The sequence below is a fragment of the Kribbella sp. CCNWLW201 genome (genome assembly GCF_037203805.1).
GTDB lineage: Bacteria > Actinomycetota > Actinomycetes > Propionibacteriales > Kribbellaceae > Kribbella.
This window is the reverse complement of sequence record NZ_JBBCBQ010000011.1, coordinates 230,687-331,211: the sequence shown is the minus strand read 5'-3', so window position 1 is coordinate 331,211 and position 100,525 is coordinate 230,687. Positions and strand designations below refer to the sequence as shown.

Genomic DNA, 100,525 nt, shown 5'->3' with positions numbered 1-100,525 from the left:
AGCGAGGTGTGGGGTTGCCCACTGGGAAGCTCGAGGGGCAACCCCCGATCCGAGCGGGCAACCCTCCCGAGCACCGACGTTGCCCGCCGAGATGAGGGGTCGGCCGGCGAGATGAGGGGTTGGCCGCCGACCCGGGAGGTTGCCCAGCGAGGTGTGGGGTTGCCCACTGGGAAGCTCGAGGGGCAACCCCCGATCCGAGCGGGCAACCCTCCCGAGCACCGAGGTTGCCCGCCGAGGTGAGGGATTGCCCGCCGAGGTGAGGGGTTGACCGGCGGGATGGGGGCTGGCGGAGTGGGAGTTGGACCGGGGGGAGGTGGGGGAACCTGTGGGATGAGGGGTGGGTTCGCGGGGGTGAGGTTGCTTGGTTTTCTAAACCGATTTAGTGTTGGGGGATGCGCTTGGAATCCGTCGTGCCTCGGTTCGGGGCCAACTACGTGCCCTCGGCTGGGTGGTTTTACAGCTGGCTGGATTACGACGGTGCGGCGGTACGGCGGGACTTCGCTGATCTGGCCGGGTTGGGTCTGGATCACGTCCGGGTGTTCCCGATCTGGCCGTGGATCCAGCCGAACCGGGCGATCATCCGGGAGCGGGCGATCGAGGATCTGCTGGACACCATCGACGCCGCCGCCGAACACGGGCTGACTGTCGCGGTCGATCTGATCCAGGGTCACCTCTCCAGCTTCGACTTCCTCCCGTCCTGGGTGCTCACCTGGCACAAGGCCAGCCTGTTCGAGGACTCGACGGTCCGCGAGGGGCTCAGGTCGTACGTCGAGACCGTCGCGCGGGCGGTGGCGACGAAGCCGAACGTTTTCGCGATCACGCTCGGGAACGAGGTGAACAACCTCTGGCCGGACAGCGCGACCAGCTTCGAGCACTCGACGAGTTGGGCGCAGGAGCTGTTGACCACGGTCAAGAAGACGGCGCCCGGCGTAGTGGCTCTGCATTCGGTGTTCGACGACGCCTGGTACAAGGCCGATCATCCGTTCCATCCGGTGGACGTGGTGGACCTGGGGGATTTGAGCACTGTCCACTCGTGGGTTTTCAACGGGGTATCCCGCGTGGACGGTCCGCTCGGTCCGGCGACGCTCAGCCATGCGGACTACTTGGTCGAGCTGGCCGCGGCGACGTCGCTGGATCAGGCGCGACCCGTTTGGTTGCAGGAGATCGGCGTACCCGGGCCTGATATTCCGGTGGAGCTGCAGGCCGAGTTCACCCGGCGGACGGTCGAGTTGGTGCTGGCCAACCCGGCGTTGTGGGGTGTCACCTGGTGGTCGTCGCATGACATCGACCGGCGACTGCTGGACTTCCCGGACCGTGAGTACGACCTCGGCTTGTTCACCGTGGACCACGAACGCAAGCCCGCCGCGCAGGCGCTCGCCGACGTGATCACCGAGGTCCGCTCCACCGGGATCACCCCTCAGCCGGCGACGACGCTCACGTGTCCCGTCAACCTGCGGACCGAGCCGGACCGCCGCCCGGAAGTTGCCCCCGGCAGCGAGTTCCACCTGCAGTGGGTCGCTGCCCGGGCCAACGGGCCGGTGCGAATCGCCTTACCTGACTAGCTTCTCGATGCCGTCGAGGATGCGGGTCAGACCGAAGTCCAGGTCGTCGTCGACCTCGTCCTCGTATTCCTGGTTGGTGTAGAGCGCGGCCACCATCTCGAAGCCGGCCTCCTGCAGCCTCGGCACCAGGAACGCCCCGACAGCCGGCGCCTGCACCGGTACGTCGACATTGGCGGTCAGCTCACGCACCATGGTCGAGTAGCTGCGGGCGTACCCGGACAACAGCACCGCGCAGCCGAGCGCGTCGTGCTGACTGAGCGACGTCTCCGCCAGGACCCGGAGCAGCACCTCCAGCCAGTGCAGCTGGTTCGGCGTATTCGGCGCACCACGAATCGGTACGTCGAGCAGCCACGGACGCTCGGCGTACCGGTCCACGGCCGCACGCACCCACGCGTCGGCACCCGCCCGCCAGCCGCCGGCCGCGAGGATCGACTCCGGCGCCCGGCCCAGCGCCTTGTCCTGGACGAGGACGATCAGCTCGTCCTTGGACCGGACGTAGCGGTACATCGCGTTCGTGGTGACGCCGAGGTGCGCCGCGATCCGCTGCAGTGAGATCGCCTCGAACCCGTACCGGTCGCCGAACTCGATCCCGGTGTCCACGATCTGCTCCACCGAGAACCCCGGCTTCGGTCCGCGCCGCTGCACCGGCTGCACACCCCACGACAGGGCCAGCCCCGGCGGCAGCTCCCCGCGGTCCTCGGTCATGACTCCCATCCTCGCGTACGGCGGCCGGCAGGGGACCTAGCACCACCCACGAAACGGGTCCTCAGCTCCCTGTCGAAGAAACTGTTCAATCCTTACGCTATTTCACAACAAACCCCAACGCACTGAAGGCAGGCACCTCTCATGAACACCGTCCTCGACCCGCTGTTGATGCCCGACCAGGTCCAGCTGTCCGACGCCGACCGACAGGCCGCAGCCGCCAAGCTGGACCACGCCGTCCGGCAGGGCACACTCACTCCCCCGCAGGCAGCCGGCCGACGGGACCTCCTGGACACCGCCCGTACCCGCGGCGAACTCCGCCAGGTCTTCGACGGTGTGTACGGCGCTCTCCCACCGGACGGCCTCACCGTCGGGATGCGCGCGGCCACTGCGATCTGGCTGGTCACCTGCGTGGTGCAGTTCGTGGTCTGGCTGACCATGGCCGCCTTCGGGAACCTCGACTGGCCGTGGTGGCTGTTCTCCTCTGTCGGACTCGGCCTCGCCGTCGGCATCCTCTGGTGGACCCACGAGTCGTACCACCGCAAGACCGCCGTACAGGTGGAGCAGTGAGCGCGCCGGTCCAGCTCACCGACGTCCGCAAGGTCTACGGGACCGGTCCGGGCTCGGTCACCGCGTTGGACGGTGTCACCTACGGGTTCGCCGAGGGCACGTTCACCGCGGTGATGGGCCCGTCCGGGTCCGGCAAGAGCACACTGCTGCACTGCGCCGCCGGACTCGACGCACCGACGTCCGGCGACGTACTTCTGGTCAACCGCCCGCTGCGTGGTCTCAACGAGACCGCACTGACCGAATTGCGACGTGAGCACGTGGCCTTCGTGTTCCAGTCGTTCAACCTGATGCCCACGCTGACTGTGCGGCAGAACGTCGTACTGCCGCTCACTCTGGCCGGCAAGTCGCCGGACCGGGCGTGGGTCTCGGAGGTGATCGAGCGCGTCGGGCTCGGCGACCGGGTCCGGCATCGGCCGAGTGAACTGTCAGGTGGTCAGCAGCAGCGCGTGGCGATCGCACGGGCATTGGCGGGTCGGGCGGCGATCACGTTCGCCGACGAGCCGACCGGAGCGCTGGACACGACCACCGCGCTCGAGGTGCTGTCGCTGCTCCGGGATCAGTCGCGGTCGCTCGGCCAGACGATCGTGATGGTCACCCATGACCCGGTCGCGGCGTCGTACGCCGATCGCGTCGTCTTCCTGGTCGACGGCCGGATCGTCTCCGAGACCACCCGCCCGACTCCCGAATCCGTCGCGGCCCACCTTGCCCAGCTCTCGTCCCGATCGAAGGTCTCGCCATGATCCGCCTCGCCTTCTCCAGCCTCCGCCACCGGACCGCGGCATTCCTCGCGATCTTCGTCGCGGTGACGCTCGGCAGCTCCCTGCTCTGTGCCGCCGGCGGACTGCTCGAAACCGGGCTCCGGCTCAACGCCCCACCACAGCGCCTCGCCGCCGCCCCTATCGTCGTCACCGGCGACCCGGCCTACCACCCACCGAACGGCTCCGGCTCCGTCGCCTTCCCCGAACGGCACCGCGTCGATGCTTCTGTCGTCACCAAGCTCGCCGGTACGACGGGAGTCGCGCAGGTGATCCTGGACCGTTCCTTCCCGGTCATGGTTGCCCCAAGCAAAGACCTCATCGGCGGCCACCGGTGGAGTTCGGCCGCGTTGACGCCATACCAACTCATTGCAGGTCATGCGCCTGCGAGCGGTGAGGTTGTGGTCAGCGAGCGACTAGGTCTGGGTGACCAGATCAGTGTGGTCGTCAACGGAGAGCCACAGTCATTCACGGTCGCTGGTGTCGCGGCGTCTCACGTCGACACTCCGTCGGTGTTCTTCAACGACGCGGACGCTGCTCGGCTGGCGCCAGGTGGATTCGACGCGATCGGCGTGTTCCCGGCGCCGGGGGTCTCGGCCCGGGACCTGGTACGACGACTGGAGTTGCCGGACGGTGTTTCGGCGTACGTCGGGGACGACCGGGGCGTCGCGGAGTACGCCGGGATCGCGACGAGTCTGCCGTTGATCATCATGTCCGGCGTCTTCGGTGGGATGGTGGCCGTGGTGATGGCACTGGTGGTGTCGGCCACGATCGGGTTGTCGGTCCGCCAGCGACGGCGTGAGCTGGCGTTGCTCAGGGCAAGCGGTGCGACCCCGCGTCAGGTCAGCCGGATGGTGGTCGCCGAAACCATGGTGGTTGGGGTGATCGGCCTGGCGCTCGGGCTGTTGGCCGGCCGGGTCGCCGGTGACTGGATCTTCGGGATGCTGGCCGGCAGCGGGATCGTGCCGTCGCAGTTGCGGTTCGACCAGGGGCCGTTGCCGTTCGCCGGGGCCGCGCTGCTGACGTTCGTGGTAGTGCGGGCGACAGTGGGCTTCGCGGCTGGACGGGCGGCGCGGATCCGGCCGATCCAGGCGCTCGCCGAGGCCGCCGTACCGGCTGGTGTGCTCGGACGGCCGAGGCTTGTCATCGGTGCTGTCTTCGCGATCGGGACCGGGTGTCTTGCGGTCGCCACGATGTTCATGAGTCCGGTGAACGCGGCCGCGATCGGTGGGCCGGCCGGGCTGACCGGGTCGATCGCGGTCGCGATCCTCGGGCCGCTGGTGATCCGGTCGGCGCTGGTTCCGCGGGTGACGGCGCTGATGGAGAAGCGCGGCTCGAGTGGGTTGCTCGCCGTGATCAACCTCCGGGTCCGGGCGGCCCAGTTCACCGCGATCCTGGTGCCGATCACGCTCGCTTCGGCGATTGCACTGGGCAACATCTACTCCCAGACCACTCAGCAGAAGGCCGCAGTCGAGGCGTACACGGACAACCTCGCCGCCAACGTCGTCGTGACAAGGCCCGGGGGTATCACGGCCGGCCAGTTCGAGGAACTGCGATCGCTGCCGGGAGTCACCGCGGCGTCCGAACTGGTTCGTAGCAAGGGCTGGATCGAGGAACCGTACGACGCCTCACACACCAGCGATCCATGGCCGCTGCTCGGTCTCAACGGACCGGTCTACAAGGGCAAGGTGAAGGCAGGGTCGCTGAGCGATCTCACCGGCTCGACCGTCGCGTTGCCACCTGACGCCGCGCGCAAGCTGAAGGTGGGCGTCGGGTCCGAGATCGGACTTCGTCTGGGCGACAACGCGCTGGTGAAGGTCAAGGTGGTCGCGCTCGCGGAGGGTCCCGATGGCTACGAGCCTCTTCTGTTGCCCTCGGCGCTACTGGCCGCGCACACCACGACCGGGCTTCCGACCCAGGTGTTGTTGCAGACGGATCAGACGATTGCGCCGACGCTGCCTGGGGCGACCGTCAGCGAGGCGCTCGGAGACGGGTACGACGCGGGTCTCGGGATCGATGCGTGGATCGGGTATCTGCTGGCCGGGATCGCGATCGCGTACACGGCGATCGCCTCGGTCAACACGATCGCGGTCGCCGTCCTCGACCGGCGACGCGAGTTCGGCCTGCAGCGGCTGACCGGCTCGACCCGGCGGCAGGTGAAGGCAATGCTCTACCTGGAGCACCTGGTGATCGCGGTCCTCGGTCTCGTCCTCGGTGTCCTGACCGCGGCCTGCGCGGTGCTGCCGATCGCGGTCGCAACGCGTGGTTGGCCGATCCCGTCCGGCTCGCCCTTGATCCTGCTCGGGTGGATCGCCGTCGTACTGCTCCTGGTCCTCCCGACCACCGCCATCACCGCGCGTCTCGCGATGCGGGTGAGGCCGATGGATGCGCTCAGCTCACCAGTCGGATGAGGTTGCACTCCGTGGCAGCGATCTTCCGGAAACCGGCGGGGCTCAGGCTGGCTCGATCCAGGCGTAGCTGCCGTCTTCCAGGCGGATCACCTGAAGGCCGGCGGCGAGGCGTCGTAGGTCGTCGGTCTCGATCACACCGGCGGCCGGGCCGGCGACGTCGAGGACGATCGCGGCGGCGCCTTCCTGGACGGCCGCGGTCGCGACCAGTTGGGACTGGGCCGGCATCGGGCGGGCCTCCGGGCTCCAGCGGGCCAGGCTTTCGGTGCTGGTGAAGGCGAGGAGCGCATTCCGGCCGTCCTGTCCTTGGAGCAGGGCGACCGCCATGTCCGACGTCTTGTCGTGGGCCAGGCCGTTCTCGTCGTACTCGACCTCGCCGAGCATCGCCACGACCGGCACCAGCAGCCGCGCCTTGGTCAGTGCGGCCAGCAGCGCTCCGTGATCACCCTCCGCGAGCGCCTTCGCCAGCGTGGGGTCGGCCGACCCGTCGTCGTTGTCGAACCCGGTAAACGCCAACCGCCGCTCTGGTTGCATACGCACGATTCTGCCTCCGGACCGCCAGCCCATCACAATCGCACCCGCGCAGCACCCGCCACGCTCCCGGCGCCCAGCACCGCCAACCGTGATGGCCTGGAGGTCCGCGGACGCCCACCACTCACCAACCGCGAGCGGGCGGCTCCCGCCACGCTCGCGGGGCGGCGATGGTTTGGGTGAGGGCGAGGTTGGTGAGTGGTGGGGGTCCGGGGTGGGGATCCGGGCGAGAGTTTCAGGGTGGTGTCAGGGCTGTTCCCGGCTTGGTTCCGCAGGGGACTGTGCGAGCCTGGGTATGTGCCTGACTTCAACGATCTGACGCTGCTGCCGTTCTGTGTGGGCCTCACGCTGCTCGGCCTGATCGGCTCGTGGGCCGCCTGGCGGCGCCGCGGGGCGGCGGCCGCTACCCGTGGCGTGGCCTGGTCCCTGTTGCCGGTCTCGCTGTACCTGACCGGCCTGCTCGAGCTGGTCTGGGACGTGGTGCGCTCGAGCGTCAGCTGGGTCACCCACCTGATCTTCTCCCCCACCGTGTGGGCCGGGGTCGCGCTGTTCGGCGTCTCGGTCGTCCTGTACGTCGTCTCGGGTGTAGCCCGGGGCCGCGGTGGGGACAGGGCACCAAAGGACAAGGCACAGTCAAAGCCCGCCTCGCCCGCGGGTGAGCTGACCGCCACGGGTCCCGCACCCGCGTCGGCCGCTCCCGCCAAAGCTGCCAAGCCTCCGAAGGGGTCGAAGGCGAAGCAGCAGGAATCGTCGGAGTTCGACGAGATCGAGGACATCTTGAAGCGCCATGGAATCAACTGACCAGGAAACGCCCCCTGCCCCGCTGACCATCGACTCCCTGCTGGACCACGTCCAGGCCGCCCCACCCCGGCTCGGCAAGACCCGGCTGATCAGCATCGACGGACCAGCCGGCTCCGGAAAGTCCACCCTCGCGGCGAGCTTCGCGGCCCGCGCCGAGGCCCGCGGACTCCACACCCGCGTCATCCACATGGACGACCTGTACGACGGCTGGACCGGTGCGGTCCGTGGATTCGGCCTGCTCCGCGACCACGTACTGCAGCGGATCGCGGACGGCCGCGAGGGACGGTACCGGCGCTACGACTGGCACACCGGTGCGTACGCCGAGCTCCACGTCGTACCCGTGACCGTCGAACTGCTGATCGTCGAAGGCGTCACCTCGTGCGACCGCGACGCCGACCACTGGCAGTCACTGCGACTGTGGATCGAGACGTCGAACGAGGTGCGGCTGGATCGCGGTATCGCCCGTGACGGCGAGGCGCTGCGGGACCACTGGCTCGAGTGGATGCGGTGGGAGCGCGACCACTTCGCCGAGCAGGGGACCCGCTCACGAGCGCATGTGATCGTCGACGGCGATCCGTCGATCGCGCACGACCCGGCGCTGGAGCTCGTCACGAAGTCGGTGGCGTTGCCTCCGCACGACTCAGCGGCTTCCTGACCACGATCAGCCGCGCTCGCGGATGGTGGGTCCACTCCCCTGCGGGTGCATGGCGCAGGTAGTTCTCGCGGAGTTGCGCGATGAATTCGTCACCACGGGCCAGCGCCAGCGCGCGCATCGACCCGCCGTGGTTGGCAGTGTCGAAGTACGTCGCCGCGTCGGGGTGCGTCATCGGGTAGGACACCAACTCGTCGCGCTCGATCTCAGCGTCGAGTCCGGTCACGAGACGGCTCTCCCAGGAGTAGTCGCTTCGCTCGCCGAGCAGCTTCGCCACCAACGCGAACGGACCGTCGTCCTCGGTGATTTCGGGCCAGTAGACGACGGACAATCGCCCGCCGGGGGTCAGCGCGTCCAACCACGACCGGATCGCGGTCTCAGGATCGGGCAACTGCTGGAGCCCGAACACCGAGACGACGGCCGCACACCGACCGGCCCACCGTGGATCCAGGACCTGCGCATCGCCCTGCACCACGTCGACGTCGCTGCAGCCCAGCCGAGCCGCACGCTCACGGGCCAACCGCACCATCTCGGCCGACAGGTCGATCCCGGCGATCTCTCGGTCCGGGAACCGCTCGATCAACAGGTCCAGCTCAGGAAACGTGCCACAACACGGCACGAGAATCGGGCCCTCCGGCAGCCCGGGCGCCCCGGACTGCGCGCTGGTGAGGGCGTTCACGGCTGCGACCACCCAGGGTGCGAAGCGGGGAACGAAGTAGCGCTCATAGCCTTCCGCGGCTTCGTCCCAGCCTCGGGCAACCCTCGCCAAGCGTTCATCTGTCACGGCTGGTTCAGCTCCTCGATGCGGCGGCGCAGGTGGGCTCGATCTGGTTCGGTGCCGGCCAGGGCGAGGGCTTCCTCGTACGCCGCTGTTGCCTCCGGCAAGCGGCCGAGGCGGTGCAGGAGATCGGCCCGCGCCATCGGGAACGGGTGGTAGTCGCGCAACCGAGGCTCGCCGGCCAACTCGTCGAGCAGTGCCAACCCCGCCTCAGGTCCGTCGCGCATCGCGATCGCTGCGGCCCGGTTGAGTTCGACCACCGGTGACGGGTCGATCGTGACCAGGACGTCGTACAGGGCAACGATTTGCGGCCAGTCGGTGCCGGCGACGTCGGGCCCCTCGTCGTGCAGGGCGGCGATCGCGGCCTGGACGCCGTACGGACCGGCCGGGCCGCCGCTCAGCGAAGCGACAACCAATTCGGCGCCCTCGGCGATCATTTCTCGGTCCCAGAGGCTGCGGTCCTGGTCGTCGAGAAGTACCACCGAGCCGTCGGGGCCGGTGCGGGCGTCACGGCGGGCGTGGATCAGCAGCATCAGGGCGAGCAGGCCGGCGACCTCGCGTTCGTCCGGAAGCAGCCGGCGCAGGATCCGGGCCAGCCGGATCGCCTCCTCGGCGAGGTCGAGGCGCTGCAGGAACGGTCCCGAACTGGCCGCGTACCCCTCGGTGAAGACCGAGTAGATCACCTGCAGGACACCCGGCAGCCGCTCCGGCAACTCGTCCGGGCCGGGGACGCGGAACGGGATCCGCGCGTCCTTGATCTTCTTCTTCGCCCGGACGATCCGCTTCGCCATCGTCGCGGTCGGGACCAGGAACGCCCGTGCCACCTCCGGCGTGGTCAGCCCGGCCAGGCACCGCAGCGTCAGCGCGCCACGGTCCTCGGCCGCGAGGGCCGGATGAGCGCAGGTGAAGAACAGCTGCAGCCGCTCATCCGGCAGCTCATCCCCAACGGCCGGCGGCGCTGCCCGGTCCGCCTCGACCTGCAGTACGGCGAGTTTGGCGGCGTACACCTGGTCGCGCCGCAACCGGTCGACCGCCCTCCGCCGAGCCGTGGTCATCAGCCAGGCACCCGGGTTCGGCGGTACGCCGTCGACCGGCCACTTCACCAGCGCCGTCTCGATCGCCTCCGACGCGACCTCCTCGGCCAGGTCGAGGTCACCGAACCGCCGGGCGAGCGCGGCCAGCAACCGCCCGCGCTCCTCCCGGAACACCGCCTCGACCTGTTCGTGCATACCGGCTCAGGCCCCCGGGAACTCGGCGACCGGGCGGACGTCGATCGAGCCGCCACCCCGCGAGCCCGGGCACTTGGCGGCCCAGTCGAGCGCGACGTCGAGATCCGGTACGTCGATCACGTAGAAACCGCCCAGGACCTCCCGGGTCTCCGCGAACGGCCCATCGGTCACGGTCTTCTTGCCGTCTCCTCCGACCTGGACCCGGGTGGACGTGACCAGGTCGGCCAGCGACTCGGAGGCGACCACGACCCCGGCGTCCTGGATCTCCTTGTCGAACCGCATCCAGTCCTCCGGTTCACACCCGACCACGTCACCGCTCGTGTCCAGCTCACCGGCGTTGATCAGCAGCAGATACTTCATCTCGGAACCTCCTGTAGGCGTGTTTACAGCATCACCACGAACGGGTCAGGCCCCGATGGACAGCAACGGTCAGGAAATTTGTGAGGATGGGGCCATGAATGTTGCGCCGTCAGGAGAGCAGTGGGTGCTGGAGGCCGGTGGGTACGTCGCCACGGTGGTGAGCGTTGGCGGTGGACTGCGCAGGCTCACGTACGACGGGCGCGAAGTGCTGCTCGGGTACGGCGAGAACGAGCCGGCGCATGCGGGGATCGGGCAGCACATGTTCCCGTGGCCGAACCGGATCACCGACGGGAAGTACACCTTCGAGGGCGTCGACGAGCAGCTGTACCTGACCGAGCCGGCCCGCCAGAACGCGATCCACGGTCTGACCCGCTGGGCGAACTGGGAGCGCATCGACGACGGCACCGACCCGGCGGTGGTCGAGGTCGGTCATCGGCTGCACGGTCAGCCTGGGTACCCGCATCAGCTCGACCTGCGCCTCACGTACCATCTGGCCGACGGGCTCACCGTGACCGCTCAGGCGACCAACGTGGGTGCGAGCGATGCGCCGTACGGATATGGAACGCATCCGTATCTGAGTGTCGGCCGGGTGATCGACGAGTGCGTGCTGGAGTTCCACGCGGCAGAGTGGCTGGAGGTGTCGCCGGAGCGGATGACGCCGATCGGGCTCTCGCCGATTCACGACACGCCGTACGACTTCAGCACGGGCCGGCTGATCGGGGATCTCGACATCGACAACGCGTTCACCGGACTGGGCGGCAGCACGTGGTCGGTGACGCTGACGGATCCGGACTCCGGCAACCGGTCGGTCCTGACCAGTGACACGGCCTGGCTGCAGCTCTACACCGGCGGCGCGATCGGACGTGCGGCGCTCGCCGTCGAGCCGATGACGTGTCCGCCGAACGCCTTCATCACCGGCCAGAACCTCGTCGTACTGAAGCCTGGCGACACCCACACCTCCAGCTTCACGGTGTCGGTCTAGGCCCCGCCCCACGCTCGCGAGCAACGGCCGCCAACTCCTTGGCGGCCCGGCCCGCCCGGACGCCCTCGGCGGCCTGGACCGCGAGGATGCCCAGACGGTTGCCATCAGCATCGAACAGCTGGAGCCACGCGTCGCCCGGCTTGAACCGCAGCGCGGACACCTCGGACCACGGCAGCGTGTAGGACTTGAAGACGTTCCGCACCCGCAGCCGGTCCGGGTACGCCGTCACCCGCAGCGTGACCATCCGGTACAGGATCCACAGGATCGCACCGAAGAACGCCAGCAACGTCAGCCGCTGGAACCAGCTGAACGTGTCCCGGGCGTCCTCCGACAGCCGGAACCAGATCACCCCGAACACCGCGATCAGCGACAACCCCATCCCACCGGCCATCACCGCGACGATCCGCGGATGGAAGGTGAAGAGCCGCTGGTCACCGGTCATGGGGCCCCCGGCCTGGACTGAGGAGCGCAGGGAGCGAAGCGACTGGAGTGACGAGGGAAGGCCGGGAGCCAAGGCCCCATGACCCGCCGCGCCGGAGGCGTGGCATCCATACTGTCACGTCAGATCCGGCAGGCGTGGATGTCAGTGGTGAGGATGGCACGCGCGCCCACCTCCCACAGCTGGTCCATGATCCGCTGCGCGTCGGCCCGCTGCACCATCACTCGGACGGCGACCCAGCCCTGGCGGTGCAGCGGGGACACCGTCGGCGACTCGAGCCCCGGCGCGACCGCGGTGGCCGCGTCGACCTGCTCGGCGCGGATGTCGTAGTCCATCATCACGTAGTTCCGCGCGATCAGGACGCCCTCGAGCCGGCGGATCAGCTGCTGCATCCCGTTCGGCGGGGTCTCCACGCCGTGCCGCTTGATCAGGACTGCCTCGGACTGCAGGATCGGGTCGCCGAACACCTCGAGTCCGGCCTGGCGCAACGTCGTACCGGTCTCGACGACATCCGCGATCACGTCCGCGACGCCCAGTTGGACGGCCGACTCGACCGCGCCGTCGAGGCGGACCACCGAGGCCTCGACCCCGTGCTCGGCCAGGTGATCCTGCAGCACCCCGGCGTACGACGTGGCGATCCGCTTGCCGGCCAGGTCCTTGATCGAGGTCGCGGCCCCGGGCGGACCGGCGAACCGGAAGGTCGACCCGCCGAACCCGAGCCCCATGATCACGTCGGCGTCAGCGTGCGAGTCGAGGACCAGGTCACGGCCGGAGATGCCGACGTCGAGGGTGCCCTCACCGACGTACACGGCGATGTCGCGGGGGCGCAGGTAGTAGAACTCGACCTCGTTCGCGGCGTCGGTGAGCGCAAGGTCCTTGGTGGTCCGGCGCTGCTTGTAGCCGGCCTCGGTCAGGATTTCGGTGGCGGCCTCGCTCAGCGAGCCCTTGTTGGGTACTGCGACGCGCAGCATTGCACTGCCCTTTCTGAAGAAGTGAACCGGTGACTCAAAGCCAAGGGGGTGCGGGTGGCGGAGCCCCCGCTGGCGCGGAGCGAAGCGACGCCGCACAACACAGTCGGCTCCTACAGATGTCGGTACACGTCGTCGAGGTCCAGGCCGAGCGCGTGCATCATGACCTGCGCGTGGTAGAGCAGCTGGGACAGCTCCTCCGCGGCCCGCTCCTTGCTCTCGTGCTCGGCGGCCATCCAGGACTCGGCGGCCTCCTCGACCAGCTTCTTGCCGATCGCGTGCACGCCGGCATCCAGCGCCGCCACGGTCCCGGATCCCTCCGGCCGCGTCAGCGCCTTCTCACCCAGCTCGGCAAACAGTTCCTCAAAGGTCTTCATCGCGCGCCCAGCCTAGATGCCCGGCACCAATGGCCTCCGGTCAGGTCCGCCTGCCGGGACCTCGTGGCGAAGAGTGAGCATCGACGTACCAGGTGTGACTCTCGGCGAGCAGGCGCTTGACCATCCCGTGGTCGATGGTGTCGCCCTCGGCGCGCAGGTGGAACGGAGGCGGGTAGAAAGCGTCGCCCAGGAGGATTACGCCCGAGTCCGTCGCGACCAGCGAATCCGGCGCGTGGTTCCCACCGACATGACGCAGTACGACGCCAGTCGGCAGCGTGAGCGTGTCGTCGAAGGTCTGGTCCGGGAGGACAATCCGGAAGTCGGTCCAATCCGGTACGGCGAGGGCGCGGGCGCGGAAGCTGGGTCCGAGCTTGGGGTTGGCCTCGACCTGGTCGCGGAGGTAGCGGTGACTCCACGGGCGCTCGGCTTCTTTGGTCAGGAGCTCCACGGCTGCGGTGTGGGCGACGACGGTGACGTCCTCCCAGGCGCACGCTCCCCACGTGTGGTCCCAGTGGTGGTGCGTGTAGACCAGCCACCTTGGCGCGGGCAGCCCGGCCTCGGTGATCGCTGCCTGGATGGCTCGGGCGTGCTCGGGACTGTTGCCGGCGTCGATCAGTACGCTGCCCCGGTCGTCGGCGATCACCGCGACCGACGGCCTGATCGCATCCGGGTCGGGGTCGTGCGGGTAGAGCCACACCCGGCCGTTCACCTGTTCCAGCACCTGGCCGACGATAGCTGCCATGCAAACTCCCCGGAGAGTCCGCGACCTCGGCGTCACCGTCGGCACGCTGCCACCCGGTCCGCTCAACGCGATCACCGACGTACCAGGGGTTCGCGTCGGTCAGACCACGATTTCCTCGGGTGACCTGCAGACGGGAGTGACCGCGATCGTGCCGGATGGGTACGCCGACGGTCTGCCGGCCGCGGTTGCGGTTGGCAACGGGTACGGGAAGCTCGTCGGGTCCACGCAGGTGAACGAACTGGGCGTGATCGAGACCCCCATCCTGCTGACCGGCACATTGAGCGTCTTCCGCGTCGCCGACGCGCTACTCACCTGGCTGCTCGACCGCGACCCTCAGGCAACCAGCCTGAACCCGATCGTCGGCGAAACCAACGACGGCTACCTCTCCGACATCCGCCGCCGCCCCATCACCCCCGAACACGTCCACGCCGCCCTGGACTCAGCCTCCCCCACCCTCCCCACCGAAGGCTCCGTCGGCGCCGGCACCGGCACCACCGCCCTCGGCTACAAAGCCGGCATAGGCACCTCCTCCCGCACCCTCGACTCGGGCTCCATCGGCGCACTGGTCCAAGCGAACTTCTCCGGCACCCTGACCGTTCTCGGCACCCCGATCCCCGCGGAACCGCTCGATGCCGACGGCAACTCCTGCATGATCGTCATCGCCACCGACCTCCCCCTCGACGCCCGCCAACTCGGCCGGCTCGCCCGCCGCGCCATCTTCGCGATGGCCCGCGTCGGCTCCGACTACGCCCCCGGCAGCGGCGACTACGCCATCGCCTTCACCACCAACCGCGAACCAGCCTTCCCCGACCGCCAGCTCCGCGCCCCATTCCAAGCCGTCACCGAATCAGTAGAAGAAGCCCTCCTCAACTCCCTAACCACGGCCACCCCCACAACCGGCCACCACGGCCACACCGCTCAGGCGCTCTCCCACGACCTGGTCGTGACCCGCTTGACGTCAGGAGGCTTGCTCGCCTGAGGCCTGGCAAAGGCGGTGGTGGTCAGGGTGGCGAAGGCTAGGAGGGCGGCGATTGTGCGGGCCAGGTGGGCTAGTTGCCAGCGGTCGCGGGTGGTTGACCAGTCGGTTGGTGGGTTTTGGGGCGACCAGTTGGATTGGTCTGCGTTGATGGGCAGGTTGATTGCGAGGGTTGTGGCGAATACCAGGAGGAGTAGGACGGCCGCTGTCCACGCGAGGCGGCGGTCGTTGCCTTGGGCACGGATCGCGAGGACCACGGTGGTGAGGATCGCTGGGATCAAGGTGACCGATGCCAGTGTGTCCAGCGAGTCCAGTTCGACCTGTCGTACTTGGGTGTAGACCTCTGCGCCATAGCCACGCAGTGAGTTCTCCAGCACCAGCACGCCGAGCAGGAAGCCGGCGAACAGCCCGGTGAACAGGAGACTCGCCAAGCGCATCAGCCTGGTCATGGGGTCGCCTGCCCGAATGCGTAGGCGTGGTCGCTGACCCAGTCGGCGAAGGTGCGGGCGGGGCGGCCGAGGATCTGCTCTACCTCGTCCGTGGTCTCCGCGGGCCGGCCGGCGCCGCGGGCGTACCTGGCCATGAGGGCGGTGACGAAGGCTTCCGGGATGCCGCGCGCAATCATCCCACCCGCGGCCGCCTCCGGCGGAACTTCCAGGAAGTGGAGTGGCCGGCCGAGCACCTTTCCGATGACAGCGACCTGCTCTTCGTGGGTCAGCGACTCCGGTCCGGTGACCGGAATCCGACGGCCGTCCAAGTCATCGTGCAGCAACGCGTAGGCGATCACGGCGGCCAGATCCGCCTCGTGGATCGGCGCTTCGGCGAAGTTCGCATACGGACCTCGTACGACGTCCCCGGCACGGACCTGCGCGCCGAACATGCCGATCGCGTTGACGGCGAACGTGCTGGGCCGAACCGCCGCCCACGGCAGCCCGCTGCCGGTCACCGCGTCTTCGACTTCCTTGTTGCGGTCCCCGTTCTGCCGCGACGGCTGGTGCGCCGGGTCGTCGTCGACGTTGATTGCCGACAATACGACGATCCGCCGTACGCCATGCTCGGCCGCCATCGCCAGCAGCTTGCCGGCACTCTCCCCGACGGCCCGCGGGTGTACGAACAGCGTGCTGACACCCTCGAGTGCGGGCGCGAGGCTCTCCGGCCGGGCCAGGTCCGCGGTGACGGACTCGACACCGGCCGGTAGCGCTCCGGCGCCAGACCGGGTGACGGCGCGTACGGCGACATCACTGCCTATCAACGCATCGACCAGTGGGCGGCCGACGGTTCCGGTTGCTCCGGTGATCAGGATCATCAGTTCGTCCTTTCAGTAAGCGACGCCGACGGCCTGATCGACCGTCGCCGGATCGTCGAGGGCGGCGAGCATGAAGTGGGCGACGTCGGCGCGGGAGATCGTGTAGCCGCGCGAAACGGTGCCGCCGACAACGGTCCGATAGGTCCCGGTCAGCGCCCCGGACGTGAGCTTCGGCGGCCGCACGATCGTCCAGTCGGTGTTGCTGCTCCTGATGTCCGCCTCCATCACCCGGAGGTCGGCGTACACGTCGGCCGCGAAGGCGTTGATCATCGGCAGCAGCAGACGGCGGTTGAGGAAGCTCTCGTCCGGCGCGGCCGGCCCGAGTGGTGCTGCGCTCACCGCGACAAAGCGCCGTACGCCGGAAGCCGACAGCGCGGCCAGCATCGAGCGAGTGCTGCTCGACGCGACCGGACCGTCCTTGCGTCCCCGCGGACCGACCCCGGAGATCACGGCCTCGCTCCCGTCGACCGCGTCCTGCAACGGACCGGGCTCACCCAGCCCGGGGACCCGGAACACCTCGAGCGACGGGTGCTCCAGTGCGAAAGCCGACGATGTTCGCACCACCGCCGTCACCTTGTGCCCTGCCTCCAGCGCCTGCTGTACGACGTGACCGCCGATCCCGCCCGTCGCTCCGAACACCGTGATCTTCATGCCAACTCCTCGCCTCGTGCGATACCGTGAAGCTTCTCTGTAACTCATATAGTACGGAACTCATAAGATATGGAACAGACACAACCAGGTGACGCGCGTCACCGCCGGCGGACCGGCAACGAAATCAAGGCCGCGCTGCGCGACCTGCGGATCCAGCTCGCCCTGCTCAATCACCAGGTCGGCGGCCGACTGGCGCTGAAGGACGTCGACCTCGACTGCCTGGACGTGCTGGCGCGGAGCGGACCGCTCACCCCGAGCGCGCTGGCCCGGCAAGCCGGCCTGCATCCGGCCACGTTGACCGGCATCCTGGATCGGCTCGAGCGGGCCGGCTGGATCGCCCGGGACCGCGCGCGGGGCGACCGGCGCAGCGTCACCATCCGGGTGCTGCCCGACCGCGGCATGGAGGTGTTCCGGCTCTACCAGCCGATGATCGGCGCGATGGACGACGTCCTGGCCGACTACACGGACGAAGAGTTAGAGGTCATCGCGGGCTTCCTCCGCCGCAGCACCGACGCCGGCCGATCCGCCATCGAGAAGCTGAATCAAGACTCGTAGATGTCGATCAACGTGCGGCCGAGCCGAGCCAACTCGGCCCGCAGTTCCGGCGGATCGAGCACCTCCAGGGCGTTCCCGAAGCGGCACAACGCAGCCGCCGCGTTGCCGATCGACTCGATCGGCAGTGTGACCGTCACGGTCCCGTCGGCGGCCGGCTCGGCGGCCGCGACCGCCTTCACCAGCTGCGGAAACGACACGTCGTGCATCCGCCCGACGAGCCCCGCCGACACCCGTACGACGGCCTCGCCGGTAAAGCGGGTCTGGTCGAAGGCGGCCAGGTGGTCCTGCCAGAAGCCCGCTAGGTCGAAGTCGGACGGTCGCTCGAACTCCTCATCCGTCGGGGTCAGCTCGAGGATGTTGGAGACCCGGTACGTACGCATCCCGTTGCCCGTGGCGGCGACGACGTACCACGCACCGTTCTTGAGCACGAGTCCGTACGGTTCGAGGACGCGCTCGACCTCACGGGGTGCCTCCCAGCGCCGGTACAGCACCTTGATCCGGCGGTCGTGCAAGACCGCGTCGGCGACGGCCGAGAGGTGTGGCGAGGTCTCGGCGTCCTGGTACCAGGCGGGTAGGTCGAGGTGGAAGCGGTTCTTCAGCCGGCCGGCGCGGTCGCGTTGGTCCGGGGCGAGCGCCGCCAGCAGCTTCAGCTCGGCCGCGCTCGTCTCCGCGGTCAGCCCGAGCGCCGCGGCCGGCCCGGGCATGCCGACCAGGAAGAGCGCGGCCGCCTCCTGTTCGGTTAACCCGGTCAACCTTGTCCGATACCCCTCGACCAGGCGATAACCACCGGCGCGCCCTTGATCGGCATACACCGGTACGCCGGCCGCCGCGAGCGCCTCCACATCGCGGTAGATCGTGCGGAGCGACACCTCGAGCTCGTCGGCGAGCTCGCGCGCGGTCAGCTGCCTGCGGGTCTGCAGCAACAGCAGGATCGACAGGAGCCGGCTCGAACGCATATCTCGAGGTTAACCCGGAACACTGCCACTCGCTGTCAGGTATAGAGCCGAAGCTTGCTGCATGACGACATGGACCAAAGAGACCGGCGACTTCGACTTCCTGAATGGGTACTTCGACGTCCGGCACCGCACGCTGAAAGCAGCCTTCGTCGGCTGCGACGAGTGGAACGAGTTCGACGGTACGACGACCGCGCGGACCCATTTCGACGGGGCGATCAGCGTCGACGAGATGCGCTTCCCGACGCAGGGCAGGTACGGGATGTCGGTGCGGCTGTTCGACCCGGTCGAGAAGCAGTGGAGCATCTGGTGGATCGACGGCCGGACTATGCAGCTCTACCCACCGGTGCACGGCGGGTGGACCGAGGACGGTACGTCGTGCCGCCTGGTCGGTGACGACGAGTTGGACGGGCAGCCGATCCTGGTCAGCTACGAGTGGTCGGCCATCACCGAGCAGACCGCGCACTGGGAGCAGTGCTACTCCAACGACGGCGGCAAGACCTGGGAACTCAACTGGGTCATGGACTTCACCCGCCGGGACACTCCGCCGCCGCCACTCGACGTACCGAAGCTGACCGGCGACTTCGACTTCCTCGTCGGCCGATGGGACATGCACAACAGCCGTCGCAAGCCGGCGCTGGGTGACAACGCGCAGTGGTACGACATGCAGTCCGAAATGGAAGTCACGACGTACTTCGATGGTGCCGTCAGCTTCGACGAGGGCTGTTTCCCGACCGAAGGCTTCCGCGGCGCGACCCTGCGCATCTACAACCCCGAGTCGAAGACCTGGGCGATCCACTGGATCAACAGTCTGCGCGGCCAACTCGAGACACCGGTCATCGGCTCGTTCCGCGACGACGGCATCGGCATCTTCGAAGGTCCGGACGTCTGGGAGGGCCAGCCGATCGACGTCCGCTTCACCTGGACCCCAGGCACCGACAAAGCCTCCTGGGAACAGGCCTTCTCCACCGACGGCGGCAAAACCTGGACCCCCAACTGGAAGATGCAGCACACCAGAATCGGTTAGACGGGCACCTCGTCGTACGCGCGGACCTTCGCGACGATCAGGTGGAGGGTCAGGGTCAGGGTGAGGATGACGGCGGCGACGGCGAGCAGGCCGTACGGCGAGGAGCCGGCGGCCAGCGCGACTCCGCCGAGGCCGCTGCCGAGGGCGCAGCCCAGGGCTATGGCGCTGCCGTTGAGTGCCATCACGATGGCGGCCGAGTCCGGGGCGAGGGCGGCGAGGCGGGCCTGTTGGGGGACGGCCGCGCCGCCGTTGCCGATGCCCGCGGCGAAGAACCACAGCAGCCCGGTGACCACCAGTACGCCGCCCAGCGTGAACGCAAGTGCTCCCAGCACCGCGTCCAACAGCAGTCCGACCAGTACGACGGTCAGCACGCGAAGCGCGGTGAATCGGTCGGTCAGCCGGCCGGTGACCGCGTTGCCGAGCATGCTGGCCAGGCCGTAGCCGAACATGACCAGGATCATCATCCACTCAGCCGGAAAGGCCGGCCGCAGGATCAGTGTGGCGTAGGTGAAGCAGGTGTAGCTGCTGCAGAGGATGCCGGTCGTGACGAGCAGACCGGCCAGCAGACGTGGCTGGCCGAGTGGACGCAGGCGATCGGTCAGCGTTCCGCCCGGTAGATGCAGGCGTGGAAGCCTGAGCAGGATGCCGGCCAGCGCGATCGTCCCCACCACCGCGACCAGAATCATCGGGAACCGCCAACTCGACTGACCGAGCACCAGGCCGACCGGCACTCCGAGCGCCGTCGCCGCCATCCACCCGCCGAGCACGAACGACAGCGCCTTGCCGTGATCCTTCGCCGGCGTCAGAGCGATCACGTACCCGGTGACGGCGGCATTGAGCAGACATCCACCAAGCGCGGCCACCACTCGTCCACCGAGCGCGACCGAGTAGGAGGTCGCCAATCCGACGATCAGATTGCCGACAACGAAGACGCCAAGCGACAAAGCGATCGTCGTACGGCGTTCCCAGCGGCTAGTCACCGTACTGAGCAGCGGTGCCGCCAACGCAGACGTCAATGCGAACGCCGACACCAACTGCCCAGCGGCCGCTTCGACGACGCGCAGATCAGCGGCGATCGCGGGAAGGAGACCGGCGAGCACATAGCCGTCGATCCCCGTCGAGAACGTCGCAACCGCCAGCCAGATCAGCGGACGGTAGTTCACTGCTGTCTGACAAACGTGAACATACTTCGGCCCAGCACCAGAGATTCTGGTTGGCCAGTGAAGCGATGTACGCCCACACCAAAGCCCGCGGATAGGTCGGACAACCACACCCGCTCGAACTCCCTCTCCTCGAACCAGCCGCAGATCGTCGGCACCAGATCCGGCTCGTCCCGGTGCCGCGTCCAGATCACCGTGCCGCCGGTCTCGCTCAACTGGCGACACGTGTCGACGGTCCGCTCGATGTCCTCGTCCGAGATGTTGCCGAACACCCCGCACGCGAGTACGACGTCCGCCGGCACCAGACCCTGATACTGATCGACCAACGCCGCATCGCCCTCGACCACCTCGACCCCGGCCAGCCCGGCGACCCGGATCGACTCTTCGGCGACCGCCGTACTGCGTGGATCAAGCTCGACGAGCCGAGCGCGGACGTCGTCGCGACGCGGATGAGCCGGCAGCACCTCCAGCAGATCGCGCCCCTCCCCCGCGCACAAACTCACGACCGTCAACGGGCCGGGCGGAGCGGCATCCAACGCCAATCGAAGCTGCTCCTGCACGACCGTCAGCCGCTGCGCGAGGGACGAACCAGGTACGTCGTAGTCATCGTGCCAACTGTGCCAGTCCATGGCCCTAAAGACTACGGATGGCCACCAACGTCGACAGCGCCGCCTGCGTGGCTTCGTACCCCTTGTCCTCGCGGCTGTCCGGGAGACCGGCCCGATCCAGCGCCTGCGGGTCGTTGTCACACGTCAGTACGCCGAAGCCGATCGGAACTCCCGTGGTCACGCCGACCTGCATCAGGCCTTCGGTCGCGGCCTGGCAGACGTACTCGAAGTGCGGGGTGTCGCCGCGGATCACGACGCCGAGCGCGATCACTGCGTCGTACCCACTCTTTGCCGCATGCAACGACGCGACCGGGAGCTCGAACGATCCCGGCACCCGGATCACCGTGTAGTCGGTGACGCCGGCCTCGTCCAGCGCGCGGATCGCGCCGGCGACCAGCGCGTCGGTCACCTTCGGGTGCCACAGCGCGCCGACGATCGCGACGCGGGCGCCGTCGGCCCGCGGGGTCTCGATGGTGGGTGCTCCACTGCCCGACATCAGCCGGCTCCGTTCTCTTCAGCAAGTACGCCACCCGGCAGGTGGTGGCCCATCCGGTCGCGCTTGGTCCGCAGGTACCGCAGATTGTGCTCGGTCGGATCGATCGAGATGCTGCGCCGCTCGATCACGTCGATGCCGTAGCCCTGAACGCCGGCCATCTTGTCCGGGTTGTTCGTCAGCAGCCGCACCTCCTTGACACCGAGGTCGGCCAGGATCTGCGCGCCCGTACCGTAGTCGCGGGCATCGGCCGGCAGCCCGAGGTCAAGGTTCGCGTCGACCGTGTCGCGGCCAGCGTCCTGCAACTCGTACGCCTGCAGCTTGTGCAACAGCCCGATCCCGCGTCCCTCGTGCCCGCGCAAGTACACGACGACACCACCCTCGGCCGCGACCTGACGCAACGCCTCGTCGAGCTGCGGACCACAGTCGCACCGCAACGAACCGAACACGTCGCCGGTCAGGCATTCCGAGTGCAGCCGGACCAACGTCGGCCCGTCCCCGATCTCACCGCGGACCAGCGCCAGCTGCTCCGACCCGTCGACCGTATTCCGGTAGCCGTGGGCAACGAAATCGCCGTACTGCGTCGGCAGCAAGGTCGTCGCGACCCGCTGGATCTGCCGTTCGGTACGACGCCGATAGCGAATCAGATCGTCGATCGACACCAGCACCAGCCCGTGTTCGTCGGCGAACTCGCGCAGCTCGGGACCACGCTTCATCGTGCCGTCGTCGTTCACCAGCTCGGAGATCACCGCGGCCGGCGTCAGCCCGGCCATCCGGGCCAGGTCGATCGACGCCTCGGTGTGCCCCGGCCGGACCAGGACGCCGCCGTCGCGACCGCGCAGCGGGAACACGTGACCCGGCTGAACCAGGTCGTACGGCTCGGACGCGGAGTCGGTCAGCACCCGGATCGTCCGGGCCCGGTCCGCGGCCGAGATCCCGGTGCTGATGCCGTCGCGGGCATCGACCGAGATCGTGTACGCCGTCCGCATCCGCTCCCGGTTGTGCGGGGTCATCAGCGGGATGCCGAGCCGGTCCAGCTCGGCCCCCTCCATCGGGACGCAGACCACGCCCGAGCTGTACCGGATCAGGAACGCGAGCAGCTCCGGCGTCGCCTTGGAGGCGGCGAAGATCAGGTCGCCCTCGTTCTCCCGGTCCTCGTCGTCGACCACGATCACCGGCCGCCCGGCCCGGATCTCGTCGATCGCGTGCTCGATCGTGTCCAGCTTCAGAATGTCGCCCATCTCAGCCCACCACCACAGGTTCGGGAGTCTCGGTGCGTTCGGTGTTCTGGATCCGCCACCACGACGCGAACCCGATGACGCAGAAGAATCCGTAGACGATGTACATCGTCGCCGACGGGTAGAACTTCGCCTGGATCAGCAGCGGTACGCCGACCACGTCGACAGCGATCCAGATCAGCCAGAACTCGACGAACCCTCGCGCCATCCCGTACGTCGCCAGGATCGAGCCGGTCAGGATCCACGCGTCCCACTGCGGTCCCCACGAACCGAGTTCGCGAAGCACGAAGTACGAGATGGCGTAGAGCCCGACCGCGAGGCCGAGCAGTTCGAGCCGCTCCCGGGCGGTCGCCCAGCGCGGCTGCACCGCCTTCGCGGCACCGCCGTGCCGGGTCTGGTACCAGCGGTACCAGCCGTAGAGACTGACGAGCGCGAAGAACACCTGGCGCCCGGCCTGGCCCCACAGATCCTTGTCCTGCGGGGTGTCGAAGATCCCGCCGACGAAGACCGTGAACAGCAGCACGTTGCCGACGATGCCGACCGGCCACGCGGCCATCAGCCGGCGCATGCCGAACAGGGCGCTGCCCAGGCCGAAGACGTTGCCGACGATCTCGCGGACGAGCACCGGCGACCCGGCGATCGTCACTTCCGCGTGCAGCAACCAGTCGATCACTTGGTGCCTCCTAGTAGGCGTTCGACGTACTTGGCGATCACGTCGACCTCGAGGTTCACGGTGTCGCCGACCGCGTTGCGGCCGAGCACGGTGAGCTCGAGGGTGGTCGGGATCAGGCTGACTCCGAAGGTGCCGGTCGCGTCGTCCACCTCGGTGACCGTCAGGGAGACGCCGTCGATGGCGATCGAGCCCTTCTCGGCGACGTACTTCAGAATCTCTGGCGCGGCGGAGATCCGGACGTCCTCCCAGTGCTCGGACGGCGTGCGGCTCGCGATCGTGCCGACACCGTCGACGTGGCCCTGCACGATGTGGCCGCCGAGCCGGTCATGGGCCGACACCGCGCGCTCCAGGTTGACCTGCGAGCCTTTGGTGGCCTGACCGAGGCTGGTGCGCTGCAGCGTCTCGCGCATCACGTCAGCGGTGAAGGTGCCGTCACCGGTCTCAACCACGGTCAGACAGCAGCCGTTGACCGCGATCGAGTCGCCGTGTTTGGCGTCCTCGGTCACCTTCGGCCCGCGGATGGTGAGCCGGGCCGCGTCCCCTTCCAGCAGGTCGAGCGCCTCGACGGTGCCCAGTTCCTCGACGATTCCGGTGAACATTCAGTGCGTCCTTTGTGGTTCGAGCGGCGTCAGGGTCAGCCGGACGTCGTCGCCGAGACGGGTGACGTCCGCTAGCTTGAACCGCCGCAGGTGGCCGATCGATTCCGCCCCGAGATCGCCGATCGCGGCGTACCCGGAGCCGAGCACGGCCGGGGCGACGTACGCGACGATCTGGTCGACCAACTGGGCACGGAGGAAAGCGGCGGCCAGCGTCGGACCGCCCTCGAGCCAGAGGTGCCGGATGTGGTGGTCGTCGAGCTGCCGCAGCACCTCGGCGGGATCGTGGGTGGGCAGGATCAGCGTCTGCGCGCGGTCGTTGCGGACCTTCGCGGTCAACGGGATCTCACGGTCGCCGACGACAACTCTCAGCGGCTGCCTGGCGGCGGGGACGTCGTGCTCGTCGCGGACCGTCAGCTCCGGGTCGTCGTCCAGCACGGTCTGGGTGCCGACCGCGATCGCGTCACACTCCGCCCGCTTCCGGTGTACGTCGGCCCGCGCGATCGGGCCGGTGATCCACCGGCTGCTCCGGTCCGGCGCCGCTGAGCGCCCGTCGAGCGTGGTGGCGAACTTCCAGGTGACGAATGGCCGCCCCATCCGGACGCTGTGCAGCCAGACGTGGTTGACCGCCTCGGCCTCGGTGTCGAGCACACCCTCCTCGACCTGGATGTTCTTGCTCCGGAGCTTCTCCGCGCCACCGGAAGCCTGCCTGTTCGGATCCGGTACGGCGTACACCACCCGAGCTACCCCGGCAGCGATCAGTGCGTCCGCACACGGTCCCGTCCGGCCGGTGTGATTACACGGCTCCAGCGTCACGTACGCCGTACCACCGCGGGCTCGATCACCCGCCATCGTCAGTGCTTCGATCTCGGCATGGGGGCCACCGGCAACGGCATGGAAGCCCTCACCAACCGGATGCCCGTCCCGGCCGGTGATCACGCACCCCACCACCGGGTTCGGGTGGGTGCTGCCGATGCCCTTGGCGGCCAGCTCGACCGCACGCCGCATCCAGGCGACATCGATCGGCGAAGCGTTGTTCACTCACGGTCCCTCGTCGTCACGGACGCACTCCGGGGCTCGTGACAACCGGCATGCACGCACTGCCGCCCGGGGTTGCCGCAGGTCCTGGGACTCGCGGCGGACCATTTTGGGTCCATTGCCGGACGTCAGAGCGCACCCGCCGATCGCGTGCGCCTCCCATCCGGACTTTCACCGTCGGTCCCGGAATTCCACCAGGTCAACCGGCCGCTCAACTGCTGCGGCCGGGTCGCGGACTGTCACCGCCGGCTCGGAATTACACCGACCCCGGAGCACGCGAGTGGGTTCACTCGTGCCTCAAGTGTGCCACTCCCCGCCCAACCCACCAGGAGCCAGGTCACATCTTGAGCTCCCGCCGCCTCCGCAGCGCCGGCTCCGGCGGCATCCTTCCAGTCAGGGCGAGCGCGACGGCGGCGGTTACACAGGGAGCGAGGCCCGGTCAGCGGAGCGAGCTCACACCTAGCGGAGCAGCAGCCAGGCGGCGGCTCCGAGCAGGCCAGCTGCCCCGGCAAAGCTGGTGACCGCGATCCAGCGCAGCACCCGCTTCGACCGGGTGGCCAGCCACGCATGCTCGCCGTACCCAGGTGGATTTTGCGTCCCCGCGGCTTCCGCGCTCGTCGTCAGCCCTCCGCCAGACGGGTACGCGATAAGAGTCGAGCGTGGCGACGCCTCCGGACCGGTGCGTGCGCCGACCTGCTGAGCGTCTGGGTCAGCCTGCTGAGTGCCTGGGCCAGGCTGCTGAGGGCGGGGGTCGGCCTGCTGGGTGCGCGGAGCCGGACCTGCCGAGCTCCACGAGTCGGGGAGCGGCGGAAGCTGGTCGAAGACTTCAGGTGAGTCGGGATCGTCCGCCCATGGTGTGGTGCCCGCCGGCGGCAGCACACCGCTCGCGGCGAGCAGTCGACCGGCTTCGCTCGCGGATTCGGGGCGGTCGGCCGGATCGGTCGCCGTACACCGGCGAATGAACTCGCCGAGCGGACCGTCAACGACCGGGAGCTTGCCGTCGACACCGGGACGTTCACCGGTGAGGAGCTCGACGGCCACAGCACCGACCGCATACAAGTCCTGGCGCGGATCCGGGTCCGCACCAGCCAGTTGCTCGGGCGCGAGGTACCCCGGCGTGCCGAGGATCGTGCTGTGGCGGGTCATTCGCGGTTCGTGGAGGAGACCCGCGACGCCGAAGTCGGACAGCCGGAGATGCGGCCGACCCCTACCCGTGACATCAAGCAGGAGGTTGGCCGGTTTCACATCGCGATGGACGACCCCCGCGGCGTGGACGGCAGACAACCCGTGCAGCAGTTGATCGAGGAGGACGGCCACGTACGACGGCGGGAGCGGGCCGTGATCACCGAGCAAGGTCGCCACGGACCCACCGCGGACCAGATCCATCGCGAACACGACCTTGTCGTCGTCAGCGGCCCAGCCATGCGGGGCGACAACATGCGGATGCCCGATCCGCAACGACTGCTCACGCACGAACCGCAGCAACGTCGCCGCATCATGCTGCCCGAGTACCTTGGCCGCCACGTACGCCGACCGCCGCAAATCCCAAGCCCGCCAGACCGATCCCATCCCACCGGTCCCGATCAGGTCGATCAGCCGATACCGCCCAGCAAACGCCTCCACCCGAAGAAACTACCGCCCCACCCGCCCACCCCCGCCACAGCACACCTGGATCCCGACCGCCGACAACACGTCCCAGACCGCCGGTCGACGGCCCGGGCCTCCAGAGACGACAAGCACCAACGCGACGCCGGGCCGCCCATCGAGGAGCTCCTGGAGCTGTCCCACCTGAGCATCCGCAACTACCAGCGCACCAACGGCGAAGTCATCGCCTTGCTGGTCATCGCGCCGTCCAAGGCCGATCGCGAACGCGTCATTCCCATGTCGGCCGAGCTGTTCCATGCCGTCGCGCTGACCTGCACGAGCGCCTCGATGCGCAGTGCCGGGCGACCGACGGGGCGTATCCGGATCTGGCCGACTTCGCCATCGATGACGCCGGGCGGCCGTTGCTCAAGCAGTTCCGGGCGGCGCCGCCCACGCCGTCGGCGCAGGCCCTGGCCCTGGCCCTGGCGGTGCGGGTCGGCCTCGCCACCGCCGACTTCCGTCTCGCGTGACCTGCTGCGCGTCAGTCCGGCAGCCAGTCCAGCTCGTGTGCCAGGGTTTTGGCGACGGTACGGATGCGGCGGTGTAGTGGTGACTGCACCTGCGGGAGGACCAGGTGGATCGTCAGGGTGGGTGCGCCCTGCAGCGGTCGCCACGTGAGACCGGCCGGTAGTGCCGTGACCGCGGCTTCACTGGCCGGGGCGAGGGTGAGCCCGTCGTGTAGGTCGCGCTGAGACATGTCGAAAGAGACTGCGGGCGTGTGGAATCGGGGGTTTGGACGGGTGTCGCGGAACAGTGCGGACAGCTGATCGTGGATCACGGGGTTGGCCGTACGGTCGGGGAGTCGCAGCGGGTACGCGGCCGCGTCGGCGATCTCGATCTCCGGGTGTTCGGCCAGCGGATGATGCTGTGCCAATTGGACCCCGACGCGCTCACGCCGCAGCAGGAACCGGCGTACGCCACGACCCGGCTGTTCACCGCGGGTGATCCCCGCATCGATGCGGCCGTCGGCGACCGCGGGGGAGATCTCCGGTGTCGCCATCGGGACCGCGCCGACCTCGAGTCCCGGGCTGCTGCGAATGAGCCTGTCCACCAGAGCCGGTGCCGTCTCGGCCCCCGTGCTGAGGCTGTACCCGATGCGCAGCGTGCCCAGTTCACCGGCCCCCGCATTCCGGGCGGTGTCCCATGCCCGGTCCAGCGCCGCCAGCGCGGGCGGCGCGGACTCCGCCAAAGCCGCACCGGCCGTGGTCAATACGACGCTACGCGTGGTACGAACCAGCAGGCTCGTGCCGAGTTCCGCCTCCAATCGGCGAATCCGGGCACTGAGTGCGGGCTGCGCGATACCGATCCGTGCGGCCGCGCGGGTGAAGTTCAACTCCTGCGCCAGCACCAGAAAGTACCGCAGGCTCACCGTATCCGGCGCCACATGCCCTCCCACCCGATTGATAACGATCCGTTCTGAGTCTATCCCGTCCCGGTCTTTCCCTCGACCGCACATCAAGCCCTAACCTGCGCATATGACGAGTCAACTGACCGCGGTACCGGACATCGCACTCACACACACCCCTGATCTGGACGGAGGTCGTCATGCATAAGACGGTGGTCCTGTATCCCAAGCCCGCCGACCCTGACCACTTCCGCGACTACTACGTGAACAACCACCTTCCGCTGGTCATGAATTGGCCCGGCCTGCTTGCGTGGCGCTACAGCTTCGACGTAGCGGCGACCAACGGAGAAGCGCCGTATTTCGCGGTCTTCGAAGCCGACTTCGCTGACGCCGCCGCCCTGGCCGCGGCGCGGTCATCGCCGCAAGGCCAGCGGCTGGCCGCCGATGTCGTCAACTACGCCACCGGCGGTGTGGTCGTCATCGACTATCCGGTGCAGGACGGCACCAGCTGAGACAGGACGGCACGCTCCGGGACGCGTTCGGCCGGCCGATGCGGCCAGGTCCGGCTATCGGCGGAACGCCGTTCGCGGTTGCCGGTTCGTTGAGCGTCAAAGGTGGGCCCATGTCCTGGCCGGATGTCACGGTGGTTGATGCGTGCCTGCGGCGCGACCGCCGGGGCAGCAGCCCCACGGCAGCGTTGCCGCGCAGGCCGTCCGGTTGACCCGCACCGCGCTGGGCGAGCTGAACGACCGCCAACACACCGGCGGGCGCACGTTCGACAGCTTCGAGCAGGCCGTCGCGGCGCACGAGAGTGCGGCCTACCAGGAGGCGCTGGTCGGCCTCTCCGAAGGCGTCGAGCGCGACTTCCGCATCGTCGAAGGCATCGACTGACCGAGGCCCAGTCGGATCTTCACTGAAGGCTCACAGAGCTCCAAGAGGCTCGACTCGCCGAGGTGCTGTGCAACGGCAGCTACACCCTCACCCCGCTCGGCCACGACGCCCGCGAGGCCCTGCGTTCGGTCACCGAGTGGTCGCAGCGGTGGGCTGCCGAGCTTGCCGACGCCCCGCCCACTGCCGCCGAGGGTGCCGGCGACGCCAGCGCAATCGGTTCTGACAGCGGTCCGCGCGCGGGACACCTCAGATTTTCGGCCCGTAACCACAGGACTGGAGACCACCGACCATGACAGAGTTCCCCTTACAGGCGGCGCGAACCGCCGTCGCCGCTGCCCTGACTGAGGATGAGTCGGGCCAGGACATCACCACCGCGTGGAGCGTTCCCGAGGGCCTGGCGGCCGTGGCCGAGATCCGCGCCCGGCAATGCGGCATCGCCGGCGGTCTCCCCGTGGTCGCGGCGGTCTTCGCCCAGGTCGACCCCGAGGTCACAGTGGAAGCTCTCGTCCCCGACGGCGCCCGGCTGACCAGCGACGATGTCCTGGTGCGCCTGTCCGGCTCGGCGCGCAGCCTGATCACCGGGGAGCGTACGGTGCTGAACTTCCTGCAGCGCATGTGTGGCATCGCGACGCTCACCGACCGCTACGTCCAGGCCGTGGCCGGGACCGAGGCGCGCATCCTGGACACCCGCAAGACGGCGCCGGGCCTGCGCGCCCTGGACAAGTACGCGGTGACCGTCGGCGGCGGCCGCAACCACCGGCTCAACCTCGCGGCGATGGTGCTGCTCAAGGAGAACCACATCGCCGCGGCAGGCGGCGTGACCACCGCGATCGACGCGGTCCGGCGCGGGATGGCGCGCACCGGGCAGAAGGTGGAGACCGATGTCGAGGTGCAGACCGTGGCGCAGGCCGTTGAGGCCCTCGATGCCGGGGCCCGCTGGATCATGCTCGACAACATGCCGGTGGCCGACATTGAAATGGTCGTGAATATCCGGGCCGAGCGTGCCGACGCCTCCCGGATCCTGCTGGAGGCCTCGGGCACCGTCCGCCCGGACAGCGTCCGCGCCATCGCCGAGACGGGAGTCGACCTCATCTCGGTCGGCGCGTTGACGCACAGCGCGCCCGCGCTGGACCTGACGATGCTGCTGACGACCGACCCGGTGCTATGCCCGAGGTAGTGGTCATCGACGCGTGTCAGCGGCAGGGCCGGGGCGGCAGCCCGACCGCTGTTCTCGACGAAGCGTCGTTCACCGACGAGGAGCGATGCCGCATTCCGGGGGAACTGGGCACTTCGCACGCCGTCTTCATTCGTGCCACCGGAGTTGAGCGTGGCCGTCCCTCGTACTCGCTCCGGTTTTTCACCGCCGAAGGCGAACTGCCTGCCTGCGGCCACGGCACCGTCGCGGCCCTGGCGCTGCTCGCCATACGCGAAGGCGGCAGCGACCACCACGCCGTGCTGTGTACGACGAGCCGCAGCTTCGAAGGCTGGGCCATCCGAAACCGCGACAGCGTGACAGCGTCGTTCGACCCAGGCCCGATGAACCTGCGCGTCGCCCAGGCACCCGAGCTAAGGGCGGTCACAGCCGGCCTCGGCCTGGCTGACGAAGCCGTCGTCGGCAACGCCTGCGTGGCCTCGAATGGGCGGCCGAGGCTTCTCCTGCCAGTCCGATCGCGCGCCGCGTTGGCCGACCTCTCCCCAGACTTCGCCCTCCTACGTGCCGCCTGCGACCGCTACGGCTTGTTGGGCTGCTACGCCTACTCGATCCCGGACCGGCATGGCCGGGCAGCCGCTCGGATGTTCGCCCCGTCGATCGGCGTCCCCGAGGACATCGCCAACGCCAACAGCACAGCCTGCCTGGCCGCGCACATGGCCCGATTCGGCACGGACCGCCTCACCGTCGACATGGGCGATCTCCTCGGCAACCCATCCACCATCACGGCAACCATCGATAACACCCACCTGGAGCACCCGGTCCGAGTTGGGGGCCAAGCAACTATCGCACGAACAGTCGTGCGTCAGGCTTGACGTTTGACGCCCAACTAGACCGTCCTCTTCTGCGATCCGCGCATGGGGCTGGGGCTGTCCGCTGCGGTGAAGCGTTGGCACCCGGTGGCGGCCGTCAGCGGGACGCGGTGTCGAGGGCGCGGCTGAGTGTCCATCGGGAGACGCGCAGCTTGGTGGCGACGGCGGTTCGGGTTTGTCCGGCGCCGAGCAGGATGCGGGCGTCGGCGATCTGTTCGGAGGCCAGGGCGCGAGGACGGCCGCCGACGCGGCCTCGGGCGCGGGCGGCGTCGAGGCCTTCGCGGGTGCCTTTGACGATCTGCTGACGTTGGAACTTGGCGATGGCTGCGAACACGGTGAAGATCAGTTCGCCGCACATGTCGTCGCTGGTGCCGAGCACGATGCCGTCGAGGGTGCGGAAGTGGCGGCCGTTGGCGTGCAGGTCGTCTTCGACGCAGGCGAGGAGTTCGCGGGTGTCGCGGCCCAGCCGGGTCAGGTCGAGCACGACGAGGATGTCGCCGCCGCGCATGTGATCGAGGGCGGCGGTCAGGTCGGGCCGGGTGGCGCCCTTGACGCCGGACGCCTTGTCGAGGTAGATCCGGGCGCAGCCGGCCAGTAGCCCAAACCCGCACCCACACTGGTCCCGCTACCCGCCTATCGCCGGTTTCCGCCGTACCTTGGCTGCAACCCCACATGATCGAGGAAACGGCCTGCCACGTCGGCCATCTCGACCTGCTCACCGACGCCATCACCAAGCCGGGCTCGGTGACCACTCGCAACGATCGCGACACAGAGACTCCCACACGCGGCGGTTAGTGCAGAGAAGGTGGCAACTGTTGGCCGCCTTGGTTCGGGTACTGCAGTGGCACTTGCGTCGGGGATGCGAACTGTTTGGCCAAACCAGTTCAGCTGGGCGGTGGCCGGCTTCGAGGGCGGTGAGGTCGCGTGCACCGCGGCTGTCTTCCTTGTGGACAGAGCCCGGGCCGTGGGGCCCGGGCTCTGTTGGGTGTCAGTTGTACGGCGGCCGTTGTGGCGGCTGTTGGCCGCTCTGGTTCGGGTATGGCGGCGGCACCTGGGTCGGGTGCTGTGGACTGTTTGACCAAGCGCTCGGCTGGATGATGGCCGGCTTCCGGCGGAGGCGGAGGACGACTAGGAGGCCGAGGATGAGGAGGGCGACGCCGCCGCCGGACAGGCCGGCGACGAGGGCGACCGGAGTGCTGTCGCCGGAGTTGGTGTCGCTGCCCTGGATGGGACCGCCGGCTTGGGTGCCGTTGCCGTTCTCGTTTTCGGAGCCGGAGTCGGACGGGTCGGCGGTGGGTGAAGGGGTGGTCGAGGTGCCGGCGACTGGAGTGGCGCCGTCTACGTACTCGGGCTTGCCGGTGCCCGCCGTACCGATGACTCCGACGGTCAGGGTCATCGGGATAGCGACGGCCTTGTCGGTGTCTCGGCGGGTCATGGAGATCGCGATGTAGTACTCGCCGGGCATCGATGTGCCCTTGTCCTGGTTGTTCGGGCCCTCGCGGTTGAGGTAGCGGATCTCCTTGGTCGTGTTCGCCTTGAAGGCTCCGTCCTTGGTGAGGACGCCGCGTCCGCCGGGGCCGTTCGGAACCTGCTTCGCGAACACGGCGTACACGTCCTCGCCGGTCGGCGAGATCAGCTTCGTGTCCAGGTAGTGGATGGAGTCCAGCGCCTTCGCGGTCGCCGCGCCGAGCTTCGGAACGGTCACCTGCTCCTGGAGCCGCTGGCCCCAGTCGAGCTTGACCTTGTACAGCTGGACCTCGCCGGGCATCAGCGTCGTCTTGTAGCTGCCCGGGGTGAGCAGCGGAGCGTCGGGGAAGCTCGAACCGGGGATGATCTCGCGCGGGGTCGAGCCCGTCATCGGCGTCCACACCGGGTTGCCGGCCTCGGGCGGCAGATTCGTGGTCGAGTCGACCGGCGGCTCTTCGTCGATGCGCAGCTCGTAGGGCAGGCCCTTCATCTCGCGGAAGTCATCGCCTGCCGAGACAGTGAGCACCAGTTGATCGTCCGCCGTGCATCCCTTGGGATAATCACCCGTCCAGCTCGACGCGGCGCCGGTGGCGATGCCTTGCTCTCCTTCGAAGGCGAGCGGGTAGCTCCAGCCGCACGCCTCACCGCCGATCGTGCTCATCTTCACCTCGGCCTTGACCACGAAGCTCCCACCCGACGGCCGCCGGAAGCTCACGCCGGCCCGCAGCGTCGACTGCCCCATGGTGCGCTTGATCAGGTAGTACTTCGCGGTCGCGTCGTTGCCGAAGGTGTCCGAGTAGTGGCCTGGGGCAACCACTGGCGCGCCTTCTTGCTGCGCGCCGCCCTGGATCGGCGTACCCGAGATCCGGAACGGTCGGAATGCTCGGGTAGACAGGCGATCCAGTCCGGCCTCGAGGTCGATGGTCGAGTCGGCGTCGTAGTAGTCGCCGCGGCCTTCGCGGGCGACGCACTGCAGCTGGCTGCGCGCCTTCCCGCCGACACGGAACCCGACCACGTCGATCTTCAAGTCGATGCCCTGCTTGGCGATCGACTTTGCCACCACGCACGGGTCGGGTGCGCAGGTCGCCTCACCGTCGGAGACGAGCACGATCGTGCGCTGACCGCTCGGGCCGAGATCCTTGGCGGCTTGCTGGAGCGCGTAGCCGATCGGAGTCTCGCCGTACGGCTTGTACTGCGCGATCGCGGTCTGCAACTGCGGGCGGTTGTTCGTGCCGATCGGCACGGTCAGCTGGGTGTCCGTGCACGCACCGGGCTGGGTGCGCTTGAACACCGTCGCGCCGTACACCCGCAGACCGACCTCCGCTTCCGCCGGCAGCTTGGTCACCACCTTGGTGAGCGCAGCTCGTGCGGCGGCGATCTTGGTCTGCCCGTCACCGGCCGGCTCCTTCATCGAGCCGGACGAGTCGAGCACCAGGACCAGCTTGCCGCTGCCCGGGTCGGGGTCAGCCTGGGCGGTCCCGGTCGCCAGGCCGCCCAGTAAGGCGATCAGCGTGATGGCGAGGATCGCCCACACCGCGGGGCGGCGGTGTCCCTGCAGAGCCGTCATCGTTTCCTCCAGTGAGATTCGCTGTCGCAAACCCTGGCAGTTTGCAATCGCAAATGTCAAGCCGCCTCGTTCACGCTCAGATTTCCATAGACGCGGGGTCCTGGGCTGGAAATTTGCGTTCGCAACTGCGAAGATCTTTGCAGTCGGTCACGGACGGCCGCCGGCTAGAGGGGATCACACGGATGGACCAGACAGCGCACAACCTCCAGCAGCAGATGGAGCTGTACGGCGAGCCACTCGGTGAGACGGTACGACGCGTGGCCCCGCCACTCGGCTTGACCCAGGGCGGCCTCGCCCAGGTGATCGGGTTGTCGGCGCCGATGCTGTCTCAGCTGATGAGCGCGCAGCGGGTGAAGATCGGCAACCCAGCGGTGGTGTCACGTCTCCGCGCCCTCTCCGAGCTCGCCGATCTGGCCATCGCGGGTGAGATCGATCCCCACGACATCCCGGGCGAGCTGGACGGGATCCGCGCCGCCACCGGCGCCTATACCCACGCCACCGCCCAACTGTCCCGTCCATCCGTTCCGCCACCAGGACAGACCGCCGGTGCGGCGACGCCGTTCGCCACCCCCGGCGGGTTGCCAACGGGCGTGACGACGGGGTACGCCCGCCCACAGGCGCCACCCAATGACATCCAGGCAAGCGCGCCGTCAGCGCGCGCTGTGGTGCGAGAGATTCAGGATCTGTTCCGCGCTGTCGCCTCTGCCGAGGAGATCCAGCACGCCGCGGCTGCTGTCGCACCCGACTCCCCCGGCCTCGCCGAGCTCCTCCTCACCTACGGCACCGGCCGCACCGCCGACGCCATGGCCCACTACGAACACCACCACGAGTAGGAGCCGCCGAGCAGGAACGTCAGTGCCGGTTGGGTTGCCGAAGGTGCTCGCGCATGAGCTGATCCGGTGACAGCTTCGCGGCCGCGTGCCCGCGCACGAACAGGGTGCTGAGGCGACGGCGCCCGCTGGTCGGTTGGGTTGCCGAACTGCTCACGCACGAGCCGATCCGTTGAACATGTGGGCTGCCGGTGTGCTCACGAGACCGGTCCGCTGACGGGTGATGCTGCCGGAAGTGCCGTGGATGAGTCAGGAGCCGGCTGTGGTGGTTGCCGGGGCGTCCGATTCTGCCGGGGGTGAGGTCGTCGTGTTGGGAGGCTTTGTGGGTTGGTGATTCTCGCCACGTCGGTGGGATGGATATATCACGAGGTCGGTAGACAATTCGGCGGTGTCTCAGTGGGTGTCGGGGTGGAATGGGCCGCGTGGGGGTGGTGTTGGGTCGTGGAGGCGGGGCGAATCGCGCTCTCGCCGATCAACGGTTGTGAGGAGATAGTTGTGCGCGCGTTCAGGGGCTTTCGTCGGGTTGTCGCGGTGGGTACCGCTCTCACGCTGGCTGTCTCGATGGTTGCCTGCGGCAGCGATGACGATTCGGCCGCGGGCGGTTCGGATCTCGGGCTGATGAAGTCCGGGACGTTGCGGATCGGGACACTGACCGACGCGCCGCCGAACGTGTACGTGAAGGACGGCAAGTTCACCGGTTTCGACAACGACCTGATCACCGCGGTGGCGGCGAAGCTGAACCTGAAGCCGGAGTTCGTCGGGACCGACTTCTCCGCGCTCCTGTCGCAGGTGAACGGCGGCCAGTTCGACCTCGGCAGCTCGTCCATCACGGTGACCGAGGCACGGAAGAAGACGGTTGCCTTCAGCAATGGGTACGACTTCGGCTACCTCGGGCTGAACACCACCAAGGACTCCGGCATCACCAAGTTCGACCAGCTGCAGGGCAAGCGCGTGGTCGTTGTCCAGGGCACCGTCCAGGACGACTACGCCACCCAGAAGGGCCTCGACCCGGTCCGGGTGCCGAACTACAACGCCGCGCTCGGCCAGCTCAAGGCCGGTACGGCGGATGCGTGGGTCTCGCCGGCCGAGATCGGCGAGAAGATGGCCAAGGAGCAGGGTGGCGGCACGGTGATCCTGGCGGCGAAGGAGCTCAGCGACGCGCCGATGGCGTTCGCGGTGGCCAAGAACAACGACAAGCTGCGCGAAGCCGTGAACAAGGCCCTCGACGAGGTCATCGCCGACGGCACCTGGACGAAGCTGGTCGAGCAGTACTACCCGGGCCGCGCCGTACCGGCGAACTTCAAGCCGGGCAGCGGCAGCGTCGGCTTCACCGCACCCGAAGCCAGCAGCACCCCACAAGCCAGCAGCACCCCCGCGGCCGGCTGATCGTCGCGACGACTGAACGGCGAAACCGAGAGACGGCTGACCTAGATGGACATCTGGTCGACACTGAACGACACCTTCCTCGACTGGGGTTCGATGAAGGAAGTCCTGCCCGAGATGCTCAAGGTGGGACTGGTCAACACGCTGATCCTGGCGGCCGCCTCGGTCGTGCTGGGCACTCTGCTCGGCATGATCGTGGCGGTCCTCTCCCTGTCGCGGAAGCGCTGGCTGCGCTGGCCTGCGAAGATCTACACCGACATCTTCCGCGGCCTGCCGGCGATCCTGACCATCCTGCTGATCGGTCAGGGCCTGTCGCCGATCACCCGGCACTGGTGGGGCCCGAACCCGTACCCGCTCGGGATCCTGGCGCTGTCGCTGATCGCGGCCGCCTACATCGGCGAGATCTTCCGCTCCGGCATCCAGAGCGTGGAGAAGGGGCAGCTCGAGGCGGCTCGTGCGCTGGGGTTCACGTACACGGCCGGGATGCGACTGGTCGTCATTCCGCAAGGGGTACGGCGGGTTCTGCCGGCGCTGGTGAATCAGTTCATCGCGCTGGTGAAGGAGTCGAGTCTCGTCTACTTTCTCGGGCTGCTCGCCAGTCAGCGGGAGCTGTTCCGGATCGGGCAGGACGCGGCCGCGACCAACGGCAACCTGTCGCCGTTGCTGCTGGCCGGAATCTTTTACCTGGTGATCACGGTGCCGCTGACCCACCTGGTGAACTACTTCGACAAACGCCTGCGGGAGGGCCGTCCGGACGAGACCCGCGCGGACGACGTCGTACGGGAGGAGCTTGTGCATGCAGACCACCGTTGAGACCGCGGCGAGTCTCGAGGTCGAAGGGATCGAGCTGGCGTTCGGGAGCATCAAGGTGCTGCGCGGCGTCGATCTCGCCGTACCGGCCGGGCGTACGGCGTGTGTGATCGGGCCGTCCGGGTCCGGGAAGTCGACGTTGCTGCGGGCAATCAATCGGCTGCTCGAACCGGACGCCGGGGACGTGCGGCTGGCCGGTGAGTCGGTGCTGAAGAGCAATCCGGACGAGTTGCGGCGGCGGATCGGGATGGTGTTCCAGCACTTCAACCTGTTCCCGCACAAGACCGTGCTGGAGAACATCACCCTGCCGCTGCGCAAGATCAAGAAGCTCGAGCCCGAAGCGGCCCGGGCGGCGGCGCTGGAGCAGCTCGAGCTCGTCGGCCTGAGCAACAAGGCGACGGCGCGACCGGGCAACCTTTCCGGTGGTCAGCAGCAGCGGGTGGCGATCGCGCGGGCGCTGGCGATGAAGCCCGAGGTGATGCTGTTCGACGAGGCGACCTCGGCCCTAGACCCCGAACTGGTGAAAGGCGTGCTGGGGTTGATGGCGGACCTTGCCCAGGCGGGGATGACGATGGTCGTCGTCACGCACGAGATGGGGTTCGCCCGCGAGGTGGCCGACCAGGTCGCGTTCATGGACGACGGTGTGGTGGTGGAGTCCGGCGTACCGGAGCAGATCTTCACGGCTGCCGAGTCGCCGCGGCTGCAGCAGTTTCTCTCCCAGGTGCTCTGACTCTGGCGAAAGTGGTTGCCGGGGGCCACTATGGAGACGGACCCAACACCGGGTCGACCATGGCTGGGGGATGGTTGTGGTGAGAAATCTTCGACTACCGGGCCGGGTTCGCTGGTCGGGTCGGCTGACCTCGACCGCCCTCGCCGTCGGGCTGAGCACCTCGCTCGGCCTGGCGGCGTCGGCTGCACCACCACACGCTGGAGGGGCGGCGGCAGGCCAAGCTGTGGGAGTCGAGGCTGGTCGAGCGGTCGCCGCAGCTCCAGGCGAGGCTGCGGGTGTCGGCGCCGACCAGGCGGTGAGTCAAGGTGCGGACCAGGCGGTGAGTGAAAGCGCGGACCAGGCTGCGGGAAGCCGGCCGGCGAAGTGGGTGTATCTCACATTCGACGACGGGCCGAGTCCGAAGTACACGGCGCAGGTCCTGAAGATCCTGAGCACCCACAAAGTGCGGGCCACCTTCTTCGTGGTCGGCCGGAACGTCAAGCGCTACCCCGCCCTGACCCGCCGCGCCGATCAGCGCGGTCACAGCGTGCAGAGCCACACCTGGTCCCACCCGAACCTCCGCAAGGTCAACTGGTCGACGTTCAAATACCAGATCCGGACCACGGACCGGTACGTCCGCGCTCAAACCGGCTACACCCCGCGCTGCCTCCGTCCGCCGTACGGCGCGACGAACCGGCTGGTCGCCAGGCGGGCAGTCGCCCTCGGCAAGACGATCAAGCTCTGGTCCGTCGACCCGCGCGACTGGACGCGTCCTGGCAAGTCGGTGATCGCCCGCCGGGTGCTCGCGAAGGTGCGGCCCGGCTCGGTGATCCTGCTGCACGACGGCGGCGGCAACCGCAGTCAGACGGTCGCCGCGCTGCCGGCGATCCTGCGCACCCTGAAGGCCCGCGGCTACGACTTCTACCCCCTCTGGTGCCAGTAGCACGCGTCCGCTATCCGTGGATTGTTGACGCGGCAGCGGCGTGGGTACTCGCTTTCCGCCGGATCGTGTCGATTGTGGACGCGTGAGGAAGTGAGCCCACCACCGCCCTGGGGGACACATGGCTTTGACGCGCTCCGGCAACCGCATGGTCGGCCTGGCGATGATGATCGTGGTCAGCGCCGTGATCGGCACTGTGGTGGTCGCGGCTGCCCGCACGCCCAGCCCACCGCCGCCGAGCCCACCGCCGGCGGCGGCACCGGCTCAACAGGCGCTGCCGGCCAAGTACGTCGTACTGACCTTCGACGACGGGCCCGATCCGGTGTACACCCCGCTGATCCTCGACGTACTCGCGAAGTACGACGCCAAGGCGACGTTCTTCGAGGTCGGCCGGAACGTGGCGAAGCACCCGGCCCTGACCAAGCGGATCCACGCCGCCGGGCACAGCGTGCAGAACCACACCTGGACCCACGCGGATCTCCGGGGGCTGTCCGCGACGTCCTTCCGGCAGCAGATCGCGTCCACGGACCAGGCGATCCGCGCTCAGACCGGTAGTACGCCGGCCTGCCTGCGACCGCCGTACGGCGGGATGAACAGCACCGTGACCAGGCGTGCGAAGGCCCTCGGCAAGGATCTCGTCGTCTGGGACATCGACTCGCGCGACTGGACCAAGCCCGGTACGGCGGCGATCGTCAAACGAGTGCTTGCGGGAGTGCACAACGGTTCGGTGATCCTTATGCATGACGGCGGCGGGAACCGCAGTCAGACGGTGGCCGCGCTGCCGACGATCCTGAAGACGCTCAAGGCGCAGGGGTACGGCTTCCGGACGATCACCTGCTAGGCGAACGCCTCGACCAGGGGTACGACGTCGGCGATGGACTCGACGATCCGGGTGGGACGGTACGGGAAGCGGTCGACCTCGTGCTGGCCGGTCGAACCGGACAGCACGAGGATGCTCCGCAGACCGGCTTCGAGACCGCTGATGATGTCCGTGTCCATCCGGTCGCCGATCATGACCGCGGTCTCCGAGTGAGCCTCGATCCGGTTCAGCGCGCTGCGCATCATCAGCGGGTTCGGTTTGCCGACGAAGTACGGCGCGACGCCGGTGGCGCGGGTGATCAGCGCGGCCACCGAGCCGGTCGCGGGTAGCGGCCCCTCGGTCGACGGGCCGGTCGGGTCCGGGTTGGTGGCGATGAACCGGGCACCGTCGGCGATCAGCCGGATCGCCCTGGTGATCGCCTCGAACGAGTAGGTGCGGGTCTCCCCCAGTACGACGTAGTCCGGCGCCCGCTCGGTCAGCACGTACCCGATCTCGTGCAAGGCCGTGGTCAGGCCGGCCTCACCGATCACGTACGCCGTACCGCCGGGACGCTGGTCGTCGAGGAACTGGGCGGTGGCGAGCGCGCTGGTCCAGATCGCGTCCTCGGGTACGTCGATGCCACCGGCAAGCAATCGGGCGCGCAGGTCGCGGGGTGTGAAGATCGAGTTGTTGGTCAGGACCAGGAACTTCTTCCCGGAGTTCTGCAGGGAGGCGATGAACTCCTTCGCCCCGGGGATGGCGCGCTCCTCGTGCACGAGTACGCCGTCCATATCCGTCAGCCAGCTCTCTACGGGCTTGTGCTCTGACATGGCCCCCAGCGTAGAGGAGCACGCGAAAGTGCCTGACCAGGGTGGTGGGGGTGGATGGAAACTGTCGGTGGTGGGAGTGAGAATGCGGGCCATGGAGCTTTCCGGGTATCGCGAACTGTGGCGCACCCGCGGCGTGATGGCGCTGCTGGCCGCGTCGCTGCTGGCGCGATTACCCGTGCTGGCCACGATGGTGCCGGTCGCGTTCCTGGCCAAGGACGCCGGCGGGTCGTTCCGCTGGGCCGGAATCGTCGCGGGTGCGTACTCGGTCGGCATGGCGATCGCCGGACCGCTGTGGGCCAGGAAGGCCGACCGGCGCGGCGCCCGTGGGGTGCTGCTGGTGACCGGCATGTCCTGGAGCGTGGCGCTGGCGGCATTGGCCGCCCTCCCGTCTGAGCTCTACCGGCTGATGCCACTGCTGACCTTCGTCGCCGGCGGACTCGTGCCACCGGTGATGCAGACGCTGCGGGCCGCTTGGCCGCGCGTCGTCCACGGTCCGGCGCTGCGGACGGCGTACGCGGTGGACGCGACCGCGCAAGAGCTGTTGTTCATGGTCGGTCCGATGCTCGGGGCAACGGCTGTGAGCGTGGCGAGCCCGCGGCTCGGGGTGCTGCTGGCGGCCGCGATGTCAGCCGCCTTCATCTGGTGGTACGCGCTGCAGCAACCGGCGCCGCTCCACCACGACGATGCGAGCGGACCACGGCTGACCGCGCGTCAACTGCTGTGGCACCGGCATCGCCTGCCGTTGATCCTCGCCTTCGGCCTATGGGTGATGTCGTTCAACGGCATCTCCCTCGGCATCGTCGCGTTCGCGGACGAACACGGTGAGCGGCTGATCGCGGGCATCCTGGAGGCGGTCTGGGCATTCGGCAGTCTGGTCGGCGGTGCCGTGGCGGGTGCGTTGCCTGGGCGGCGTACGTCGTACCTGTGGCGGCGAGCGGCCCTGGTCACGGTGGGCATGCTGCTGTGTGTGTTCGCGACCGGATCACCGGTGGCGCTCGGTGTCGCGCTGACTGTGTCCGGCCTGACGCTGGCGCCCGCGATCGGTGCCTTGTACGAGCGGCTTGGCGCGCTCACTCCGGACACAGTGCGGACCGAGGTTTTCGGTTGGATGGGGAGCGCGGCGATGGGCGGAGCCGCGATCGGATCGGCGGTGTCCGGCGCGGTGGTCGAGAGCTTCGGCGTCCGCTACGTCTGGCTGGTCGCGACCGTGCTCGCGGCGGCGGCACTCGTGCTGTTGCTCAGAGTCCCACCGGAGCACCCGGCCGAAAAGACGACGGCAGAGTCAGCCGGCGGCCTGCTCGGCGAGGGAGCGTAGCTGGTCGACCATGGCATTGGGGTTGTCAGCGGCGTAAACGGCCGAGCCGGCCACGAAGACGTCGGCACCCGCGTCGGCGCAGCGCTCGATGGTGTCCATCGCGACTCCGCCGTCGATCTGGACCCAGAGGTCGAGGCCGTGCTTGTCGAGGAGCTGCCGGGTACGGCGGATCTTCGGAACGACCACGTCGAGGAACTTCTGGCCACCGAACCCGGGTTCGACGGTCATGATCAGGATCATGTCGAGCTCGGGGAGCAGGTCCTCGTACGGCTCGATCGGGGTGGCCGGCTTGAGTGCCATCGCCGCGCGGGCGCCCTTGGCACGGATCTCCCGGGCGGTGCGGATCGGCGCGCGGCACGCCTCGATGTGGAAGGTGACGCTCGAGGCGCCGGCCTCGACGTACCCGGGCGCCCACCGATCCGGGTCCTCGATCATCAAGTGGCAGTCGAGTGGGATGTCGGTCGCCTTCGCCAGCGACTCGACCACCGGCATGCCGAGGGTGAGGTTCGGCACGAAGTGGTTGTCCATCACGTCGACATGCAGCCAATCGGCGTTCGACACAGCGGCCGCCTCGTCGGCGAGCCGGGCGAAGTCGGCGGCCAGGATGCTCGGCGCGATCTGAATCCCCATGGGCGTCAATCTACCGACGGGCCCTGACCCACTCGACGACCCGGTCCACCGAATCCACCGCCTCGCCCCCCGCAGGCAGCGGTGGACGGCTGATCACCACCACGGGTACGCCGAGTTCCCGCGCCGCCATCAGCTTCGCGGACGTCTGTGGACCGCCGCTGTCCTTCGTCACCAGTACGTCGATCCGGTGCTGCCGCATCAGTGCGAGCTCACCCTCGACGTCGTACGGGCCTCGGTCGAGGATCAGGTCGCACCACGTGGGGACGGGCTCCGGCGGGTCCACGCAGCGCGCGAGCACCCACAGCCCGGTCCCTGCAAATGCGGCCAGCCCTTGGCGGCCGATGGTGAGGAAAGCGCGGGAGCCAAGGGTCGGCAACAGGCGAGCAGCCGCATCAGCCGAGTCGACCGAGTGCCACACATCACCTGGGCCGGGGGTCCAGCCCGGCCGTCGAAGAACAAGGAGCGGTACGTCGACCGCACGGGCAGCCGCGACGGCATGCGCGGTCATCGTGGCGGCAAACGGATGGGTCGCATCCACAACCGCGTCGACCGCGTTGTCCCGAAGCCAGTCCACCAGGCCGTCGGTGCCACCGAAGCCGCCTTGCCGGACCTCGCCCACCGGCAGGCGAGCGTCAGTTGTGCGTCCGGCAAGCGAGGACACCACGTGGACACCAGGCTCGACTGCCAAGGCGGCAGCGAGTGAGCGTGCCTCGCCGGTGCCGCCGAGCAGGAGGATCTTCATCGGGTCCGCGTCGTCGAGTACAGGTGGCTGTCGCGGAAAGCGGTCGCCGACAAGACCTTGCCCACGATGATGACCGCGGTACGGCGGATGTCCGCGGCCCGCACCTGGTCGGCGATATCGGCGAGCGTTCCGCGCAGGATCACCTCGTCCTCACGCGACGCCCGCGCGACCACAGCGACCGGACATTCGGCGCCGTACGCAGGAGTCAGTTCGTCGACCACGCGGTCGATCACCTGGACGGCGAGGTGCAACACGATCGTGGATCGGCTCGCGCCCAGGGTGGTCAGATCCTCGCCGGGTGGCATCGCGGACGCGCGGCCCGCGATCCGGGTGAGGATCACCGTCTGGCCGACCTCTGGGACGGTCAGCTCACGGCCGAGGCTGGCCGCGGCCGCCGCGTAGGCGGGTACGCCAGGTGTCACGTCGTACGGGATGCCGAGGTCGTCGAGGCGGCGCATCTGCTCGGCCATCGCGCTGAACACCGACGGGTCGCCGGAGTGCAGCCGGGCGACGTCGAGTCCGTCGGCGTGCGCGGCGGCGAGTTCGGCGATGATCTCGTCGAGGTTCAGGTCCGCGGTGTCGACCTTGCGGGCTCCGACCGGGCAGTGGTCGAGGAGCTCGACGGGGACGAGCGCACCGGCGTACAGGCAGACCGGCGAGGAGGCGATCAGGTCGCGACCGCGAACGGTGATCAGATCGGCGGCGCCCGGACCGGCCCCGATGAAATGCACGGTCACGGGGCCTCCCGCGGCAGCGTGGCATTCAATGAAGTCACTTGGTCACGCTCCAGATCGTCACGGGCATGGCGGGGCGCCAGCCGGTCATGGTCCCGACCGCTGAAGCGCGCTGGACGTCGAGGCGGATGAGGTCGCCGCCGAGTTCGCCGTACCAGCGGGCGATCAACGCCTCGGTCTCCAGCGTCACGCCGTTCAGCACCAACCGGCCGCCGGGTGCGAGTGCGTTCCAGCAGGCTTCGACCATGCCGGCCGCGGTCGCTCCCCCGCCGATGAAGACCGCGTCGGGCGTCTCGAGGCCGTCGAGGGCGTCGGGCGCCTTGCCCAGCACAACGTTCACCGAGGCCCCGAGTGCGGACGCGTTGCGTTCCAGCCGCTTGGCTCGGTCGGGATCGCGTTCGATCGCGACGGCCCTGCAGGTGGGGTGATGCCGCGACCACTCGATCGCGATGCTGCCGGCTCCACCTCCGACGTCCCACAGCAACTGGCCCGGCACCGGCGCGAGCCGTGAGAGCGTCACCGCCCGGACCTCGCGCTTGGTGAGCTGACCGTCGTTCTCGTAGGCGTCGTCGGGTAGTCCGGGCACAGTCGAAAGGACCGGAGCGCCCTCGCACAACACTCCGATCACATTGAGGGCGTCAACCTCACCGGACCACTCCGCGGCTGACGCCGTCCGTACACGTTCCGACGGTCCACCGAGCTGCTCAAGCACAGTCACCGAACTCGAGCCATAACCACGCGCGACAAGGAGTCCGGCAACCTCAGCCGGCGTGTGCGCACCCCAACTCAACACGAGAAGTCTGCGCCCCGGCTGGACATGCGGATGCACGAGCTCAACCGGGTTGCCAACCAGGCTGACCACCTGCACCTGGTCCTGCGGCCACCCCAGTCGCGCACACGCCAGCGACACGCTCGACGGGTGCGGAATCACCCGTACGGCGTCCGCCCCCAGCAGCCGCGTCAGCGTCGTACCGATGCCGTGGAACGTCGGGTCCCCGCTGGCCAGCACGCAGACCCGTCGCCCCCGGTGCTCGTTCAGCAGGCCGGGGAGGGCTTCTGACAAAGGAGAGGGCCAGGCGATCCGCTCAGCCTGGTCAGTCGGCACAAGCGCCAACTGCCGGGTGCTGCCCAACAGAACCTCGGCTGACTCGACAGCAGTCCGTGCAGCAGGTGAGAGCCCTTCCCACCCGTCCGCACCGATGCCCACGACCGACACTGGCTCAGGCATTGCCCAGAACCTTTGTGATGGTGATCTCGATGACCACGCGCTGTGGATTGACCCGCGGCTCACGGTAGCGCTTGGCATAGCGCCGTACGGCGTCCTCCACGCGCTCCGGGTCGTCGCTGACCACTGCACGACCCTCAAGCGTGGACCACCGGCGCCCATCCACCTGTGTCACCGCGACCGCGGCTACTCCGGCTTTACGGATCGTCCGGGCCTTGTACGACGTACCCGAGCAGATGACCCGTGCGATCCCCGCCTCGACATCCAACGTCGCCCCGACCGGCGTCGAGTGCACAGTCCCGTCCGCACGGACAGTACTCAGCACACACAGATGCCGCTCGGTCCAGAAATCCACAAGTCCATCACTCAAAGGCACCCAGCGATGGTAAGCAGAGCGGCCCGCCCGGCGGTGAGCCGGGCGGGCCGTCAGGCGCCGGACCCCTCAGACCGGCGCCGGCATGAGGTCAGCCGATGTCGCGGCGGCGGAAGGTGGTGAGGCCTGCCACTGTCAGGGCCGCGGCGATGGCCGTCAACCAGAGGACTGGGGTGACGGTGAAGTCGCCGCCGGGTAGGCGTGGGGTGTGGCCGTACGGGCTCAGATTCATCACGCTCTCGGGCAGGTCGAAGAGCGCGCCGAACTGCCCGATCAGCAGGAAGATCCCGAACAGGGCCCACGCTCCGGTGACCAGCTTGGGAGCCAGGCCGAACAGTACGACGACCAGTGCCGTGACCAGCCAGATCGCGGGCAGCTGTACGGCGGCAGCCGCGAGCATGCGTGGCACCTGCCGACCCATGTTGCCCAGCGAGGCCCCACTGGAGATCCCCGAACCGAGTCCTGCGACGAGGATCAGCGCACCCGTACCGAACAGTGCCATCAGCGCGTGACTACCTAGCCACTGCGCTCGCGTGACGCCGGTCGCCAGCAGTGGCTCGGCCCGGAGCGAGGTCTCCTCCGAACGCAGCCGGAGTGCCGCCTGGATGCCGAAGGCCGAGGCGAGCAGCCCGACCATCCCCATCTCGGTCGCCAGGAACGCGTCGGTGATGCCGTTCACCCCACCGAGCTTCTCCACCATCTCCTTGGCGCTGTCGCTGGTGACGAACCCGTCTACGTTGCTGGCGATGTTGCCAACCAGCAACCCGAGCAGCAGGAACGCGGCACCCCAGCCGTACAAGGAGCCTCGGTGCAGGCGCCAGGCCAACGCGAGTGGCGACCGCAGCGACCGTGAAGCGGTAGCAGGTCCCGGCCGCGGCCGTACTAGGCCCGCACCGACATCGCGCCGCCGGATCAGCGCCAGCGCACCGGCGACCAGCACGACCATGAAGGCGAGTGGCAGCAGTACGACGACGTAGCGGTCACCGGCGTACGCCCGGACCTGCTGGGACCATCCGATCGGCGACAACCACGACACCCACTCGGACTTGCCGTCGGCGGACGAGTCGCCGATTGCCCGCAATACGTACGCGACCCCGAGGACGACCGCGGTGAACCCGTTCGCAGCCCGGGCACCCTCGGTCAGCTGAGCGGTCACCGCGGCCACGCCTGCGAAGGACAGTCCGGCCGCCGCCCACATCAACCCGAAGGCGAACGAACCGGCCGCGGGCAGCCCGACTCCGATCAACGAGAGCGCGGTCAACAGCCCCAGCAGTACGACGGTCCCCGACGACACGATCAGTGCGGCGGTCAGAGCGGCGTACCGGCCAAGGACTCCGGCGCTGAGCAACTCGAGCCGGCCGGACTCTTCCTCGGTCCGGGTGTGGCGTACGACGAGGATCGCGGCCAGCAACCCGACCAGCGCAGCACCGAACGCGGTCAGCTTGAACAGCGAGAGCTCCCCGAGCGAGGTCTCGTCGAAGATCCGGCCGTACAGCGACACCAGGGCCGGCGACGCGTTCGACGTACGCGCGGCCTCGATCCTTGACTGGACGTCCGGGTAGAGGTCGATCGATGCCTGCGCCGATCCGGCCGCCATCGACACGAACACCACGATCCACACCGGGATCAGAATCCGGTCCCGGCGCAGCGCCAGCCGCACCAGCGTGCCGGTACCAACAAATTCGCTCATGCCTCCGCCTCGCTGACGCTCGGCTCCAGCATGAGCGATAAGTCGGCTGTGCTTTTTGTTCGCTCGCTGCGCTCGCTCATCGGACGGCCGCCATCGGTTCGACCTCTTCCTCGTAGTGGCGCAGGAAGAGCTCCTCCAGCGTCGGCGGCTGGGCGACCAGGCTCTTGATCCCACTCGCGGACAGTTGCCGCATCACCGCATCCAGCTGGGCGGTGTCCACCTCGCACCGGACTCGGTTGCCCTCGACATCGAGATCGTGGACGCCGGGCAGCGAGGCGAGACCGTTCGGCGACCCGGCCAGCTCGGCGTGGATCGACGTACGCGTGAGGTGGCGCAGGTCGGACAGCGTGCCGGTCTCGACCACCTTGCCGCGCCGGATGATGCTGATCCGGTCGCACAGGGCCTCGACCTCGGAGAGGATGTGGCTCGACAGGAGCACCGTGCGGTCACGCTGGCGCTCCTCCTCGATGCACTGCCGGAACACCTCCTCCATCAGCGGGTCCAGGCCGGATGTCGGCTCGTCGAGAATCAGCAGCTCGACGTCACTCGCCAGGGCGGCAACCAGGGCGACCTTCTGCCGGTTGCCCTTGGAATAGGTGCGGCCCTTCTTCGTCGGGTCGAGGTCGAACCGGCGCAGCAGGTCGTCCCGCTTCTTCGGGTCCAGCCCACCGCGGAGCCGGCCGAGCAGGTCGATCACCTCGCCACCGGTCAGGTTCGGCCAGAGGTTCACGTCACCCGGGACGTAGGCGAGCCGGCGGTGCAGCTTCGCCGCATCGTGCCAGGGATCGCCGCCGAGCAGCGAGACGTCGCCTTCGTCACCGCGCAGCAGCCCGAGCAGGACCCGGATGGTGGTGGACTTCCCGGCGCCGTTCGGCCCGAGGAATCCGTGCACCTCACCGGTCGCGACCTCCAGGTCGAGACCGTCGAGGGCGTGCGTACTTCCGTACGACTTGTGCAGTCCAGAGACCACGATGGCTGATGTCATGATTCATAACGTACACTTCATTCAGAAGATTGTGAATCTTACTAACGCGCTTCTCACAGGACCGGTGGGTTGCTCACGAGACAGGAGATGATGGGGCGGTGAGTGCACATCGAGACGACGAAGCCGTCAGGCGGTACGCCGAACAGTTCGGCAACCTCCTGGCCGACACGGGCTGGCCGCGGATGGCCGGCCGGGTCTTCGCCGCCATCCTGTCCAGCGAGCACGGACGGCTGACCGCGGCCGAGCTGTCCGACCAACTGCAGGCGAGTCCCGCCGCGGTCTCGGGCGCGGTCAACTACCTGCTCCAGCTCCGCCTGGCCAACCGGGAGCGCGAGCCAGGCAGCCGCCGCGACGTGTACGTCGTCCAGGACGACGCCTGGTACCAGACCATGATGAGCGAGGACCAGGCCCTGGTCCGCTGGTCCGCATCCTTGCGCAAGGTCCTCGACGCGGCCGGCGAAGGCACCGAGGCCCACCGCCGGATCCGCGTCTCCCTCGGCTTCTTCGACTTCATCGGCGAAGAAGTCAAAGGCCTCAGCGAACGCTGGGTAAAACGCAAAGCCGAACTAGACGCACAACTAGACACCGAATACGGCAACTGACCCCGACGCGGGCGCGCTCGGTCGCGTGCCCGACGGACCTCGTACATCTCATGGGGACCTCGGACACCTGATCAGATGTCCGCGGTCCCCGCCGCGTGTCCGAGGTTCGCCCGCTTGTCCACAGGCGACGAAGTTGGGTCTGCGGCGAGGGCGCGGGGACGGCATGTTGTTGGCGTGAACCCGAAATTGAAGGTGATTTCCGATGGGCGGCGGGGGTGGTTCAACCGAAGCGACGTGCTGGCGGCTGGCTACAGCGACGCGGAGCTGCGGCGGCGCCTGCGTGGAGGGCAATGGATCAGGCTCGGCCGCGACGCTTTTGTCGAGCACAGCGGGTGGCCTGAAGACGAGAAGCCGTGGGATCGGGCGAGGCGTCTGCACCTCTTGGCCATCCGGGCAGTGACGGACCAGCTGGACAAGGTTGTCGTCAGTCACCAATCAGCCGCCGTTCTGCATGGCTTGCCGATCTGGGGCTTTGACCTCGGCAAGGTTCATGTCAGCCGATCGACCGGACGAGTTCGGTCGGGAGCCACGCTCGCCGTACACCGGTCGCCGTTGGATCCGGACGAGGTCACCGAGCTGGACGGCATCCGTGTGACGACTGTCGAGCGAGCGATCACCGAGACGGCGTGCGGTACGTCGTTCGAAGTCGGGGTGGTCCTCGCCGACGCGGCATTGCGAGCCGGGTTGACCAGCCCGGAGTTGCTCATCGCGACGGCGGACCGCCATCGGCACTGGCGTGGCTCGCCGGCCGCCCGCTCCGCCGTACGCTTCGCCGATGGGTTGAGCGAATCTGTGGGCGAGTCACGACTGCGGGTCCTGATGGACAACCACCAACTCCCGGCACCAAGCCTTCAGGTCGAAATCCGTGCGAACAGCGGCGAGCTGATCGGCCGGGTCGACTTCTTGTTGTCCGGCAGGCTCATCGTGGAGTTCGACGGTGCACAGAAGTACGGCGACAGCGCCGACACCATCGTCGCGGAGAAGTGGCGGGAAGACCGCCTCCGGGATCGCGGATACGGGGTAGTGCGGGTGAGCTGGCCCGACCTCGACCAGCCACGCATCACCGCTGCCCGCCTTCACCGTCACCTCCTCAGCGGGGAGCCGGGGCACGCGAACCTCGGACATGAACCGGGGACCTCGGACATCTGGTCAGATGTCCGAGGTCCCCGTGAGATGTCCTAGGTGCCGACTACCGGAGGGTGCCGGCGGCGACTGTGTCTAGGGCTTGCTGGAGGAGCGGGTTGACCTTCAACTTGGAGTTGGGGAGGTGTACGGCGTTGCCGTCGATGGGGCCGTTTACTGGGTAGACGGAGAGTTCGGCGGGGAGGGGTGAGGTGCCGCAGACCTGGTCCTTGCCTGGTAGTTCGCCGGTGAAGACGTAGGTGTCGCCGATTGCTTCGGCGCAGGAGGAGGCGGAGCCTACGTACTGGCCATGCTGGCCCTCGTCGTCGATGGCGACGAAGCGGGTGGCGCGGGCGGTGTCCTGGTGAGTGCGGAGGGCACCCTCGTACGCCGTCGCCGGGTCGAGCTCACCCTGGATCATCAGGATGCGCGGCGAGCCCTTCAGGTCGAGTTTGCGGTCCTGCGGCTCGTACGGCCAGAAGGCGCACATCGGTACGCCGTTCATGTAGCCGAAGAAGTCGTACTTGCGGGCCATCCGGTCCGCTTCCCGGAGGTAGAACCGGGGGTCGGAGTTCCACGCGGTGTCGTTGCAGCGGACCGTCGTACCGATGGCACCGAGGTTGACCACGGCGTCACCGGTCGACTTGGCCGCGGTCTCGCGGGCGTCGGCCAGGATCGAGCGGGTCGAGTCGACGCGCAGGGCCGCCAGGGTGGTGGAGGCCGCCGGTGTCACGCCGTACCGGGCCCGCATCGCGGCGAGGGTGTCGAACGCCTGCAGTTCCGGCGAGATCCGGGCCCAGGCGCGGTCGACATGCCGCAACTCGATCTTGCCCGACGTGGACGGGTCCTTCAGGTACTCGTCGTGGATCAGGATGTCGAGCGTCGCCCGGATGAAGCGGACGTTGCCGTACTGGGTGCTGTAGATGGTGCCGTCGAGGTCGTCACCGCGCACCGACGACGTACCGGCCTTGACCCGGGCGACGAGGCACGCGCGGATTCCGTTGTACGTCGACTTGACCTGGGTGAACGTGCTTCCGAGGCCGGAGATCTGGTCGGCGTGCCGGGCGATCCACGGGAACAGCTGGGTGTCGCGGCGGCGCTGGCCGGAGAACGGGTCGAAGTTCACGTTGTCCCACTGGGTGTGGGTCCAGTCCATGTTCGAGTCGATCACGAACCGGCCGACCTTCGACGGGTAGGTGTCGGCGTACCAGCCGCCGAGCCAGGTGCCGTAGCTGTAGCCGATCAGGTTCAGCTGCCGCGCCTTGAACAGCGCCCGCAGGAACTCCATGTCGTACACCGTCTGCTGGCTGCTGACGAACTGGCCGAACTCGGTCGCCGAGCACGCGTCGGCGAACAGCTTGGCCTCGGCCACCTCGGTCTCGTGGGTCTGCCGGGTGCGCTCCTTGTAGTCCGGGGTGGTCGGCAGCGCGGCCAGCTTCTCGGTCGTGGTCAGGCACTGCAGCGGGGTGCTCTGGCCGAACCCGCGCGGGTCGAAGCCGAGCAGGTCGAAGTCACTGAACAGCTGGGTCTTCTCCACCGCCAGCGAGGCCGACAGCGTGAGCCCGGCGCCACCCGGTCCGCCCGGGTTGGTCGTCATCAGGCCCTTCGACGTACCGGTGGCCTTGCTGTACGAGATGGCGACCTCGACGTCGGGGTGCGCGTCCGGGTGGGCCCAGTCCATCGGGACCTTCACCTTCGCGCAGTTGGTCGTCGGCGCCTGCGGGTACAAGCGCTTGACCGCGGCATCGAACGCGCAGACCGACCACGTGATCGGCTGGTCGAGGTACTTCTGGGGAATCGACGGGACCGGCGGATCCACCGGACCTTTGGCCGCAGGCGCTGCGGCGGCCGAGCTGATGGCGACCTGGGGTACGACGAGTGCTGCAGCCAGGGCCAGAGCGATCTTGGGCAGTCTGATCACGCGTGCCAACTCCTGTGTGTCCGGGCGGTTCAGGAGACAGCAACCTATTCCGGATCAGGCCACCACGACCAGTGACCAAAGTAAGGTCAAGGGCAATCCCTAAAGCTCGTAGACGGTGAAGATCGTGCAGTACATCGGCGGCGACTCGAGACCGGGGTAGTACAACCGCCCGGCATCATCGGTGATTTTGAAGTACGCCGTCGACGCACCGACCTGGGACGGCGCCTGCAACGTCATCGACACCGTCACCACCTCCCCCGGTACGGCGTCCGGCAGCCGAGCGCGATGTGGAGATCGCAACCACCCCGGCGTACCCGCGGCGCCCTGGCGGGTCAGCCAGCGATCGTGCCAGGGCCGCTCACCGCTGTTGCGGACCTCCCAGGTCTTCTCGAACTCCTGGTCCCGGCACACCCGCGTCCCGTCCGGAACCGTCTCCCCCACCAGTTCGGCCCGGTCCTCCGGGTGGTGGTCGACCGGCACCGACCCGCCGAGCAGCACCGGCTGGACATGCCTGCGCATGTCCCGGAGCGACACGTCGCGACCGGCTCGTACGGCGGCATCCAGCTCCATCAACTGGTTGACCAAGGCCTGTCCGGCCCCGAACGAGGCGTCGTACCACTCGATCAGCTCGCGGCTGGGCTTGGTGTGACCGCGCTCGACCCGGGACAGGTGGCCCTTGTCCCAGCCGGACTGGGCGGCGGCGCGCGACAGCGGTACACCGGCCGCCTCCCGGAGCTCACGCATCCGGCAGCCGATCACGAACCGAGCCTGTGCTGGCCTCACGGCGGACTCCCGCATCGATCGTTGCCCACTGCGACAACACCGTAACCCTCTGATTCTCTGTAAGTCAGTGCCAGTTCGCCACTGACTGAGCGAAAAGGACAAACATCATGCGTACCGCCCTCCTGCGCATCACCGCCAGACTCACCGCGATCACCCTGCTCGGCGCCGGCGCCCTGGTCGGCGCGGGCGCCCTGCCCGCCAGCGCCGCCACCGGCACCGTCGTGACCGACAGCGGGCTCGGCGTGACCATCCGGTCCGGTAACGCGACCAGTTTCGGCTCGGTCGGGACGCAGCCGAACGGCCCGGTCGAGATCGACTGCCAGATCTACGGCGAGCCGGTGACCGGCAAGTTCGGCCGCAGCCTGGTCTGGGACCACATCCCGGGCAAGGGCTTCATCTCGGACGCGTACGTCGACACCGGCAGCTCCGGCCTGGTCGCGCCGCTGTGCACCAGCAATCCACGGGCCGACAAGGCCATCGCCTGGTACTCCGCCCGCAACGGCTCGACGGCATTCCAGGGGTACTGCGAGATGGCCGCCGAGAACTCGTACGGAAAGACCGGGATCTACGCCTCGGCCAAGGCCAACTGGAACGACGCGGTCGCTCGCGGCGCCGCCCACCCGGGCGACCGGAACCCGCCGAAGGGCGCCCTGGTCTTCTGGGACCTCGCCGCCCCCTACGGCCACGTCGGCGTGGCCCGCGGTGACGGCTACTTCTGGGCCACCAGCGTCAACGGCGCGATCGGCCTGGCCAGACTCCCCTACTACTCCGCCTACCTCGGCTGGGCCTGGCCGAACTTCTGACCACCACTCACCAGAAGGGCACCTGGACGCGCGTTCCGCCCCTCACGCGTCCAGGTGCTCTTCCATGCGGTCCAGCCAGTCGGCGACCAACGCCTGGTACAGGGCCGAGCGCCGGATCGGCAGGTCGTGGCCTTCCTGGTCCAGTACGGCGTAGGTGGCACGGGGGTAGTCAGCAAGGATGGGCCAGGCATCGGCGTAGCCCGTCATGGTGTCCTGGCGCCCGGTCACGACGAGAGTTGGGCCCTCGAACCGTGCGGCCGGGTCCTCGCGCAGCGCATAGGTGGAGACGTCGGCCTGGATCCGGCCCAGGAACTCGAGATCGGCCTGCGCCTCGGCCGGGTCGTAGTAGCGGCGCTGCTTGTCCTCCCATGCGGCCTGGTAGGCCGCGGACTTGATCAGGTGGTCCTCGGTCGGCACCGTCCGCTTGGTGCGGTCGACGACGATGCCCGGGACCCGGAGCAGCAAGCCGAGGATGCGGGCGGGGTTCCGTTTGACGATGCCGCGAGCGTGCAGACCGCCGGCCGACGTACCTGCCACGGCGAAGCGCTCGTCGCCCACCAGACCGTCGATCAGGCCAAGGATCGCCTCGAGCATGCCGTCCTGGTCCTTGATCGACGGCTCCGCCGGCGACTTGCCGGTGCCCGGCGGATCGACGTAGATTCGCCGCCACCCCGAACGGCCCTCGAAGACCGGCTCGTGGACGTCGCGGCCTTCACCGTTGGCGCCACCCCAGCCGGGCAGGAAGATGATCGGCCGTCCCTCACCGAGCGCTTCGTAGTACACGGAACGACCTTAGCCACACCGGTCGCGGCTCAGCGGGTCTTTCTCTTCCGGGCAGAATCCGGCGACCGCTCGCCCGAGCCGCGCTGGATCAGCGCGCACGGCAACACGATCCGCTGCGGTGGCCGGGTGTCGGCACCCGACGCACGATCCAGCAACAACTGAGCCGCGTTGCGACCCAACTCGGCGATGTCGGAGGCCACGACGGTCACCGGGGTCGGCAGCATGTCGGCCAGCCGGAAGTCGTCGAACCCGACCACAGCAGGCTCCATGCCGACCTCCTGCAACGCCCGCAACACCCCTTCGGTGAGGAAGTTGGTCGAGGCGAACACCGCCGTCGGCGGATCCGGCAACTGCATCAACTCCAGCGTCGCCTTCTCCGCAGCCTCGGCAGTGCCCTCGGGCAACTGCACGACGAGCGACTCGTCGACCTCGAGCTCCGCCGACCGATACGCCCGGCGGTACCCGCGCAACCGGCGCCCGGTCGTGTAGTACGACGGCGCCAGCAGGATCGCGATCCGTTCATGACCCTGGTCCAGCAGGTGCTCGGTGGCCAGCCGGCCGCCGCCCTCGTTGTCGACCATCACGATGTCGGCCTCGATCCCGTGCGCCGGCCGGTCGACGAACACCACGGGTACGCCGGCCCCCGCGAGGAACGAGTGATCCCCTTGGTCCGGCACGATCATCAACCCGGCGACCTGCCGGCTGACCAGCTCCTGGATCGCCCGCTTCTCCCCCTCCGGATCTTCGTCGACACTGCCCAGTACGACGGCGAACCCGGACTGCCCGGCCACCTCGAGGGATGCCTTCGCGATCGTCGCGTAGAACGGGTTGGTCAGATCGCCGAGCACCAGGGCGAGGCTGGACGACTTCTTGCCCGGCCGCAGCGCCCGGGCGACCTCGTTGCGCTGGAAGCCGAGCTCAGTGATCGCGGTCCGGACCCGCTGGGCGGTCTCCTCCCGGACGCCGTGGCCGCCGTTCACCACCCGCGACACCGTGCCCAACCCCACCCCCGCCCGGCGGGCGACGTCGATCATCGTCGGCCGGCTGGCCTCCGGGATGGTTGGAAACGTTTCGGACACGGGGTTGACTTCCTTTTCACGACACGGCATCGTCACCCAACAGTAAATCGTTGGAAACGTTACCGTCCAGGAGGCTGGGTGAGACTTTCCGATCGACATAGGAAGCGCCGCAGTGGCGGCGGGATGGGTAACAACGCCGGCTCCGATGTCAAGGCGGCGTACATCTTCATCGCCCCGGCGATCATCGGCTTCACCGTGTTCGTGGTGTATCCACTGATCCGCTCCTTCTACCTCGCCCTGACCAAGTACAACGGCCTGACCGACCCCGTGTTCATTGGCCTGGGCAACTTTCGCCGGTTGTTCACGGTGGACCCGGCGTTCTGGCCGTCGCTGCGGGCGACCGGGTACCTGGTGGTCCTCTACGTCCCGCTGTCCCTGGCGCTCGGGCTGGCGCTGGCGATGTTCTGCAACCAGCGGTTCGCCGGGGTGCGGCTGGTCCGGACGCTCGCCTACCTGCCCGTCGTACTCCCGGTCGTCGCGACCATCACGCTGTGGAAGTTCATCCTCAACCCGCAGGTCGGCCTGCTGAACACGGTCCTGGACCGTCTCGGCCTGCCGACCAGCCTGTGGCTGCAGAGCCCGACGATGGCGATGCCGTCGATCGTGCTGGTGATGCTGTGGGGTGTCGGCGGGACGATGATCATCTTCCTCGCCGCACTGCAGGCGGTGCCGACCGAGCTCTACGAGGCGGCCCGGGTCGACGGCGCCGGCGCCTGGTCGGTGTTCGTCCGGATCACCTTGCCGATGATCAGCCCGATCATGCTGCTGCAGGTGATCCTGCAGACCACGGCCGCACTGCAGACGTTCAACCAGCCGAAGATCCTCACCAACGGCGGACCCGGTTTCAGTACCAACGTGCTGATGCTGGCGATCTACAACAACGGCTTCTCCAACCTCGGCCGGGTCCCGCAACTCGGGTACGCGTCGGCGCAGGTGTGGGTGCTGTTCATCGTGATCATCGCCGTGATCGCCCTGACCGCGAAGTTCTCCTCGCTCTGGACCTACAGTGACAACACTCCCGACTGAAGCCGCTGCGATCACGCAGACCACCCAGACGCGGCCCGCCAAGAAGCCCCGATTACTGGGTACGACGGCCTGGTACGTCACCGCGTTGTTCATCTGCTCGGTGATGATCGTTCCGCTGCTGTGGATGATCACCATCGGCCTGAAGAGCAAGACGGCGGTGTTCGACGTACCGCCGAAGTTGTTGCCGACCGACTGGACCTGGAGCAACTTCGTCAACGGACCGAAGGCGATCCACTTCCCGCGGTTGCTGCTGAACTCGACCATCATCACCGTGCTCAGCGTGTTCGGCGGGGTGATGACGTCGATGATGGCCGGCTACGCGCTGGCCCGGTTGCGGTTCCCAGGCCGGAAGCTGTGGTTCTACCTGTTCGTCGGCAGCATGCTGCTGCCGGGTGTGGTCGGCCTGATTCCGTTGTTCCAGCTCTACAAGAGCATCGGGTGGTACGACACCTGGCTGCCGCTGATCGTGCCGGCCTTCTTCGGCGGCAACCCGCTCTTCATCTTCCTGGCTCGCCAGTACTTTTTGGCGATCCCCTATTCCATCGATGAAGCGGCCAAGATCGACGGCGCCGGCCACTTCCGGATCTTCACCCAGGTGATGCTGCCGCTGACCCGGCCGGCGTGGATCACGATGGCGATCCTGGCGTTCCAGGCGTCCTGGAACGACTTCCTCAACCCGCTGGTCTACCTGTACTCCGCCGAGAAGTGGCCGCTGTCGGTCGGGATGGCGTCGTTCATCTCGTCGTTCGCGGGCCAGACCCCGGACTGGAGCTTCTACATGGCCACCAACCTGCTCTACATGCTGCCGCCGCTGATCATCTTCTTCGCCGCGCAGCGCTATTTCATTCAGGGCCTCGGCGCTCTCGGCAGCACAAACCAGAAATAGAGGGGATGTTCCAGTGAAACGCACCTACCTCGCTACAACGTTGGCATGCGCCGGGTTGCTGACCGCAACGGCGTGCAGCGGCTCGGACTCCGGCGGTACGTCGGACGGTCCGGTCACCGTGACCGTGATGACGTGGGAGTCCGTGCAGACGAACGCGGCGATCAAGAAGGCCCTGGCCGAGTTCAAGGACGACAACATCAAGGTCGAACTGCTCGAGACGCCGAGCGGCAACTACGGCGACAAACTGGCCTCACTGACCCAGGCCAAGAAGTTGCCGGACCTGTTCTGGTGCGGCAACGACACCGAGCAGCAGTACACGACCCAGGGGCTGCTGGTCGACTGGTCCGGCAAGATCACCGACGGCGACGGTGATTTCACGGCCGACAAGTTCGTCCCGTCCGCGATGGAGAACTGGAAGACCGCCGACGGTCAGATGGGCGGCCTGCCGTCACTGATGAACGTCTCGGGCGTTTGGTACAACGCGGACGCGTTCAAGGCCGCGGGCCTGCCGGAGCCGAAGGCCGGCTGGACCTGGGACGAGATGTACGCCGCCGCCGCGAAACTGACCGGCAAGAACGGAGCGAAGTACGGCCTGGTGGCGGACCCGCTGACGGCGCTTGACGGACCGTTCACGATGAGCACGTACTCCGTCTCGGCCGGTGGGGCGCCGTTCACCGACAACGTGAACCACCCGACGAAGGCCGAGGCCGACGGCAAGTACAGCGAAGGCGTGCAGAAACTGGCGGACGCGATCAAGGCCGGCTCGGTCGCGCCGCCCGGGTACGACGTCTCCAACGTGCAGGGACTGTTCGCGGCCGGCAAGGTGCCGATGATGTTCGGCGGACAATGGCTGGCTGCTGGTTTCCAGACCGACAAGCCGAAGGTGAAGTACGGGTACGCGCCGCTCCCGCAGGTGCAGACCCCCGTGTCGGTGTACGACGCGGTCGGCGTGTGCACGCCGTCGTACACGAAGAACCAGGATGCGACCTACAAGGTGCTGCAGTACATCAACACCAACGTGTGGAACGCCGTACTGCCCGCCTCCCCGGTGGCTGCGCCGGCGTACACCCCGGCGCAGGCGAGCTACTTCGACGCATTGACCAAGGCGCAGCAGCCGACTGTGGTCGACACCGTGAAGGCCGGACTGTCCACGGAGAAGACGGTCGGCGTGCGGTACACCACCCAGTGGGCGCAGCAGGTGGCTGATCTGACGACGGCGTACTACCAGCCGATCCTGACCGGCAAGAAGCCGGTGTCGGAGTTGCAGACGTACGTCGGCAAGGTCAACGACCTGATCAAACAAGGCGGCTGAGCTTTCACCTGAAGGCTTTACAGAGTTAAGAAAGACAGCGGATCCTGGGCGGGCGCGTCATTCCGCCCCGAATGACCCCATTCGCGCGTGGGGTCGCCCCCGCCCAGGAGGCCGCTGTGAAGTTTCGCAGGATCTCGCTGAGTCTGGCCGGCGCACTCGTGCTGACCGTTGCCTTCCCCTCCATCGCTCTGGCCGCTCCCCCACCGGCCCTGCCGGCCAACGCGGACGGTCTCGAGCAGACCTTCCAGCCGGCGTACGACTACGACACCGACGGCTGCTATCCCACTCCCGCCATCGGTCCCGACGGCACGGTCAACGGCGGGCTCGCGCTCGGCGGCGACGTGAACGGCCAGTGCCGCGACTCGTGGGACCTCGACAACACCAACGGGTACGCGCGCTACAAGTGCAACAACGGATGGTGCGCCATCATCTACGGCCTGTACTTCGAGAAGGACCAGGCGGCCCTCGGTCCGGGATCGGCCGGGCACCGGCACGACTGGGAACACGTGGTCGTCTGGGTGCAGAACAACACGGCGCAGTATGTGTCGACCTCGGCGCACGGTCAGTTCAACAAGTACTCGGCGTCGCAGGTGCGCTGGGACGGGACGCATCCGAAGATCGTGTACCACAAGGACGGCATCAGCACGCACACGTTCCGGATCGCCAACAGCAACGACGAGCCGCCGGAGAACCACTACCACTTCTGGCAGTTCCCGGACCTGGTCGGCTGGAACGGCTACCCGCCCGGCATCCGCGACATCCTCTCCAGCGCCAACTTCGGCAGCGCCGTCTTCGGCCTGAAGGACGGCAACTTCGAGTCCCACCTCAACGCCGCCAAACCCGCCGGCCTCCCTTTCGACCCTTACGCCTGACACCTCTGGTGGGCTGACCCACGAGACGGTGGGTTGGCCACCCGTAGTCCGGTTGGCCAACCCACTACGGGGTGGGTCAGCCCACCAGAGGGGGACGAACGGTTCGCCGGCTGGATCAGACGGCTTGCCAGAGGGAGAGCGCGAAGCGGGCCTTGGCGTCCGTCCACCAGGCGGCGTTGGTGAAGCCGGCCTGGTCGAGCTCGGCCGCGACTCCAGGGCGCTGGAACTTGGCGGAGATCTCGGTGCTGAGTTCCTCGCCCTCGGCGAAGTCGATCTCCAGGTGGATCTCCGGGATCAGCACCCGCATCGCCCGGTCGGCGCGCAGGTGCATCTCGATCCACTCGTTCTCGGCGTCCCAGATCGCGACGTGGCTGAACGCGTCCACGTCGAAGTCCGCACCCAGTTGCCGGTTGATCACCCGCAGCACGTTGCGGTTGAACTCCGCGGTGACTCCCGCGCTGTCGTCGTACGCGGCGACCAAGGTCTCGGGATCCTTGACCAGGTCGGTGCCGAGCAGGAGCCACTCGCCTGGTTCGAGGACGTCGCGGATCGAGGTGTAGAAGGCCGCGCGTTCGGCCGGCAGCAGGTTGCCGATGGTGCCGCCGAGGAACGCGACGATCCGTGGTGGTTCGCCGGGGAGCTTGTCGAGGTGCGCGGTGAAGTCGCCGACGACACCGTGTACGTCGAGCGTCGGGTAGTCGGCGTTGATCGCGTCGGCCGCGTCGCGCAGCGCGGACTCCGACACGTCCAGCGGTACGAAGGTCGTGAGGGAGCCGTGATCGCGCAGCCCGTCGAGCAGCAGCCGGGTCTTCTCCGACGAACCGGACCCGAGCTCGACCAGCGTGTGTGCCTTGGTGATCGAGGCGATCTCACCCGCGCGGGCCTGCAGGATCTCGCGTTCGGCGCGGGTCGGGTAGTACTCCGGCAGGCGGGTGATCTGCTCGAACAGCTCACTGCCGCGGGCATCGTAGAACCACTTCGGCGGCAGCCACTTCGAGTCAGCTGTCAGCCCTGCCCGGGCGTCCTCCCGTAGTGCGCGGGAGGCGTAGTCCGGTGTCAGATGTACGTCGATCTGGGTCACTGTGGTCCTTCCATCGGCGTGATTCGCAGCGTCGTAGCGGTGGCCACGAGCAACGAGTAGTCAGGTACTTCGTCCCACCCGTCGCCGCCGAACGGCTCCGAGCTGACGGTGATCGAATCCGCTGTGCGTCGCACCCAGAGCGAATGCGTCCAGGTGGTCGCGACAAGCTGTTCCCCGTCGGTCAGCAACACATTCAGCCGCGACCCGGGAGCTGCCGCTTCCACCTCCTGCACGACGGTCGCGACCGCATCAGCCAGTGGTGTTCCGTCGTACAGGCGCTGCTGAATCAACGCCCAGAGCAACGCGGAGTCGAGGGGTGCGTCGAGAGTCAGCAGGGTCGACACAGGGAGCTTTTCGGCGAGCTTCTCCACGGAGGACGGCCAGCCTTTGATGACTCCGTTGTGGCTGAAGAACCATTTGTCGCGCTGGAACGGTGCAACCGCCGCCTCTCCCAGCGGCATCCCTACCGTTCCATTCCGTACGGCGGCGAGGACGCTGCCGGAGCTGATGGAACCGGCGAGGGCGGGCAGGTTCTCATCAGCCCAGATGGGCACGCTTCGTCGATACCTCACTGGTTCGCCGTCGGCGTACCAGGCGAGGCCGAAGCCGTCGGCGTTGACCGTGCCGCCGCCTCGCATGTCCGTGGGGGCCCAGCTTTGTTCGTAGAGGGAGTGCGGCTGGGCCAGGACGAGGGAGGCGAGGGTTACGGGTGGGCCGAGGTAGGCCAGGTGGCGGCACATCAGGTGTGCAGCTCCTCGGGGCGGGGGTCGCGGGCGCAGCGGAAGCCGGCGAAGATCTGCCGGCGGATCGGGTAGTCCCAGTTCCGGAAGGTGCCTCGGGCAACGACCTCGTCGGTGCCGAAGGAGCCGCCGCGCAGCACCTTGTAGTCGGAGCCGAAGAAGACCAGCGAGTACTCGTCGTACGGGAACGCGCGGAAGCCCGGGTACGGCCGGAAGTCGCTCGAGGTCCACTCCCAGATGTCGCCGATCAACTGCTCGACACCCAGTGGCGACGCGCCCGCCGGGTAAGCCCCGACCGGCGCCGGCCGCAGGTGCCGTTGACCGAGATTCGCGTGCTGCGGACCCGGGCTCTCGTCACCCCACGGGAAGCGCCGCGTCCGCCCGGTCGCCGGGTCGAACCGCGCCGCGAATTCCCACTCCTCCTCGGTCGGCAGCCGCTTCCCGGCCCACTTCGCGTACGCCTCGGCCTCGTAGAAGCAGACGTGCATCACCGGCTCGTCCAGCGGCAACGGCTCCCGATGCCCGAACCGCATCCGCCACCATTCACCATCGGCGAGCTCCCAGAACCGCGGCGCGACCAGCGACGCCTTCTGCACATGGGCCCACCCGTCGTCGGACCACCAGCGCGGATCGTCGTACCCGCCGCCGAGCACGAACCGCAGGTAGTCCCCGTTGCTCACCGGAACGGTGTCGATCACGTACGGCGCGACGCGTACGGCGTGAGCCGGTCGCTCGTTGTCCAGGGCCCATGGCTCGACCGACGTACCCATCTCGAAGACCCCGCCGGGGACCAGGACCTCGGGCGCCGCCAACCGACGACCGGCCGGTGGCGGCGGCGCGTCGAGCACCGGGACGCCGGCCCGCAGTTGGTGCGTCGCCAGCATCGTCTCGTCGTGCTGCTGCTCGTGTTGCGCGATCATCCCGAACGCGAACGCGTTGTCCACCAACTCGCGCCCGCCGTCGAGCTTCACGTGGTCGAGGACGTCGAGCACCTTGTCCCGCACCTCGACGACGTACGCGCGCGTCTCCGCCGGACCGAGCAACGGCAGCGCGGGTCGATCGGCGCGCGGGTGCATGAACGCGTCGTACAACTCGTCGATGTCCTGCCGGAGCGGTTCGCGGCCGCCGACGTCGCGGACCAGCCAGAGCTCCTCCTGGTTGCCGACGTGCGCGTAGTCCCAGATCAGCGGGGACATCAGCTTGGAGTGCTGCTTGACCAGGTCATCGGTGTCGACCGCGTCGGTCAGCTGGACAGTCCGCGCCCGCGACCGCTCGAGCTGCTCCGCGACGTACGCGCGCAGCCCTTCGGCAGACAACTCGGACAGTTGGTGGGTCATGGGGCCTCCCGGCCTGGACTGAGGAGTGGAGGGAGCGAAGCGACTGGAGCGACGAGGGAAGGCCGGGAGTCAAAGCCCCATGACCCCGCCGGCGCCGAAGGCCCGGCCAAAAGCACAGTCATGAGGCTCGCCTTCTTTGGGTGTCGTCGACGATGCGATGTAGTCGGGTCGCGACCTGATCGCTGAGTTCGGGGTCCACGCCGGTCCGGTCCAGAACCTCGGTACCCAGGTCGACCACGGCGCGGGCGGCGTCGAGGACCAACTTGTCCTCGAGACCTTCGCGAGCGGCCGGGAACCAGCGCCCGGCGGCCGGCTCAGCCGCGGCGAGCACCTGGTCGATGGGCACTGCGTCGGACATCAGCGCGGTGAGCAGCAGGGTCGGGGCGATCCACCCGTCACCGGTCTGCGCGTCGAGATAGCGCACTTCGAGATACCCACGTGGGCGGACCGGCGGGAACAGCGTGGACAGGTGGTATTCGAGATCGTCGTACGTCGGTCTGTCGCCAGGCAGCTCGCCCTCCGCCCAGGCGCCGAACGTCAGTCCGGCCGGAGCCTCCCAGCTGTCGCCGCGTCGAAAGCACAGCACTGGCGCTTCCATCGCCATCCGGGCCCACGCGGCGGCCGGGTCGGCGTCGAGCGATGGCGGCTCGGTGAACGGGGCGCAGGTGCCGAACGTCGCCTCCGTCCGCGCGGAGGCCCAGCCGGTATCCGCGCCGGCGCGGCGTCTGGAGTTGGCGAACAGTGCGACGAGGGCGGGGCCGAGATCGTGCAGGGCCCGCCACCGGAGAGCGGTCTGATCTGCTTCGCCGGCGTCGAGGCAGATCTGCAGGCCGGCCGTGCTGCACATCATCCGTGGACCGTGTGGGCCGAGGCGCTGGAAGGCGGCCTCCATCGCGGCGTAGCGGGGAACGGTCAGGATCCGGCGAGGTGCGCGGAAGGCGTCCAGGCCATGGTCGCCCGGGACGAGGTCCGCGTCGAGAAGGAGGGAGAGCAGCTCGGCCGCGTCGGCGGCGGTGTCGTCGATCAGCCGGGGAATCGACTCCGCGGCGGGGCCGGAGATCTCCACCTGGCCACCCGGCTCCACCGTGACCAGAGCACCCCGGCCGAGCGGCCGCTGCGGGCTGCCTCTGACCAGGGTGGCGGGCGCATGCACGCCCAGGGCTTTGCTCAGTTGACCGGCGTCGAGGGGCCGGCGCGGGTCGTCCGCATGGTGCACCGTCCACTCGAGCTCGACGCCGTGCAGTTGCGGAGGACCGTGCTTGAAACAGACCATCGCGACGTACCCCTCCGCGTCGGCCCGAGAGCCGATCGGAGTCGTCGCCGGAACACCACCGGACGCGGTCACGTCTGCGAACCTAGCTCCGGACCAAAGCCCGGACAACCGACGGCGGGTTACCCGTCGGTGACGCCGTACCTGCTGGAAAAGTCATGCCCAGCATCGTGCCTGGCCCCACCGACAGTTTCCGGCCGGATCCGGACAAGCCGGGTTTTCAGCGGAATCGCGGGCAGGTCGAGCAGGCTTTGATGTTCGGAAGTGCATAGAAGTAGCAGCATGAGATCCGCAGCTTCTCATCCAGCGACACCTCGAACGCTGCCGCGGCCTCATCGGCGTACGGCGCCTCCTCCGGCATCCGGATCGCCTGCCGGAGCTCGTCCTTCACCGCGCCGTACCGCTGGAGTGAGCCGAGTTTCACCTCTGGCCGGTAGGACTCCAGAAAGGCCGTCGTGTGCGTGTTGAGCTGTGCGGCCGCCTCACCAGCCGTAACAACCCTGTCCGTGAGGAGAGCGATCTCCATCGGGTAGTGCGCGGTCGGGTGCCGCCGGAACGCCAGTGAGGCCGGCGACACATCAGGTGACATCCCCGTCACCGCGGCAGCCACACCCGCCACGATCGACGGCACCTGGACGTACCACATCAAGGTGATCATCGCCGCGACCTGGACCGGCGGCTCGATCGCGTACTCGCGCCCGTAGTCCTCCCGCACGACCTTCCGCCATTCGTACGTCGGATCGCCGCCTGCCTGCTGCTCTGCGACCACCTCCGCGCACGACACCCACTCGGGCCCGGGCACGGAGTCCGCAATACGCATAGAGACCCACGCCACCGTGTCGTCCACGATGTCGGCGAGGCGACGAGCGGAGTACGTCACCCGGCCAGCCTACGGTCGGGTACGACGACTGGGGCGCCCCCGACTTCGACCACAGTGGCCTGCAGCCCGAACACGTCGTCCAGCAGCTCCTCGGTCAGTACGTCGACCGGTCGCCCCTCAGCCGCGATCTTGCCCTCCCCCATCACCACGAGGTGGTCGGCGTACTGGGCAGCCAGCGTCAGGTCGTGCAGAACGGTCACCACGGTCCGGCCGGTGGCAGCGGCGGCGTGGACCACGTTCATCACGTCCACCGCATGTGCCAGGTCCAGGTACGTCGTGGGCTCATCTAGCAGCAGGTGCTGCGTACCCTGCGCCAGCACCATCGCTATCCACACCCGCTGCCGCTGACCGCCGGACAGCTGGTCGACCTGCCGCTCTCGCAGCTCAGTCAGCTCGACAGCAGCCAGTGCCTCGTCGATGGCCGTGTCATCCTCAGCCGTCAGTCGTCCGAACAGACCGCGATGCGGGTGCCGCCCACGCGAGACCAGCTCGGCGGCCGTGATCCCCTCCGGTGTCACCGGCCCCTGCGGCAGTACGCCGAGCTTCCTGGCTAGCTCGCGAGCGGGCAGCTTGTGGATGTCTTTCCCGTCCAGCAGGACCTGACCGCTCTGTGGGGTCAGCAGTCGGCTCATCCCTCGCAGCAGCGTCGACTTGCCGGACCCGTTCGGCCCGACCACGGCGGTCAGCCGTCCGGCCGGCACCTCCAGTGTCAACCCGGTCACCACCGGCGCATCAGCGCCGTACGCGAGGGTGATGTTCTCCACGTGCACGGTTCAGCGTCCCTTCTGCTGACGACCGATGAGATAGAGCAGGTACGGCGCTCCGGCCGCGGCCGTGAGCACACCGACGGGCAGCTCGTACGGACCGACCTGCAACCACTGCAACCCGTTCCGAGCCAGCAGGTCCGCCAATACGACGAACAGCGCGCCGAGCATCGCGGTTGTCAGCAGTGGCGGCCGTTCCATCCGAGTCAGCCGCAGCGCGACCTGTGGTGCGACCAGTGCGACGAACGCGATTGGCCCGGCTCCTGCGGTTGCCATTGCGGCCAGCACGGTCGCAATGACGAGCAGCGCCAGCCGGACCCGCGCCACCCGCACACCCAGCGACGACGCGACATCGTCCCCAAGCGCCAGCGCGGACAGGTCCCGGTTGAACATCATCGCCACCGGCACCAACAGCAGCACAGCGAGCGAGACCGGTACGGCGTCACTCCACGCGCGAGCGTTGAGCGAACCGGCCAGCCACGCGGCGGCTCGGCCGGCATCGTTGACATCACCGATCACCAGCAGCCAGGCCACGAGCGAGTTGGCGGCGGCTGCGATACCAACACCGATCAGCACCACCCGACCGGCGTCCACGACCCCACGCTGGATCGACAGCGCACCGACGATCAGCGTCGCGAGCAGTCCACCTAGTACGGCGGCCAGTGGGATGCCGACCTTCGCCGCGGCGCCCGAGATGTTCCCGCCACCAGTGCCGGCGAGCACGATCACGGCCACCGCACCAGCGGATGCACCTGAGTTCACGCCGACGATGTCCGGGCTGGCGAGCGCGTTACGGGAGAGGGTTTGCAGGAGCGCGCCGGATACGGCGAACGCGATGCCGACGAGCAGTCCGGTCGCGACACGGGGCAGGCGGAGCTCCAGGACGACCAGCCGGGTACCGCGGCGGCCACCACCGAGCAGCACCTCGACCACATCCGTCACGGGCAATTTCGTCGTACCGACGCTCAGAGAGATCATGGCGACGGCGACTGCGAGGACTGCGAAGACCACGCTGAGGAGGATCGTCCGCGAGTTCACCTTGCTGGGATTGGGCTTCAGCATCAGAGGGCCACCGCCCGACGTCGTACGACGATCACGAACAGCGGCGCCCCGACGATGCCGAGTACGACGCCGGCCTGGACCTCACCGGCTCCGCCGACGAGCCGACCGACCAAGTCCGCCAGCACGAGCGACGTCGCGCCGATCAGGCCAGCTGCGGGGATCAGCCAGATGTTGCGGGCGCCGAACATCCGGCGCGCGACATGACCGGCCAGCAACCCAAGGAATCCGATCGGACCGCAGGCCGCGACCCCGGCCGCGGTGAGCAACCCGATCGACGCCAGCCCGACCAGCCGCGCGCACCGGATCGACAACCCGAGGCCGGCGGCCACATCGTCGCCCAGCGCGAGGAGGTCGAGGTCGCGTGCATTAACCAAGGCAAGAAGTAAACCGAGTAAAGCGAACGGCAGCACCTGCCCGGCGACATCCAGCCCGCGACCGGCCACCGAACCGACCGCCCAGAACCGATAGCTGTCCAGCGTGTTCGCATCGAGCAGCACGATCGCGGACGTCGCGGCACCGAGCATCGCGGCCACAGCGGCACCAGTCAGCGCCAAGCCAACCGGCGAAGCCCCACTCCCTCGTGACGCCAACCGCTGCACGCCGAAGGTGGCGAGCAATGCTCCCCCGAGCGCGACCCACACCGTCGACGACACCGACTCGACCACACCGACCTGCAGACCGAGTACGACGGCAAAGGCGGCACCCGAACTCACGCCGAAGATGCCCGGCTCGGCCAGCGCGTTCCGCGTGTGCCCCTGCATCAACGCACCCGCGATGCCGAGGCAGATCCCGATCAGCACGGCCACCACAGTGCGGGGAAAGCGCAGGCTGCGGACGATCACGTCAGCGTCAGACCCGCTGTTGGCAGTCAGTGCGTGCCAGAGCGCGCCTGGCCCGAGCCACCGCGAGCCGAGCGCGAGACTGGCCGCGAAGGCGAGCACGAGAACGACGACGAGGATCAGCAGCGCGACGGTACGGCGTACCGGAGGTCCGGCGACCGGACGTGCGGCAGGGGCAGCGGAGCGCATAGGGTTAGGGTTGCCTTACTTCACTCGGGTGGTGAGCCACCCTAACCTGCGACATGTCCTGACCAGGAGAACACCCGTGCGCCTGCCCCGCCTGACCGCCCTGTTCGCTGTGACCGCCCTGGCCCTCACCGGGTGCGGCGGATCCTCCGACGACGAATCGCCGGACGCGGCCGGATCGGCGGGTGCAGGCTTCCCGCGGACCGTCGAACACGCGATGGGCAAGACGGAGATCCCGACCAAGCCGAAGCGCGTGGTCGCGCTCGACGCCAGCTTCGTCGACGCCACCCTGATCCTGGACACCCCGGTCGTCGGGTACACCGACTACCGCAGCATCAACGGGAAGCTGCCGGACTACCTCGGCGAGGACAGGACGACGTACGGCTCCGAAGCGCAGGCCGTCGGCACGCTGGCCGAGCCGAACCTGGAGAAGATCGCCGCACTCGACCCGGACCTGATCATCACCGCGAAGGTCCGGCACGAGAAGCTCTACGACCAGCTGTCCGCGATTGCACCGACAGTGATGTCGGAGACCACCGGGCCGACCTGGAAGGACAACATCCGGCTCGAGGCGAAGGCGCTCGGTCAGGAAGACCTGGCGGAGAAGGAGATCTCGTCGTACGAGAAGGCCGCCAAGACCGTCGGTGACGCGATCAACGCGAAGGCCTCCAACCCGACCATCTCGATCGTCCGGTTCGTCGACGGCCCGACCCGGCTGTACCAGAAGAAGAGCTTCTCCGGCATCGTCCTGAAGGACGCCGACCTGGCCCGCCCGAAGCCGCAGGACGTCGAGGACTTCGCCCTCGAGATCAGCCCCGAACGCATCAAGGACGCCGACGGCGACGCCATCTTCGTCACCGAGTACGCCGACGAGAAGGGCCTCAGCGCCAAAACCGCCGCTCAGTTCAAGTCCAACCCCCTCTGGAAGCCCCTGGCCCCCAAGGTGCACGAGGTCCCCGACCTCACCTGGATGACCGCCGTCGGCCTCCAAGGCGCCTGGGTAATCCTCACCGACCTGGCCAAAACCTTCGAAGTAGAAGCCCCAGCCAAGTCCGCCTGACGCGCTCGAGGTGGGGCGGTGCGGAGGGGTGGGTAGGGTCGGGGCGTGGCGGGTCTGGCGCGGTGGCATGTCGGTGCTTGGACGACGCGTGGGAGCTTGCCCGGGGAGCCGCTGGAGCCAGGGCGGAAGCGGACGCCGGACGAGCTGTACTTCGACGTCGTCGGCCTGGCTCGCATCCTCGGGCGGCGGCTGTCCGGGCGCGAGGAGTTGCAGGTCCGCCTGTGGCAGAACGAGCTCCGGCCAACCCACACGCGACTGTGCGGCGTCCACACCCTCGCGGACCCCGACAACGCGCAGCTCCTGCGTGAGACAGCCCTGCAGGCGCTCGCCTGGCTGTCCGAACGCGCACCCGCGGGCTACGAGTTCGTACTCACAGACGCCGTCGAACTGCGACCCCTCCTCGACCTGAACGCGGACGTGGTCGCAGTAGACGCCGTCATCCAACTGGCCGACACCGACCTCCCAGCCGCCCAGCTGGCAGCGTCCCACGTACGACGCTCAACCACAGGCGACTGGTACGCCGGCGACGCCACCTGCAACTGGTCCGGCCCCCACAACACCGCCGACGCCGCCGCAGCCGCCGTACAAGCAGCCCGCGCCGACCTGATCACCCAACTACGCGCAGCCAACCGCAACGACCTAGCCAACACCGCCCCCCGCTGGCCCCCCATCCCAATCGAGTCCCCTAGCTGGCATTCGAGGGGATAACCGCCTCTTCTGCCGTATGTGTGGGTGGATCGAGCGTGCCCGGGGTGACACGGCACGGTGACCTGAGACAGGAGAGGTTGTCAACGGTGACCTGGGACAGGAAGTAGCAGGTCCCCGCCCATCAGTTCCTGCTCTATCCTCACGGCACCCTCAACGGACCCCTCGATGCCCAGCACCAGTCGCACGTTCCGGTGCGTGTACCGACGAACGGGTAGTGCACCCCGCTACGACGTACGCGCGGGCACCACCCCCGCTCAGCTGCACTACCAGGCACCTGACCACTACCCGTCGATCGGTACGCCGCCGCACCTGGGACCACCACGTCACCGGCCACCCCACTGCCGACTCGCAGCCCCCGGGGACTGGCGTGCGGCGAGCGGAGCCTCATGTCAGGGGGTTGCCCATCAAGGTGGAGGGTTGCCCACTCAAATTCTGAGTGGGCAACCCTCCTACTGAACGGGCCACCCCCCTGTGCTGGTGGCCTTCCCGCGGACTGGTGGCGCCAGCCCGCGCCCGGTGCGGACAGATCACCCACACATCAAGCAGGAGAGCCGGATATCCCCTCAAATGCACAAGGGCGGGCCGGGGGCAGGCGCGGCCGGGTCCGGCCGGGTCCGGACGGGTCCGGACGGGTCCGGACGGGTCCGGACGGGTCCGGCCGGGGGTGCGGGCCGGGGGCGGACGGGGCCGAGGGCGGCCGGGTGCGGGCGAGGCGCCGGGGCCGGACGGGTGCGGGCCGGGGGCGGACGGGTGCGGGTGGGGTCGGGGCGGGCGGGTGGGTTAGGTGAAGGTGGCTACTAGGTAGCCGACGCCGTAGGGGGCGGAGTGGTAGGTGAGGTTGCCGGATAGGCCGGTTTCCAGGGCTCCTGCGAGTACTTGCCAGGGGGCGCGGCCGGCGGCTTGGAGGTCGGCGGCTAGGTCTGGGTCCAGGGCTGCTAGTACGGCGGAGTCGGCGTGGTGCAAGGCGTTGGCGACTGTGGTGTCGAAGATCTCGGCGCGGGGGTGGAGGTGGACGGGTGAGTGTTCGCTGCGGCGGGCTGAGCCGTCTCCCATCACCAGCAGACCGATCCGATCGTTGCCTGCGGCAATTTCTCGGCCGAGTTCGAGGCAGCGCTCCGGCGGTGTGTCCGTCGGCACAGAGAGGTAGGAGCGGGGCAGGTCGGCGGCCTTGGTCTGCTCGATGAGCCATGCGCCCATCGCCAGCGACAAGGGCAGCACCGGGTCGCCGATCCCCACCCTCACCCCGGGAGCGCCGTACGCACCAAACGACCCACCAGCCGCGCCGTCGTACACGGCAAAGGCCCCACCGGCCGCCCCGTCATAGGCGCCAAAGGACTCGCTGGCCGAGCTGTCATACCCACCGAAGCCGCCCACCGACCCACCGGAAGCGCCGTCCGTGAAGCGGCGGGGAGCGGTGGAGCCGATGACCAGGACCTTGTCTGCTGCGGACAGGGGCTCGATTGCGGCCAAGCAGGCGGCGCGGAGGTCGTCTAGCTCGGAGGCAGCGCCTGAGGCGACCTCTGGGACGAGTAGCGGCGGGTGCGGGCAGACCGCGGCGCTGACGACGGGCACGCCTACGCCTCCCGTAGGTAGCGCAGGAACACGTACCCGTCGTCCGCCGTCAGCACCGAAGTCAGCGTCATCCGCCGAGTCAACGTCGTCTCCGGACCGGCCGTGATCCGCCCAGCCCCCGGACCGGCCAGCATCGGCGCCAGCGACAGACACAGCTCGTCGACGAGATCGACCTCGGTCAGCGACCCCAGCAGATGCGGACCGCCCTCACACAGGATCTGCGGCAACCCCCGCTCCCCCAGCTCCTTCACAACCGCCGGAAGATCGACCGCAGCCGCGCCCAGAACCAGTACCTCGGCCACCTCGCCCAGCGCCGACCGACGTTCCGGCGGTGACGCGGAGTGCGTGACCACGATCGGCCGTACGGCGGACTGGAAGATCGGGTTCACCGGGCTCAGTTCCAGCCGGGACGAGACGACCACCAGCGTCGGGTTCTCCGGCAGCCCGGACGCCCGCCGCCACTCCCTGCTCGCCGCCGACAGGCGGAGTGGGTTGTACCCCTCGTCCCGGATCGTCCCGGCGCCGACCATCACCACATCGGCCAGCATCCGGATCCGGCTGAACAACCGGCTGTCCGAGTCGCTCGACAGCGCCTTGGACTGGCCGTCGATCTCGACCGCGCCGTCCAGGCTGCTGACGAAGTTCGCGCGCAGGTGCGGTACCGACCGGTCGGCGGGTTCGTAGGCCGCCGCGAGATCCGCGTCCGTGAGGTCTTCCAGTCGACGCATCAGGCGAGACTCCTTCGGGTTCCGGCTGGTTGTGCGGTCTTCCGCAGTACGGCGACAAAGTCGAGCGCCTGGCGTGCCGCCGGTACGTCGTGGACCCGGAAGACCCGGGCACCGAGCCAGGCGGAGATGGTGAGCGCGGCCAGTGTCCCGTTTCCTCGCTGCCCCGGCGGCAACTCCAGGGTCTCGCCGATGAAGTCCTTGTTCGACACCGCGACCAGGACCGGCCAGCCGGTGGCGGCCAGTTCGTCCAGGCGGCGGGTGAGTTCCAGCGACTGCAGGGTGTTCTTGCCGAAGTCGTGGGTGGGGTCGATCAGGATCCCGTCCGGCCGGACTCCGGCGGCGACCGCGCGGTCGGCGAGGGCGGTCGTCGTACGGATCACATCGGCGACCACGTCGTCGTACGCCATCCGGTGTGGATCGGTGCGGGGCGAGAGGCCGCCGACGTGGCTGCAGACCAGTCCGGTGCCGAACTCGGCGGCGGCCGCGGCCAACTCAGGGTCAGCGCCTGCCCACGTGTCGTTGATGAGGTCGGCGCCGGCCTCCGCGACCTTGCGGGCGACGCCGCTGCGGTAGGTGTCGACGCTGATCACCAGATCGGGGTGCCGGGCGCGGATTCCGGCGACGAAATCCACGGTCCGGCGGAGCTCTTCGTCCTCGCTCACGGGTTCGCCGTACCCGGCCTTGACACCGCCGATGTCGACCAGATCCGCACCGTCCGCGACGGCTTTGTCGATCGCCTCGTACGCCGCATCGGTCGCAAAGGTCGCCCCACGGTCGAAGAAGGAGTCCGGGGTCCGGTTGATGATCGCCATCAGCGCGAATTCGCCCACGCCGAACGACCGGCTTCCCAGCCGCAATACCCCGCCGCGCTCGTCCGCCACGGCACCGACTCTAGTCGCCGGACCCCCACCACTCACCAACCCTGCGAACGGCCCGGCCCCGGTCTATGCCCGAGCGTGCACCACTGGCAGCCATGCGTGGTTGGTGAGTGCCGCAGATCCGCCACCACTGCCCAAGTCGGCACATATCCTATAGGATTCCTCGCGACAGTCCGCCCACAGCTGCAGATCGGGTCCTGATGCCACGATTCACCGAGTTAGAGACGTACGACGTCCGCTTCCCCACGTCGCTGGACCTGGACGGCTCCGACGCGATGAACACCGACCCGGACTACTCGGCGGCGTACCTGATCCTGCGGACCGACGCCGACGACGGACTGGAGGGGCACGGGTTCGCGTTCACCATCGGCCGCGGCAACGACGTCCAGACCGCGGCGATCGAGGCGCTCCGCGACCACGTGATCGGCCTGGACGTCGACGCGACGCTCAAGGATCTCGGCGGGTTCTGGCGGTCGCTGGTGCACGACTCGCAGCTGCGCTGGCTCGGCCCGGAGAAGGGCGTCATGCACATGGCGATCGGCGCTGTCGTCAACGCGGTCTGGGACCTGGCCGCCAAGCGGGCCGGCGTACCGCTGTGGAAGCTGCTGTCCGACCTGACGCCGGAGCAGATCGTCGACCTGATCGACTTCCGCTACCTCACCGACGCGCTCACCCCGGCGGAGGCGCTCGAGGTCCTGCAGGCCGCGGAGGCCGGCCGCGCCGAGCGTGAAGCGGCCCTGCGTGAGCGCGGTTACCCGGCGTACACGACCACGCCCGGCTGGCTCGGGTACGACGACGCGAAGCTGGTCCGGCTCTGTCACGAAGCCGTGGCCGAGGGGTTCACCCAGATCAAGCTGAAGGTCGGCGCGAACCTGGACGACGACGTACGGCGGATGCGGCTGGCCCGCGAGGCGGTCGGTCCGGACATCCGGATCGCCATCGACGCCAACCAGCGCTGGGACGTGGCCGACGCGATCACCTGGATCAAGGCGCTGGCGCCGTACGACGTCTGGTGGGTCGAGGAACCGACCAGCCCGGACGACGTGCTCGGGCACGCGGCCATCGCCAAGGGGATCGCGCCGATCCGGGTCGCGACCGGTGAGCACGTGCAGAACCGGGTCGTCTTCAAGCAGATGCTCCAGGCCGGGTCACTGTCGGTGCTCCAACTCGACTCCGCCCGGGTCGCCGGGGTGAACGAGAACATCGCGATCCTGTTGCTGGCGGCGAAGTTCGGCGTACCGGTGTGCCCGCACGCCGGCGGGGTCGGGCTGTGCGAGCTGGTCCAGCACCTGTCGATGTTCGACTATGTGGCGGTGAGCGGGTCGATCGAGGACCGCGTGATCGAGTACGTCGACCATCTGCACGAGCACTTCCTGGACCCGGTGGTGATCGAGGACGGTCATTACGTCGCACCGCTGAAGCCGGGGTTCGGGGCCGAGATGGATGCTGAGACGCTGGCTGACTTCCGCTACCCGAGTGGCAAGATCTGGACCGATCTGACTAAGGAGAACAAGTGCGCGACTTCGCCGGCCTGAAGGCCGTGGTGACCGGAGGCGCTTCGGGCATCGGACTCGCGGCCGCCTCGCTGTTGGCCGCCCGGGGTGCGCAGGTGGTCGTGTTCGACCTCAAGCCTGACGTCGCCGAGCCACTGACCGGGATCGCCACGGACGTCACCGACGACACGTCGGTCCGCGACGCGGTCGCCGCGGCCGCGCTGCAACTCGGTGGCATCGACATCGTGGTGAACAACGCCGGCATCGGCGCACAGGGCACGGTCGCGGCCAACTCCGACGAGGAATGGCACCGCGTCTTCGACGTCAACGTGGTCGGGATCGCCCGGGTCACGCGGGCCGCGCTGCCGCACCTGCGCAAGTCCTCGGCCGCCGCGATCGTGAACACCTGCTCGATCGCCGCCACCGCGGGCCTCCCGAATCGGGCGTTGTACTCGGCGAGCAAAGGCGCCGTACTGGCTCTGACCATGGCAATGGCCGCCGACCACGTCCGCGAAGGCATCCGGGTGAACTGCGTGAACCCCGGTACGGCGGACACGCCGTGGGTCGGCCGCTTGCTCGAGGTGGCCGACGACCCGGCGGCGGAGCGGGCCGCTCTGGAGGCTCGTCAGCCGATGGGCCGGTTGGTCTCGGCCGATGAAGTGGCGCACGCGATCGCCTATTTGGCCAGCCCGTTGTCGGGTTCCACCACTGGTACGGCGCTTGCCGTCGACGGCGGGATGCAGAACCTCCGGCTCCCGGCGGCTCGGTCATGAAGCTGTTCCCGGATGATCAGCGAGTCGGGCTCGGCGGTGCGCCGCTGGCCGGGTTGTTCACGCCGATCACCGACGCCGAGGCGACCGCCACAGTGGAAGCCGCGTGGGACGAGGGCTGGCGGTACTTCGACACGGCACCGCACTACGGGCTCGGTCTGGCCGAGGAGCGCCTCGGCGCGGGCCTCGCCGGGAAGCCGCGTTCTTCCTTCGTACTGTCGTCCAAGGTTGGGCGGATCATCTACTCGGCCGAGTCCGATGCGCCTGATGACGAGGGGTTCGCGGTCACGTCGAAGCGTCGGCGGCGTTGGGACTTCAGCCGCGACGGGGTGCTGCAGAGCATCGACGACTCGCTGCACCGGATCGGCACCGACCGCCTCGACGTCGTCTTCGTCCACGACCCCGACGACCACTTCGACGAGGCCGTCGCCACCGCGTTCCCGACGCTGATCGAACTCCGCGACCAGGGCGTGATCGGCGCCATCGGCTCCGGCATGAACCAGACCGCGATGCTGACCCGGTTCGTCCGCGAGGTCGACATCGACGTGATCATGCTGGCCGGCCGCTACACCCTGATCGACCCCGACGGCCTGGACGACGTACTCCCCGCCTGCCTGGACAACAACGTCCAGGTAGTTGCCGTAGGCATCTTCAACTCCGGCCTCCTCTCCCAGCCCCGTCCCGCCCCCGGCGCCACCTTCAACTACGAACCGGCCGCCGCAGCCCTGGTCGACAAGGCCAACAAACTCGCCGACATCTGCGAGTCCCACGGAGTGACGTTGCCGGCCGCTGCCCTGGCCTTCCCGCTGGCCCACCCCGCCGTAGCCGGCATAGCCGTAGGCTGCCGAACCCCCGAAGAAGTCCACACCAACGCAGCCCTAACCCGAGTCGAGGTCCCCACCGCCCTCTGGTCCGACCTGAAATCCGCCGGCCTGCTCCGCGAAGACGCCCCAACGCCGTAACACTCGCGGCCGATCCGGGCCGGAAGCCGGGAGCTGAGACAGCTTCTGGAGAGCTGGCGGCAATTCCAGGTCCCAGCTCACGAGTTCCGGTCCCAGGTCCCGGTTCGGGCGCAGGGTCCCAGCCCACGAGTTCCCGTCCCAGGTCCCGGTTCGGCGACGGTCTGTGGTCCTAGTCGCGGGCGGTTCGGCAGGCTAGGTGGAGGGCTAGGCGTTCGTCGGAGTTGGAGAGGTCTACGCCTAGGAGTTGCTGGATCTTGGTGATGCGGGCGGAGACTGTGTTGCGGTGGATGCCTAGGACGGCGGCGGTTTCGGCCAGGGAGGATTCGGTGTCGAGGTAGGCGGCCAGGGTGCCGACCAGGTCGCCTGGTTGGTCTTGGATGGGGGCCAGGAGGGCTCTGGCTGCTGGTTGGAAGGTGTCGGTGCGGGTCCAGGCCAGCAACAACTGGGCCAAGCCGAGTCGGTCTACGTGGAGGAAGCGGCCGGTTTCGGGGCGGCCGCGGGCCAGGCCGGCGGCGTCGCCTGCTTCGGCGAGGGAGGTGGCGATGCCACTGGGACCGGGTTGGACGCGGCCTACGCCCACGTAGGCGTCGACGGTCTGCACCAGGCGGCGTTGGACGCGGCGGATGGCTGCGGCCTGTTGCTGGACCTCGGTGGCAGTCGGCTCGCGTGCAGCGGTGATCCACGCGGACCAGCCATCGCCCTGCTCGACAACAACTGCCTGCAGGCCCTCTGCGTCAAAGGCTTCGACTACATCGGTACGACGACCAGCGACGTCCACCTGTCCGTCGGCACCGATGCGGATGCCGGTATGCCACCCATCCAGCTGCCAGCCGAGGTCGACCGCACGTCGCCGCGTCGCCTCCGACGGCTCACCGTGCAGCAACTCCCCCAGTAACGACGTACGTTGTCGAGCGTCTCGCTCCAACTCCAGCCGCCGCAACGCCAGCCGCTGCCCAACAGCGGGTGCAACCACCGTCAGCACAGCAGGTACGGCGGCAACCTCGGCCGGCACCACACCAGGCAGCCGAGCCACCAACCAGCACGCAGGACCCGCCCCAAGCACAGACACCGCGATCAGCACGACACCACTCGCCAGATCCACCCGGTACGGCGCTGCCCACGCCACCGGGACAGCAGGCAACGCAGCAACGAGTGCAGGACGCTCTTCAGGGTCAAGCGGCTCCCCCGCCAACGTGCCACCGTCAGAGCCCGCCAGTGTCACCGGTCGCTCCAGTACGGCGGACGTCGTACGCAGCACCGAGTCCAGCTCACCGTCCGACCGCCGCAACGCGGTCACGGCCCGCAGCACCAGGTCCGCCCGGACGAGATCAGGCTCGGCCGTCACCCTGTTGAGGTACTCGTGGGCGGCGAGCGGATCCGGACTGCCCAGCACCGGCAACTGCAGCCGCTCGGCCAGTAGCTGAGCACCACGCCCCAGCGGCTCCACACCGGCAAGCAGTACGGCTGCTGCACCCGCTGCCGACGCTCTGCTGATCAGAGCATCGATCCGCCAGTCGGTGTGGTCCGACGCCAGCAGTACGACGAGCAACTCACCCGCCATCGGTGCCGGATGCCCAGCGACATCCATCAACACCCGCGATCCCGCCAACGAAGGCCCAGGCTCTTGTCCACCACCCAGTACGACGACGTCCCGCCACCCGGGAGACGTCAGCATCGCCGCCAGCCCGGTCATGGCGCCTCCCGGCCTGGACTGAGGAGGGAAGGCCCGTCGAAGCCCCATGAGCCCGGCGCCGGAGGCGTGGCGTTCAGCACAGTCACGATGCCTCCAGCAGCAGTGGGTCGCAGGTCAGGCCGAAGGCCCGTGGACCGACGTGAGCGAGACGCTCGCCGTGCCGCCACCAGTCCGGCCCTGGCAACGCGAGCACCAGCACCTCGTCACCGGAGCGAATGGCGTCGACCGCGATCGGCTGCAAGGTCCGTCGGTCCAGCACGCACACCAGGTCCGGTGTGGTTACCACTGGCTCTCCGTCGACCATCGCCAGCAGATACTCGTTCTCTGTCTCGATCCGGACCACCGCGCGACTCGGCTCGTCCACAACGCAGACAGTCCCCCGCCCGAACGCACCACCCGGGCCGTGCGACCGACCGCCGTACCTCGCGACCTCGTCGACTCGGCCGTCGCCCAGGAGTCGTCCGCCGAGAGCTTCAGCCACGTCGCTGGGTGCGGCCGAGACGGGGAGGGCGGCGTGTACCCGGCCGAGCTCGAGAGCCCTCGCCAGGCTGCCGTTGACCGCATCGGAGGTCGCGGCCACCGCAGGGGTCGGCGCGAGCGCCAGCACTGCCCAACCACCGGTGTGTACGACGAAGCTGCGTACGGCGCGCTCCAGTCCGGCCGGATCGATGTTGTCGACGACAACGACCTGACCGCCTGGTTCACTCAACGCACACGGGGTCAACGAGCGCCCCGCCACCGCCCAGGAGAACTGGTCGAGTCGCGGCAGCGCTCTGCCCATCAGGTCCGCGTCGACGAACGGCAGGCCCTGGTCGACCGCAGCGACCAGTGCGCTGAGTCCGTTCAGCCCGCCCGCCTCGAGCGACATCAGCCCGTCCACTCGCTGACCGGTCCAGCGGCTGACAGCTTGCACAGCGGTGGCGAACTCACTGCCACTCGGCAGCTTCTCGGTGAGCACACTGGTCGCACCGACCACGCCGACTGGGCTCAGGTAGCCGTCGGCAACGTCTGACGCGTCCAGCAGCTCCAGATCATCAGACCCCAGCCGCCGCTGCAGGATCCGCCCGAAGGCCCGGCTGTCGCCGCCACCTCCGGACCCCAGCAGAGTGACGCCGACGACCAGCGCCTCCAGATCCCGCTCCCGGATGACCGTCGCCATGCGCTGATGATGTCACCGCGGACCTCCCCCACTCACCAAACGCGCCAAACCACCCATGTCACCTGTCGGCCGAGCCTGCTGCGCCCCGGGACCAGGCAGTTGGTGAGTGCGGCGCGTCCAGCACACACCCGGGGCGCGCGCGGAATCGTAGGTTGCCCACCGAGATCGGGGGTTGCCCAGTGGGAATCTCGGCAGGCAACCCCCGATCTGGGAGGGCAACCGCTGAGCTCCCGGCAGGTGGGGGGCGGGTGGAACCTCGGCCCACCGTGGAGGGGTCGCTCGGTGGGCCGAGGATCAGGGGGTGGTGAGGAAGGTGTCGGTGAGGCGTTCGACTGGGCTGAACTCGACGTCCAGTCCGAAGCATGACGGGCCGAAGACCGCCAGTGCTTCGGGTGTCCGCATCAGGTCAGGGGTGGAGATGCCGACGACGGTGACCCGTTGGCCGTAGCGCAGGCCCTCGGTGGTGATCGGCTCCGCGGTGTCCGCCTCCAGCACACAAATGAGGTCAGGCACGGTGCAGACAATCTGATTGTCGACCTCCGCCACCAGGTTCTCGTTCTGGAAGCGGAGCTCCAGCGTGGAAGTGCCGTCGTACGACGTGAACCGGGCCCGGCCGCGAGCGAAGCCTTCGACGGTACGGCGCTCGACGTCGACCACCTTGCCGCGGAACAACACGCGCAAGTGGTTGTACAGCGTCGGAGCGAGCGCCGTACGCACAGCCTCGACCGGATCACTGTGCGACTCGCGCGCCTCACGGACCGCCCTGCCGAGGGACAGGCCGAGGGACAGCGTCCGCGGTACGGCGGTGCGCTTCACGTCGGCGCCCGTCATCGAGTACTCGGCGATGTGCGCGACCCCGCCGAGCCGGATGGTGATGCCGCGGGCCAGCCACTCCATCTGTCGATTGTCGACACCTGTATCGATGACAATCGTCTCGTCGTGCTCACCCGCGATCGCCATCGGCGACCCTGGTACGCCGTACACCGAGAACGTCTCCATCTGGAGCTCCGGGAACGCGCGGCCCATGCCGTCGGCGTCGACCACCGGGAGGCCGGTCCGGGCGGCGACCAGCAGCGGGATCATCGAGTTGATGCCGCCGCACTCGATCGGCATGGTCGCGTCGGCGGTGCGGCCGAGGTGGCGTTCGAGGGCCCGCAGCGCGCCGACGGGTTCGCTGCCGCGCGGGATCTTCTCCACGATCACGGTCGGCGCACCCATCTGCGCGGTCGGGATGACGAAGGCGTCGTCGTCGAGTTCGTCCGGGTCGAGCACGGTCACCGGCCCGTGCTCCCGGATCGCCTGCTCGACCAGCAACCGCCCGATCAGCGGATCCCCGCCGCCCCCGGTCCCGAGAATCGCCGCCCCGCGCGCGAGATCCCGCAGATGCTCGATCCCCAACTCCCAACTCATGCCCGTCCTCGCTTCGCTCCGGGCGGGCATGAGGCACGAATCGCGCTGTGTTGAATGGTTCGCTCGCTTCGCTCGCTCATACGGTCTCCAGGGCGCGGATCGGGTCGAGGTCGTAGCCGAAGTAGCGGGGGCCGACCAGTTCGATGCCGGCCGGGGAATGCCAGCGTTCGTCGGAGGGTGCGGCCAGTACGCTCACCCGTTGTCCGTAGCGCAGGGCTTCGGTGGTGATCGGCTCGCCGGACTCGGTGTCGAGCACGATGATCAGGTCCGGCGTGGTCGCGACCGCGGCGCCGTCGATCTCCGCGACCAGGTGCTCGTTCTGGAATCGCAGTACCACCAGGCGTCCGAGCGATGCGTCGAGCCCGTCGATGGTCGCGTCACCACGCGCGAAGCCGGTCGTCGTACGACGCTGAACGTCGACAACCTTCCCGACATGCAGCAACCGCCCGCCCAGCCGATCCACCACCGCGGCCACCGGATCACTGTGATCGCGCCTGGCGACATCGATGGCCCGCCCGATCGCGAGGCACTGTGACAGCGTCCCGGGCACGAACGACGCGCGCACCTCGGCACCCGTCATCGCATACAAAGAGACGATCGCCGAACACCCCATGTCCACGGTCGCGGACCGGGCCAACCGCTCCGCCCACGTGTTGGAGATCGTGTCGAAAACACCGCGGTTTCCTTTTTCGTCGACAATCGACATCGGCGTCGCCTCGATGCCGGCCAGGGTCGGCAGCACCATCTGCAGCTCGGGGAACGCGCGGCCCATCCCGTCGCCGTCGACCAGCGGCAGGCCGAGTTGAGCCGCCGCGATCACCGGGACCGTGGAGTTGACCCCGCCGGCCTCGATACAGGCGATGTGGGTCGGCGTCTTGCCGACGTACTTGGCCAGTGTCTGCACGGCGATCGCGATCTGGTCCGCGGACGGCAGCTTCTCCACCATCACGGTCGGCGCGCCCATCATTGCCACCGGCAACACACATGCATCGTCCGGCAAATCCTCCACCGAAACGATCTCGACCGGGCCATGCGACCGCAGCACCTGCTCGGCCAGCAGCCGGCCGATGTGCGGATCCCCGCCACCACCAGTCCCCAGTACGGCGGCCCCACGCGCCAGCGGACCGAGATCAGCAGCTGTCAGCACACTCATGACTGCCCCAACCGCAGGTCGCCGACTGCCTTGCAGCGGATCCGGGTGGCGTTGCCGGGCAGGTAAGGAATCGGCACCTCGTCGAAGTCGACAATCCGCACCTGGGCCGGATCCGCACCGGCCGCGACCGCCCGGTCGACTGCCTCCTGACGAGCCTCGTCGACCACCGCGTCGCGCCGGCCGGGATCGATCGCGTACACCCGGTCCACCTCGCCACCCACCTGCGCGATGGCCGCGCCGATCGCGTTCGCGACCGCGAAGTGATCTGGCCGATGCACCGCCAGACTCCCCGGCAGATCGTCCGGCAACAGGATCGACCCACCACCGACAGCCACGACGGGCAGCGGATCGGGCGAGGTCCGCATCCGCTCCACCGCGTCCGCGATATCCGCCGCGACCCGGGCGAGCGCCGCCTTGACCAGCGTCGGATCGAGATCGGCGACCGCGGCAGCCGAACCGATTTCGGCCCGCCCGGCCGCGACCGCGATATCGGTGGCGGTCAACGTCGTACCGCCGAAGACCAGCGCCTCCTCGGTCAACCGGTAGCCGACGGAGCGGGGACCAACCGTCACCAGGTCGTTGTCCCCGGCCACCAAACTGCCGCCGCCGATGCCGATGCTGAGCACATCCGGCATCCGGAAGTTGGTGCGTATGCCGGCCACGTCCACCTCGGTGGTCGCCTCCCGCGGGAAGCCGTGCGTGAGTACGCCGACGTCACTCGTCGTACCGCCGACATCGACGACCGCGCAGGTGTCCAGGCCGGACAGCAGGGCCGCGCCGCGCATCGAGTTCGTCGGGCCGGACGCGAAGGTGGCGACCGGGTAGCGACGGGCGAAGTCGACGTCCATCAGGGTGCCGTCGTTCTGGCTCAGGTACAGCGGTGCGGCGATGCCGTGCCCGGCGACGGCGCCGGCCAGACCGTCCACAATGCTCGCGGCAAGCTCCCGGAGCGCAGCGTTGATGATGGTCGCGTTCTCCCGCTCCAGCAGGCCGATCCGGCCGATCTCGTGCGACAGCGAGATCGCCACGTCGTCGCCGAGCTCGGAACGCAGGATCTCCGCGGCACGCACCTCGAACTCGTTGCTGACCGGCGAGAACACCGACGAGATCGCCACCGACCGGACACCGTGCTCGACCATGTCCGCGGCGTGCCGGCGCAGCTCGTCCTCGTCCAGCTCGGCGATGTGCCGCCCGTCGAACTCGTGCCCGCCGTGCGCCAGATAACTGCGACCGCTGACCGCATCGACCAGCCGCTGCGGCCAGTCGACCAGCGGCGGCAGCGAGGCGGTCGCGGGCAGGCCGAGCCGGAGCGCCGCGGTCGGGGCGAGCCGGCGTGCCTCGACCAATGCGTTGATGAAGTGCGTGGTGCCGATCATCACTGCCTGCACCTGGGCCGGGTCGAACGACCGCTCGGCCTGCAACCGATCGAGGGTGTCGATGATGCCGGCCGTCACGTCCTCGCTCGTCGCCGACTTGTTGGCTGCCAGGACTGTGTTGCCCTCGAGCAGCACGGCGTCGGTGTTGGTGCCACCGACATCGATGCCGATACGCATGCGGATCCTCCTGGATTTCAGGTACGGCGGCCACGCGGCCGCCGTACCGCGAAGTGGCTAGCTGGTGGCCGGGACGGCGGTGACTTCGGTCTCCTCACTGTCCATCGTGCGACTCGTGCCGACACCGCGGATCAGGCCGACCTTGCCGGCCACGACGTACGCGACGAAGCCGACGACGAGCGAGTTGATACTGGGCAGGCCCCACTCGACGTACTTGCCGATCAGGGCGGCGCCGATCCAGATCACGATGGTGGCCGGCACCCAGGTCGGCGCGGTCGCCGGCAGCGTGCCGTGTTCACGGGTCTGATCCAGCTCGGGGCGCCAGCGCTTCACCACGAAGTACTCCGCGACCATGATCCCGGCGATCGGCGGGAACGCGACGCCGAGCACGATCAGGAACTCGGTGAACTTGTCCAGGATGCCGGCGGCCGCGAGCACGCTGCCGAGGACACCGACCACCAGGGTGACCGCGGCCCGGTTGACGTGCCGGCCGAAGACCGTGCCGATGAAGTTCACCACGCCGAGGCCGGAGCTGTAGAGGTTCCAGTCGTTGATCTTGATCGTGCCGAGGATGATCACCAGCGTGCCGACCCAGCCGACCGACGAGGTGACGATGGTGATCACGTTCGCCGAGCCGACGGCGTGCGCGAGCAGGACACCAGACAGGCCGATCACGTATTCGCCGAGCGTGATGCCGAGGACGGTCTGCTTCACCACGTCGCCGACAGTCCGGTTGTACCGGGTCATGTCCGGGGTGATGACCGCGCCGACGATGAATCCGCCGGCGACGAGCGTCGTACCCTCGAGCAGGCTCAACTGAGGACCCGGCGGCGCCGAACTGGCCAGTGCGCCGAGGCTGTGGTCGGACAGTTCGCTGATGATCGACCAGCCGACCAGGATCAGGAAGGCCGGCACGGTCACGTACGCGACCCAGGCCATCGAGTGGAAGCCGCGCAGTACGACGAGCGTCACGGCCAGACCGAATGCCAGTGACCAGCCCCAAGTGGGGAGTACGCCGATCAACTGGCTCAGACCGGCCGCGGACACGGCGGACTGGATGCCGAACCAGCCGATCAGGCTGATCCCGATCGCCAGCCCGATCAGCGACGAGCCGGCCTGGCCGAACCCGGTCCAGCGCGCGATCACCGAGGTCTGCAATCCTTCCTTGGCGCCGATGACGCCGATCAGGATCGCGACCAGTTCGAGGATCACCGCGCCGAGCGTGAGCGCCCAGAACGCGGTCCAGAAACTCATCCCGAACCCGAGCGTGGCGCCGAGCAGGAACTGGCTGAGTGCGGAGATCTGCCCGAACCGCTGTGTCGCGACAGACCACCAGGAATAACGGGCACTCGCCCGGACACGGGCGAGCGCATAGTCGTCGGTACCGACCTGTGGAGCGGCCATGGGGAACCTCCAGGACTGGGGATTCCATCGAACGTACGGCGGCGAGCGGGCCGGCTCACCGTCCATTGTGCACACCCGCCGCCCACTCGCTGTGCACCCAGCCCAGCTCGCTACTCTTGTCACGATGACCAGCCGACCCCCTCGTCGCGGAGCGCTACTGCTTCGCCTCCTTGGTGTGCTCGGAGTAGTCGCCGGCGTCTTCGCGATGCACGGCCTGACCGCCCATCACGATGCGGCGATGGCGACACCTACCCACGCTGGCATGCAGCACAGCGTCGTACCCGAGGCGATGGATCACGGGCATCAGGTGGCGTTGCCGATCGCTCTTGTCGACGCATTCGACCGGGTGGTGATCGCACCTGCGGGAGAGCAGCACGGGATGGCCGAGGCGTGCATGGCCGTGCTGACCGGGCTCCTGCTGTTGCTGGCGTTGGTGCTCGCGTTGCGGAACCTCCTGGCGTGGCGGCCCGTGTTACTGGTCGCACCGGCCGAGCGGGTGGTGTTGAGCGAGCGCTCGCCACCCTGGCTGACTCCATCGCTGTCGAAGTTGTGCGTACTGCGGACCTAGGCCGACCCGCGCCTTCCGCCGTACCCATTTGTCGACTTCGAAGGATTGTGATGAAGCACGTCTACCGTACGACCGCATTGCTTGCCGCCACGCTGGCGTTGGCCGGCTGTGGCTCCGACTCCGACTCCGGCTCCATGCCCGGGATGAACCACAGCAGCTCGAGTACGCCGGCCGCCACGCCGACGGCTGCTGGGTTCAACGACGCGGATGTCAGTTTCGCGACGCAGATGATCCCGCATCACCAGCAGGCCGTGCAGATGGCGAGCATGGCCGGCTACCAGGCGACCACGCCTGAGGTGAAGCAGCTCGCCACCGCGATCAAGGCCGCGCAGGACCCGGAGATCAAGCTGATGTCCGGCTGGCTGACCAGCTGGGGCAAGCCGGTCCCCACGCCGAGCCATGGCGGCCACGGCGGAAGCGAGGAAATGCCCGGGATGATGACCGAGGAGGAGATGTCCGACCTCGGCAAACAGAAGGGCAGCATGTTCGACCGGATGTGGATCCAGATGATGATCAAGCATCATCAGGGCGCGGTCACCATGGCCAAGACCGAGCAGGCCGACGGCCAGGACGCCGCGTCGATCGCCCTGGCCAAGAAGATCCAAGCCGCCCAAACCGCCGAGATCGCCACCATGCAAAGGCTCCTCGGCCGGCTGCCGGTCGGCTAAGGACCGTCGGACAGGAGGTAGGCGGCCTCAGCGGCACCTGGCACGCCTGCGAGGTTGTCGCTCACCCAACTACCTCCTGTCCTTCGGCACCCTTCATGCGGACAGGTGGTCGGGTGAGAGGTTGAGGCGGCGGAGGAGCTGGGCGTTGAGGGCTACGACGATGGTGGAGACGGACATCAGGATCGCGCCGACGGCTGGGGAGACGAGGACGCCGGCGAAGGCCAGGACACCCGCGGCCAGGGGGACGGTGATGACGTTGTAGCCGGTGGCCCAGACCAGGTTCTGCCACATCTTGCGGTAGCTGGCCTTGGAGAGTTCGATCACCGACAACACCGCCCGCGGGTCGTCGGCGGCCAGGACCACACCGGCCGACTCGATCGCGACGTCTGTACCGGCGCCGATCGCGATGCCAACCTCGGAGCGGGCCAGGGCCGGTGCGTCGTTCACACCGTCGCCGACCATCGCGACCTTGAGCCCACGGGCCTGGAGTTCCGCCACCTTGGCGTCCTTGTCCTGCGGGAGGACCTCGGCGAACACCTCGTCAATGCCGAGTTCCTTCGCCACCGCTTCGGCCACCTGATGCGCGTCGCCGGTGATCATCGCGACCTTCACGCCGCGCCGGTGCAACGCCTCCACAGCCTGCTTCGACTCCTCCCGTACCTCGTCCTCCAACGCGACAGCCCCGAGCACCTGCCCGTCCCGTACGACGTGCAGAACTGCAGCTCCACGTTCCTTCCACGCGGCGACATCCGCGGCCAGCTCGTCGGGTTCCGGTACGCCGTACTGCCGCAGCAAAGCCGGTCCGCCGACGGAAACCTCGGCCCCATCGACCACAGCTTGAACCCCACGCCCAGTGAGGGACCGGAACTCCGAGGCCACCAACCGACCATTGCCGCCGACGCCGACCCGGGCTCGTTCCTCGTGGGCCCGGACGATCGCCTTCGCCAGCGGGTGTTCGCTGTCCGCCTCGACCGCGGCCGCCAGTTCCAGCAACTCCTCCTCCGTCACCGCACCGACACCCGCGACCCCGGTGACGACCGGCTGGCCCTTGGTCAGCGTGCCGGTCTTGTCGAACAGGACGACGTCGATGGTTCGCATCCGCTCCAGCGCCAGCCGGTTCTTCACCAGTACGCCGGCCTTCGCGGCCCGCTCGGTGGAGATCGCGATCACCAACGGAATGGCCAGCCCGAGGGCGTGCGGGCAGGCGATCACCAGCACGGTCACAGTCCGCGTCACGGCCTCGTCGACCTCGCCCAGCAAGGTCCACACCAGGAACGTGATCACACCCGCGACCGACGCGAAGTAGAACAGGAAGGCGGCGGCCCGATCCGCCAGGGCTTGCGCCCGGGACGACGATGCCTGCGCTTCCGCGACCAGTCGCTGGATCCCGGCCAGGGCGGTGTTCTCCCCGACCGCCGTGATCTCGACCCGCAGAGCGTTGTCGGTGGCAACGGTTCCGGCGACGACCGGGTCACCGACGGCCCGCGCGACCGGCCGGGACTCACCGGTGATCATCGACTCGTCGACCTCGGCCTGACCCTCGACCACCTTGCCGTCGGCGGGTACGCGACCACCCGACCGGACCAGTACGACGTCGCCCTCGCGCAACTCGGCCAGCGACACCTCGACCACGCCGTCGTCAGTCACCTTCTCGGCCGAGTCGGGCAACAGTGCGGCCAACGCATCCAATGCACCCGATGCGGCACCGAGGGCACGCATCTCCAGCCAGTGCCCGAGCAGCATGATCACGATCAGCAGCGCGAGCTCCCACCAGAAGTCCAGGTCGAACCCGCCGAGCTCGAGCGTGGTCACCCAGGACGCGACGAACGCGACCGTGATCGCCATCGAGATCAGCAGCATCATCCCGGGCCGCCGGGACTTCAGTTCGCCCCATCCACCGGTCAGGAACGGCTGGCCGCCGTACACGAAGATCACCGTGCCGAGGACCGGGGCGATCAGGTTCGAGCCGGGGAACTCGGGCGGCATGTAGCCGAGCAGGTCCGCGAACATCTCGCTGAAGAACACCACCGGCACCGCCAGCCCCAGGCTGATCCAGAACCGGTCCTTGAACTGCGCCGCATGATCCCCGTGCCCACCGTGATTCCCATGGTCACCGTGCTCACCGTGACCACCGTGCTCACCGTGACCACCGTGCTCACCGTGACCACCGTGCGCGTCGTGCCCAGTGTGCTGGGCGTGACCGTCGTGCTCGTGCTCATCCATACGAGGGACCATACCCCCTAGGGGTATCAGACTCAACCCCCGCACAAAGAAATGCCCCCGCCACCCGAGGGGGTGACGGGGCACGCGTACGCCGTACCTACAAAGGCTCGAGGTCGGTCAGCGTCTCCGGCGTCAGCTCGAGCCACCGGGTGATGCCGATGTCGCGAAGGAACGGGACGTCGTGGCTCGCGATCAGCAACGCGCCCTGGTACGACGAGAGCGCGTCCTTCAACTGCGCGACGCTGGCCAGATCCAGGTTGTTCGTCGGCTCGTCCAGCATCAGCAACTGCGGTGGCGGCTCGGCCAGCAGCAGTGCCGCCAGTGTCGCCCGGAACCGCTCGCCACCGGACAACGTGCTGACCAGCTGATCAGCCGACCGCCCACGAAACAGGAACCGGGCCAACCGCGACCTGCGCTCCTGGTTCTCCGTGCTCGGGGCGAGCAACGCGAGGTTGTCGACAATCGACAGGTCGTCCCGCAGCAGGTCCAGCCGCTGCGGCAGGTAGCGGAACGGGACCACGGGCAACTCGTCACCGACGATCGACTGCAGCAGCGTCGTCTTGCCGGCACCATTCGGCCCGGTGAGTGCGATCCGCTCCGGCCCGCGGATCTCCAGATCCACCTGTGCACCGGTCCGCAAGATGTGATCCTCGAGCCGCAGCACGATCCGGCCGGCCGGTACGGCGGTCTTCGGCAGGTCGACGCGGATCGTGTCGTCGTCGTGCACCAGCGCCTCCGCGTCGGCCAGTGCCTCCTGCGCCGACTCGAGCCGCTCGCTCTGCATACCGAGGTGCTTCCCGGCCGACACCTGCGCGGACCGTTTCAGCCCGCCCGCGATGATCTTCGGGATCCCGCCCTGCTCGAACGCCCGCTGACCCCGCGCCCGGCGCTGGTCCATCTTCATCCGCGCGTCGATCAGGTCGCGCTTCTGCTTGCGTACGTCCGCCTCCGCGGCCCGCATCATCCGCTCGGCCGCCTCCTGCTCAACGGCGACTGCTTCCTCGTACGCCGTCAGGTTGCCGCCATACCAGGTGATGTCGCCCTTGCGCAGATCGCCGATCTGGTCGACCCGGTCCAGCAACTCCCGGTCGTGGCTGACGATCAGCAACGCACCGCGGAACTGGTCGACGGCGTCGTACAGTTGCCGCCGCGCCCGCAGGTCGAGGTTGTTGGTGGGCTCGTCGAGCAGCAGTACGTCGGGACGCCGGAGCAACTCGGCGGCCAGGCCGAGCAGGATCGTCTCGCCGCCGGACAGTTCGCCGACGCTGCGATCCAGCCCGATCGCGCCGAGGCCGAGTTTGCCGAGCAGTGCCTCGGCGCGTTCGTCCACGTCCCACTCGTCGCCGACGACCGCGAAGTTCTCCTCCGAGGCGTCACCGGACTCGATCGCGGTGATGGCGCGGCGGATGGCGTCGATGCCGAGCGCCTGGTCGACGCGCAGCGTGGTGTCGAGGGTCAGGTCCTGCGGCAGGTACCCGAGCTCACCGCTGACGCGGATCGCTCCGCGCTGCGGTGTCAGCCGGCCGGCGATCAGCCTGAGCAGCGTCGACTTGCCGGCCCCGTTGCGGCCGACGAGCCCGGACCGCACCGGTCCGGCGACGAAACTGAGCCCGTCGAACAGCACGTCGCCGTCGGGCCAGGCGAAGAAGAGGTCCGTAGCGGACAGGGAATGACTCATGTGCGTGTACTCCAGAAAGAGGTCTCGGACGAGACCGCACACCTCGACGGGTGGCGATCACCGGCTGGAAGAAAGACCTCGGAGTTACAACGCAGACCCCTGACGTCGGGAATGGGACGCCGCCAATCGTAGAGGGCAGCCCCCAGCCCCTTCAACCACTATTCGTGACGCTTGCGCCAGGCAACGATCACCAGGTCGACCAGGGCGATGACCGCCAGCACGACACAGGCGATCACCCACCCGGTGGGCACGTCGTAGGCGGCGAACAGGATCGCGGCCGTCACCCACAACGCCACACCGAAGCACGACAGCACCAATCGCAGCGTCAGCGCGCTGCGCGGTGGCGGCGGCTCGCCGTACATGACCTCACGGTGCCTTGCGGAGCCAAGTCTCGACGCCGGCGATGTGGGCGGTCATCCAGGCGCGGGCCGCCTCGGCGTCGCCGATCTCGATCGCGTCCAGGATCGCGGCATGCTCGGACAGCGTCCGCTCGACCGCGCCGGCCTGGGTGACGCCGCGCCAGATCCGGGCCCGCTGAGTCGCACCGGAGATGCCGTCCAGCAGCGAGCAGACGACCTGGTTCCCGGTCGCTTCGGCGATCGCGCGATGGAACCTCAGGTCGTTGGCGACCAGCTCCTCGACCGGGGCGTCCGGCGTCAGGTCGCTGCACAGCAGCCGCAACTCCGTCACCTGTTCCTTGGTGATCCGTACGGCGGCCAGCGCGGCCACGCCCGGCTCGAGCAGGCGCCGTACCTCGAAGAACTGCAGCACCGAGTCGTCGCGATGCAGGTCGACCATGAAGTTCAGCGCGTCGAGCAGATGCGCCGAGTCCAGGCTGGTCACGTACGTGCCGTCACCGTGCCGGACGTCGAGCACGTTGACCAGCGTCAGCGCCTTGACCGCCTCCCGCAGCGAGTTCCGCGACAGGCCGAGCCGCGCCGCGAGATCCGCCTCCTTCGGCAGTCGATCCCCAGGCCCCAGTTCCCCCGAGGTGATCATCCCCTTGATCTTGACGATCGCCTCATCCGTCAACGCCATCTAGTCAGTATGCCGCCGTACGATCCTCAGATGACTACTCCGGGCTACTCGGGCAAGCCGCTCGCCGCCAAGCTGGGGATCAAGCCGGAGCACGTGGTGCTGGTCGACAACGCTCCGGACGGGTTCGCGATCGAGGGTCTGCCGGCCGGTACGACGATCGTGCGGCGAGCCGGGCGTACGTCGTACGAGGTGGTGCTGGCGTTCTGCCCGGACCGGGCCCGGCTGGCGAAGCGCCTGCCTCAGCTGCTCGCCAAGACGACGACCGGCGGGATGATCTGGATCGCGTGGCCGAAGCGATCGTCCGGCGTACCGACCGACCTGGACGAGAACGGGATCCGCGAGCTCGCCCTGCCGCTGGGCGTCGTCGACGTGAAGGTGTGCGCGGTCGATGCGACCTGGTCGGGCCTCAAGCTGGTCCGGCGGCTGTCGAACCGATGAGCCCAGTGACAGGTAACTGGACTGATCCAGAGCGTGAGCTTCACCACATTTCTGCGCAGTCCTGATCACCACCGACGGCGAGCGGTCAGTTGCATACAGTGGCCAGTCAGGCTCAAACGCTCCACTGAGAGTCACCGTGGGAAGGGCCGGAAACCCACCTCTGCAAGGCGTCCCGCACTTCATCGGGCCTTCCGTCAAGTCGCTCTCACCCGGGCCGGTGACGAGAGAGCTGAAACACCTGCCTGCACAGTGTTTCAGGCCTCGAACGATCAAGCCGCCAGGGCCTGACCACCCGACGCACTGGTCCGGTGGTCCCGGGCTGTGGAAGTGGTCCGCGTGCTATTAGCCTTGCCCCCATAACATCAGCATTAATCACCGCGGTACCGGATCGATCGGAAGAGGCGAACTGCCAAGTGGCCACCGAGCCATCAGACACGAATCCACTAGCAGCCTTCGGTGCGAACGAATGGCTGGTCGACGAGCTGTACGAGAAGTACCTGCAGGACCCGAAATCGGTGGATCCGGAGTGGCTCGCCGTCTTTCAGAGTGACAGCTTCAAGAACTACTCCCCAGGTGACGCGAAGCCGGTGAAGACCGCCCCGGCCGACGCTCCCCGACCCGATGCCGTGTCGGAGAACAAGACTCCCGAGGCGCCGAGCCGCGGCACAGCTGCGTCCGCGCCCGCCTCGAGCCAGCCCGCAGCGGCGGCCGCCGCCGCTGCACCTCCAGCCGCCGCTCCGGTCGCGGCCGCCGCAACCCCACCGGCCGCTGCGCAGGCCGCCGTACCGCAGAACCAGCCCGCAGCGAAAGCAGCGCCTGCCGCAAGCAGCGCAGCCCCGACCGGAGGCACGGTGAACCAGCCGCCCAGCGCCCAGCCCAAGCCCGCTCCCGAGACCAGCACGGACACGGAGCGGAAGATCCTGCGCGGCGCGCCCGCGCGGACGGCGCAGAACATGGAGACCAGCCTCACTGTTCCCACCGCGACCAGCGTCCGGCAGGTCCCGGTCAAGCTGCTGATCGACAACCGCATCGTCATCAACAACCACCTCAAGCGCGCCCGCGGCGGCAAGATCTCCTTCACCCACCTGATCGGCTGGGCGCTGGTGAAGGCGCTGAAGACGCTGCCGGAGATGAACGCGTCGTACGACGAGACCGAGGGCAAGCCGACCCTGGTCCAGCCGGCCCACATCAACCTGGGCCTGGCCATCGACATGCAGAAGCCGGACGGCACCCGGCAGCTGCTGGTGCCGTCGATCAAGGCGGCCGAGACGATGACGTTCGCCGAGTTCTGGATGGCGTACGAGGACATCGTCCGGCGGGCCCGGGACAACAAGCTGGCGCTGCCCGACTTCCAGGGCACCACGATCAGCCTGACCAACCCCGGCACCATCGGCACCCAGCACTCGGTGCCGCGGCTGATGACCGGGCAGGGCTGCATCGTCGGCGTCGGCGCGATGGAGTACCCGCCGGAGTACCAGGGCGCGGCCGACGAGACGATGGCCAAGCTCGCGGTCAGCAAGGTGATGACGCTGACCTCGACGTACGACCACCGGATCATCCAGGGCGCCCAGTCGGGTGAGTTCCTGCGCCGGCTGCACCAGCTGCTGCTCGGCCAGGAGGGCTTCTACGACGAGATCTTCCAGTCGCTGCGGATCCCGTACGAGCCGATCCGCTGGGCCGCCGACCTCCCGCACAGCCACGAGGAGGACATCAGCAAGCAGGCCCGGATCCTGGAGCTGATCCACGCCTACCGGGTGCGCGGTCACATCATGGCCGACACCGACCCGCTGGAGTACAAGCAGCGCAGTCACCCGGACCTGGACGTGGCCACCCACGGCCTGACCCTGTGGGACCTGGACCGCGAGTTCGCCACCGGCTCGTTCGGCGCGACCGACCGCCGGTTCATGAAGCTGCGCGAGATCCTCGGCATCCTGCGCGACTCGTACTGCCGGACCACCGGTATCGAGTACATGCACATCCAGGACCCCGAGCAGCGCAAGTGGATCCAGGAGCGGGTCGAGCGGCCGCACACCAAGCCGCCGCGCGAGGAGCAGCTGCGGATCCTGGCCAAGCTGAACGAGGCCGAGGCGTTCGAGACCTTCCTGCAGACCAAGTACGTCGGCCAGAAGCGCTTCTCGCTGGAGGGTGGCGAGACCACCATCCCGCTGCTCGACGAGCTGTGCGAGGAGGCGGCCGGGGCCGGCCTGGACGAGGTCGTCATCGGGATGGCGCACCGCGGCCGGCTGAACGTGCTGGCCAACATCGTCGGCAAGTCGTACGGCCAGATCTTCCGCGAGTTCGACGGCAACATCGACCCGCGGACCGTGCAGGGCTCCGGTGACGTCAAGTACCACCTGGGCGCCGAGGGCGAGTTCGTCTCCGAGTTCGGCGACAAGATCAAGGTCTCGGTGGCGGCGAACCCGTCCCACCTGGAGACGGTCGACCCGGTGCTCGAGGGCATCGTCCGGGCCAAGCAGGACATCCTCGACCGCGGTGCGGCGTTCCCGGTGCTGCCGGTGCTCGTCCACGGTGACGCGGCGTTCGCCGGCCAGGGCGTCGTGGCGGAGACGCTGAACCTGTCCCAGCTGCGCGGCTACCGCACCGGCGGCACGATCCACGTGATCGTCAACAACCAGGTCGGCTTCACCACCTCGCCGGCCTCGTCCCGCTCGTCGATGTACTGCACCGACGTCGCCCGGATGGTGCAGGCGCCGATCTTCCACGTGAACGGCGACGACCCCGAGGCCTGCATCCGGGTCGCGGACCTGGCCTTCGAGTACCGCCAGGCCTTCGACAAGGACGTCGTCATCGACCTGGTCTGCTACCGCCGCCGCGGTCACAACGAGGGTGACGACCCGAGCTTCACCCAGCCGCTGATGTACGACCTGATCGAGCAGAAGCGGTCCGTCCGCAAGCTCTACACCGAGGCCCTGATCGGCCGTGGCGACATCACGGTCGAAGAGGCCGAGCAGGCGATGCGGGACTTCCAGCAGCGGCTCGAGCGGGTGTTCACCGAGGTCCGCGAGGCGAAGAGCCAGCCGGACGCGCCGGCGCCGTACGTGACCGTGCCGGTCTACCCGGACAAGCCGGAGGGACCGGACGCGACCGCGACGACGCCCGAGGTGCTGAAGAAGATCGCCGACGCGTACACGACGCTGCCGGAGGGCTTCACCGCGCACCCGAAGGTGCTGCCGCAGCTGCAGCGCCGGGCCACCGCGATCACGCAGGGCCCGGTGGACTGGGCCAGCGCGGAGATCACCGCGTTCGGCTCGCTCCTGCTGGCCGGGCGTCCGGTCCGGCTGGCCGGCCAGGACAGCCGCCGGGGCACGTTCGTCCAGCGGTTCGCCGCGGTCATCGACCGGGTCAACGGCCAGGACTATGTCCCGCTGCAGAACCTGGACGCCGGGCAGGCGAACTTCCACGTCTACGACTCGCTGCTGAGCGAGTACGCCGCACTCGGCTTCGAGTACGGCTACTCGGTGGCCCGGCCGGACGCGCTGGTGCTGTGGGAGGCGCAGTTCGGCGACTTCGTCAACGGCGCCCAGTCGATCATCGACGAGTACATCTCGTCCGGTGAGGCGAAGTGGGGCCAGAAGTCCGGTGTCGTGCTGCTGCTGCCGCACGGCTACGAGGGCCAGGGCCCGGACCACTCGTCGGCCCGGATCGAGCGGTTCCTGTCGCTGTGCGCCGAGAACGCGATGACGGTGGCGCAGCCGTCGACGCCGGCGTCGTACTTCCACCTGCTCCGCCGGCACACGCTCGGCGAGGAGCACAACCCGATGATCGTCTTCACGCCGAAGCAGCTGCTCCGGCGCAAGGAGGCGGTGTCGCAGCCGGAGGAGCTGACCCACGGCACCTTCCGTCCGGTCCTCGGCGACGCCGAGGCCGAGGCGAACGCGGGTGCGGTCGAGCGGGTCATCCTGACGTCGGGCCGGATCGTGTACGACCTGCTGGCCGAGCGGAAGAAGGCGGAGCCGGAGAAGATCAGCACGGCGATCCTCCGGGTCGAGCAGCTCTACCCGCTGCCGGCCGAGGAGATCCAGGCCGAGCTGGCGAAGTACCCGAACGCGACCGAGGTCCGCTGGGTCCAGGACGAGCCGGCGAACCAGGGCCCGTGGCCGTTCATGGCGCTGAACCTGACCGAGCACCTGGGCGGCAAGCCGTTCTACCGGGTCTCCCGGCCGTCCATGTCGGCACCGTCGGTCGGCTCGCACGGCGTGCACGTCGCGGAGCAGTCGACCCTGCTCAAGCAGGCCTTCAGCTGACGTGTACTTCACCGACCGAGGGATCGAGGAACTCGAGGGCCGGCGTGGCGAGGAGGACGTCACGCTGGCCTGGGTGGCCGAGCGGCTGCGCGAGTTCGTCGACCTGAACCCCGAGTTCGAAACCCCGATCGAGCGGCTCGCCACCTGGCTGGCCCGCCTCGACGACGAGGACGACTGATCCTCCAGCTGTTCTAGCCTGGCCCAATGCCCTTCGCCGACGGACTGCCGCGGCGGAGGGCATTCGTCCGTCCAGACCTGCCTAGTCGGTGTGTGGGGGTCTGGTGCGGCGGGGCGGGTCGGGGGCGAGGGTGCCGTCGGGGGCGATGTGCTCGAAGATCTGGTCGACCAGGTTGAGCACGTGCGGGTCGTCGACGGTGTAGATGTGCCTCCGGCCCTCGCGTCGCGCGGTGATGATGCCGGCCAGCCGCAGCTTGCCCAGGTGCTGGCTGGCGGTGGCGATGCTGACTCCGACCCGGTCCGCCAGGGTGCCGACGTCGTACTCCCCCTGCGCCGCCAGTGACACCAGGTGCAACCGGACGGGGGCGGAGAGCATCGCGAAGGTGCCCGCGGCGGATTCGAGCTGCGCCTTCGTCGGTTCAGGGGATGTGGTCATCGCGCAGTCATTGTGACCGCTGGACCGGTCAGGCGGCAGTACGCCGAGCCGCGGTGACGACGGTCTCATACTTTCGCAATTGCGAAAGTGTTAAAACGATGGCAGCTTAGAGGCATGCCCCGAGCCCTTCGCCCCGTGTTTCTCTGCCTGATCGCGGCGATTCCGGCCGGTGCCCTCCGGGTGTCCGGGGTGCATCCGTCGGCACCGCTCGCGATCGTGGTCTTCGGGCTCGCCGTGGTCGCCGCGTCGTTCGTGCTCGCCTGGGCCGCCGAGGCCGCGGAGGTCGACATCTCCGGCGGGCTCGCGATCGCGCTGCTCGCGGTGATCGCCGTGCTGCCCGAGTACGCCGTCGACCTCTACTTCGCGCATACGGCCGGCAGTGATCCGGCGTACGTGCAGTACGCCGCGGCCAACATGACCGGCTCCAATCGACTGCTCCTCGGCCTCGGCTGGTCCAGCGTCGTACTGATCAGCCTGTACGTCGCCTCACGGCGCAGCGGGCGGTCGGTGAGGGCTCTGGTGCTGGACTCCGGCTACAAGCGGGAGCTGGGCTTCCTGGGGATGGCGAGCGTGATCGCGTTCGTCATCCCGGTCACCGGGCAGATCCACCTCGTGCTGGGGATCGGGCTGCTGGCGTTCTTCGGGTACTACCTGTGGCGCGCGGCCGCGTCCGGGCATGGTGACGAGCCGGACCTGATCGGGCCGGCCGCGCGGATCGGGGCGCTGCCGAAGGTGCAGCGACGGACCGCGGTCATCGCGATGTTCCTGACTGCGGCCGTAGTGATCCTGCTGTCGGCCGAGCCGTTCGCGGACTCGCTGGTCGACGGCGGTCATGCGCTGGGGATCGACCAGTTCCTGCTGGTGCAGTGGCTGGCTCCGCTCGCATCGGAGGCGCCGGAGTTCATCGTGGCGCTGCTGTTCGCCTGGCGAGGCAAGGGCGGGGCCGCGCTGGGCCTGCTGATCTCGGCGAAGGTGAACCAGTGGACTCTGCTGATCGGCAGCCTGCCGGTCGCGTACATGCTCGGTGGCGGTCCCGCTGCGCTGCAGTTGGACGGGCGTCAGATCGAGGAGTTCCTCCTCACCGCGACACAGACGCTGCTGGGTCTCGCCGTACTGCTGAGCCTTCGCTTCCCGCGCTGGGCGGCCTGGACGTTGCTGGGGTTGTTCGCGGTGCAGTTCGCCGTACCGGGTCAGACCGGGCGATACGTGCTGTGCGGGATCTACCTGGCGCTCACGGTGGTGGCGCTGGTTCGCAACCGGCAGCACATCCTGCCGACGATCACCTCTCCGTTCCGCCGGACGGAAAAGCCCGCCGACGCGGAGCGCGTCGACGAGCTTGTCGGGGTCTAGGGTGCGTCTCTCAATTCCCTGCAGTCGCGAGCAGGTGCTCGGCGGAGTGCAGCGCAAGGCGGAGGGCGAGGCTCGGAGTGGGGTTCTCCGTGCCTCGCCCTCCAACGCCGCGATGTGCCCGCCGAGTGCCGCGCAGCACGCAGGGAATTGAGAGACGCACCCTCGCCTCAGCTGGCCTGCTGCTCTTCGACGATGCTGGGGCGGCGGCGCTCCTGGGGGCCCGGGCGGCCGCGACGGCGGCCGTAGAGGAACTTCTCGCCGGCCGCGGTACCGGTGAACTTGGTCCGGCGGGCCCACTCGCGGCATTCCTCCAGCACCGGGCAGGAGGTCAGGCACACGGCCTGGGCCTTGCGCTGCTCCCACGCGCTCGCGGTCTCGTCGTACGCCGGTGCCTGGCCGACGCAGGCGGCCTTCATCATCCAGCGGTCGGCGGGGTCGGCGATCACCGTCAAGGTCGGCCTCATGGGCACTCCTGCTCGCTCGTCGATCGGGCGGATCGAACCCGCGGGTGTTTCCTGCGGTAGGACCAGACTGGTCCAGTCTGATTGCCCCGGTGCGACGCGAATGTTTCCGGCGTGAAACGGCATCCGGCACAACTGTGCCGGTGACACTAACGCCGTACCATCCGGATCTCCGGCAGGTCGAAGAACGGGTCGTTCACCTGGGTGCCGTCCTCGACGAACCCGTGCCGGCGGTAGAAGGCGCGGGCCCGATGGTTACCCTCGAACACCCACAGGCTGGCCGGCTCCTTGCCGACGGCAACCTCCAGCAGCCGCGTCCCCAGCCCGGTCCCCCACCAGGCCTTGCGCGCGTAGATCGAGAGCAGCTCCAGCGGCGTCGGCGCATCCTCGTCCCGCGACGGCCCGGGTACGGCGAAGCCGACCACCCTGTCCTGGACCGCCGGGCTCTCCACCGGGTTCAGCGCGATCCAGTGGATCCGCCCGGCGCCAATGTGGGTGGTCCACCGCTCGATCCGCCGGTCGATGTCGCTGGTCCGCTCGGCCAGCATGCCCGGCTCGACCAGACCGTCGTACGCCTCCCGCCAGCAGAGCAGATGACACCACGCCGCCGCCTCAGCATCCTCAACCGTGGCCCGGCGGATCTCAGGTCGCATTCACACAGTAAAGACGATCTTGCCGAAGACGTCGCCGTCGTTCATCTTCGCGAAGCCCTTGCGGGCGTCGGTCAGGGGGAGGACCGAGTCGATGTGCGGTGAGATGCCCGCGTTCGCCATGAACTGCACGAGTTCGGCCAACTCGGTCCGGGTGCCCATGGTCGAGCCCTGGACGCGCAACTGCAGGAAGAAGATCCGGTTCAGCTCGGCCGACTTCGGCGCCTGGCCGCTGGTCGCGCCGGAGATGACCAGGGTGCCGCCCTGCTTGAGCGACTTCAGCGAGTGCGACCAGGTCGCCTGACCGACCGTCTCCATCACCGCATCGACCCGCTCCGGCATCCGCGCCCCGGACTCGAACGCCTCGTGCGCGCCGATCTCCAGCGCCTTGGCCCGCTTCCCCTCGTCCCGGCTGGTCGCCCAGACCCGGATCCCGGCAGCCCGCGCCAGCGTGATCAACGCGGTCGCGACCCCACCACCGGCGCCCTGCACCAGCACGGTGTCGCCCGGCTTCAGACCCGACTGCGTGAACAGCATCCGGTACGCCGTCAGCCACGCGGTCGGCAGGCAGGCGGCCTGCTCGAAGCTCAACCCGGCCGGCTTCGATACGACGTTCCGCGCGGGTACGGCGACCTTCTCGGCCAACGTCCCCTGGTACCGCTCACTCAGCAGCGACCGCTTCGGGTCGAGCGTCTCGTCACCCTTCCACGCCGGGTCCGAGATCACCGCGTGGACGACGACCTCGTTGCCGTCCGGGTCGGTCCCGGCCGCGTCACAGCCGAGGATCATCGGCAGATTCTGCTCCGCCAGCCCGACGCCCTTCAGCGACCACAGGTCGTGGTGGTTGAGCGCAGTCGCCCGTACGTCGATCGTCACCCACCCTTCGGGCACCGTCGGGTCGGGGCGCTCCCCCACCTCCAGTGCGGCGATCGGGTCGTCGGCGTCGAACTTGGCGGCGTAGGCAGCAAGCATGCGTCCCACCCTAGGCCGTGGTCTACGCGGAGTCAGTTACCGATTTCACCAGTTCAGGCCCGGGCGACGCCGTCGGCCTCGGCTGCGGCGGCTACCGCAGCAGCGACTGCCGGAGCGACGCGAGCGTCGAACGGCGACGGGATGATGTAGTCCGGGCGAAGGTCGTCCTCGGCGATCAGGCCGGCCAGCGCGTCGGCAGCCGCCAGCTTCATGCCCTCGGTGATCCGGGATGCGTTCGCGTCGAAGGCACCGCGGAAGATGCCGGGGAACGCGAGCACGTTGTTGATCTGGTTCGGGAAGTCGGAGCGACCGGTCGCGACCACGGCGGCGTGCCGGTGCGCGATGTCCGGGTGCACCTCCGGGTTCGGGTTCGCCAGCGCGAAGATCATCGACCCGTCGGCCATCCGGGCGATCGCCTCCTCGGGCACCGTCCCACCGGACACCCCGAGGAACACATCCGCGCCGTCGAGCGCGTCCACCAGCCGGCCGGACAGCCCGCCGGTGTTGGTGTCCCGGGCCAGCGAAAGCTTGACCGGGTTAAGGTCGGCGCGGTCCTCGTGCAGCACACCCTTGCTGTCGACAACGGCCAGGTCGCCGACCCCTGCCTGCAAAAGGATCCGGGCACACGCGACCCCGGCCGCACCGGCTCCGGAGATCACCACCCGGATGTCCTCGATCGACTTGCCGGTGACCCGCAGCGCGTTCCGCAGCGCAGCCAGTACGACGACCGCCGTACCGTGCTGGTCGTCGTGGAACACCGGGATGTCGAGCCGCTCCTTCAGCCGCCGCTCGATCTCGAAGCACCGCGGTGCCGAGATGTCCTCGAGGTTGATCCCGCCGAAGGTCGGAGCCATCCGGACGACGGTCTCGACGAACTCGTCCACGTCGGTGCAGTCGAGCGCGATCGGCACCGAGTCGACGCCGCCGAACTCCTTGAACAGCAGGGCTTTGCCCTCCATCACCGGCAGCGACGCGGCCGGGCCGATGTCACCGAGTCCGAGTACGGCGGTCCCGTCGGTGACGACCGCGACCACGTTGGACTTCCAGGTGTAGCGCCGTACCAGGGACGGGTCCTCGGCGATCGCCGTACAGACCCGGGCGACTCCCGGGGTGTAGGCCTTGGACAGGTCGTCGGCGTCGCGGACGTGGATCGAGGACGTGACCTCGATCTTGCCGCCGCGGTGCAGCTCGAAGACGGCGTCGCCGGCGTACCGATCGGACTCGGGAACGACGGCGGAAACGGACGGATGGGGCTGGGCGACCATGGGAGACCCTTCGGTGAAACAGTGTGCAGGCGGTCGGTTACAGTGAGTGGGCGGTTCGATCAATGGGTACGTCGAACAACGCCGCGGCCAGGGGGTCACCCGTCGCACCGAGTAAACCACACACCGCACTGGTCTGGTGTGTGAGGGTTCCCACAGGGGCCTGAAGGGCTGCGGTGGAGCGGCAACAGGGTGACGATGAGGTATCGGCAGTAGTCAGCAGCCGACACCTGGCTGGTTGCTGTGTCAGGATGCGGAATCCGGACCGGTACCGACCGGTTCGGCGTACCAGTTCCAGTGTCGAGAGGTATCGCGATGAACATCGTCTCCACCCTCCGCAAGCGTCGTGCCCGCGTCACCGTCGCCGCGGCCGCCGTGCTCGCGCTC

At 68.5% G+C, this 100,525-nt stretch carries 103 protein-coding genes and 1 riboswitch (1 of these 104 only partly in view); of the genes, 41 read left to right on the top strand and 62 right to left on the bottom strand.

Annotated features, from left to right (window positions below):
- Positions 1–392: 392 nt before the first annotated feature.
- On the top strand, positions 393–1,562 hold the full coding sequence (locus V9K99_RS35990) for a glycoside hydrolase 5 family protein (RefSeq protein WP_337011574.1): 1,170 nt from the start codon (positions 393–395) through the stop codon (positions 1,560–1,562).
- Here V9K99_RS35990 and V9K99_RS35985 read toward each other — a convergent pair.
- The gene (locus tag V9K99_RS35985) at positions 1,551–2,267 is read right to left on the bottom strand and encodes a TetR/AcrR family transcriptional regulator (protein ID WP_337011572.1); all 717 of its coding nucleotides are present in this window, start codon (positions 2,265–2,267) and stop codon (positions 1,551–1,553) included. The two genes, V9K99_RS35990 and V9K99_RS35985, sit on opposite strands and share 12 nt — an antisense overlap.
- 141 nt (positions 2,268–2,408) lie before the next feature.
- Between V9K99_RS35985 and V9K99_RS35980 the strand changes: the two genes are divergently transcribed.
- The 3 genes from V9K99_RS35980 to V9K99_RS35970 are packed head-to-tail and all read left to right on the top strand — an operon-like array spanning position 2,409 to position 6,000.
- Complete coding sequence (locus V9K99_RS35980) at positions 2,409–2,834, top strand: DUF1707 SHOCT-like domain-containing protein (RefSeq protein WP_337011570.1); 426 nt, start codon at positions 2,409–2,411, stop codon at positions 2,832–2,834.
- Positions 2,831–3,574 carry an ABC transporter ATP-binding protein gene (locus V9K99_RS35975; RefSeq protein ID WP_337011568.1) on the top strand — a complete coding sequence of 248 codons (744 nt, stop codon included), beginning with the start codon at positions 2,831–2,833 and terminating at the stop codon, positions 3,572–3,574. The genes V9K99_RS35980 and V9K99_RS35975 overlap by 4 nt, the downstream gene beginning before the upstream one ends.
- Positions 3,571–6,000, top strand: a complete 2,430-nt coding sequence (locus V9K99_RS35970; RefSeq protein WP_337011566.1) for an ABC transporter permease — start codon at positions 3,571–3,573, stop codon at positions 5,998–6,000. The genes V9K99_RS35975 and V9K99_RS35970 overlap by 4 nt, the downstream gene beginning before the upstream one ends.
- 42 nt (positions 6,001–6,042) lie before the next feature.
- On the opposite strand, the gene V9K99_RS35965 is transcribed toward V9K99_RS35970, so the two are convergent.
- Positions 6,043–6,531, bottom strand: a complete 489-nt coding sequence (locus V9K99_RS35965; RefSeq protein ID WP_337011564.1) for an SseB family protein — start codon at positions 6,529–6,531, stop codon at positions 6,043–6,045.
- A 294-nt stretch (positions 6,532–6,825) separates the two neighbouring features.
- Between V9K99_RS35965 and V9K99_RS35960 the strand changes: the two genes are divergently transcribed.
- Positions 6,826–7,329 (top strand): hypothetical protein, encoded by a 504-nt coding sequence (locus V9K99_RS35960; RefSeq protein WP_337011562.1) that lies wholly within the window; start codon positions 6,826–6,828, stop codon positions 7,327–7,329.
- Entirely contained in the window at positions 7,316–7,984 is a 669-nt protein-coding gene (locus tag V9K99_RS35955; RefSeq protein WP_337011560.1) for a uridine kinase family protein, read from the top strand. The genes V9K99_RS35960 and V9K99_RS35955 overlap by 14 nt, the downstream gene beginning before the upstream one ends.
- On the opposite strand, the gene V9K99_RS35950 is transcribed toward V9K99_RS35955, so the two are convergent.
- Genes V9K99_RS35950 through V9K99_RS35940 form a run of 3 tightly spaced genes read right to left on the bottom strand, consistent with a single transcriptional unit; the run spans position 7,938 to position 10,348 of the window.
- Entirely contained in the window at positions 7,938–8,765 is an 828-nt protein-coding gene (locus V9K99_RS35950; RefSeq protein WP_337011559.1) for a class I SAM-dependent methyltransferase, read from the bottom strand. The two genes, V9K99_RS35955 and V9K99_RS35950, sit on opposite strands and share 47 nt — an antisense overlap.
- Entirely contained in the window at positions 8,762–9,988 is a 1,227-nt protein-coding gene (locus V9K99_RS35945; protein ID WP_337011557.1) for an RNA polymerase sigma factor, read from the bottom strand. The genes V9K99_RS35950 and V9K99_RS35945 overlap by 4 nt, the downstream gene beginning before the upstream one ends.
- 6 nt (positions 9,989–9,994) lie before the next feature.
- Entirely contained in the window at positions 9,995–10,348 is a 354-nt protein-coding gene (locus tag V9K99_RS35940) for a YciI family protein (RefSeq protein ID WP_337011555.1), read from the bottom strand.
- A 94-nt stretch (positions 10,349–10,442) separates the two neighbouring features.
- Between V9K99_RS35940 and V9K99_RS35935 the strand changes: the two genes are divergently transcribed.
- Complete coding sequence (locus tag V9K99_RS35935; RefSeq protein ID WP_337011554.1) at positions 10,443–11,330, top strand: aldose 1-epimerase family protein; 888 nt, start codon at positions 10,443–10,445, stop codon at positions 11,328–11,330.
- On the opposite strand, the gene V9K99_RS35930 is transcribed toward V9K99_RS35935, so the two are convergent.
- The 4 genes from V9K99_RS35930 to V9K99_RS35915 all read right to left on the bottom strand — a co-directional run bounded on the left by V9K99_RS35930 (position 11,314) and on the right by V9K99_RS35915 (position 13,856).
- Positions 11,314–11,772 (bottom strand): PH domain-containing protein, encoded by a 459-nt coding sequence (locus V9K99_RS35930; protein ID WP_337011552.1) that lies wholly within the window; start codon positions 11,770–11,772, stop codon positions 11,314–11,316. The genes V9K99_RS35935 and V9K99_RS35930 overlap by 17 nt on opposite strands.
- A 119-nt stretch (positions 11,773–11,891) precedes the next feature.
- The gene (gene hisG / locus V9K99_RS35925) at positions 11,892–12,740 is read right to left on the bottom strand and encodes an ATP phosphoribosyltransferase (RefSeq protein ID WP_337011550.1); all 849 of its coding nucleotides are present in this window, start codon (positions 12,738–12,740) and stop codon (positions 11,892–11,894) included.
- A gap of 110 nt (positions 12,741–12,850) precedes the next feature.
- Positions 12,851–13,114: a phosphoribosyl-ATP diphosphatase gene (locus V9K99_RS35920; RefSeq protein ID WP_337011548.1), complete on the bottom strand. Its 264-nt coding sequence runs from the start codon at positions 13,112–13,114 to the stop codon at positions 12,851–12,853.
- 40 nt (positions 13,115–13,154) lie between these two features.
- Entirely contained in the window at positions 13,155–13,856 is a 702-nt protein-coding gene (locus tag V9K99_RS35915) for an MBL fold metallo-hydrolase (protein WP_337011546.1), read from the bottom strand.
- Between V9K99_RS35915 and V9K99_RS35910 the strand changes: the two genes are divergently transcribed.
- The gene (locus V9K99_RS35910; RefSeq protein WP_337011545.1) at positions 13,855–14,835 is read left to right on the top strand and encodes a P1 family peptidase; all 981 of its coding nucleotides are present in this window, start codon (positions 13,855–13,857) and stop codon (positions 14,833–14,835) included. The genes V9K99_RS35915 and V9K99_RS35910 overlap by 2 nt on opposite strands.
- Here the strand turns inward: V9K99_RS35910 and V9K99_RS35905 are convergent.
- Genes V9K99_RS35905 through V9K99_RS35895 form a run of 3 tightly spaced genes read right to left on the bottom strand, consistent with a single transcriptional unit; the run spans position 14,775 to position 16,789 of the window.
- Positions 14,775–15,281, bottom strand: coding sequence for a DUF1772 domain-containing protein (locus V9K99_RS35905; RefSeq protein ID WP_337011543.1), 507 nt, complete (start codon positions 15,279–15,281; stop codon positions 14,775–14,777). The genes V9K99_RS35910 and V9K99_RS35905 overlap by 61 nt on opposite strands.
- Entirely contained in the window at positions 15,278–16,138 is an 861-nt protein-coding gene (locus tag V9K99_RS35900) for an NAD(P)H-binding protein (protein WP_337011541.1), read from the bottom strand. The genes V9K99_RS35905 and V9K99_RS35900 overlap by 4 nt, the downstream gene beginning before the upstream one ends.
- Positions 16,139–16,150: 12 nt before the next feature.
- A complete protein-coding gene (locus V9K99_RS35895) occupies positions 16,151–16,789 on the bottom strand; it encodes an NAD(P)-dependent oxidoreductase (protein WP_337011539.1) in 639 nt (212 codons plus the stop codon).
- Between the two features lie 69 nt (positions 16,790–16,858).
- On the opposite strand from V9K99_RS35895, the gene V9K99_RS35890 reads away from it, so the two are divergent.
- On the top strand, positions 16,859–17,344 hold the full coding sequence (locus tag V9K99_RS35890; RefSeq protein ID WP_337011537.1) for a MarR family transcriptional regulator: 486 nt from the start codon (positions 16,859–16,861) through the stop codon (positions 17,342–17,344).
- Here V9K99_RS35890 and V9K99_RS35885 read toward each other — a convergent pair.
- The gene (locus tag V9K99_RS35885) at positions 17,332–18,300 is read right to left on the bottom strand and encodes a helix-turn-helix transcriptional regulator (protein WP_337011535.1); all 969 of its coding nucleotides are present in this window, start codon (positions 18,298–18,300) and stop codon (positions 17,332–17,334) included. The two genes, V9K99_RS35890 and V9K99_RS35885, sit on opposite strands and share 13 nt — an antisense overlap.
- 61 nt (positions 18,301–18,361) lie before the next feature.
- Between V9K99_RS35885 and V9K99_RS35880 the strand changes: the two genes are divergently transcribed.
- Entirely contained in the window at positions 18,362–19,324 is a 963-nt protein-coding gene (locus V9K99_RS35880) for a hypothetical protein (protein WP_337011533.1), read from the top strand.
- Here V9K99_RS35880 and V9K99_RS35875 read toward each other — a convergent pair.
- The 9 genes from V9K99_RS35875 to V9K99_RS35835 all read right to left on the bottom strand — a co-directional run bounded on the left by V9K99_RS35875 (position 19,321) and on the right by V9K99_RS35835 (position 28,158).
- Positions 19,321–20,487 carry an MFS transporter gene (locus V9K99_RS35875; RefSeq protein WP_337011531.1) on the bottom strand — a complete coding sequence of 389 codons (1,167 nt, stop codon included), beginning with the start codon at positions 20,485–20,487 and terminating at the stop codon, positions 19,321–19,323. The genes V9K99_RS35880 and V9K99_RS35875 overlap by 4 nt on opposite strands.
- Positions 20,484–21,113, bottom strand: coding sequence for a class I SAM-dependent methyltransferase (locus V9K99_RS35870; protein WP_337011530.1), 630 nt, complete (start codon positions 21,111–21,113; stop codon positions 20,484–20,486). Before V9K99_RS35870 ends, V9K99_RS35875 begins: the two co-directional genes overlap by 4 nt.
- A gap of 4 nt (positions 21,114–21,117) precedes the next feature.
- Positions 21,118–21,588 carry a 6,7-dimethyl-8-ribityllumazine synthase gene (gene ribH, locus V9K99_RS35865; RefSeq protein ID WP_337011528.1) on the bottom strand — a complete coding sequence of 157 codons (471 nt, stop codon included), beginning with the start codon at positions 21,586–21,588 and terminating at the stop codon, positions 21,118–21,120.
- Positions 21,588–22,826 (bottom strand): bifunctional 3,4-dihydroxy-2-butanone-4-phosphate synthase/GTP cyclohydrolase II, encoded by a 1,239-nt coding sequence (locus V9K99_RS35860; RefSeq protein ID WP_337011526.1) that lies wholly within the window; start codon positions 22,824–22,826, stop codon positions 21,588–21,590. Before V9K99_RS35860 ends, ribH begins: the two co-directional genes overlap by 1 nt.
- Before the next feature lies 1 nt (position 22,827).
- Positions 22,828–23,496 carry a nicotinamide riboside transporter PnuC gene (pnuC, locus tag V9K99_RS35855; protein ID WP_337011524.1) on the bottom strand — a complete coding sequence of 223 codons (669 nt, stop codon included), beginning with the start codon at positions 23,494–23,496 and terminating at the stop codon, positions 22,828–22,830.
- A complete protein-coding gene (locus V9K99_RS35850; RefSeq protein ID WP_337011522.1) occupies positions 23,493–24,095 on the bottom strand; it encodes a riboflavin synthase in 603 nt (200 codons plus the stop codon). The genes pnuC and V9K99_RS35850 overlap by 4 nt, the downstream gene beginning before the upstream one ends.
- Positions 24,096–25,133 carry a bifunctional diaminohydroxyphosphoribosylaminopyrimidine deaminase/5-amino-6-(5-phosphoribosylamino)uracil reductase RibD gene (ribD, locus tag V9K99_RS35845; RefSeq protein ID WP_337011520.1) on the bottom strand — a complete coding sequence of 346 codons (1,038 nt, stop codon included), beginning with the start codon at positions 25,131–25,133 and terminating at the stop codon, positions 24,096–24,098.
- Positions 25,134–25,276: 143 nt separating this feature from the next.
- Positions 25,277–25,410, bottom strand: a riboswitch (FMN riboswitch).
- A gap of 179 nt (positions 25,411–25,589) precedes the next feature.
- On the bottom strand, positions 25,590–26,753 hold the full coding sequence (locus V9K99_RS35840; protein ID WP_337011518.1) for a serine/threonine-protein kinase: 1,164 nt from the start codon (positions 26,751–26,753) through the stop codon (positions 25,590–25,592).
- Positions 26,754–27,255: 502 nt separating this feature from the next.
- On the bottom strand, positions 27,256–28,158 hold the full coding sequence (locus tag V9K99_RS35835) for a LysR family transcriptional regulator (protein WP_337011516.1): 903 nt from the start codon (positions 28,156–28,158) through the stop codon (positions 27,256–27,258).
- A gap of 161 nt (positions 28,159–28,319) precedes the next feature.
- Between V9K99_RS35835 and V9K99_RS35830 the strand changes: the two genes are divergently transcribed.
- From V9K99_RS35830 to V9K99_RS35815, 4 genes are all read left to right on the top strand, one after another.
- A complete protein-coding gene (locus V9K99_RS35830) occupies positions 28,320–28,631 on the top strand; it encodes an EthD family reductase (protein ID WP_337011514.1) in 312 nt (103 codons plus the stop codon).
- A 142-nt stretch (positions 28,632–28,773) separates the two neighbouring features.
- Positions 28,774–29,010: a DUF1330 domain-containing protein gene (locus V9K99_RS35825; RefSeq protein WP_337011512.1), complete on the top strand. Its 237-nt coding sequence runs from the start codon at positions 28,774–28,776 to the stop codon at positions 29,008–29,010.
- Positions 29,011–29,299: 289 nt separating this feature from the next.
- Positions 29,300–30,187 carry a carboxylating nicotinate-nucleotide diphosphorylase gene (nadC, locus tag V9K99_RS35820; RefSeq protein ID WP_337011510.1) on the top strand — a complete coding sequence of 296 codons (888 nt, stop codon included), beginning with the start codon at positions 29,300–29,302 and terminating at the stop codon, positions 30,185–30,187.
- Positions 30,187–31,035 (top strand): PhzF family phenazine biosynthesis protein, encoded by an 849-nt coding sequence (locus V9K99_RS35815; protein WP_337011508.1) that lies wholly within the window; start codon positions 30,187–30,189, stop codon positions 31,033–31,035. The genes nadC and V9K99_RS35815 overlap by 1 nt, the downstream gene beginning before the upstream one ends.
- A 94-nt stretch (positions 31,036–31,129) precedes the next feature.
- On the opposite strand, the gene V9K99_RS35810 is transcribed toward V9K99_RS35815, so the two are convergent.
- Entirely contained in the window at positions 31,130–31,609 is a 480-nt protein-coding gene (locus tag V9K99_RS35810; RefSeq protein WP_337011631.1) for a recombinase family protein, read from the bottom strand.
- Positions 31,610–31,704: 95 nt separating this feature from the next.
- Between V9K99_RS35810 and V9K99_RS35805 the strand changes: the two genes are divergently transcribed.
- Complete coding sequence (locus V9K99_RS35805) at positions 31,705–31,827, top strand: hypothetical protein (RefSeq protein ID WP_337011506.1); 123 nt, start codon at positions 31,705–31,707, stop codon at positions 31,825–31,827.
- A gap of 193 nt (positions 31,828–32,020) precedes the next feature.
- On the opposite strand, the gene V9K99_RS35800 is transcribed toward V9K99_RS35805, so the two are convergent.
- Positions 32,021–34,066 carry a vWA domain-containing protein gene (locus V9K99_RS35800; protein WP_337011504.1) on the bottom strand — a complete coding sequence of 682 codons (2,046 nt, stop codon included), beginning with the start codon at positions 34,064–34,066 and terminating at the stop codon, positions 32,021–32,023.
- A gap of 182 nt (positions 34,067–34,248) precedes the next feature.
- Between V9K99_RS35800 and V9K99_RS35795 the strand changes: the two genes are divergently transcribed.
- The 6 genes from V9K99_RS35795 to V9K99_RS35770 all read left to right on the top strand — a co-directional run bounded on the left by V9K99_RS35795 (position 34,249) and on the right by V9K99_RS35770 (position 39,579).
- A complete protein-coding gene (locus tag V9K99_RS35795) occupies positions 34,249–34,899 on the top strand; it encodes a DNA-binding protein (protein WP_337011502.1) in 651 nt (216 codons plus the stop codon).
- 528 nt (positions 34,900–35,427) lie between these two features.
- Positions 35,428–36,282 (top strand): ABC transporter substrate-binding protein, encoded by an 855-nt coding sequence (locus V9K99_RS35790; protein ID WP_337011500.1) that lies wholly within the window; start codon positions 35,428–35,430, stop codon positions 36,280–36,282.
- A 45-nt stretch (positions 36,283–36,327) separates the two neighbouring features.
- Positions 36,328–37,092 (top strand): amino acid ABC transporter permease, encoded by a 765-nt coding sequence (locus V9K99_RS35785; protein WP_337011498.1) that lies wholly within the window; start codon positions 36,328–36,330, stop codon positions 37,090–37,092.
- The gene (locus V9K99_RS35780) at positions 37,076–37,819 is read left to right on the top strand and encodes an amino acid ABC transporter ATP-binding protein (protein WP_337011496.1); all 744 of its coding nucleotides are present in this window, start codon (positions 37,076–37,078) and stop codon (positions 37,817–37,819) included. Before V9K99_RS35785 ends, V9K99_RS35780 begins: the two co-directional genes overlap by 17 nt.
- Before the next feature lie 79 nt (positions 37,820–37,898).
- Positions 37,899–38,741, top strand: coding sequence for a polysaccharide deacetylase family protein (locus V9K99_RS35775; protein WP_337011494.1), 843 nt, complete (start codon positions 37,899–37,901; stop codon positions 38,739–38,741).
- A 118-nt stretch (positions 38,742–38,859) separates the two neighbouring features.
- On the top strand, positions 38,860–39,579 hold the full coding sequence (locus tag V9K99_RS35770) for a polysaccharide deacetylase family protein (RefSeq protein ID WP_337011492.1): 720 nt from the start codon (positions 38,860–38,862) through the stop codon (positions 39,577–39,579).
- Here V9K99_RS35770 and V9K99_RS35765 read toward each other — a convergent pair.
- The gene (locus V9K99_RS35765) at positions 39,576–40,367 is read right to left on the bottom strand and encodes an HAD-IIA family hydrolase (protein WP_337011491.1); all 792 of its coding nucleotides are present in this window, start codon (positions 40,365–40,367) and stop codon (positions 39,576–39,578) included. The two genes, V9K99_RS35770 and V9K99_RS35765, sit on opposite strands and share 4 nt — an antisense overlap.
- Before the next feature lie 91 nt (positions 40,368–40,458).
- Here V9K99_RS35765 and V9K99_RS35760 point away from each other — a divergent pair, with 91 nt between their 5' ends.
- On the top strand, positions 40,459–41,682 hold the full coding sequence (locus tag V9K99_RS35760) for an MFS transporter (protein WP_337011490.1): 1,224 nt from the start codon (positions 40,459–40,461) through the stop codon (positions 41,680–41,682).
- Here the strand turns inward: V9K99_RS35760 and rpe are convergent.
- The 7 genes from rpe to V9K99_RS35725 all read right to left on the bottom strand — a co-directional run bounded on the left by rpe (position 41,650) and on the right by V9K99_RS35725 (position 48,061).
- On the bottom strand, positions 41,650–42,312 hold the full coding sequence (rpe, locus tag V9K99_RS35755; RefSeq protein WP_337011489.1) for a ribulose-phosphate 3-epimerase: 663 nt from the start codon (positions 42,310–42,312) through the stop codon (positions 41,650–41,652). The two genes, V9K99_RS35760 and rpe, sit on opposite strands and share 33 nt — an antisense overlap.
- A gap of 10 nt (positions 42,313–42,322) precedes the next feature.
- Positions 42,323–43,054 (bottom strand): cobalt-precorrin-6A reductase, encoded by a 732-nt coding sequence (locus V9K99_RS35750; RefSeq protein ID WP_337011488.1) that lies wholly within the window; start codon positions 43,052–43,054, stop codon positions 42,323–42,325.
- Positions 43,051–43,791, bottom strand: a complete 741-nt coding sequence (gene cobM / locus V9K99_RS35745; protein WP_337011485.1) for a precorrin-4 C(11)-methyltransferase — start codon at positions 43,789–43,791, stop codon at positions 43,051–43,053. The genes V9K99_RS35750 and cobM overlap by 4 nt, the downstream gene beginning before the upstream one ends.
- Positions 43,792–43,825: 34 nt before the next feature.
- Positions 43,826–45,016, bottom strand: coding sequence for a precorrin-6y C5,15-methyltransferase (decarboxylating) subunit CbiE (gene cbiE, locus V9K99_RS35740; RefSeq protein WP_337011483.1), 1,191 nt, complete (start codon positions 45,014–45,016; stop codon positions 43,826–43,828).
- Positions 45,009–45,389: a PPOX class F420-dependent oxidoreductase gene (locus V9K99_RS35735; RefSeq protein WP_337011481.1), complete on the bottom strand. Its 381-nt coding sequence runs from the start codon at positions 45,387–45,389 to the stop codon at positions 45,009–45,011. The genes cbiE and V9K99_RS35735 overlap by 8 nt, the downstream gene beginning before the upstream one ends.
- Positions 45,390–45,477: 88 nt before the next feature.
- Entirely contained in the window at positions 45,478–47,076 is a 1,599-nt protein-coding gene (locus V9K99_RS35730; RefSeq protein WP_337011479.1) for an ABC transporter permease, read from the bottom strand.
- Positions 47,077–47,152: 76 nt separating this feature from the next.
- Complete coding sequence (locus tag V9K99_RS35725) at positions 47,153–48,061, bottom strand: ABC transporter ATP-binding protein (protein WP_337011477.1); 909 nt, start codon at positions 48,059–48,061, stop codon at positions 47,153–47,155.
- Between the two features lie 98 nt (positions 48,062–48,159).
- Here V9K99_RS35725 and V9K99_RS35720 point away from each other — a divergent pair, with 98 nt between their 5' ends.
- Positions 48,160–48,663: a GbsR/MarR family transcriptional regulator gene (locus tag V9K99_RS35720; protein ID WP_337011475.1), complete on the top strand. Its 504-nt coding sequence runs from the start codon at positions 48,160–48,162 to the stop codon at positions 48,661–48,663.
- Positions 48,664–48,837: 174 nt separating this feature from the next.
- Entirely contained in the window at positions 48,838–49,845 is a 1,008-nt protein-coding gene (locus V9K99_RS35715; protein WP_337011473.1) for a type IV toxin-antitoxin system AbiEi family antitoxin domain-containing protein, read from the top strand.
- A gap of 7 nt (positions 49,846–49,852) precedes the next feature.
- On the opposite strand, the gene V9K99_RS35710 is transcribed toward V9K99_RS35715, so the two are convergent.
- Positions 49,853–51,706, bottom strand: coding sequence for an alpha/beta hydrolase (locus tag V9K99_RS35710; protein ID WP_337011471.1), 1,854 nt, complete (start codon positions 51,704–51,706; stop codon positions 49,853–49,855).
- Positions 51,707–51,805: 99 nt separating this feature from the next.
- Positions 51,806–52,489: an NBR1-Ig-like domain-containing protein gene (locus V9K99_RS35705; RefSeq protein ID WP_337011469.1), complete on the bottom strand. Its 684-nt coding sequence runs from the start codon at positions 52,487–52,489 to the stop codon at positions 51,806–51,808.
- A 107-nt stretch (positions 52,490–52,596) separates the two neighbouring features.
- Here V9K99_RS35705 and V9K99_RS35700 point away from each other — a divergent pair, with 107 nt between their 5' ends.
- Positions 52,597–53,292, top strand: coding sequence for a CHAP domain-containing protein (locus V9K99_RS35700; RefSeq protein ID WP_337011467.1), 696 nt, complete (start codon positions 52,597–52,599; stop codon positions 53,290–53,292).
- Between the two features lie 42 nt (positions 53,293–53,334).
- Here V9K99_RS35700 and V9K99_RS35695 read toward each other — a convergent pair whose 3' ends face one another.
- Together V9K99_RS35695 and V9K99_RS35690 are read right to left on the bottom strand one after the other, a co-directional pair.
- A complete protein-coding gene (locus tag V9K99_RS35695) occupies positions 53,335–54,075 on the bottom strand; it encodes an alpha/beta fold hydrolase (RefSeq protein ID WP_337011465.1) in 741 nt (246 codons plus the stop codon).
- A gap of 29 nt (positions 54,076–54,104) precedes the next feature.
- Complete coding sequence (locus tag V9K99_RS35690; protein WP_337011463.1) at positions 54,105–55,154, bottom strand: LacI family DNA-binding transcriptional regulator; 1,050 nt, start codon at positions 55,152–55,154, stop codon at positions 54,105–54,107.
- 78 nt (positions 55,155–55,232) lie between these two features.
- Here V9K99_RS35690 and V9K99_RS35685 point away from each other — a divergent pair, with 78 nt between their 5' ends.
- The 4 genes from V9K99_RS35685 (at position 55,233) to V9K99_RS35670 (ending at position 59,250) form a co-directional block, all read left to right on the top strand.
- Positions 55,233–56,180 carry a carbohydrate ABC transporter permease gene (locus V9K99_RS35685; protein ID WP_337322847.1) on the top strand — a complete coding sequence of 316 codons (948 nt, stop codon included), beginning with the start codon at positions 55,233–55,235 and terminating at the stop codon, positions 56,178–56,180.
- Complete coding sequence (locus V9K99_RS35680) at positions 56,161–57,066, top strand: carbohydrate ABC transporter permease (protein ID WP_337011459.1); 906 nt, start codon at positions 56,161–56,163, stop codon at positions 57,064–57,066. The genes V9K99_RS35685 and V9K99_RS35680 overlap by 20 nt, the downstream gene beginning before the upstream one ends.
- Before the next feature lie 13 nt (positions 57,067–57,079).
- Positions 57,080–58,378 (top strand): ABC transporter substrate-binding protein, encoded by a 1,299-nt coding sequence (locus V9K99_RS35675; protein WP_337011457.1) that lies wholly within the window; start codon positions 57,080–57,082, stop codon positions 58,376–58,378.
- 116 nt (positions 58,379–58,494) lie between these two features.
- The gene (locus V9K99_RS35670) at positions 58,495–59,250 is read left to right on the top strand and encodes an NPP1 family protein (RefSeq protein ID WP_337011455.1); all 756 of its coding nucleotides are present in this window, start codon (positions 58,495–58,497) and stop codon (positions 59,248–59,250) included.
- Between the two features lie 115 nt (positions 59,251–59,365).
- On the opposite strand, the gene egtD is transcribed toward V9K99_RS35670, so the two are convergent.
- The 8 genes from egtD to V9K99_RS35630 form a co-directional block, all read right to left on the bottom strand.
- Complete coding sequence (gene egtD / locus V9K99_RS35665; RefSeq protein WP_337011453.1) at positions 59,366–60,331, bottom strand: L-histidine N(alpha)-methyltransferase; 966 nt, start codon at positions 60,329–60,331, stop codon at positions 59,366–59,368.
- Positions 60,328–61,071: an ergothioneine biosynthesis protein EgtC gene (egtC, locus tag V9K99_RS35660; protein WP_337011452.1), complete on the bottom strand. Its 744-nt coding sequence runs from the start codon at positions 61,069–61,071 to the stop codon at positions 60,328–60,330. The genes egtD and egtC overlap by 4 nt, the downstream gene beginning before the upstream one ends.
- Positions 61,071–62,408 carry an ergothioneine biosynthesis protein EgtB gene (gene egtB, locus V9K99_RS35655; RefSeq protein WP_337011450.1) on the bottom strand — a complete coding sequence of 446 codons (1,338 nt, stop codon included), beginning with the start codon at positions 62,406–62,408 and terminating at the stop codon, positions 61,071–61,073. Before egtB ends, egtC begins: the two co-directional genes overlap by 1 nt.
- Positions 62,409–62,526: 118 nt before the next feature.
- Complete coding sequence (locus V9K99_RS35650) at positions 62,527–63,753, bottom strand: glutamate-cysteine ligase family protein (protein ID WP_337011448.1); 1,227 nt, start codon at positions 63,751–63,753, stop codon at positions 62,527–62,529.
- A 145-nt stretch (positions 63,754–63,898) separates the two neighbouring features.
- On the bottom strand, positions 63,899–64,558 hold the full coding sequence (locus V9K99_RS35645; RefSeq protein ID WP_337011446.1) for a (2Fe-2S)-binding protein: 660 nt from the start codon (positions 64,556–64,558) through the stop codon (positions 63,899–63,901).
- Positions 64,555–65,328 (bottom strand): ABC transporter ATP-binding protein, encoded by a 774-nt coding sequence (locus tag V9K99_RS35640; protein ID WP_337011444.1) that lies wholly within the window; start codon positions 65,326–65,328, stop codon positions 64,555–64,557. Before V9K99_RS35640 ends, V9K99_RS35645 begins: the two co-directional genes overlap by 4 nt.
- Positions 65,329–65,331: 3 nt before the next feature.
- Positions 65,332–66,384 (bottom strand): FecCD family ABC transporter permease, encoded by a 1,053-nt coding sequence (locus V9K99_RS35635; RefSeq protein WP_337011442.1) that lies wholly within the window; start codon positions 66,382–66,384, stop codon positions 65,332–65,334.
- Positions 66,384–67,412, bottom strand: a complete 1,029-nt coding sequence (locus V9K99_RS35630; RefSeq protein ID WP_337011440.1) for a FecCD family ABC transporter permease — start codon at positions 67,410–67,412, stop codon at positions 66,384–66,386. Before V9K99_RS35630 ends, V9K99_RS35635 begins: the two co-directional genes overlap by 1 nt.
- Before the next feature lie 76 nt (positions 67,413–67,488).
- On the opposite strand from V9K99_RS35630, the gene V9K99_RS35625 reads away from it, so the two are divergent.
- Both V9K99_RS35625 and V9K99_RS35620 read left to right on the top strand, forming a co-directional pair.
- Entirely contained in the window at positions 67,489–68,469 is a 981-nt protein-coding gene (locus tag V9K99_RS35625; RefSeq protein ID WP_337011438.1) for an ABC transporter substrate-binding protein, read from the top strand.
- Between the two features lie 45 nt (positions 68,470–68,514).
- Positions 68,515–69,177 (top strand): hypothetical protein, encoded by a 663-nt coding sequence (locus V9K99_RS35620; protein ID WP_337011436.1) that lies wholly within the window; start codon positions 68,515–68,517, stop codon positions 69,175–69,177.
- Between the two features lie 780 nt (positions 69,178–69,957).
- Here the strand turns inward: V9K99_RS35620 and V9K99_RS35615 are convergent.
- From V9K99_RS35615 to folP, 3 genes are read right to left on the bottom strand one after another with little or no spacing between them, the layout of a single operon-like run.
- The gene (locus V9K99_RS35615; RefSeq protein WP_337012017.1) at positions 69,958–70,749 is read right to left on the bottom strand and encodes a class III extradiol dioxygenase subunit B-like domain-containing protein; all 792 of its coding nucleotides are present in this window, start codon (positions 70,747–70,749) and stop codon (positions 69,958–69,960) included.
- Positions 70,750–70,751: 2 nt separating this feature from the next.
- The gene (locus V9K99_RS35610) at positions 70,752–71,477 is read right to left on the bottom strand and encodes a pyrimidine reductase family protein (RefSeq protein WP_337012015.1); all 726 of its coding nucleotides are present in this window, start codon (positions 71,475–71,477) and stop codon (positions 70,752–70,754) included.
- Complete coding sequence (gene folP / locus V9K99_RS35605) at positions 71,477–72,358, bottom strand: dihydropteroate synthase (protein ID WP_337012013.1); 882 nt, start codon at positions 72,356–72,358, stop codon at positions 71,477–71,479. The genes V9K99_RS35610 and folP overlap by 1 nt, the downstream gene beginning before the upstream one ends.
- A 197-nt stretch (positions 72,359–72,555) precedes the next feature.
- Here folP and V9K99_RS35600 point away from each other — a divergent pair, with 197 nt between their 5' ends.
- Genes V9K99_RS35600 through V9K99_RS35590 form a run of 3 tightly spaced genes read left to right on the top strand, consistent with a single transcriptional unit; the run spans position 72,556 to position 75,580 of the window.
- On the top strand, positions 72,556–73,890 hold the full coding sequence (locus tag V9K99_RS35600) for an L-fuconate dehydratase (protein WP_337012011.1): 1,335 nt from the start codon (positions 72,556–72,558) through the stop codon (positions 73,888–73,890).
- The gene (locus tag V9K99_RS35595; protein ID WP_337012009.1) at positions 73,869–74,621 is read left to right on the top strand and encodes an SDR family NAD(P)-dependent oxidoreductase; all 753 of its coding nucleotides are present in this window, start codon (positions 73,869–73,871) and stop codon (positions 74,619–74,621) included. The genes V9K99_RS35600 and V9K99_RS35595 overlap by 22 nt, the downstream gene beginning before the upstream one ends.
- Positions 74,618–75,580: an aldo/keto reductase gene (locus tag V9K99_RS35590; protein WP_337012007.1), complete on the top strand. Its 963-nt coding sequence runs from the start codon at positions 74,618–74,620 to the stop codon at positions 75,578–75,580. The genes V9K99_RS35595 and V9K99_RS35590 overlap by 4 nt, the downstream gene beginning before the upstream one ends.
- A 169-nt stretch (positions 75,581–75,749) precedes the next feature.
- Here V9K99_RS35590 and V9K99_RS35585 read toward each other — a convergent pair whose 3' ends face one another.
- The 6 genes from V9K99_RS35585 to V9K99_RS35560 all read right to left on the bottom strand — a co-directional run bounded on the left by V9K99_RS35585 (position 75,750) and on the right by V9K99_RS35560 (position 83,952).
- Complete coding sequence (locus V9K99_RS35585) at positions 75,750–77,273, bottom strand: helix-turn-helix domain-containing protein (protein ID WP_337012005.1); 1,524 nt, start codon at positions 77,271–77,273, stop codon at positions 75,750–75,752.
- 82 nt (positions 77,274–77,355) lie between these two features.
- The gene (locus tag V9K99_RS35580; RefSeq protein WP_337012003.1) at positions 77,356–78,432 is read right to left on the bottom strand and encodes a DUF917 domain-containing protein; all 1,077 of its coding nucleotides are present in this window, start codon (positions 78,430–78,432) and stop codon (positions 77,356–77,358) included.
- A gap of 294 nt (positions 78,433–78,726) precedes the next feature.
- The gene (locus tag V9K99_RS35575) at positions 78,727–79,842 is read right to left on the bottom strand and encodes a DUF917 domain-containing protein (RefSeq protein ID WP_337012001.1); all 1,116 of its coding nucleotides are present in this window, start codon (positions 79,840–79,842) and stop codon (positions 78,727–78,729) included.
- Positions 79,843–79,918: 76 nt separating this feature from the next.
- Complete coding sequence (locus V9K99_RS35570) at positions 79,919–80,995, bottom strand: DUF917 domain-containing protein (protein ID WP_337011999.1); 1,077 nt, start codon at positions 80,993–80,995, stop codon at positions 79,919–79,921.
- Positions 80,992–82,548, bottom strand: coding sequence for a hydantoinase/oxoprolinase family protein (locus tag V9K99_RS35565; RefSeq protein WP_337011998.1), 1,557 nt, complete (start codon positions 82,546–82,548; stop codon positions 80,992–80,994). The genes V9K99_RS35570 and V9K99_RS35565 overlap by 4 nt, the downstream gene beginning before the upstream one ends.
- A gap of 57 nt (positions 82,549–82,605) precedes the next feature.
- The gene (locus V9K99_RS35560) at positions 82,606–83,952 is read right to left on the bottom strand and encodes a purine-cytosine permease family protein (RefSeq protein ID WP_337011996.1); all 1,347 of its coding nucleotides are present in this window, start codon (positions 83,950–83,952) and stop codon (positions 82,606–82,608) included.
- A 124-nt stretch (positions 83,953–84,076) separates the two neighbouring features.
- Between V9K99_RS35560 and V9K99_RS35555 the strand changes: the two genes are divergently transcribed.
- Positions 84,077–84,520, top strand: coding sequence for a DUF6153 family protein (locus V9K99_RS35555; protein ID WP_337011995.1), 444 nt, complete (start codon positions 84,077–84,079; stop codon positions 84,518–84,520).
- A 50-nt stretch (positions 84,521–84,570) separates the two neighbouring features.
- Positions 84,571–85,188, top strand: a complete 618-nt coding sequence (locus V9K99_RS35550; protein WP_337011993.1) for a DUF305 domain-containing protein — start codon at positions 84,571–84,573, stop codon at positions 85,186–85,188.
- A 93-nt stretch (positions 85,189–85,281) separates the two neighbouring features.
- Here V9K99_RS35550 and V9K99_RS35545 read toward each other — a convergent pair whose 3' ends face one another.
- From V9K99_RS35545 to V9K99_RS35530, 4 genes are all read right to left on the bottom strand, one after another.
- Complete coding sequence (locus V9K99_RS35545; protein ID WP_337011991.1) at positions 85,282–87,411, bottom strand: heavy metal translocating P-type ATPase; 2,130 nt, start codon at positions 87,409–87,411, stop codon at positions 85,282–85,284.
- A 97-nt stretch (positions 87,412–87,508) separates the two neighbouring features.
- Positions 87,509–89,089 (bottom strand): ABC-F family ATP-binding cassette domain-containing protein, encoded by a 1,581-nt coding sequence (locus V9K99_RS35540; RefSeq protein ID WP_337011989.1) that lies wholly within the window; start codon positions 89,087–89,089, stop codon positions 87,509–87,511.
- Positions 89,090–89,247: 158 nt separating this feature from the next.
- The gene (locus V9K99_RS35535) at positions 89,248–89,451 is read right to left on the bottom strand and encodes a DUF6343 family protein (RefSeq protein ID WP_337011987.1); all 204 of its coding nucleotides are present in this window, start codon (positions 89,449–89,451) and stop codon (positions 89,248–89,250) included.
- Between the two features lie 4 nt (positions 89,452–89,455).
- Complete coding sequence (locus V9K99_RS35530; protein WP_337011985.1) at positions 89,456–90,127, bottom strand: FadR/GntR family transcriptional regulator; 672 nt, start codon at positions 90,125–90,127, stop codon at positions 89,456–89,458.
- A 30-nt stretch (positions 90,128–90,157) separates the two neighbouring features.
- Between V9K99_RS35530 and V9K99_RS35525 the strand changes: the two genes are divergently transcribed.
- The 3 genes from V9K99_RS35525 (at position 90,158) to V9K99_RS35515 (ending at position 95,008) form a co-directional block, all read left to right on the top strand.
- Positions 90,158–90,565, top strand: coding sequence for a DUF3052 domain-containing protein (locus tag V9K99_RS35525; RefSeq protein ID WP_337011983.1), 408 nt, complete (start codon positions 90,158–90,160; stop codon positions 90,563–90,565).
- 413 nt (positions 90,566–90,978) lie between these two features.
- A complete protein-coding gene (locus tag V9K99_RS35520; RefSeq protein WP_337011981.1) occupies positions 90,979–94,830 on the top strand; it encodes a multifunctional oxoglutarate decarboxylase/oxoglutarate dehydrogenase thiamine pyrophosphate-binding subunit/dihydrolipoyllysine-residue succinyltransferase subunit in 3,852 nt (1,283 codons plus the stop codon).
- A 1-nt stretch (position 94,831) separates the two neighbouring features.
- The gene (locus V9K99_RS35515) at positions 94,832–95,008 is read left to right on the top strand and encodes a DUF6104 family protein (protein ID WP_337011979.1); all 177 of its coding nucleotides are present in this window, start codon (positions 94,832–94,834) and stop codon (positions 95,006–95,008) included.
- 81 nt (positions 95,009–95,089) lie between these two features.
- On the opposite strand, the gene V9K99_RS35510 is transcribed toward V9K99_RS35515, so the two are convergent.
- Complete coding sequence (locus tag V9K99_RS35510) at positions 95,090–95,443, bottom strand: ArsR/SmtB family transcription factor (RefSeq protein ID WP_337011977.1); 354 nt, start codon at positions 95,441–95,443, stop codon at positions 95,090–95,092.
- A 114-nt stretch (positions 95,444–95,557) separates the two neighbouring features.
- On the opposite strand from V9K99_RS35510, the gene V9K99_RS35505 reads away from it, so the two are divergent.
- Positions 95,558–96,793 carry a sodium:proton exchanger gene (locus V9K99_RS35505; RefSeq protein ID WP_337011975.1) on the top strand — a complete coding sequence of 412 codons (1,236 nt, stop codon included), beginning with the start codon at positions 95,558–95,560 and terminating at the stop codon, positions 96,791–96,793.
- 167 nt (positions 96,794–96,960) lie between these two features.
- Here the strand turns inward: V9K99_RS35505 and V9K99_RS35500 are convergent, their stop codons facing one another.
- From V9K99_RS35500 to V9K99_RS35485, 4 genes are all read right to left on the bottom strand, one after another.
- A complete protein-coding gene (locus tag V9K99_RS35500) occupies positions 96,961–97,257 on the bottom strand; it encodes a WhiB family transcriptional regulator (RefSeq protein ID WP_337011973.1) in 297 nt (98 codons plus the stop codon).
- Between the two features lie 146 nt (positions 97,258–97,403).
- Positions 97,404–97,907, bottom strand: coding sequence for a GNAT family N-acetyltransferase (locus V9K99_RS35495; RefSeq protein ID WP_337011971.1), 504 nt, complete (start codon positions 97,905–97,907; stop codon positions 97,404–97,406).
- Positions 97,908–98,876: a zinc-binding dehydrogenase gene (locus V9K99_RS35490; protein ID WP_337011969.1), complete on the bottom strand. Its 969-nt coding sequence runs from the start codon at positions 98,874–98,876 to the stop codon at positions 97,908–97,910.
- A gap of 53 nt (positions 98,877–98,929) precedes the next feature.
- Entirely contained in the window at positions 98,930–100,141 is a 1,212-nt protein-coding gene (locus tag V9K99_RS35485; protein ID WP_337011967.1) for an NAD(P)-dependent malic enzyme, read from the bottom strand.
- 312 nt (positions 100,142–100,453) lie between these two features.
- Between V9K99_RS35485 and V9K99_RS35480 the strand changes: the two genes are divergently transcribed.
- Positions 100,454–100,525, top strand: partial view of an ABC transporter substrate-binding protein gene (locus V9K99_RS35480; RefSeq protein ID WP_337011965.1) — the 5' portion only. Its footprint extends 777 nt past the window's final position; the window shows 72 of its 849 coding nt (coding positions 1–72); its start codon is at positions 100,454–100,456; the stop codon falls past the right edge of the window.

Excerpts from the sequence above, each read along its gene's own strand:
- V9K99_RS35750 (WP_337011488.1), bottom strand. The coding sequence starts at position 43,054 with ATGAAGATCCTCCTGCTCGGCGGCACCGGCGAGGCACGCTCACTCGCT.
- V9K99_RS35510 (WP_337011977.1), bottom strand. The coding sequence starts at position 95,443 with ATGACCACATCCCCTGAACCGACGAAGGCGCAGCTCGAATCCGCCGCG.
- V9K99_RS35885 (WP_337011535.1), bottom strand. The coding sequence starts at position 18,300 with ATGCGTTCGAGCCGGCTCCTGTCGATCCTGCTGTTGCTGCAGACCCGC.
- V9K99_RS35500 (WP_337011973.1), bottom strand. The coding sequence starts at position 97,257 with ATGAGGCCGACCTTGACGGTGATCGCCGACCCCGCCGACCGCTGGATG.
- V9K99_RS35570 (WP_337011999.1), bottom strand. The coding sequence starts at position 80,995 with ATGAGTGTGCTGACAGCTGCTGATCTCGGTCCGCTGGCGCGTGGGGCC.
- V9K99_RS35890 (WP_337011537.1), top strand. The coding sequence starts at position 16,859 with ATGGAACAGACACAACCAGGTGACGCGCGTCACCGCCGGCGGACCGGC.
- V9K99_RS35860 (WP_337011526.1), bottom strand. The coding sequence starts at position 22,826 with ATGGGCGACATTCTGAAGCTGGACACGATCGAGCACGCGATCGACGAG.
- V9K99_RS35955 (WP_337011560.1), top strand. The coding sequence starts at position 7,316 with ATGGAATCAACTGACCAGGAAACGCCCCCTGCCCCGCTGACCATCGAC.
- V9K99_RS35965 (WP_337011564.1), bottom strand. The coding sequence starts at position 6,531 with ATGCAACCAGAGCGGCGGTTGGCGTTTACCGGGTTCGACAACGACGAC.
- V9K99_RS35770 (WP_337011492.1), top strand. The coding sequence starts at position 38,860 with ATGGCTTTGACGCGCTCCGGCAACCGCATGGTCGGCCTGGCGATGATG.
- V9K99_RS35530 (WP_337011985.1), bottom strand. The coding sequence starts at position 90,127 with ATGGCGTTGACGGATGAGGCGATCGTCAAGATCAAGGGGATGATCACC.
- V9K99_RS35970 (WP_337011566.1), top strand. The coding sequence starts at position 3,571 with ATGATCCGCCTCGCCTTCTCCAGCCTCCGCCACCGGACCGCGGCATTC.
- V9K99_RS35780 (WP_337011496.1), top strand. The coding sequence starts at position 37,076 with ATGCAGACCACCGTTGAGACCGCGGCGAGTCTCGAGGTCGAAGGGATC.
- V9K99_RS35985 (WP_337011572.1), bottom strand. The coding sequence starts at position 2,267 with ATGACCGAGGACCGCGGGGAGCTGCCGCCGGGGCTGGCCCTGTCGTGG.
- V9K99_RS35800 (WP_337011504.1), bottom strand. The coding sequence starts at position 34,066 with ATGACGGCTCTGCAGGGACACCGCCGCCCCGCGGTGTGGGCGATCCTC.
- V9K99_RS35610 (WP_337012015.1), bottom strand. The coding sequence starts at position 71,477 with ATGCGTCGACTGGAAGACCTCACGGACGCGGATCTCGCGGCGGCCTAC.
- V9K99_RS35880 (WP_337011533.1), top strand. The coding sequence starts at position 18,362 with ATGACGACATGGACCAAAGAGACCGGCGACTTCGACTTCCTGAATGGG.
- V9K99_RS35700 (WP_337011467.1), top strand. The coding sequence starts at position 52,597 with ATGCGTACCGCCCTCCTGCGCATCACCGCCAGACTCACCGCGATCACC.
- rpe (WP_337011489.1), bottom strand. The coding sequence starts at position 42,312 with ATGGGGATTCAGATCGCGCCGAGCATCCTGGCCGCCGACTTCGCCCGG.
- V9K99_RS35525 (WP_337011983.1), top strand. The coding sequence starts at position 90,158 with ATGACTACTCCGGGCTACTCGGGCAAGCCGCTCGCCGCCAAGCTGGGG.
- V9K99_RS35540 (WP_337011989.1), bottom strand. The coding sequence starts at position 89,089 with ATGAGTCATTCCCTGTCCGCTACGGACCTCTTCTTCGCCTGGCCCGAC.
- V9K99_RS35830 (WP_337011514.1), top strand. The coding sequence starts at position 28,320 with ATGCATAAGACGGTGGTCCTGTATCCCAAGCCCGCCGACCCTGACCAC.
- V9K99_RS35760 (WP_337011490.1), top strand. The coding sequence starts at position 40,459 with ATGGAGCTTTCCGGGTATCGCGAACTGTGGCGCACCCGCGGCGTGATG.
- V9K99_RS35725 (WP_337011477.1), bottom strand. The coding sequence starts at position 48,061 with ATGACATCAGCCATCGTGGTCTCTGGACTGCACAAGTCGTACGGAAGT.
- V9K99_RS35940 (WP_337011555.1), bottom strand. The coding sequence starts at position 10,348 with ATGAAGTATCTGCTGCTGATCAACGCCGGTGAGCTGGACACGAGCGGT.
- V9K99_RS35580 (WP_337012003.1), bottom strand. The coding sequence starts at position 78,432 with ATGGCGACGGTCATCCGGGAGCGGGATCTGGAGGCGCTGGTCGTCGGC.
- V9K99_RS35935 (WP_337011554.1), top strand. The coding sequence starts at position 10,443 with ATGAATGTTGCGCCGTCAGGAGAGCAGTGGGTGCTGGAGGCCGGTGGG.
- V9K99_RS35900 (WP_337011541.1), bottom strand. The coding sequence starts at position 16,138 with ATGATCCTGATCACCGGAGCAACCGGAACCGTCGGCCGCCCACTGGTC.
- egtB (WP_337011450.1), bottom strand. The coding sequence starts at position 62,408 with ATGACCCACCAACTGTCCGAGTTGTCTGCCGAAGGGCTGCGCGCGTAC.
- V9K99_RS35730 (WP_337011479.1), bottom strand. The coding sequence starts at position 47,076 with ATGAGCGAATTTGTTGGTACCGGCACGCTGGTGCGGCTGGCGCTGCGC.
- V9K99_RS35495 (WP_337011971.1), bottom strand. The coding sequence starts at position 97,907 with ATGCGACCTGAGATCCGCCGGGCCACGGTTGAGGATGCTGAGGCGGCG.
- V9K99_RS35930 (WP_337011552.1), bottom strand. The coding sequence starts at position 11,772 with ATGACCGGTGACCAGCGGCTCTTCACCTTCCATCCGCGGATCGTCGCG.
- V9K99_RS35575 (WP_337012001.1), bottom strand. The coding sequence starts at position 79,842 with ATGAGTTGGGAGTTGGGGATCGAGCATCTGCGGGATCTCGCGCGCGGG.
- V9K99_RS35915 (WP_337011546.1), bottom strand. The coding sequence starts at position 13,856 with ATGGCAGCTATCGTCGGCCAGGTGCTGGAACAGGTGAACGGCCGGGTG.
- V9K99_RS35550 (WP_337011993.1), top strand. The coding sequence starts at position 84,571 with ATGAAGCACGTCTACCGTACGACCGCATTGCTTGCCGCCACGCTGGCG.
- V9K99_RS35910 (WP_337011545.1), top strand. The coding sequence starts at position 13,855 with ATGCAAACTCCCCGGAGAGTCCGCGACCTCGGCGTCACCGTCGGCACG.
- egtC (WP_337011452.1), bottom strand. The coding sequence starts at position 61,071 with ATGTGCCGCCACCTGGCCTACCTCGGCCCACCCGTAACCCTCGCCTCC.
- V9K99_RS35590 (WP_337012007.1), top strand. The coding sequence starts at position 74,618 with ATGAAGCTGTTCCCGGATGATCAGCGAGTCGGGCTCGGCGGTGCGCCG.
- V9K99_RS35535 (WP_337011987.1), bottom strand. The coding sequence starts at position 89,451 with ATGTACGGCGAGCCGCCGCCACCGCGCAGCGCGCTGACGCTGCGATTG.
- V9K99_RS35545 (WP_337011991.1), bottom strand. The coding sequence starts at position 87,411 with ATGGATGAGCACGAGCACGACGGTCACGCCCAGCACACTGGGCACGAC.
- hisG (WP_337011550.1), bottom strand. The coding sequence starts at position 12,740 with ATGCTGCGCGTCGCAGTACCCAACAAGGGCTCGCTGAGCGAGGCCGCC.
- V9K99_RS35945 (WP_337011557.1), bottom strand. The coding sequence starts at position 9,988 with ATGCACGAACAGGTCGAGGCGGTGTTCCGGGAGGAGCGCGGGCGGTTG.
- V9K99_RS35635 (WP_337011442.1), bottom strand. The coding sequence starts at position 66,384 with ATGCTGAAGCCCAATCCCAGCAAGGTGAACTCGCGGACGATCCTCCTC.
- cbiE (WP_337011483.1), bottom strand. The coding sequence starts at position 45,016 with ATGCCTGAGCCAGTGTCGGTCGTGGGCATCGGTGCGGACGGGTGGGAA.
- V9K99_RS35980 (WP_337011570.1), top strand. The coding sequence starts at position 2,409 with ATGAACACCGTCCTCGACCCGCTGTTGATGCCCGACCAGGTCCAGCTG.
- V9K99_RS35630 (WP_337011440.1), bottom strand. The coding sequence starts at position 67,412 with ATGCGCTCCGCTGCCCCTGCCGCACGTCCGGTCGCCGGACCTCCGGTA.
- V9K99_RS35870 (WP_337011530.1), bottom strand. The coding sequence starts at position 21,113 with ATGGACTGGCACAGTTGGCACGATGACTACGACGTACCTGGTTCGTCC.
- V9K99_RS35560 (WP_337011996.1), bottom strand. The coding sequence starts at position 83,952 with ATGGCCGCTCCACAGGTCGGTACCGACGACTATGCGCTCGCCCGTGTC.
- V9K99_RS35490 (WP_337011969.1), bottom strand. The coding sequence starts at position 98,876 with ATGCTTGCTGCCTACGCCGCCAAGTTCGACGCCGACGACCCGATCGCC.
- V9K99_RS35505 (WP_337011975.1), top strand. The coding sequence starts at position 95,558 with ATGCCCCGAGCCCTTCGCCCCGTGTTTCTCTGCCTGATCGCGGCGATT.
- V9K99_RS35920 (WP_337011548.1), bottom strand. The coding sequence starts at position 13,114 with ATGAAGACCTTTGAGGAACTGTTTGCCGAGCTGGGTGAGAAGGCGCTG.
- V9K99_RS35485 (WP_337011967.1), bottom strand. The coding sequence starts at position 100,141 with ATGGTCGCCCAGCCCCATCCGTCCGTTTCCGCCGTCGTTCCCGAGTCC.
- V9K99_RS35600 (WP_337012011.1), top strand. The coding sequence starts at position 72,556 with ATGCCACGATTCACCGAGTTAGAGACGTACGACGTCCGCTTCCCCACG.
- V9K99_RS35555 (WP_337011995.1), top strand. The coding sequence starts at position 84,077 with ATGACCAGCCGACCCCCTCGTCGCGGAGCGCTACTGCTTCGCCTCCTT.
- V9K99_RS35990 (WP_337011574.1), top strand. The coding sequence starts at position 393 with ATGCGCTTGGAATCCGTCGTGCCTCGGTTCGGGGCCAACTACGTGCCC.
- V9K99_RS35795 (WP_337011502.1), top strand. The coding sequence starts at position 34,249 with ATGGACCAGACAGCGCACAACCTCCAGCAGCAGATGGAGCTGTACGGC.
- V9K99_RS35585 (WP_337012005.1), bottom strand. The coding sequence starts at position 77,273 with ATGACCGGGCTGGCGGCGATGCTGACGTCTCCCGGGTGGCGGGACGTC.
- V9K99_RS35850 (WP_337011522.1), bottom strand. The coding sequence starts at position 24,095 with ATGTTCACCGGAATCGTCGAGGAACTGGGCACCGTCGAGGCGCTCGAC.
- nadC (WP_337011510.1), top strand. The coding sequence starts at position 29,300 with ATGACAGAGTTCCCCTTACAGGCGGCGCGAACCGCCGTCGCCGCTGCC.
- V9K99_RS35765 (WP_337011491.1), bottom strand. The coding sequence starts at position 40,367 with ATGTCAGAGCACAAGCCCGTAGAGAGCTGGCTGACGGATATGGACGGC.
- V9K99_RS35895 (WP_337011539.1), bottom strand. The coding sequence starts at position 16,789 with ATGAAGATCACGGTGTTCGGAGCGACGGGCGGGATCGGCGGTCACGTC.
- ribH (WP_337011528.1), bottom strand. The coding sequence starts at position 21,588 with ATGTCGGGCAGTGGAGCACCCACCATCGAGACCCCGCGGGCCGACGGC.
- V9K99_RS35905 (WP_337011543.1), bottom strand. The coding sequence starts at position 15,281 with ATGACCAGGCTGATGCGCTTGGCGAGTCTCCTGTTCACCGGGCTGTTC.
- V9K99_RS35565 (WP_337011998.1), bottom strand. The coding sequence starts at position 82,548 with ATGCGTATCGGCATCGATGTCGGTGGCACCAACACCGACGCCGTGCTG.
- V9K99_RS35785 (WP_337011498.1), top strand. The coding sequence starts at position 36,328 with ATGGACATCTGGTCGACACTGAACGACACCTTCCTCGACTGGGGTTCG.
- V9K99_RS35805 (WP_337011506.1), top strand. The coding sequence starts at position 31,705 with ATGATCGAGGAAACGGCCTGCCACGTCGGCCATCTCGACCTGCTCACC.